Annotated in this window: 95 protein-coding genes and 2 tRNA genes (2 of these 97 cut by a window edge); 41 read left to right on the forward strand and 56 right to left on the reverse strand. The window is 37.1% G+C overall.

What is annotated here, in order from left to right; all coding sequences use genetic code 11:
* The 3 genes from BLW74_RS01550 to argS all read left to right on the forward strand — a co-directional run.
* On the forward strand, positions 1–1,283 hold the final stretch of the coding sequence (locus BLW74_RS01550) for a SusC/RagA family TonB-linked outer membrane protein (RefSeq protein WP_089689712.1). Its footprint begins 1,726 nt before the window's first position; 1,283 of the gene's 3,009 nt are visible here — the last part of the coding sequence; its start codon lies beyond the left edge, outside the window; it ends in the stop codon at positions 1,281–1,283.
* A 12-nt stretch (positions 1,284–1,295) separates the two neighbouring features.
* The gene (locus BLW74_RS01555) at positions 1,296–2,723 is read left to right on the forward strand and encodes a SusD/RagB family nutrient-binding outer membrane lipoprotein (RefSeq protein ID WP_089689713.1); all 1,428 of its coding nucleotides are present in this window, start codon (positions 1,296–1,298) and stop codon (positions 2,721–2,723) included.
* A 137-nt stretch (positions 2,724–2,860) separates the two neighbouring features.
* Positions 2,861–4,618 carry an arginine--tRNA ligase gene (argS, locus tag BLW74_RS01560; protein ID WP_089690607.1) on the forward strand — a complete coding sequence of 586 codons (1,758 nt, stop codon included), beginning with the start codon at positions 2,861–2,863 and terminating at the stop codon, positions 4,616–4,618.
* A gap of 86 nt (positions 4,619–4,704) precedes the next feature.
* On the opposite strand, the gene BLW74_RS01565 is transcribed toward argS, so the two are convergent.
* From BLW74_RS01565 to ccoN, 5 genes are all read right to left on the reverse strand, one after another.
* Positions 4,705–5,646 carry a YihY/virulence factor BrkB family protein gene (locus BLW74_RS01565; RefSeq protein WP_089689714.1) on the reverse strand — a complete coding sequence of 314 codons (942 nt, stop codon included), beginning with the start codon at positions 5,644–5,646 and terminating at the stop codon, positions 4,705–4,707.
* Between the two features lies 1 nt (position 5,647).
* A complete protein-coding gene (tamL, locus tag BLW74_RS01570) occupies positions 5,648–7,975 on the reverse strand; it encodes a translocation and assembly module lipoprotein TamL (protein WP_089689715.1) in 2,328 nt (775 codons plus the stop codon).
* A complete protein-coding gene (locus BLW74_RS01575) occupies positions 7,975–13,002 on the reverse strand; it encodes a translocation/assembly module TamB domain-containing protein (protein WP_089689716.1) in 5,028 nt (1,675 codons plus the stop codon). Before BLW74_RS01575 ends, tamL begins: the two co-directional genes overlap by 1 nt.
* 289 nt (positions 13,003–13,291) lie before the next feature.
* Positions 13,292–14,179: a cbb3-type cytochrome c oxidase N-terminal domain-containing protein gene (locus BLW74_RS01580; RefSeq protein WP_089689717.1), complete on the reverse strand. Its 888-nt coding sequence runs from the start codon at positions 14,177–14,179 to the stop codon at positions 13,292–13,294.
* A 19-nt stretch (positions 14,180–14,198) separates the two neighbouring features.
* Positions 14,199–16,478: a cytochrome-c oxidase, cbb3-type subunit I gene (ccoN, locus tag BLW74_RS01585; RefSeq protein ID WP_089690609.1), complete on the reverse strand. Its 2,280-nt coding sequence runs from the start codon at positions 16,476–16,478 to the stop codon at positions 14,199–14,201.
* A gap of 184 nt (positions 16,479–16,662) precedes the next feature.
* Between ccoN and BLW74_RS01590 the strand changes: the two genes are divergently transcribed.
* The 4 genes from BLW74_RS01590 (at position 16,663) to BLW74_RS01605 (ending at position 19,807) form a co-directional block, all read left to right on the forward strand.
* Positions 16,663–16,956, forward strand: a complete 294-nt coding sequence (locus BLW74_RS01590) for a helix-turn-helix domain-containing protein (RefSeq protein WP_089689718.1) — start codon at positions 16,663–16,665, stop codon at positions 16,954–16,956.
* 312 nt (positions 16,957–17,268) lie between these two features.
* On the forward strand, positions 17,269–18,687 hold the full coding sequence (locus BLW74_RS01595; RefSeq protein ID WP_089689719.1) for an amino acid permease: 1,419 nt from the start codon (positions 17,269–17,271) through the stop codon (positions 18,685–18,687).
* A gap of 100 nt (positions 18,688–18,787) precedes the next feature.
* Complete coding sequence (locus BLW74_RS01600) at positions 18,788–18,979, forward strand: agmatine deiminase family protein (protein WP_228424724.1); 192 nt, start codon at positions 18,788–18,790, stop codon at positions 18,977–18,979.
* Positions 18,980–19,171: 192 nt separating this feature from the next.
* Positions 19,172–19,807 carry an HdeD family acid-resistance protein gene (locus BLW74_RS01605; RefSeq protein ID WP_089689720.1) on the forward strand — a complete coding sequence of 212 codons (636 nt, stop codon included), beginning with the start codon at positions 19,172–19,174 and terminating at the stop codon, positions 19,805–19,807.
* A 276-nt stretch (positions 19,808–20,083) separates the two neighbouring features.
* Here BLW74_RS01605 and BLW74_RS01610 read toward each other — a convergent pair.
* Positions 20,084–20,154, reverse strand: a tRNA-Gln gene (locus tag BLW74_RS01610).
* A gap of 99 nt (positions 20,155–20,253) precedes the next feature.
* Here BLW74_RS01610 and BLW74_RS01615 point away from each other — a divergent pair.
* The 4 genes from BLW74_RS01615 (at position 20,254) to BLW74_RS01630 (ending at position 23,784) form a co-directional block, all read left to right on the forward strand.
* Positions 20,254–21,273 (forward strand): AMP-binding protein, encoded by a 1,020-nt coding sequence (locus BLW74_RS01615; protein ID WP_089690613.1) that lies wholly within the window; start codon positions 20,254–20,256, stop codon positions 21,271–21,273.
* A 10-nt stretch (positions 21,274–21,283) separates the two neighbouring features.
* Positions 21,284–21,676, forward strand: a complete 393-nt coding sequence (gene arfB / locus BLW74_RS01620) for an alternative ribosome rescue aminoacyl-tRNA hydrolase ArfB (RefSeq protein ID WP_089689721.1) — start codon at positions 21,284–21,286, stop codon at positions 21,674–21,676.
* 294 nt (positions 21,677–21,970) lie between these two features.
* The gene (locus BLW74_RS01625; protein ID WP_089689722.1) at positions 21,971–22,351 is read left to right on the forward strand and encodes a GreA/GreB family elongation factor; all 381 of its coding nucleotides are present in this window, start codon (positions 21,971–21,973) and stop codon (positions 22,349–22,351) included.
* Between the two features lie 458 nt (positions 22,352–22,809).
* Entirely contained in the window at positions 22,810–23,784 is a 975-nt protein-coding gene (locus BLW74_RS01630; RefSeq protein ID WP_047097747.1) for a deoxyhypusine synthase family protein, read from the forward strand.
* 302 nt (positions 23,785–24,086) lie between these two features.
* Here the strand turns inward: BLW74_RS01630 and BLW74_RS22290 are convergent, their stop codons facing one another.
* The gene (locus BLW74_RS22290) at positions 24,087–24,233 is read right to left on the reverse strand and encodes a hypothetical protein (RefSeq protein ID WP_164976697.1); all 147 of its coding nucleotides are present in this window, start codon (positions 24,231–24,233) and stop codon (positions 24,087–24,089) included.
* Positions 24,234–24,307: 74 nt separating this feature from the next.
* Here BLW74_RS22290 and BLW74_RS01640 point away from each other — a divergent pair, with 74 nt between their 5' ends.
* Positions 24,308–24,604, forward strand: a complete 297-nt coding sequence (locus tag BLW74_RS01640) for an MGMT family protein (protein WP_089689724.1) — start codon at positions 24,308–24,310, stop codon at positions 24,602–24,604.
* Between the two features lie 294 nt (positions 24,605–24,898).
* Here BLW74_RS01640 and BLW74_RS01645 read toward each other — a convergent pair whose 3' ends face one another.
* On the reverse strand, positions 24,899–25,291 hold the full coding sequence (locus tag BLW74_RS01645; RefSeq protein ID WP_089689725.1) for a helix-turn-helix transcriptional regulator: 393 nt from the start codon (positions 25,289–25,291) through the stop codon (positions 24,899–24,901).
* Between the two features lie 523 nt (positions 25,292–25,814).
* Complete coding sequence (htpG, locus tag BLW74_RS01650; protein WP_089689726.1) at positions 25,815–27,707, reverse strand: molecular chaperone HtpG; 1,893 nt, start codon at positions 27,705–27,707, stop codon at positions 25,815–25,817.
* A gap of 158 nt (positions 27,708–27,865) precedes the next feature.
* Between htpG and BLW74_RS01655 the strand changes: the two genes are divergently transcribed.
* Both BLW74_RS01655 and BLW74_RS01660 read left to right on the forward strand, forming a co-directional pair.
* On the forward strand, positions 27,866–30,766 hold the full coding sequence (locus BLW74_RS01655) for an alpha/beta hydrolase family protein (protein WP_089689727.1): 2,901 nt from the start codon (positions 27,866–27,868) through the stop codon (positions 30,764–30,766).
* Between the two features lie 156 nt (positions 30,767–30,922).
* The gene (locus tag BLW74_RS01660) at positions 30,923–32,356 is read left to right on the forward strand and encodes a hypothetical protein (RefSeq protein ID WP_089689728.1); all 1,434 of its coding nucleotides are present in this window, start codon (positions 30,923–30,925) and stop codon (positions 32,354–32,356) included.
* A 324-nt stretch (positions 32,357–32,680) separates the two neighbouring features.
* On the opposite strand, the gene recA is transcribed toward BLW74_RS01660, so the two are convergent.
* The 3 genes from recA to BLW74_RS01675 all read right to left on the reverse strand — a co-directional run bounded on the left by recA (position 32,681) and on the right by BLW74_RS01675 (position 36,216).
* Positions 32,681–33,682 carry a recombinase RecA gene (gene recA / locus BLW74_RS01665; RefSeq protein ID WP_047419990.1) on the reverse strand — a complete coding sequence of 334 codons (1,002 nt, stop codon included), beginning with the start codon at positions 33,680–33,682 and terminating at the stop codon, positions 32,681–32,683.
* 468 nt (positions 33,683–34,150) lie between these two features.
* A complete protein-coding gene (locus BLW74_RS01670; protein WP_228424726.1) occupies positions 34,151–35,341 on the reverse strand; it encodes an oxygenase MpaB family protein in 1,191 nt (396 codons plus the stop codon).
* 74 nt (positions 35,342–35,415) lie between these two features.
* On the reverse strand, positions 35,416–36,216 hold the full coding sequence (locus BLW74_RS01675) for a response regulator transcription factor (RefSeq protein ID WP_089689729.1): 801 nt from the start codon (positions 36,214–36,216) through the stop codon (positions 35,416–35,418).
* A 143-nt stretch (positions 36,217–36,359) separates the two neighbouring features.
* On the opposite strand from BLW74_RS01675, the gene BLW74_RS01680 reads away from it, so the two are divergent.
* Positions 36,360–37,454 (forward strand): hypothetical protein, encoded by a 1,095-nt coding sequence (locus BLW74_RS01680; protein WP_089689730.1) that lies wholly within the window; start codon positions 36,360–36,362, stop codon positions 37,452–37,454.
* 60 nt (positions 37,455–37,514) lie between these two features.
* Here BLW74_RS01680 and gap read toward each other — a convergent pair whose 3' ends face one another.
* The 4 genes from gap to BLW74_RS01700 all read right to left on the reverse strand — a co-directional run bounded on the left by gap (position 37,515) and on the right by BLW74_RS01700 (position 40,912).
* Positions 37,515–38,519: a type I glyceraldehyde-3-phosphate dehydrogenase gene (gap, locus tag BLW74_RS01685; RefSeq protein WP_047096698.1), complete on the reverse strand. Its 1,005-nt coding sequence runs from the start codon at positions 38,517–38,519 to the stop codon at positions 37,515–37,517.
* Positions 38,520–38,550: 31 nt separating this feature from the next.
* Complete coding sequence (gene pfkA, locus BLW74_RS01690; RefSeq protein ID WP_089689731.1) at positions 38,551–39,537, reverse strand: 6-phosphofructokinase; 987 nt, start codon at positions 39,535–39,537, stop codon at positions 38,551–38,553.
* An 83-nt stretch (positions 39,538–39,620) separates the two neighbouring features.
* Positions 39,621–40,499, reverse strand: coding sequence for a DUF4846 domain-containing protein (locus BLW74_RS01695; protein ID WP_089689732.1), 879 nt, complete (start codon positions 40,497–40,499; stop codon positions 39,621–39,623).
* Between the two features lie 71 nt (positions 40,500–40,570).
* A complete protein-coding gene (locus BLW74_RS01700) occupies positions 40,571–40,912 on the reverse strand; it encodes a winged helix-turn-helix transcriptional regulator (protein WP_089689733.1) in 342 nt (113 codons plus the stop codon).
* A 94-nt stretch (positions 40,913–41,006) separates the two neighbouring features.
* On the opposite strand from BLW74_RS01700, the gene BLW74_RS01705 reads away from it, so the two are divergent.
* Positions 41,007–41,807 (forward strand): DNA alkylation repair protein, encoded by an 801-nt coding sequence (locus BLW74_RS01705; RefSeq protein ID WP_089689734.1) that lies wholly within the window; start codon positions 41,007–41,009, stop codon positions 41,805–41,807.
* Between the two features lie 321 nt (positions 41,808–42,128).
* On the opposite strand, the gene BLW74_RS01715 is transcribed toward BLW74_RS01705, so the two are convergent.
* Together BLW74_RS01715 and BLW74_RS01720 are read right to left on the reverse strand one after the other, a co-directional pair.
* Positions 42,129–42,887: a TIGR03915 family putative DNA repair protein gene (locus BLW74_RS01715; protein ID WP_089689736.1), complete on the reverse strand. Its 759-nt coding sequence runs from the start codon at positions 42,885–42,887 to the stop codon at positions 42,129–42,131.
* Between the two features lie 159 nt (positions 42,888–43,046).
* Complete coding sequence (locus BLW74_RS01720; protein ID WP_089689737.1) at positions 43,047–44,306, reverse strand: putative DNA modification/repair radical SAM protein; 1,260 nt, start codon at positions 44,304–44,306, stop codon at positions 43,047–43,049.
* A 156-nt stretch (positions 44,307–44,462) separates the two neighbouring features.
* Between BLW74_RS01720 and BLW74_RS01725 the strand changes: the two genes are divergently transcribed.
* The 5 genes from BLW74_RS01725 (at position 44,463) to BLW74_RS01745 (ending at position 49,628) form a co-directional block, all read left to right on the forward strand.
* Positions 44,463–45,791, forward strand: a complete 1,329-nt coding sequence (locus BLW74_RS01725; protein ID WP_089689738.1) for a hydroxymethylglutaryl-CoA reductase, degradative — start codon at positions 44,463–44,465, stop codon at positions 45,789–45,791.
* A 166-nt stretch (positions 45,792–45,957) separates the two neighbouring features.
* On the forward strand, positions 45,958–47,028 hold the full coding sequence (locus tag BLW74_RS01730; protein WP_089689739.1) for a hypothetical protein: 1,071 nt from the start codon (positions 45,958–45,960) through the stop codon (positions 47,026–47,028).
* A 1-nt stretch (position 47,029) separates the two neighbouring features.
* The gene (locus tag BLW74_RS01735; RefSeq protein WP_089689740.1) at positions 47,030–47,410 is read left to right on the forward strand and encodes a DUF423 domain-containing protein; all 381 of its coding nucleotides are present in this window, start codon (positions 47,030–47,032) and stop codon (positions 47,408–47,410) included.
* Positions 47,411–47,415: 5 nt separating this feature from the next.
* Entirely contained in the window at positions 47,416–48,351 is a 936-nt protein-coding gene (locus BLW74_RS01740) for an alpha/beta hydrolase (RefSeq protein ID WP_089689741.1), read from the forward strand.
* The gene (locus BLW74_RS01745) at positions 48,351–49,628 is read left to right on the forward strand and encodes a chloride channel protein (protein WP_089689742.1); all 1,278 of its coding nucleotides are present in this window, start codon (positions 48,351–48,353) and stop codon (positions 49,626–49,628) included. Before BLW74_RS01740 ends, BLW74_RS01745 begins: the two co-directional genes overlap by 1 nt.
* Positions 49,629–49,717: 89 nt before the next feature.
* Here BLW74_RS01745 and BLW74_RS01750 read toward each other — a convergent pair whose 3' ends face one another.
* From BLW74_RS01750 to BLW74_RS01760, 3 genes are read right to left on the reverse strand one after another with little or no spacing between them, the layout of a single operon-like run.
* Positions 49,718–51,121 carry a TolC family protein gene (locus tag BLW74_RS01750; RefSeq protein ID WP_167358361.1) on the reverse strand — a complete coding sequence of 468 codons (1,404 nt, stop codon included), beginning with the start codon at positions 51,119–51,121 and terminating at the stop codon, positions 49,718–49,720.
* Positions 51,105–52,418, reverse strand: a complete 1,314-nt coding sequence (locus tag BLW74_RS01755; protein WP_089689744.1) for an HlyD family secretion protein — start codon at positions 52,416–52,418, stop codon at positions 51,105–51,107. Before BLW74_RS01755 ends, BLW74_RS01750 begins: the two co-directional genes overlap by 17 nt.
* Before the next feature lies 1 nt (position 52,419).
* Positions 52,420–54,093, reverse strand: a complete 1,674-nt coding sequence (locus BLW74_RS01760) for a peptidase domain-containing ABC transporter (RefSeq protein ID WP_089689745.1) — start codon at positions 54,091–54,093, stop codon at positions 52,420–52,422.
* Between the two features lie 457 nt (positions 54,094–54,550).
* Here BLW74_RS01760 and sucC point away from each other — a divergent pair, with 457 nt between their 5' ends.
* Positions 54,551–55,741: an ADP-forming succinate--CoA ligase subunit beta gene (sucC, locus tag BLW74_RS01765; RefSeq protein ID WP_089689746.1), complete on the forward strand. Its 1,191-nt coding sequence runs from the start codon at positions 54,551–54,553 to the stop codon at positions 55,739–55,741.
* A gap of 149 nt (positions 55,742–55,890) precedes the next feature.
* Here the strand turns inward: sucC and BLW74_RS01770 are convergent, their stop codons facing one another.
* A complete protein-coding gene (locus BLW74_RS01770) occupies positions 55,891–56,778 on the reverse strand; it encodes a mechanosensitive ion channel family protein (protein ID WP_089689747.1) in 888 nt (295 codons plus the stop codon).
* 97 nt (positions 56,779–56,875) lie between these two features.
* Here BLW74_RS01770 and BLW74_RS01775 point away from each other — a divergent pair, with 97 nt between their 5' ends.
* A complete protein-coding gene (locus BLW74_RS01775; RefSeq protein ID WP_089689748.1) occupies positions 56,876–57,511 on the forward strand; it encodes a peroxiredoxin in 636 nt (211 codons plus the stop codon).
* A 95-nt stretch (positions 57,512–57,606) separates the two neighbouring features.
* Here the strand turns inward: BLW74_RS01775 and BLW74_RS01780 are convergent, their stop codons facing one another.
* From BLW74_RS01780 to BLW74_RS01790, 3 genes are all read right to left on the reverse strand, one after another.
* Positions 57,607–58,197, reverse strand: coding sequence for an outer membrane beta-barrel protein (locus tag BLW74_RS01780; RefSeq protein WP_089689749.1), 591 nt, complete (start codon positions 58,195–58,197; stop codon positions 57,607–57,609).
* Positions 58,198–58,463: 266 nt separating this feature from the next.
* A complete protein-coding gene (locus BLW74_RS01785) occupies positions 58,464–58,979 on the reverse strand; it encodes a hypothetical protein (RefSeq protein ID WP_089689750.1) in 516 nt (171 codons plus the stop codon).
* A gap of 95 nt (positions 58,980–59,074) precedes the next feature.
* On the reverse strand, positions 59,075–61,360 hold the full coding sequence (locus tag BLW74_RS01790; RefSeq protein WP_089689751.1) for a TonB-dependent siderophore receptor: 2,286 nt from the start codon (positions 61,358–61,360) through the stop codon (positions 59,075–59,077).
* 980 nt (positions 61,361–62,340) lie between these two features.
* Here BLW74_RS01790 and BLW74_RS01795 point away from each other — a divergent pair.
* Positions 62,341–63,396 carry a Gfo/Idh/MocA family oxidoreductase gene (locus BLW74_RS01795; protein ID WP_089689752.1) on the forward strand — a complete coding sequence of 352 codons (1,056 nt, stop codon included), beginning with the start codon at positions 62,341–62,343 and terminating at the stop codon, positions 63,394–63,396.
* A 133-nt stretch (positions 63,397–63,529) separates the two neighbouring features.
* On the opposite strand, the gene BLW74_RS01800 is transcribed toward BLW74_RS01795, so the two are convergent.
* Complete coding sequence (locus BLW74_RS01800) at positions 63,530–65,422, reverse strand: ABC-F family ATP-binding cassette domain-containing protein (RefSeq protein ID WP_089689753.1); 1,893 nt, start codon at positions 65,420–65,422, stop codon at positions 63,530–63,532.
* Positions 65,423–65,625: 203 nt separating this feature from the next.
* On the opposite strand from BLW74_RS01800, the gene BLW74_RS01805 reads away from it, so the two are divergent.
* Positions 65,626–66,138 (forward strand): 5' nucleotidase, NT5C type, encoded by a 513-nt coding sequence (locus BLW74_RS01805; protein WP_089689754.1) that lies wholly within the window; start codon positions 65,626–65,628, stop codon positions 66,136–66,138.
* Positions 66,139–66,267: 129 nt separating this feature from the next.
* Here BLW74_RS01805 and BLW74_RS01810 read toward each other — a convergent pair whose 3' ends face one another.
* The gene (locus BLW74_RS01810) at positions 66,268–67,131 is read right to left on the reverse strand and encodes a glycoside hydrolase family 25 protein (protein ID WP_089689755.1); all 864 of its coding nucleotides are present in this window, start codon (positions 67,129–67,131) and stop codon (positions 66,268–66,270) included.
* Between the two features lie 66 nt (positions 67,132–67,197).
* On the opposite strand from BLW74_RS01810, the gene BLW74_RS01815 reads away from it, so the two are divergent.
* The 5 genes from BLW74_RS01815 to deoC all read left to right on the forward strand — a co-directional run bounded on the left by BLW74_RS01815 (position 67,198) and on the right by deoC (position 71,692).
* Positions 67,198–68,460 carry an NAD(P)/FAD-dependent oxidoreductase gene (locus BLW74_RS01815; RefSeq protein WP_089689756.1) on the forward strand — a complete coding sequence of 421 codons (1,263 nt, stop codon included), beginning with the start codon at positions 67,198–67,200 and terminating at the stop codon, positions 68,458–68,460.
* Positions 68,457–69,131 (forward strand): tRNA (guanosine(37)-N1)-methyltransferase TrmD, encoded by a 675-nt coding sequence (trmD, locus tag BLW74_RS01820; RefSeq protein ID WP_089689757.1) that lies wholly within the window; start codon positions 68,457–68,459, stop codon positions 69,129–69,131. Before BLW74_RS01815 ends, trmD begins: the two co-directional genes overlap by 4 nt.
* A 377-nt stretch (positions 69,132–69,508) precedes the next feature.
* Complete coding sequence (locus BLW74_RS01825) at positions 69,509–70,444, forward strand: endonuclease/exonuclease/phosphatase family protein (protein ID WP_089689758.1); 936 nt, start codon at positions 69,509–69,511, stop codon at positions 70,442–70,444.
* Positions 70,445–70,473: 29 nt separating this feature from the next.
* Positions 70,474–70,944: an Lrp/AsnC ligand binding domain-containing protein gene (locus tag BLW74_RS01830; protein WP_047379047.1), complete on the forward strand. Its 471-nt coding sequence runs from the start codon at positions 70,474–70,476 to the stop codon at positions 70,942–70,944.
* Positions 70,945–70,948: 4 nt separating this feature from the next.
* Positions 70,949–71,692, forward strand: coding sequence for a deoxyribose-phosphate aldolase (gene deoC, locus BLW74_RS01835; protein WP_089689759.1), 744 nt, complete (start codon positions 70,949–70,951; stop codon positions 71,690–71,692).
* A 51-nt stretch (positions 71,693–71,743) separates the two neighbouring features.
* On the opposite strand, the gene dusB is transcribed toward deoC, so the two are convergent.
* Positions 71,744–72,739: a tRNA dihydrouridine synthase DusB gene (gene dusB / locus BLW74_RS01840; protein WP_089689760.1), complete on the reverse strand. Its 996-nt coding sequence runs from the start codon at positions 72,737–72,739 to the stop codon at positions 71,744–71,746.
* Positions 72,740–72,852: 113 nt separating this feature from the next.
* A complete protein-coding gene (locus BLW74_RS01845) occupies positions 72,853–76,080 on the reverse strand; it encodes a hypothetical protein (RefSeq protein ID WP_089689761.1) in 3,228 nt (1,075 codons plus the stop codon).
* A gap of 149 nt (positions 76,081–76,229) precedes the next feature.
* Here BLW74_RS01845 and BLW74_RS01850 point away from each other — a divergent pair, with 149 nt between their 5' ends.
* Positions 76,230–77,006, forward strand: coding sequence for a T9SS-dependent surface endonuclease, AS87_RS02955 family (locus tag BLW74_RS01850; protein ID WP_089689762.1), 777 nt, complete (start codon positions 76,230–76,232; stop codon positions 77,004–77,006).
* A gap of 155 nt (positions 77,007–77,161) precedes the next feature.
* Complete coding sequence (locus tag BLW74_RS01855) at positions 77,162–77,974, forward strand: lamin tail domain-containing protein (protein WP_228424728.1); 813 nt, start codon at positions 77,162–77,164, stop codon at positions 77,972–77,974.
* 184 nt (positions 77,975–78,158) lie between these two features.
* Here the strand turns inward: BLW74_RS01855 and BLW74_RS01860 are convergent, their stop codons facing one another.
* The 8 genes from BLW74_RS01860 to BLW74_RS01895 form a co-directional block, all read right to left on the reverse strand.
* Entirely contained in the window at positions 78,159–80,984 is a 2,826-nt protein-coding gene (locus tag BLW74_RS01860) for a gluzincin family metallopeptidase (RefSeq protein WP_228424730.1), read from the reverse strand.
* A 53-nt stretch (positions 80,985–81,037) separates the two neighbouring features.
* The gene (gene pyrF, locus BLW74_RS01865; RefSeq protein ID WP_089689765.1) at positions 81,038–82,417 is read right to left on the reverse strand and encodes an orotidine-5'-phosphate decarboxylase; all 1,380 of its coding nucleotides are present in this window, start codon (positions 82,415–82,417) and stop codon (positions 81,038–81,040) included.
* Between the two features lie 121 nt (positions 82,418–82,538).
* On the reverse strand, positions 82,539–82,880 hold the full coding sequence (locus BLW74_RS01870; RefSeq protein ID WP_089689766.1) for a YkvA family protein: 342 nt from the start codon (positions 82,878–82,880) through the stop codon (positions 82,539–82,541).
* 83 nt (positions 82,881–82,963) lie between these two features.
* Positions 82,964–83,503: a TlpA family protein disulfide reductase gene (locus BLW74_RS01875; RefSeq protein ID WP_089689767.1), complete on the reverse strand. Its 540-nt coding sequence runs from the start codon at positions 83,501–83,503 to the stop codon at positions 82,964–82,966.
* Between the two features lie 9 nt (positions 83,504–83,512).
* A complete protein-coding gene (locus tag BLW74_RS01880) occupies positions 83,513–84,076 on the reverse strand; it encodes a thioredoxin family protein (RefSeq protein WP_089689768.1) in 564 nt (187 codons plus the stop codon).
* 17 nt (positions 84,077–84,093) lie between these two features.
* On the reverse strand, positions 84,094–85,164 hold the full coding sequence (gene aroC, locus BLW74_RS01885) for a chorismate synthase (RefSeq protein ID WP_089689769.1): 1,071 nt from the start codon (positions 85,162–85,164) through the stop codon (positions 84,094–84,096).
* A 50-nt stretch (positions 85,165–85,214) separates the two neighbouring features.
* Entirely contained in the window at positions 85,215–86,786 is a 1,572-nt protein-coding gene (locus tag BLW74_RS01890) for an LIC_10190 family membrane protein (RefSeq protein WP_228424732.1), read from the reverse strand.
* A gap of 119 nt (positions 86,787–86,905) precedes the next feature.
* The gene (locus BLW74_RS01895) at positions 86,906–87,460 is read right to left on the reverse strand and encodes a YMGG-like glycine zipper-containing protein (RefSeq protein ID WP_089689771.1); all 555 of its coding nucleotides are present in this window, start codon (positions 87,458–87,460) and stop codon (positions 86,906–86,908) included.
* Between the two features lie 244 nt (positions 87,461–87,704).
* Here BLW74_RS01895 and BLW74_RS01900 point away from each other — a divergent pair, with 244 nt between their 5' ends.
* The gene (locus BLW74_RS01900; protein WP_089689772.1) at positions 87,705–88,145 is read left to right on the forward strand and encodes a hypothetical protein; all 441 of its coding nucleotides are present in this window, start codon (positions 87,705–87,707) and stop codon (positions 88,143–88,145) included.
* Between the two features lie 450 nt (positions 88,146–88,595).
* On the opposite strand, the gene BLW74_RS01905 is transcribed toward BLW74_RS01900, so the two are convergent.
* From BLW74_RS01905 to thrA, 10 genes are all read right to left on the reverse strand, one after another.
* Positions 88,596–89,429 (reverse strand): glycosyltransferase family 2 protein, encoded by an 834-nt coding sequence (locus BLW74_RS01905; RefSeq protein WP_089689773.1) that lies wholly within the window; start codon positions 89,427–89,429, stop codon positions 88,596–88,598.
* Between the two features lie 418 nt (positions 89,430–89,847).
* Positions 89,848–90,075: a glutathione synthase gene (locus tag BLW74_RS01910; RefSeq protein ID WP_089689774.1), complete on the reverse strand. Its 228-nt coding sequence runs from the start codon at positions 90,073–90,075 to the stop codon at positions 89,848–89,850.
* Between the two features lie 518 nt (positions 90,076–90,593).
* Positions 90,594–91,037 carry a CPBP family intramembrane glutamic endopeptidase gene (locus BLW74_RS22840; RefSeq protein ID WP_089689775.1) on the reverse strand — a complete coding sequence of 148 codons (444 nt, stop codon included), beginning with the start codon at positions 91,035–91,037 and terminating at the stop codon, positions 90,594–90,596.
* 83 nt (positions 91,038–91,120) lie between these two features.
* Positions 91,121–91,191 (reverse strand) — tRNA-Cys (locus BLW74_RS01920).
* Positions 91,192–91,248: 57 nt separating this feature from the next.
* On the reverse strand, positions 91,249–91,746 hold the full coding sequence (locus tag BLW74_RS01925; protein WP_089689776.1) for an RDD family protein: 498 nt from the start codon (positions 91,744–91,746) through the stop codon (positions 91,249–91,251).
* Between the two features lie 44 nt (positions 91,747–91,790).
* A complete protein-coding gene (locus BLW74_RS01930; RefSeq protein ID WP_089689777.1) occupies positions 91,791–93,155 on the reverse strand; it encodes a DUF4403 family protein in 1,365 nt (454 codons plus the stop codon).
* Between the two features lie 35 nt (positions 93,156–93,190).
* Complete coding sequence (gene folB, locus BLW74_RS01935) at positions 93,191–93,559, reverse strand: dihydroneopterin aldolase (protein ID WP_089689778.1); 369 nt, start codon at positions 93,557–93,559, stop codon at positions 93,191–93,193.
* Between the two features lie 5 nt (positions 93,560–93,564).
* On the reverse strand, positions 93,565–94,869 hold the full coding sequence (gene thrC, locus BLW74_RS01940) for a threonine synthase (protein ID WP_089689779.1): 1,305 nt from the start codon (positions 94,867–94,869) through the stop codon (positions 93,565–93,567).
* A 14-nt stretch (positions 94,870–94,883) separates the two neighbouring features.
* Positions 94,884–95,810: a homoserine kinase gene (locus BLW74_RS01945; protein ID WP_089689780.1), complete on the reverse strand. Its 927-nt coding sequence runs from the start codon at positions 95,808–95,810 to the stop codon at positions 94,884–94,886.
* A 9-nt stretch (positions 95,811–95,819) separates the two neighbouring features.
* The gene (thrA, locus tag BLW74_RS01950; RefSeq protein WP_089689781.1) at positions 95,820–98,267 is read right to left on the reverse strand and encodes a bifunctional aspartate kinase/homoserine dehydrogenase I; all 2,448 of its coding nucleotides are present in this window, start codon (positions 98,265–98,267) and stop codon (positions 95,820–95,822) included.
* 309 nt (positions 98,268–98,576) lie between these two features.
* Here thrA and BLW74_RS01955 point away from each other — a divergent pair, with 309 nt between their 5' ends.
* The 4 genes from BLW74_RS01955 to BLW74_RS01970 all read left to right on the forward strand — a co-directional run bounded on the left by BLW74_RS01955 (position 98,577) and on the right by BLW74_RS01970 (position 99,699).
* Positions 98,577–98,801 (forward strand): bacteriocin-like protein, encoded by a 225-nt coding sequence (locus tag BLW74_RS01955; protein WP_089689782.1) that lies wholly within the window; start codon positions 98,577–98,579, stop codon positions 98,799–98,801.
* A 14-nt stretch (positions 98,802–98,815) separates the two neighbouring features.
* Positions 98,816–99,010: a bacteriocin-like protein gene (locus BLW74_RS01960; RefSeq protein WP_089689783.1), complete on the forward strand. Its 195-nt coding sequence runs from the start codon at positions 98,816–98,818 to the stop codon at positions 99,008–99,010.
* A gap of 251 nt (positions 99,011–99,261) precedes the next feature.
* On the forward strand, positions 99,262–99,459 hold the full coding sequence (locus BLW74_RS01965) for a hypothetical protein (protein WP_089689784.1): 198 nt from the start codon (positions 99,262–99,264) through the stop codon (positions 99,457–99,459).
* Positions 99,460–99,495: 36 nt separating this feature from the next.
* The gene (locus tag BLW74_RS01970; RefSeq protein WP_089689785.1) at positions 99,496–99,699 is read left to right on the forward strand and encodes a bacteriocin-like protein; all 204 of its coding nucleotides are present in this window, start codon (positions 99,496–99,498) and stop codon (positions 99,697–99,699) included.
* Positions 99,700–99,756: 57 nt separating this feature from the next.
* On the opposite strand, the gene BLW74_RS22295 is transcribed toward BLW74_RS01970, so the two are convergent.
* The 4 genes from BLW74_RS22295 to BLW74_RS01985 form a co-directional block, all read right to left on the reverse strand.
* Positions 99,757–99,918, reverse strand: coding sequence for a bacteriocin-like protein (locus BLW74_RS22295; protein ID WP_167358362.1), 162 nt, complete (start codon positions 99,916–99,918; stop codon positions 99,757–99,759).
* A gap of 52 nt (positions 99,919–99,970) precedes the next feature.
* Complete coding sequence (gene nadA, locus BLW74_RS01975; RefSeq protein WP_089689786.1) at positions 99,971–100,990, reverse strand: quinolinate synthase NadA; 1,020 nt, start codon at positions 100,988–100,990, stop codon at positions 99,971–99,973.
* Between the two features lie 111 nt (positions 100,991–101,101).
* Positions 101,102–101,668, reverse strand: a complete 567-nt coding sequence (gene gmk, locus BLW74_RS01980; RefSeq protein ID WP_089689787.1) for a guanylate kinase — start codon at positions 101,666–101,668, stop codon at positions 101,102–101,104.
* An 86-nt stretch (positions 101,669–101,754) separates the two neighbouring features.
* Positions 101,755–102,612, reverse strand: a complete 858-nt coding sequence (locus tag BLW74_RS01985) for a YicC family protein (RefSeq protein WP_089689788.1) — start codon at positions 102,610–102,612, stop codon at positions 101,755–101,757.
* 185 nt (positions 102,613–102,797) lie between these two features.
* Between BLW74_RS01985 and miaA the strand changes: the two genes are divergently transcribed.
* Positions 102,798–103,718, forward strand: coding sequence for a tRNA (adenosine(37)-N6)-dimethylallyltransferase MiaA (gene miaA / locus BLW74_RS01990; protein WP_089689789.1), 921 nt, complete (start codon positions 102,798–102,800; stop codon positions 103,716–103,718).
* 200 nt (positions 103,719–103,918) lie between these two features.
* On the opposite strand, the gene BLW74_RS01995 is transcribed toward miaA, so the two are convergent.
* The 4 genes from BLW74_RS01995 to BLW74_RS02010 form a co-directional block, all read right to left on the reverse strand.
* Positions 103,919–105,331, reverse strand: a complete 1,413-nt coding sequence (locus BLW74_RS01995; protein WP_089689790.1) for an efflux transporter outer membrane subunit — start codon at positions 105,329–105,331, stop codon at positions 103,919–103,921.
* A 173-nt stretch (positions 105,332–105,504) separates the two neighbouring features.
* Positions 105,505–108,687, reverse strand: coding sequence for an efflux RND transporter permease subunit (locus BLW74_RS02000; RefSeq protein ID WP_089689791.1), 3,183 nt, complete (start codon positions 108,685–108,687; stop codon positions 105,505–105,507).
* A 40-nt stretch (positions 108,688–108,727) separates the two neighbouring features.
* On the reverse strand, positions 108,728–109,888 hold the full coding sequence (locus tag BLW74_RS02005) for an efflux RND transporter periplasmic adaptor subunit (protein ID WP_089690618.1): 1,161 nt from the start codon (positions 109,886–109,888) through the stop codon (positions 108,728–108,730).
* Between the two features lie 364 nt (positions 109,889–110,252).
* On the reverse strand, positions 110,253–110,849 hold the full coding sequence (locus BLW74_RS02010) for a TetR/AcrR family transcriptional regulator (RefSeq protein WP_089689792.1): 597 nt from the start codon (positions 110,847–110,849) through the stop codon (positions 110,253–110,255).
* A gap of 321 nt (positions 110,850–111,170) precedes the next feature.
* Here BLW74_RS02010 and BLW74_RS02015 point away from each other — a divergent pair, with 321 nt between their 5' ends.
* Positions 111,171–111,725, forward strand: a complete 555-nt coding sequence (locus tag BLW74_RS02015) for a thioredoxin family protein (protein ID WP_089689793.1) — start codon at positions 111,171–111,173, stop codon at positions 111,723–111,725.
* A 306-nt stretch (positions 111,726–112,031) separates the two neighbouring features.
* On the opposite strand, the gene BLW74_RS02020 is transcribed toward BLW74_RS02015, so the two are convergent.
* Positions 112,032–112,937 (reverse strand): AraC family transcriptional regulator, encoded by a 906-nt coding sequence (locus BLW74_RS02020; RefSeq protein ID WP_089689794.1) that lies wholly within the window; start codon positions 112,935–112,937, stop codon positions 112,032–112,034.
* A gap of 123 nt (positions 112,938–113,060) precedes the next feature.
* Between BLW74_RS02020 and BLW74_RS02025 the strand changes: the two genes are divergently transcribed.
* Positions 113,061–114,290 (forward strand): MFS transporter, encoded by a 1,230-nt coding sequence (locus BLW74_RS02025; protein ID WP_089689795.1) that lies wholly within the window; start codon positions 113,061–113,063, stop codon positions 114,288–114,290.
* Between the two features lie 2 nt (positions 114,291–114,292).
* Positions 114,293–115,343: the 5' portion of a trehalase family glycosidase gene (locus BLW74_RS02030; protein WP_089689796.1), read on the forward strand. Its footprint extends 431 nt past the window's final position; 1,051 of the gene's 1,482 nt are visible here — the first part of the coding sequence; it begins with the start codon at positions 114,293–114,295; its stop codon lies beyond the right edge, outside the window.

Genomic DNA, 115,343 nt, shown 5'->3' on the forward strand with positions numbered 1-115,343 from the left:
TTTATTTAGATGGAACATGGAGAATAGATCAAAGCTCAACTTTACCAGCTGGCAATAATGTGTATAGCTATCCTTCAGTAACAGGATCAGTAATTCTTTCTGAAATACTAAAAACTAAAGATTGGATGAATTTCTGGAAAGTCAGAGCAAATTATGCAGAAGTTGGTGGAACAGCAGATCCATATAAGTTAACAAACTATTATTCATCAGCTGGAATTTTCAGCGGGGCTCAAGGAGGTGTAGGGATTTACAGTTCTCTTTTGACAGAAGCAAATAGCGATCTTAAGCCTCAGAGATCTAAAGAATTTGAAGTAGGAACTGAAATACATTTCTTAAAAGACAGAATAACTTTAGATTTTGCGTATTATAAAACAAAAACTATAAATCAGATTATTACACTTCCTGTTTCTTCAGGAACAGGCTTTACTGGTAAGGTAATTAATGCTGGGCGAATTGATAATACCGGATATGAAGTTCAGTTAGGATTGGTGCCGATCAAGAGAAAAGATTTTTCCTGGAATATAGATGTAAACTGGTCTAAAAATACTAATCAAGTTGTTGATCTTTATCCGGGAATCACTAATCTTTTATTGAATAGTTTTCAAGGAGGGGTTTCTTTAAATGCTAGAGTAGGAGAAGCCTGGGGAACTTTAATAGGTACAGACTATGTTTATTTGAATGGACAAAGAGTTATAGATCCAGCTACAGGAATTTATAAAACAAATCCTAATCAAATTATAGGTAATACAACACCAGATTGGATTGGAGGAATTAGAAATAGTATAAAGTATAAAGGATTCTCTTTAAGTTTCTTAATCGATATCCGTAAAGGGGGTGATATATTTTCTACTGATATGTATTATGGTATGGATACTGGTCTTTATAAGGAATCTGCAATTGGGGATTATAGAGATAAAAATGTTGTTCTTCCTGGTGTATTGCCTGATGGAACACCTAATAATATAGCTTTATCACAAAATGGTACAGGTAGTAATTACGGTTACGAAACCCAGCCTGCCAAAGAGTTTGTTTACGATGGTTCATTTGTTAAACTGAGAGAAGCGAGTATTGGCTATACATTTCCAAAATCCTTATTACAAGGAACTCACATTTATGATCTTAAAGTTTCTCTTGTTGGTAGAAATTTATGGATAATCCACAAAAACTTACCACATGCCGATCCTGAAGCAATGGTGGGCGGAGGAATTAATTCTTACGGATGGTCTATTGGATCGATGCCCACTACCAGAGATTTTGGAGTAAATGTTACGTTTAAATTCTAAACTAATTAAAAAATGAAAAATATATTAAAAATAAGTTTAACTTCTGCTATGATTGGGTTAAGCTTAATATCATGTCAAAGTGATCTGACTTCACTTAATGAAGATCCTAAGCATCCTGCTGTTATTCCTTCAGAAAACTTGTTTGCAACTGCATTGTTTCAGTCGTCTTATTATATGGATAATCCAAGCGTAAATTTTAATAACTATAGATTTTTTACGCAACAATGGGCAGAGACTCAGTATCCTCAGGAGACTCAGTATGATTTGGTTACCCGTAATCAGCCTCGTAATCATTTTAACAGAATGTATGTATATACATTAAATAATATTAAGCAGGCAAAAGTAAATTTGCAAAAAGAGGCTAATAGTGATGTTGTTAAAGCCAATAAATTAGCAACTCTAGAAATTGAAGAAATTTTTGTTTGGGAAAACTTAGTTGATACGTTTGGTGATGTTCCATACAGTGATGCACTAAAATCTGATGAAATTTTCTCTCCTAAATATGATGATGCTAAAACTATTTATCTTGATTTAATTAAGAGAATTGATGCTGTTACTGCAACAGTAAATACTTCTTCAAAAGGATATGCAACGGGAGATTTAGTTTACTATGGAAATATGACAAAGTGGGTTAAATTTGCCAATTCAGTTAAATTAAGACTAGCGATGAACTTAGCTGATGAAGAGCCTGCTCTTTCCAAATCTGTAGCTGAGTCAGCAATTGCAGCTGGGGTAATCTCATCTGAAACTGAAGCGTATAAATTTAAATATGATGGTAATACATTTTCAAATCCTGTATATGATAATTTAGTAGCTTCTAATAGAGATGACTTTTTACCAAGTGAACTAGTAATTAATACCATGAGTGGTTTATCGGATCCGAGAATGAATGTTTGGTTTACAAAGGTTAATGGAGTTTATAAAGGAGGAGTATTCGGAGAATTAAATGATCCATTCAGTAATTATTCTCAATTAAGTTCTTATTTTAGATCATCAACTGGAGAATCGAATTTGATGAGTTATGCTGAAATTACTTTTTTAAAGGCTGAAGCTGCTGCAAGAGGATATTCTGCTGGTGGTACAGCAGCAGATCTTTACACAGCAGCGGTTACTGCATCAATGAATGAAAATGGTGTGACTTCTGCTGATACAGGAGCGTATTTACTGGCAAATCCTTATAATGCCTCTAATTGGAAGCAATCTATCGGAGTACAAGCTTGGATTGCAATGTTTAATAAAGGTTTAGCTTGCTGGAATTTTACAAGACGTTTAGATTATCCTATCCTTGTAAATCCTCCAAAATCAAATTTATCTTCTGTACCATATAGAATGCCTTATTCTGATCAGGAATATGTTCTAAATGGAGCTAACGTAAAAGCTGCAGCCATCAAGATTGGTGGAGATAAAGCAACTACCAAATTATTCTGGGACAAATTTTAACAAAAAAGTTTTTATACTTATATATTTAAAACCGCCTTCGGGCGGTTTTTTTATTTCCGTATATTTGTAGCTTAAATTTTGGTCAGAAACATACTGTAAAAATGTTTTGCTACGCCATTAAAAGAGAATTGAGAAAAATGAATATTAAAGATATAATCGAACAAAAACTTTCGGAAGTCATTTTAAATGTATATCAGTTAAAAGACATCAAGCTGGAAGTTCAGGAAAATAAAACGGAATTTGAAGGCGATTTTACCATTGTCACTTTTCCGCTGGTAAAACAGCTGAAAAAAAATCCTGAGAGCATTGGAGTTGAATTAGGAGAAGCTTTAACAGAGACTGAGCTTTTTGAAAGCTTTAATGTAGTAAAGGGATTTCTTAATGTGAAGGTGAAAAACCAATTATTTATAGACAATTTCAGGTCTGTAAATAAAAATTTCTCTGTTGTAGAAAAGAAGAATGCTACCGTTATGGTAGAGTACTCTTCACCGAACACCAATAAACCATTGCACCTAGGGCATATCAGAAATAATTTATTAGGATTCTCAGTAGCTCAGATTTTAAAAGAAGCTGGTTATGACGTGATCAAAACTCAGATCATTAATGACCGAGGTATTCATATCTGTAAATCTATGCTGGCCTGGGAGAAATTTGGTAATGGAACAACTCCTGAAACAACCCATACTAAAGGTGATAAATTTGTTGGAAACTACTATGTGGAATTTGACAAAAACTATAAAAAAGAAATAGCAGACCTTGTAGAACAGGGGATGGGAGAGGAGCAGGCTAAAAAAGAGGCTCCGTTGATGAAAGAAGCCCAGAAAATGCTTTTAGATTGGGAGAATGGAGATGATGCAGTAAGAACACTATGGGCAGAGATGAATGCCTGGGTGTATAAAGGATTTAATGAAACCTATAAAAGATTAGGAGTTGATTTTGACCAGGTTCAGTACGAAAGCAATACCTATATTTTAGGAAAAGATCTTATTCAGGCAGGTCTGGATAAGGGCGTTCTCTATCAGAAAGAAGATGGATCTGTATGGTGCGACCTTACAGATGAAGGGCTTGACCAGAAGCTGTTGTTGCGTTCAGACGGTACTTCAGTTTATATGACGCAGGATCTTGGAACGGCAGTTGAGCGTTTTAAGCAAAATAATATTCAGAAACTGATCTATACAGTAGGAAACGAACAGGATTACCACTTCCAGGTTTTATTTAAAGTTCTTAAAAAATTAGGCTATGAGTGGGCGGATCAGTTATTCCACCTTTCTTACGGAATGGTTGAACTGCCTGAAGGTAAAATGAAATCCCGGGAAGGAACTGTAGTGGATGCTGACGATCTGATGCAGGAAATGTACGAAACAGCAAAATCCAAAGCTCAGGAATTAGGAAAACTGGAAAGCCTTTCGGAAAAAGATAAAGAAGCTTCTTATGAAACGGTAGGATTAGGTGCGTTGAAGTATTTCATGCTTAAAGTAGATCCTAAGAAAAAAATGCTTTTCAATCCTGCAGAAAGTATAGATTTTAACGGAAATACGGGTCCTTTTATTCAATACACCTATGCACGTATTCAGTCATTGCTGTCTAAAGCAGGTGCTCTACAGTCGGAAATTGCTGATATTGAATTAAATCAATCTGAAAAAGAATTGATTATGCAGCTGGCCAACTTTAAAACTACAGTAGCCAAGTCAGCAGAAACTTTAAGCCCGGCTTTAGTGGCAAACTATGTATACGATCTTGTAAAAACATATAACTCTTTCTATCAGAATAACCCGATTCTGAATCAGGAAGATGAAAATGTAAAACGATTCCGTTTGACCATTTCAGATATCACGGCAAAAACGATCAGAAAATCGTTAGAACTGCTGGGAATCGGAACCGTAAACAGAATGTAAAAATAGAAAGCCTCCTGAATTTTCAGGAGGCTTTTTTATGTAGGAAATATACTTTTGTATCAAAAAACCGGAATTCAGAACCGGATCTACGTTTTATCATTATTTTCAACGTGCATCTGTTTCAGGCTGTCCGCATACAATTTGGCAGGGGTCCATCGTGCATGCTTGGAAAGAACTACTTTGTATCCTTTTTTGTACGTATAAACTTTCGTGAATTCTGCACCGAAGAATATCAGCATACAGGAATAATTAATCCACATCATAATCAGAATAACAGTTCCGGCAGCACCAAATGCTGAAGTAGGTTTCACCTGGTTGAAATAAAGACTTAACAAAAACTTCCCGAGCGTGAATAAAACCGTGGTCAGAAATGCCCCTTTCCACACCGGTTTCCAGCTGACCAAAACATCTGGCAGCACTTTAAACATTAAAGCAAATAACAGCATTACAAGGCCAAAGCCTACAGCAAAATTCACAGTCTCTACCAGCATATACGTTTCAAAACCAAAATATTGGGTAATAATCGTATTAAAGAGACTGATTAAGGAGGATAAAACCATGGTGATCATTAAAAGAAAACCCAGAATAAGAATCATTCCCAATGAGTTGGCTCTGTCCAGTAAAAATTTAAGTAAAGCTTTCTTAGGCGCAGCTTCCACTTCCCAAAGTGTATTTAGCGAATGCTGAAGCTGAAAAAAGAGCGTAGTAGAACCAAAAACCAATGACCCTACTCCTACCGCTTTCATAAAAATATTCTTTTTGTCAATCAAGGCACCTGCGAGCATCCCTTCAATACTTTTAGCCACATCCGGTCCCATAATCCCGCTGATTTGCGTGCTGATCTGTCCGCGGATAGCTTCTTCGCCGAAGAAATTTCCAAGTACCCAGATAATTATGATTAATAATCCCGGAATAGAAAAGATGGCATAATACGCAAGACTTGCTGAATCTTTTGATGCAGAAGAATTGTTCCATTCAGTAAATGTATCTTTTAGAACTTCCCAGAAAAATTTAGCAGTTTTGATCATATTAAAATGGATATCCGATGGCAATATTTAAAACAAGGTTATCTTTTCTCCAGCTTGAGTCTCCGAAGTTAATTTTATCGAAGGCCCATCTGTCTCCTTTCTGATAATAAGGAACTCTCAGTGGCATAGCAAGATCCAGTCTCAGAATCAGGATAGAAAAATCCAGTCTCAGACCTACCCCTGCTCCCACCGCAATTTCATTTAAAAAGTCTTTTGAAAACTTAGCCCCGGGTCTGGTTTCATCATCGTGAAGAAGCCAGATGTTTCCGGCATCTACAAACACAGCAGCATTTAAGAATTTATAAAGATTGGCTCGGTATTCCGCATTTAATTCAAGTTTCACATCTCCGGACTGGTCAAAATACGTACCTGGCTCCAGTGTTCTCGGATCAAAGCTACCCGGCCCTAAAGTTCTCGCACGGAATGCTCTGATACTGTTGCTTCCTCCTGAGAAAAACTGTTTAGAGAAAGGAATAAATTCTGAATTTCCGTATGGATAGGCAATTCCTCCGATAAATCTTGTTGCCAATGAAGACTTTTCGGTAAACTTATGATAGAATCTGAAATCATTTTCAATCTTTACATACTGACTGAAAGGAATTCCAAATATTTTCTTTTCCTTATCTTTTTTTACATCAGCCCCCGTCACCAGCCCCGTAATATTTCCTGCCAGATCAAGCGTCCCTTTATAATAAATGGTGTTGGTTTTCGGCAGCATGGTATTGGTATAGGTGTAAGAATACGTAGGACCGAAAATAAGCTGCTTATCAACAATTCGCCGCATAGCAGGATTATTCGCAGATTTAATCATGTATTCTTCTGTGACATTTGCCGGAGAAACCAGCGTAATGTCAATGACTTTCAGATCGTGTTCTTTCCTTGCATTTTCTTTCCACACATATCCAAATGATCCCGTGAAATTATTAAGGGTATAATATTTTGTTCTGTTCTGGAATTCATATCCCAATGTGATATTCGTTCTCGGAACAAACTCACTGGAAGAATGAAAACGGAACGGAGCCACAATTCTTGGGATGGAAAGCTGTACATTCGTTCCGGCTCGGAAAATATTATTAGCGTCCTGTGCTCCTCCCATCTGAAAATCAAATGCTCCGAAGATGGCTGCCTTAAACTGTTCTGCGCCCCGGAAAAAATTTCTGTGCGTCCAGTTCAGGTTCAGCTCACTACCTGCATAGTTGGCAGAATTTGTTCTTCCCAATGCTTCCAGACGAAGAGACTGAACTTGTCTTGGGGTTAATAAATAATAGGCATCAAACTTATGGCTTAAAGAATCAGATACGATGAACTCATTCTTTACAAATTTGAAGACTCCCAGGCTGATCAGTCGGTTCAGGGTCAAATTGTGATTGGAACGATTATAAAGATCTCCCTTTTTGAAATATAAGGCCCTGTCAAAAATTTTTGGTTTAAATTTATGTTGGGGATCAATCACATAAATATCGTCAAAAGCATATTTGGAAAGAGAATCTTTATTCATCGGAATGCTGTACTTTCCATCTTTTACATCCTGAATGTTGTAATTGGGAAATACAATAACATCATTAATGCTGAATTGCTGAGTGGCTAAATCAGGGGTATTGTCCTTCAGCTTTACATTAAGTTCCACCTTATGATTTTTGCTCACCGTACTGTCTGCCTGAACAATAATATTATCAGGATGGAAATAATAAAAACCTCTTTCTTTTAACCTGTTATCAATTCTTTCTCTTTCTGCTTTGATGACATCCAGGTCAAATGGTTTTCCATTTTTAAGAAGCGTTCTGTTGGTAAAACTCTGAATTTCCTTATTAACCAGTGTAGAATCTTTCTGAAATTTTACACCGTCAATCAAATATCTTGAACCCGGCTTTACTGTGTAGATAACCTGGGCTTTTTTATTTTTGGAAACAGTATCATAGGTTGCTTTAGCATTGAAATATCCTTTATTTTCAGAATAATTCACGATAATATCTTTATTGAACTCACGGTCCACATCACCCAGTAGTACAGGTTTTTCGCCTACCTTATACTTCAGCCAGTAATTGAAGCCTTTATCTTTTTTAGGCTCTTTGGCAATATTATAGAAATAGAGCTTCGGGCGCAGTCCTAAAAATGTAGAATTGGGCTTTGGAGTAAGGTTGGCTTCTAAGGCCGCCTGAAGATCTTTCTTTTCCTTTTTAGAAATCGTATCATTTTCAATCTTTACTTTGGCTCCCGTGTAAAGCATCTGGCCCTCTTTCAAAAACCTTGTATTACTGCACGAGACTACCGTTGATGCCATTCCGGAAACCAACAGATACTTACAATAGATATGGAACTTATTATTCATTATTTAAATTCTACCACTTGGTTATTTTGATTCTTTTTTGGCTTTTTCTCTTTTGACTTTTGGAAAATCTCCCGGAATTTATCATAATCCAATGTAATGATAAATCCAACTCCGGTTTCTATAATCTGTCCCTGAAGAGCCACCTGATATTCGTCCTTACGGTAAGCACGCAGCATATATCTTCCATCTTTGGAAAGACTGTAGTCTACGGAAACATTCCCAGCAATATTCGTCATATTTTCATTCTGGCGGGCCTGGCCTTCCAGTCCGAAGTTGCTTCCTACCGTTACTTTCAGTCGGTCATTCAGGAGCTTTTTGCTGATATCCACATTCAGGTCTGTTCGGGTATTTTTTTCTCCGCTGGAATAATCTTCTGAAGAATCAAGGCCAAAATTAAGGTCTACACCTTTGATCAGTCCTGCGGCCAGATTGTTCAGCTGCTGAGAAAGAATCTTACTCACACTCTGTCTTGCCATGGTTTCCGCAGACATTCCGGCTCCGCTTTCAAATGGATTTTCCCCGATAAAGCGGTTCAGAAGTAATAAGGCAAATACCTGTTTATTGAGCTCGGATTCCTGTGTTCTGATCTGTGCAAGCTTCTGATCCACAACATCTTTTACATTCGTAGATACAGAATTGTTTTTTTCATCTGTCGTAATATCGAAAGTAAGCTGAGGTTTCAGTAATTCCCCTTTCATTTTTAATAAAGCATTGAAAGGGACTCTTTGCTTAAACTGATTCAGTGTAGATGCGCTTTCTCCGCTGATCTGCTGCTCAACAAGGTCAATAGGCGGAGCCTCCGTTTTATAGACAGCAGTAATGTCCAGTTGAGCCGTTGTAGGTTCACCCGTCCAGGTAATGGTGCTGCCTTTCTGGATGTCAAATTTACGTTTCAGAAAACTTACGGAAAGGTCGTAACTTCCTTTTTCCACTTCATATACTCCCACCAATGTAGTTTTTCCTGACGGATCTATTCCTCCCGTTAATTCTGCTTCTCCCTGAAGCTGTACAAAATCGCCATTGGCCTTATCAATGATCAGCGACAGTTTTGCTTCTTTGCTGACCTCAATATTAACACTTACATCCATCCCTTTGATGCGGCTCTGCGCATTAAGAGAATCTGCTTTGATTGTCTTGTTTAAAACCACCTGGTCCTGATCCACAAATTCTACAATTCCGTCTCTTTCCTGTAGAGTAGGGCTGGACTGAGGCAGTACAAAAGTGAAGTCTGTATTATCTGCCACGCTTAATCTTCCGTCCACTTTGGGAAGGTCAAGATTTCCGCGGATATGAAGCCCGGCATCAATGGCCAGAATACCATACATGATAGCATCATTTGATTTTTCTGAATTGACAACTTTGAAATCCTTCGCATTTACATCCAGATTAAAGGCGAAATCTCTGTAGGTTTGAGTAAGAACCTGCCCGTCTACAACAAGCGCATTTCCGTCTTTATCTTTAATTTTGAATTTGTCAAACTCTATTCCACGGCTGGTAAAATCTATTGCATCACTCAGGTGTCTGAAATCACTTCCTGTTTTTGCTATTTCCAGGCCTGCATCATTGAATTTCACTTTTCCCAGGATATTAGGCCGGTCAGTGGTGCCGGTAATTTTTAAATTTCCTGAAAGATACCCTTCCGTATTGGTAATAGCATTCATAGAAAACCCTTGAATACTTTTCATCTGCAGCTGATTGATAGCCATATTCAGATCGAAAGAGCTGGAAGAAGTATTATAATCTCCCAGAATTTTTACATCATTGTTATTTCCTGAAAGGGCAATATCGGCATTTAAAACATTCGGTGACGCGTTGTTCACTTTTACCGCAAGATTCCCGACAGGGCTTCCATAGACAATTAAATCTGAAATATTCAGATCAGAATTAAAAGTCATTTTTTTCGTCACATCTCTGAGCTGTGCTGTTCCGTTGATCGTTCCTCTTGCCAGAACAGTATCTTTTTTGATAAGTTCTGTAATGGTTTCAATTTTAAAATCTTTCAACGAAATATTCAAAGGACTGCTTGGGCTGTTGCTTTCAGACTGTACTGCAATTTCACTGTTTCCGTTGGACAGGATAAAATTTTCTGCAAGAATTCCCTTGCTGCTGATCTGGATTTTATTGTTTTCAGCAACGTTCCAGTCAGTATAATTGAGCTTCAACCCGTTAGGATTAAGAGATATTTCTGTAATGTCATTCAGTGATTTTGCATTTCCTGCAATCAGGAATTGCGTAGCATCTTTTTCATCTTTTGTAGTGACATTGTATCGGATGGTATTGTCTGCAACATCTCCGTCAATATTGATTTTGTTTAAAGAAAAGCTTGAGCTTTTTAAGGCTGCGACATTCAGGCTGTACTGCAGCGCCTGATTTTCATTGGTGACCTTTAAAGCACCTTTTTCAATAGAGTTTTCTCCATATAGTAATCTCGGAATTTGTCCGTCAATCTCAATTTTCTGAGAATCCGCATCATAATTTCCGGCCAGATTGATTGTCTCAAAATCTTTCAGATCCGGCACAAATTTTCTGATCAGATCATCATTTTTGATTTTCGCAGTAAAGGTGAAATGCTGTCCCGGATCAATTTTCTGCTTGTTATCCGGTTTCTGGAACTGATAATACTGATTCACGGTTTTCGTTAAAGCACCAAAAATCTGAGTCAGTTTGTATTTGCCTTTGAGTTCTACATCTGCAAACTGGGAATTGAAAATAATCTGCGTGGAATCTGTTGTGGACGAAGCTTTCAGATTCACTTCCTGTACCGGATAAACTTCTTTGGTATCTGAGAATGCAAAATCTTTCAGGTTGAGATATCCATTCAGATTATTGGGATCAAGGCTGGTGAAATCGCCATCAATTTTTCCGGCAATAATCATCGGTTTTTCGTAGAAACCAAGTTTATTAACATCCAGTTTAATAACTTCTCCATTCACTTTTACCGTAGGATTTTTTTCATCATACACTCCGGAAGCGGTCAGCTGTAAACTGGCGTTAGGATCTTTTGAATCTAAAACTACATGATAAGCTCCTTTTCGGATTTTTCCGGTAAGGTTCATGTTTTGATAACGGTATCCTTTATAGACTGCGGAGGCAACATGGCCTTTCAGGTCTGCATTGGCATTTTTAAAATCAAAGCTTTCCCCTTTGGCTGCAATTTGTGCAGTGATGGGACCAATATCTTTATTCTGAATGATTTTTCCGACTTGTATACCTTGAAGATTAGCTTTTACGTCATACAGCTCATGATTTTTTCTTCGCATGTCTACCTGCGCGATCACCGCAGCATTTCCTAAAGTGGAGTAGAGGTTAAGATCTGTATTCACCACTTTGGTCGTTCCTTTTGCATTTCCTTTGATACTGAAATGAGAAGGGAGTGATATATTGGAAGGAATTGTATTTTTAGGAACAAGATTGAATATCGTTCTGGCACTGGAAGAAAATTCACCTATTCTCAGATCGTAATACAGCTGATCCGGATTCATAGCGTTTTTTATTTTTCCGGATGCCATTACTCTCAGCTCATCCAGTCCCGAAACTTTGAGATCCTGAATTAAAAGATCATTGACGGTTCCTTTTACATTAGCATTGACATTAAGAACAGCATTGGGATATTTGTTAAAGGGAACTGTATTTCTTAAGGTAGGCACAAGATTCAGAATATCGGAAAACCCTATTTTTGAGTCTTTGATGTTGGCTGAAATTTTTACAGCACCTAAGTTCGAGCTTAGCTGATCTACAGCATTGTAGTTTAAAATAACTTCATCCCGCAATATTGTTTTCGGAGTCTGAAGATAGAGATCCTTCAGGTATGCTTCTTTTTCCGCGTATACAAAATCAGTATTGAATTTCTGGATATCCAGTCCTCTGCCTTCTTTAATTTCTGCTGAATTTACTGTTCCGGCGAAAGTATTGTTTTCCATTTTGAAACTTCTTACTTCCACATTCATTTTCGAAAAATTAAGGTGGTTGAAGTCCATGCCCTGTCGGGTTGGAGCAATGGCGGTATTGTTATAACTGACTTTTACATCATTCAGAACAAGTTTCCCTAGGAGAAGTTTCATCGCTTTATCCTGATCGGAAGCTTTGGAAACCTCAGGTTCTTTTGTTTTTTTCGGATTGGCATTCTGAGCAGGCAGGTAAAGATTGGCATCAATATCTGCTCCTGAAAGAAATACATTGGATACATTGTAGGCATTGTTTTCAAGATCCAGTTTGTTGACCTTTGTGCTCAGTTCCTTAAATATAATTTTTGCAAATGTTTTGGTGTTTTCATCGCCGTAATCAATATCAAAATGAGTAAGCTTGATTCCCCTTAATCCGATGTTCATCGGTTTTTTTTCATTGAGAGAATCTACCTTTTTCTCAACTTTGTTCGCTACTTCCTCTACAAGACCTTGTTTTAGCTTTAATTTTAATCCGTCAAGATTAATATCATTGACAGCATAATTGTTTTTACTGAGATCAAATTTTTTAACCCGTGTATCAAAGGACTTAAAATACAGCTGAATGTCATTCTTCGACTGTTGGTCGTTGAAGGTTACCCCAACATCTTTGAGATTGATTTTATCAAGAGAAATAATGAAGGGTTTGGAAGGGCTTTCTTCTTTGTCACTGGTTGCAAAAGCATCGATGATATAATCAAAATTGAATTTACCATCCGGTTTTCGTACGACATTGGCACGGGCGCCTTCCATATTGACAGAAGTAATATCTGCTGTAGAATTAAGCAGTTTCAGCATATGCAGTCCTACATCCAGCTTTTTAACTGCCAGAAGGGTATCTACATCCTGTCCCTTAAGATAGAGATTCTCCATAACAAGACTGTTGGGAAATCCTATGTAGACCCTTTCAAGGCTTACAGGAGTTTTAATTTTCTTCTCCAGATAAACAATGAGTTTGTCTTTAATAAAGTTCTGAACGGCAGGAAGCCTTAAGCTTAGTATCAACAGGGTAAGAAGAACCAATATCGAAATAAAGGTTATTGCAATACGCCTTAAGAGTTTTGTGGTGTTGATTTTCAGTTTCAAATGCGATGAGGTTTCTAACAAAGATAATAATACTATTTTATTTGGTCTTTGTTGTGGTACCCTTTGCGTATGCAAAAATCCTGCCTTGGCTGTCTTTTTATGGAATTTCTAGTTTGTAGTTGTCAAGTGAATAGTTGAGTAAGACAGCCAAAACAAGGATTGTTATTGTTAAAAAACGCCCCCTTGTTATCATTTTTTAATGTTGAAAAGGTTAGTTAGCAAAAATGAAATTCAAATGTTAGTAGTTGTGAAGGGGGCGTGGCATGGTTTATATGATAGATAATACGTTTTACTGGTTTCCGTTTTCCCATTTCACTTCTTCTCCCTGCGGAGCAGCGCCTCCCTGGGCTGGAGTGATAGGAGCGGTTTCCTGATTGATGTGATAAATATAGGCTGCAATTTTTTCAGCATCTCTTCCGGTAATGGTTCCTTCTTTAATAAAAGGTCTCATGGTAGGATTGTTCGGAGATCCGTTTTCAAGCATCCAGAATACGTTTTTGAATAAGCTTTTTTCCTTAATATTGATCCAATGGGTGTCGGTAAGGTTCGGGCCTATGCCTCCTTTTCCTCCATCTCCGTGACAGGTGACACAATTTGTTTTGAACAGTTCCTGGCCTTCTGCAATGTTATCAGCACTGTATTTTGCAGACTCCAGATTGATCTGGGGGGCTGTTTTTTCATACTCCGCAATGGATGCCAGCATGGTTTTGGTTTCTTTGGTGTACTCTGCTTCCGGATGGGCATAATCCGTGAAAGAGAAGGCAAACAGATACACAGCACAGAAGATACATCCGAACCAGAAAAGACCAATCCACCATTTGGGAAGCGAGTTGTCAAGCTCGGTAATTCCGTCAAAACCATGGTCAATAAGAATATCTTTTTCTTCCGTAGCGGTTTGTTTTTTGAAGGCAGAATTCCATAATTTCTGGTAATAAGGAACTTTTTTCTCTTCCAGGTATTTTTTTTTCTCTTCCTCGGATAATTTGCTGAAGCTTTGATTTTCTACCAGATCTCCAATAGAGTTCATGATCAGCAGAAGAATAGTAGCGATTAATATCAGTGCCCAGAAAAAAGGAGAAGAAAAATATCCTGAATCACTGGCAAACATTTCAAAGGCCATGATCGTTAAACCTATCGTTGCTGCGATATATATTGAAATGGGGGTTCTCGTTTTCATTGCAATTCAATTTTAAATGTTACTCTACACTTGCGGTTTGTACCTGTGTTGTTTTAATATCTGTGCCTAATCTCTGCAGATATGCGATCATTGCTACAATTTCTCTCTGTTCAAGCGGCACATAAGAAGATCCTTTTGCTGTTTTCTCTTTGATCATCTGATCCTTTACATCTGTTGCTTCAGCATAAATTCTCTGTACAATGGCTTTTGACTGGTTATCTGCCCATTGGTTGGCAGAATCTATCTGAGCTTTTGTATAAGGAACATCGAAGGCATTTTTCATCAGCTTCATTTTATCCACCATTTGTGTTTTGTCCAGTTTATTGGTAATTAACCAGGGAAAACGGGGCATGATAGAACCGGCAGATGTAATTCTTGGGTTATACATATGTTTGAAATGCCATGAATCAGGGTTTCTTCCTCCTTCTCTGTGCAGATCCGGTCCTGTTCTTTTAGATCCCCATAAAAATGGTCTGTCATATACAAATTCTCCAGCTTTCGAATACTGTCCGTTTTTTCCTTCAAACCTTACCACCTCATCACGGAAAGGTCTTATCATCTGAGAGTGGCAGGCATTACAGCCTTCACGGATATAAAGGTCTCTTCCTTCGAGTTCCAGTGGAGTATAGGGTTTTACTGCTGTAATTGTAGGAACGCTTTGCTTCAGAGAAAGGGTAGGAACAATTTCCACCAATCCACCGATTGCTATAGTAATGAAAGCTAATACAGAAAGGAGAGTGGGAGTTCTTTCCAGCCAAAGGTGTACGCCTTCGCCTTCTTTTCTTGAACTTCCGATATTGGCTAATGCAGGAGCCTCCGCAGGAACATTTTTTTGGAATGAACCGGCTTTAATCGTTTTGATCACATTGACCACCATCAAAATTGCTCCAGACAGATAAAGAACACCTCCCAGGAATCTCATCTTAAAGTAAGGAATGATTGCAGTAACAGTATCCAGCCAGTTTTTCCATAATAACGTTCCGTCCGGATTGAACTGCTTCCACATTAATCCCTGAGTAAATCCTGAAATGTACATAGGAACGGCATAAAAGATGATTCCCAATGTTCCCAGCCAGAAGTGCCAGTTGGCCAGTTTTTTAGACCAGAGGGATGTTCTCCACATAATCGGAACCAGATAATATACCACCCCGAATGCCATGAAACCATTCCATCCAAGAGCTCCTAAGTGTACGTGGCCAATCACCCAGTCGGTATAGTGACCAATTTTATTTAATGATTTTGTTGCTAATAAAGGTCCTTCGAAAGTAGCCATACCGTAGCAAGTAACAGCCACTACAAAGAATTTCAGAATCGGGTTTTCTCTTACTTTATCCCAGGCTCCTCTTAACGTAAGGAGACCATTCAGCATTCCTCCCCATGACGGTGCAATAAGCATAATGGAGAAACCTGTTCCCACTGCCTGTGCCCAAGCCGGTAAAGCGGTATACTGCAGGTGGTGAGGCCCGGCCCAAAGGTATACAAAGATCAGCGACCAGAAGTGAATAATGGATAGTTTGTATGAGAATACCGGTCGCTGAGCTGCTTTAGGCATAAAATAATACATCAGACCTAATACCGGAGTCGTTAATACGAATGCTACCGCATTGTGCCCATACCACCATTGTACTAATGCATCTTTTACCCCTGCATATACAGAATAAGATTTCCAGCTGGTGAAAGATAAAGGAACCTCCAGATTATTGAAGATGTGAAGCATCGCTACCGCAATCCAGGTGGCTATGTAGAACCAGATGGCGACGTATAAATGTCTCACTCTTCTTTTGGCAATCGTTCCGAACATATTGATTCCGAAAATAATCCATGAGAATGCAATTAAGATATCAATAGGCCATTCGTGCTCGGCATATTCTTTAGAAGTATTGATTCCCATTAGGAATGTAATCACTACAGTTACAATCATAAACTGCCAGGACCAGAAGTGAAGCCATGAAAGCGTATCACTGTACATTCTGGTTTTAAGAAGTCTCTGCATACTGTAGTAAGCGCCACAGAAAAAGGAATTACATACGAAAGCAAAAATAACAGCACTGGTATGAAGCATTCTGATTCTTCCGAAGCCCATCGCTCCCTGAGTATTAATCAGCCCCTGAATATTACCCGAAGCTAAGCTTTTAATAGTTGTATCATCCGTACCGAATAAAAATTCAGGCAATTCAGGATAAAAAAGCATCAATGCAGCTGTAAGCCCCAGCAGAAATCCTACAAGTCCGAATGCGACAGTCGCATAGAGGAATGCTCTGACAATATTATTGTCATAATTAAATTTTTGCGTCTCCATAAATTCCAATAGTGTTTACCGAAGTGATATTTTCTCCGAAAAAAGGCGTATTTTTAAGTCTTTTTTATGTTGAAAATAAATATCATGTAACGTGTATAATGTTTTGCCAAAGGTATTTATTAACTTTGTTAGAGGCTAATAGCTAATCTTCTAAAATATACCGAAAACTACTAAAACAAAAGCGATGAAAGTTTGTGGACAAAATATCAGGAAAATACGCAGGAGCAGAGACCTTACGCAGGAATATATGGCTTTTGAAATGGGTATTTCCCAAAAGGCATATTCCGATATTGAGAATTCCAAGGTGAAAATCAATCTGGATATACTGACTAAAATATCTGATATTTTAGACATCAAACCATCCGATATCTGTAGTATTTCGCATAAGTGTGGAAATGATGAATATGAAGATAAATACCAAAGCCTTTTGGAATACATGAAAAAGAATAATATTTCGGTTCCGAAAGAGTTTCTATAAACTTCTGCCTTCCACTTTTACATTCAATTTAAATCAGTATAACAAGTGATCTCTTTCTTATTGAAAGAGATCATTTTTTTTGAGGCAGGTTCACAGGGAATGTCAAATGATTTCGTATTAAAATTTAAAAATCAAACATAATTTCCATCCGTAAAGTCTGTTTCAGTAAAGGTATTTCGAATTTTATAAAGAATAGAGTAAAATAAAAAAAGGAGTTCCGTTCCGGGATGAGGTTGAATTCTCAATTTACCCCATGGAATATGAATTTCTCTGAAAAGTTTTTATATATTTAGCGACCGAATAATTCATTCAATGAGCAACGAAAATAAAACAGGACAAAACGAGACTTTAGTTAGAGGATTAACAAACCGACACATACAATTAATTGCCCTTGGAGGTGCCATAGGAACAGGGTTATTTCTGGGAATTGGACCCGCTGCCGTACTAGCAGGGCCATCCGTAATTTTGGGCTACGCTTTGGCAGGAATTATCGCCTTCTTTATTATGCGTCAGCTGGGTGAAATGGTAGTTCAGGAACCTGTTTCGGGAAGTTTCAGCTACTTTGCCTACAAATATTGGGGAAATTTCCCGGGATTTGCTTCCGGATGGAACTACTGGATTCTCTATATTCTGGTAAGTATGGCAGAGCTTACGGCAATTGGGCATTACATTCATTTCTGGTGGCCGGAAATACCACTCTGGGTGTCCAGTTTGTTTTTCTTTGTTGTCATTAATGCGCTTAACCTTGCTTCGGTAAAGGTTTACGGAGAAACGGAATTCTGGTTTTCCATCATCAAAGTAGTGGCTATTATTGCGATGATTATTTTCGGAGTCTATCTTTTAATAAGCGGCACAGGAGGAGAAAAGGCATCCATTACCAATCTGTGGAACGATGGCGGATTCTTCCCGAAAGGACTATTTCATAAAACAGAAAACGGGTATTCGGGATTATTTGCCGCTATGGCAATGATTATGTTCTCGTTTGGCGGGCTTGAACTTATTGGTATTACCGCCGCAGAAGCTAAAAATCCGGAAAAAACAATTCCTCAGGCAACCAATCAGGTCATCTACAGAATTCTTATTTTCTACGTCGGTGCTTTGGTGATCCTGTTTTCATTAAGCCCATGGAGAGATATTACAGAAGGCTCCAGCCCTTTTGTAATGGTGTTTCAAAACCTGAATGGCCTTGAGTTCAGCCTTTTTGGTAAAGTTATTCAGTTCAATACATTGATTGCGAATGTTCTTAACCTGATTGTTTTAACAGCTGCTCTGTCAGTATATAACAGCAGTGTTTACAGTAACAGCAGAATGCTTTTCGGGCTGGCTCAACAGGGCAATGCTCCGAAATTCCTGAGAAAACTGAATAAAAACGCTGTTCCTACGAATGCAATTATTGTATCTTCATGCTTTGCCGGAATCTGTATCATTATCAATAAATTAGTGCCGGAAAAAGCTTTCGAATACCTGATGGCTTTGGTGGTCTCCACATTGATCATCAACTGGCTGATGATATGCTACACCCACTTGAAATTTAAGAAATCTATCAATGCAGAACAAATTCACTCCAAATTCCCCTCTATATTCTATCCGATATCCAATTACATCTGTATCGCATTTTTGGTGCTGATTTTAGGGCTGATGAGTATTACTGGGATGGAAATTCAGGTGATTCTTATTCCGGTATGGATTGGCTTCCTGTTTGTAATGTATAAATTATATAAACCGAAATAACAGGATAAAACAGATATTGATCCGTTTGGAAAGGTGAAAATCAAATGATTTTCACCTTTTTTATTGCAGTAATTTAAGACATGAAATATAACCATCTTTATTGATTTTCTGGCTGGAAGGAGTAAGAGGATTAGACGTTACCGATATGCATATTGACGGTGCTAATAAAATTATTCAGGATCAGTATCCTGGCAGAAAAGTAATAGGAATAGATGTACTAAACCTATATGAAAATGGAGGAATGGTACACTGCATAACCCAACAGCAGCCTGCCAGAAATCGGGAAAGATAATTCAAGAATAAATTAGCTGTAATGATGTTTTTTTGTGAAAACAATTCGCAGAATACAACGCTTTGCTAGGTAATTTTTTGTATATTGGTAAAGGTTATATTTCAAATTCAGGTGAAAATTATAATCTGTTTGGAATACCTGCGGATAAGCCGAAACCGTTACAAAAAGTAGGCAGAACCAAAAAAGACACCTATGGCCAATTTATTTCAAACGTTCACCAACACTGTAAAACACTGGTATATTCCCTTAATCTTCGGAATTCTTTTCCTGATCTGTGGTTTTTATGTATTTAGTGTACCTATTGCTACCTACGTTACACTCTCTATCCTTTTCAGTGTTTCATTCTTATTTTCGGGAATTACCGAAATATTCTTTTCTTTACAAAACAGTAAATCCCTGCAAGGATGGGGATGGTTTCTTGTAAGCGGATTATTAACGACTGCTATTGGCGTTTATCTTATCGCAAATCCGCAGATTTCAATGTCGGTACTCCCGTTTGTTATCGGGTTTACTTTTCTGTTCCGGTCATTTCAATTACTGGGATTCGCATTTGATCTTAAAAGTATGAGAATAATGAGCTGGGGAAATGTAGCACTTGCAAGCATTGGAGGAATTGTTTTTTCCCTGCTGCTGATATTTAATCCGGTATTTACAGGAATTTCACTGGTTACGCTTACTGGTGTTTCGTTTATTTTTATGGGGATTGCCTCCATTATGCTGGCCTTAGATTTAAGAAAGGTTAAAAAGATTCCGGGTAAAGTAAGTCAGGAATTAAGGGACAGAATTCAATCTATACAGGAAGAAATTGATGGTTTAAAAAATAAATAATACATCATTAGACAGATCAACAAAACCATCTCTTGGGCATGTCCATAGATAGTGTTTTATTATGCAGTACTAAGATTGAATTATTGGTATCATCATATTCAAATTTCAGGCTGCTGAGTCCTGCGTTTTAGGAATTAAAAGGGCGGCATTTCAGAATTGAAAAGAATTAGAAATAACGTTTTTCATGATTTATTCTTTTAAGATGTTATTTCAAGTTACATTCAGAAACATGCATTAAATAAAAAACAAAAACCACCCTTTAAAAAGGATGGTTTGTAGACTCACAGGGATTCGAACCCCAGATGACTGAACCAAAATCAGTAGTGTTACCGCTACACCATGAGTCTCTGTTTGTTTTAGTGGTGCAAATTTACAGCTTTTTTCTTTACATACAAGAACTTTTTGAAATTTTTTTTAAATTTACTGTAGAATTATTCCCGGAAAATATGCTGATAGACTTCAATAATCTCAATATTAATAAATTATCGTTTGATACCGAATTTGAAAAGAAAGTGAAAATTTTTCTGGAAGAATGGTTTTCAGAAACAACAAAAGTACACGTACAGACATCGGGTTCTACAGGGGTTCCGAAAATTTTTGAAATTGAGAAAAAGAAAATGATCAATTCTGCAGTGATGACCTGTAATTTTTTAGGATTAAAAGAAGGAGATTCTGCATTGCTTTGTCTGCCTGTAGAATATATATCAGGTAAAATGATGATTGTACGTGCTATAGAAAGAAAATTAAAACTTAGAATTGCAGATCCTTCTCTGAAACCTGTTGAAGACCTGGAAGAAGAAACAGATTTTTGTGCGATGACCCCGCTTCAGGTGGAAAACTCGCTGGAAAAGCTTCATCTGATTAAGAATCTGATCATAGGAGGTGCTGCGGTCTCAGAAAGCCTGAAAAATAAGATGCTCCAAATGAAACTTAGTAATTCCAATCGTATTTTTGAAACCTACGGAATGTCTGAAACCCTTTCTCATATTGGCTTAAAACAGCTCATGCCGGAGCAGGAAGATTACTTTACTGTTTTTGAAAATGTATCCATTTCCCTGGATGACAGAGGATGTTTGAAGATCTCAGCACCTAATGTAAATGCTTCTGAACTGCAAACTAATGATTTAGTTGATATTAAAAATGAAAAACATTTTAAATTTCTCGGAAGAATTGATAATGTGATCAATTCCGGAGGCGCAAAAATCTTTCCGGAAACCCTTGAAGCGCTGGTGAAGAAAGAAATCCCGAACGAGGCCCTATTTATTGGCTTGCCGGACGAGAGTTTGGGACAGAAATTGATACTTGTCATAGAAGGAAATGAATCACAGGAAATAGTAAAGAAAATTTCAGAGATACCTTTTAAGAAGAATTTTCACAGACCAAAAGAAGTGATCTTTATAAGTGAAATGCCGAGAACTCCCAATGGAAAAGTAAACAGAACGGAACTCTATAAAAAAATAATATAAACCACTAAAAATGAAAGACTTTTCAAAAGAACTCAGTTTCAAAACTTCCCGCAGCAGCGGGGCAGGCGGACAAAACGTCAATAAAGTGGAAACTGCTGTTACAGTACTTTGGAAAGTGGATGCATCAGATTTTTTTGGTGAAGATGAGAAAATACTGATTCAGCATACACTGAAAAACAGAATCAATGCAGATGGTTTTTTATTTCTCACCGTTTCCGAAAGCAGAACTCAGCTGATGAACAAAAATAAAGCGGTGGAAAAGATTATTGAGATCGTAAACAAAGCGCTTATTGTTCCCAAAAAGAGGACTGCCACAAAACCATCAAAAGGACAGAAACAAAAACGACTGGATAACAAAAAAAAGCTTTCTGATAAGAAAGAAAACAGACGTTTCCGTTTTTAAACACTATATTTGTAATTGTACATAAGAATTAATTATCATGACAGCAACAATTTCTTTACCAGCAGAAAGCCAGCAATCGGGATTGTTGATGTCTTTACTTTATCTTCACACAGATTCTTTTCTAAAAAGTTCTAAGGACTTCATCATCTAGTCCCTGTCAGGATCCAAGACAGGGAAGAAATTTCGTTTTATACTATTTTTTGCAGTTTTCTATAGAAGAAGGCTGTTGTATGCCTGCATTCTACATTGGATCAATGGAAAATAACTGCATCTTAATTTTAAAAAATAAAGAAAATGTCAAGTCAAATTATTGTAACCACCGGAATTTATGATGCCATAAAAGATACACTCAGAAGAAAAAAAGTGAGCATCGGAGAAGAAAAAAGGCTTACTGAAGAACTTAGAAAAGCAAAACAGGTGCTGAGGAGAGATCTTCCTGCTGATATAGTCACAGTAGACAGAAAAGTAACGTTAAAAGACCACACCTTGAACTTTGAACACGAATATATTTTTGTGCCTTCTACCAAAGCAAAGCTTAAGAAGAATAAACATTCCATCCTGTCAGATATTGCTCTTGCGGTTGTAGGATACAAAGTAGGAGATATCATAGATTGGCCTTTCAGAGATGGGGAAAGGAAAATTGAGATTTTGAAGGTGGAAGCCTGGGAAGGCTAAAGCTTTGTTGAAAATATTAAATTAAATTACGATGAAAGCGCGGCTCATTTTGGGTCGTGCTTTTTTATAAACTTTTAATGTTGGAAAACGCAAAGCCGCAAATTTTTTGATATGGCTCCGACTAAGTCGCGAGGATTTTATCTTCGATAAAATTTTATATTGCACAATTTATCTTTTTATCTCACACTAATTTTTAATAGTATAAAAATCTGTGTGATTTGTGTGATCTGTGCAAAAATGATGCTTTCCCTTGCTGAAAATCTAATATTGAGCGAAGCCGAAATATTCTTGTGCCTTAAAATATTCACAAAGCTTTAAAGTCCTTTTTGCCCTTGCGATTTCCAGCAACTTATACTCTTCTATTTAACAAATGATAAAAAATGCTTCTCTATCACACTTTCTTCAGGTGCGTTGACGGCATTCCGTTTTTAAGTTTTATCTTTGCAAAAATTAAAAAAATGAGCAAACCGATAACTGAATTCATAGAAAAGTATTACCTGCACTTCAACGCAGCTGCATTGGTGGATGCTTCTAAAGGATATGTTGCACATCTTAAAGATGGCGGAAAAATGATGATTACTTTAGCAGGAGCAATGTCTACTGCTGAATTGGGAAAGATTCTTGCTGAAATGATCCGTCAGGGAAAAGTAGATTTTATCTCTTGTACAGGGGCTAACCTTGAAGAAGATTTAATGAACCTTGTAGCACACTCGCACTATGAAAGAGTTCCTCATTATAGAGATTTAACAGCTCAGGATGAGTGGGATCTTTTGGAAAGAGGTCTGAACAGAGTTACTGATACCTGTATCCCTGAAGAAGAAGCTTTCAGAAGATTACAGAAGCATATCGTAGAGATCTGGAAAGATGCAGAAGCTAAAGGAGAAAGATACTTCCCGCACGAATTTATGTACAAAATGATCCTTTCAGGAGTATTGGAGCAGTACTATGAAATTCCTAGAGAAAACTCATGGATGATTGCTGCTGCAGAGGCTAACTTACCAATCGTAGTACCAGGATGGGAAGATTCTACAATGGGTAATATCTTTGCTTCTTACTGTATCAAAGGTGAGCTTAAAGCTACGACAATGAAATCGGGTATTGAATATATGACTTATCTTGCTGACTGGTATACTAAAAACTCAGGAGGAAAGGGAGTAGGATTCTTCCAGATTGGCGGAGGAATCGCAGGAGATTTCCCTATCTGCGTTGTTCCAATGCTTTATCAGGATATGGAAATGCATGACATTCCTTTCTGGTCTTACTTCTGCCAGATTTCAGATTCAACTACCTCTTACGGTTCATATTCAGGAGCTGTTCCCAATGAGAAAATTACCTGGGGAAAACTGGATATCACTACACCAAAATTCATTGTTGAAAGTGATGCAACAATCTGTGCACCATTGATGTTCTCTTATATCTTAGAAAACGCTTAAGAATAAATCTCACCAGAGATTACAATAACAGCGCTTCAATTCATTTGAAGCGCTTTTTTATTTCTTTGAAAAAATAAATATTAGACCATTTAATCCATTAAGATTAGTGAAGAAGATAAGAATAATTAAGTTTCATCTTTGATGAAAATAAAGCATGCAGCTAAATACAATTCAACGATATACAATTTTATCAAAGATAAAATCCTCGCGGCTTAGTAGGAGCCATGTAAAAAATTGCGACTTTGCGTTTTCCAAAAAGTACACATAAACATTTATAAAAATCTGTGCAATCCGGGGGGAAATCAATCCAACGAATTCACCAGCACAAAATAACGGTACGCCAGAATACCCTTTTCTACTTTAGTCAGGTGGTTAGGGTCTTTATTACTCAGTTTCGGAAGTACTTTTTTATTAACCGCATTCAGCAGTCTGAAAAATGATTTTTTCATATCTTTATCTTTTAATGAAACATCACCGAATTTTATAGAGTTCAAAAATGATGCAAAAAAAATAGGAGACAGCTATGGATGAAATTTTTAAACAGCAGGTCTACGAAGTGGCAAGACTTATTCCCAAAGGAAGAGTTTCCACGTACGGCGCGATAGCAAAGGCTGTTGGCTATCCTAATCATTCCAGACATGTAGGGAAAGCTATGGGTGGATGCCCGAAAGATGTTCCTGCGCACCGCGTGATTTCCAGTTCAGGAGTATTATCTGTTCCGGAATTTCAGCCTAAACTGGAAGCAGAAGGGATTACTATAGAACATCTTAGGATAAAAAACTTTAAAAAACTGTTCTGGGATCCTTTGGAGGAATTGTAAATTTAAAAGAAAGTAAATGAAAACTTTCTTTAATCAAAGCTTTTATTTATTTTCTTTACTATTTAAGTGAGCAAGCAAAGCGGGAGTCAATGAAATTGATTTTTTCTAAGGGAATCTATCACTCATCACAGCTCCATCAAGGAAAAAGTTGCAGCTTTTGCCTCCTGGAATAAAGCATAGAAAAATTAATCCTTTGCGTCAAAAAACTCACCCATCAACACTGCAAAGCAAAAAAAATGTCACTCCATAATTTAATAGAAGTGACATCAATATTTTTAAAGGATTCAAACTGTATTATTTTCTTGCTTTTGGGAGACCTTTCAACTCTTCTTTCAGCCTTTCGTTCTCCTCTTTTAATAGATCAATATAGTTTTGAAGGTTTTTAATGATATCTCCGGGGATATTATCATAGTTGTTCTGGGTAGTAATGATTCCCGCAGAAGAAGATCTGTCATTAAATACTGGATGGTTATTATTAACAACTACTGTAGCTTCTTCCTCTTCATAAATATCTTCAACCGGTACATTCAAAAAACGGGCAATTTTATCCCACTCCTCCCTTACGATCCTGACATCGCCGCTTTCTTTTCTGCTGTAATTAGATACATCTGTTGCAATAAAGTCAGCTACCTGCTGTTGAGTGTAGCCTTTTTGCTTTCTGATGACGCGTAATTTTTCTTTTTGCATGACCTACATTTTATACAAAAATGGCAAAAAAGCATAAGCTATACAATAAAAAGTAGAAAAAAATAGGCAGTAATGAATAAGATTAAGGATAAAATGAAACTAAACTTAAAAACAGAAGTGTTATCGGATTTAATTGTTGAAAATTTCCTTTAATTACTCCTTTGATTCATAATAACTTCCTGTTGATCAAAAATATATAGCAAGAGACAAAATTTTAACCGATAAGGCTTAGATTAACTATTGATGATTTTCAGACTGTTTTTAGATTGATGGAAAACGCAGGGGCGCAAAGATTTCCTAAGCACTATAAATATGTAAGGCGCAAGAATATTTCGACTTCGCTCAATATTCAATTTTCAGCAAGAATTAATTCTTACAGTATTAGGAATACGAAATTTTATCGTAGATAAAATCCTTGCGTTCTAAAGCATAAATTATAAAAAACTTGCGTCCTTGCGTTTTCCCAACCTTCTGTAGGCAAAAAAAAAAGACTGCTTCAAAATGAAACAGTCTTTTCTATATATTATTTTTCAAGCTGCTTATAGCTTCTCTGTATAAAATCTGTAAGGTCTTTTCCTTTCAGTAAGTTTTGGGAAAGCTTGGCAAGATCCAGCGCGTATTTAATTAAACGCTCTTTTTCTTCCGTATTCTCAGTTTTTAAAATCTGATTAGAAAGCTCGCTGTTCGAATTGACCACAAGATTGTACATCTCCGGGAAACCTCCCATTCCGAACATTCCGCCACCGCCTGTCGCCTGCATTTCTTTCATTCTTCTCATAAATTCAGGCTGGGTAATGGTAAAGGGAGCATCGTTGCTGTCAAGATCTTCCAGCTGAACCGTAAATTTAGAATCCTGAATAACCTCTTCTACGTTCTTTTTTAAAGCTTCTTTTTCTGTTTCATTCAGTTTTGAAATTACCGGCTCGTCTTTTTTAATCAGATTATTCACATGATCAGCATCTACTCTTGCAAAAGAAATATTATCTTTTGAAGTTTCAAGCTTCTGAATCACATGCGAAATAATAGGAGAATCCAATAACAGTACTTCATATCCTTTGTCTCTTGCAGATTGGATATAGCTGTGCTGCTCATCAGCATTGGTAGCATACAATACGACCAGTTTATTATCTTTATCAGTCTGCATTGGTTTGATTTTCTCTACCAGTTCATCCCAAAGGAAATATTTACCGTCTGTTGTAGGGTATAGTGTGAATTTATCTGCTTTTTCAGCAAATTTATCTTCGGTAACAATTCCGTATTCAATAACTACCTTGATGTCATTCCATTTTTGCTCATAATCTTCGCGGTTTTCGTTGATCAGAGATGCCATCTTGTCGGCTACTTTTTTCGTGATGTAAGAAGAAATTTTCTTTACAGCACCGTCTGCCTGAAGGTAAGAACGGGAAACGTTCAACGGGATATCCGGAGAATCAATAACTCCTCTCAGAAGCATCAGGAAGTCTGGTACGATCCCTTTAACTTCATCTGTTACGAATACCTGATTTTGGTATAACTGAATTTTATCCTTGTCAATATTCAGATTATTGTTCAGCTTAGGGAAGAACAAAATCCCGGTAAGATTGAAAGGGTAATCCACATTCAGGTGGATGTTGAATAATGGTTCTTCAAACTGCATTGGATACAGCTCGTGGTAGAACTTCATATAATCTTCGTTGGTCAGTTCGCTTGGAGCAATGGTCCATGCCGGTACCGGATTATTGATGATATTGTCTACCTCTTCCGTTTCAGCTACAGCATCTTCCGGAGCGTCTTCCGGTAATGGAAGTGTATGTGTCTTAGTCCCGAACTTGATTGGAACAGGCATGAATTTGTTATACTTTAATAACAGTTCACGGATTTTTCCTTCTTCTAAAAATTCTAAAGAATCTTCTGCGATATGAAGGATGATTTCTGTTCCTCTGTCCGTTTTATCAGTTGTTTCTTCAAGAGTAAATTCAGGGCTTCCGTCGCAGATCCAACGTACAGCGGGCTCATCTTTATAAGATTTTGTAAGGATCTCCACTTTTTCTGCTACCATAAACGCAGAGTAAAACCCAAGACCAAAATGTCCGATAATGCCTGAATCTTTCGCAGAATCTTTATATTTTTCCAAAAACTCTTCAGCTCCTGAGAAAGCAACCTGGTTAATGTATTTCTCTACTTCTTCACCCGTCATCCCAATGCCCTGGTCAATAATGCGTAAAGTTTTCTGGTCTTTATCAATTTTAACCTCAAGTTTTGGATTTCCGTATTCAACTTTTGCTTCACCAATGCTTGTTAAATGTTTTAATTTTAAAGTGGCATCAGTTGCATTTGAGATTAATTCTCTTAAGAATATTTCGTGGTCACTGTAAAGAAATTTTTTAATAAGCGGGAAAATGTTTTCCACAGATACATTAATATTTCCTTTAGTCATCATATTTAATAATTTTTAATTTTCAGATATTTCTCAAAAAAAATACCATCCGGAGGAATGTGACAGAATGACATTTTTTTTCTGTCCCTAACCCATAGGTCTATTTTGTTGATTTTTCAAAGAAATACCTTACTTTTAATTCTTAAAATTCTTTAAAAATGAAGTTGAAATGTACAGTTTTCATTCTGCTCATCATGACCTGTTTTGTGAATGCGCAGAAAAAGCCTTTAGATCATTCTGTTTATGACAGTTGGCAAAATATAGGTTCGAGAAAAATTTCCAATGATGGAAAGTGGATCGCCTATTCCGTGGATGCCCAGGAGGGAAACCCAGACCTTTTTTTATATTCGGTAAAAAATAAAACCTCAAAGAAATTTCCAAGAGCTATAAAGTTGAATTTTACCAATGATTCAAGATTTGCTGTTTTTCAAATCCGCCCGCAGTATAAAGATATAAAAGCGGTAAAAGACAAAAAGCTCAAACAAAATAAACTCACGAAAGACAGTCTTGCCATTGTAGATTTCCTTCATGATACAACAGAGAAAATCCCGAATGTAAAAGGTTTTAAAACACCTGAGAAAGCAGGTTCTTATGTCGCCTATCTTTTGGAAAATACAAAAGACAAATCTTCAGATGACGATGCAGAGAAGGAAGATGGAGACGAAAAGAAGGATGAGGAAAAAAATGCAAAACCCTTGCAGCTGGTGGTGCAAAATCTTTTGGATGGAAAAAGTACAACATATGATAATGTAGTACGTTATGAGTTCAGCAAAAACGGAAAGCAGCTGGTTTTTGTGACTAAAAAGCCCGAAGAGAAAATCGGTAAGAATAAGAAGGAAAAGAAAGATTCACTGAATAATACCTCTGAGGATAAAAAAGTTACTGACAAATCAAAACCAAAGAAGTATACCCTTCAGAAGGTACAGGTACTCGATCTGCAAAAAGGAACTGTCAGTAAGATCTCTGAAATGGAAGGCGATTTTTCACAATTGGCTTTCGATGAAGAAGGAAACCAGCTGGCTTATGTAGGTACTTCTTCCGCACAGAATGATCTGGTGAAATTGTATCAGCTGTATTACTTTAATTTTAAAGGAAACAAAAAAGAAATTGTAACCAATGAAAATGCCCAGATGAAAAAGAACTGGGTGATTTCTGAAAACCGCTTACCCTTATTCAGTAAAAACGGAAAACAGCTGTATTTCGGTGTTGCCCCAAAACCTGTTGCAAAAGATACTGCAATGATTGCAAATGACCATGCTGTAGTTGATATCTGGAATTACAGGGATGATTATCTTCAAACGGTACAGCTAAAAGAACTGAAAAATGACCTGAAAAAATCTTATGCCGCAGTAATGCAGACAGAAAAGCCGGATTTCTTCAGAAATATTGATGGAGAAGATCTGGATACGTTAAGATTGGTTAATGAAGGAAATGCAGAGTTTGCATTAGGTATTACAAGTATCAATAACCGTATTTCGTCACAGTGGGAAGGCTCTACCAGGAAAACCTATTTTCTTATTGATAATAAAACAGGGGAGAGAACAGAAATTATTAAAGATCTGAATGGTGCAGTTGCCGTATCTCCGCTTGGAAATTTTGTTGTGATTTTTGACAGAGAAAAAGGAAAATGGTTGAGTTATAATGTGAAAACAAAGCAGACAATTCCGTTAAGCAGCGGCTTGCCTGTTTCCTTCGTTGACGAGGAATTTGATATGCCGGATTTTCCAAACTCTTACGGTATTGCATCATGGACAGATAAAGATGAATCCGTCATTATCAGAGACCGTTATGATCTTTGGGAATTTTTCCTGAACGGTGCCAAAAAAACAAGAAATATCACCAATGGATATGGGCGTAAGAATAAAATAACATTTGAGACTTATGATCTAGATAAAGATATTAAAAGCTTAAACAGAAAATCAGCTATTTATCTATCTGCATTTGATAATACGACCAAAGCGAACGGGATTTTCAAAACATCTATTCATTCGAATGCTGATCCTGTAAAAATTCAGATGGAAAATGTATGGGGGTACAGAACTCTTCAGAAAGCAAAAAATGCTGAGGAATATATTTTGGTAAAAGAATCGTACACAGATTCTCCCGATATTTTTGCAGCATCAGATTTCTCCCAACAGCAAAAGCTGAGCAATACCAATCCACAGCAGAGTCAGTATAACTGGGGAACAGATGAATTGGTAAACTGGACCACACCAAAAGGAAATACCTCCACAGGAATTTTATACAAGCCGGAAGATTTTGATCCGAATAAAAAATATCCTATGATTGTCTATTTTTATGAAAAACTTTCAGATAATCTAAACCGTTATGTAGCACCGGCACCAACCCCATCAAGATTAAATATTTCTTATTTTGTGAGCAACGGATATCTGGTTTTTACCCCTGATATTTCTTACAAAGATGGTTTTCCCGGAGAATCTGCAATGGAATACATCAATTCCGGAGTTGAGAAGCTGAAGCAAAATTCATGGGTAGATGGAAATAAAATAGGAATTCAGGGACAAAGCTGGGGCGGTTATCAGGTAGCCTATCTTATCGCTCATACCAATATGTACGCAGCTGCATGGAGTGGAGCCCCTGTGGTGAACATGACTTCCGCTTACGGAGGAATCCGGTGGACATCAGGAATGAACAGACAGTTTCAGTATGAAAAGTCGCAGAGCAGATTAGGAAAAAATCTCTGGGAAGCTCCGGATCTTTATATCAAAAACTCACCGCTATTTACCATCAACCAGGTAAAAACCCCGGTAGTGATTATGAGTAACGATAAAGATGGAGCGGTGCCTTGGTACCAGGGAATCGAAATGTTTACCGCATTACGCCGTCTCGGAAAACCAGTATGGCTTCTGAATTATAACGGAGATGATCACAATCTTATGAAACGCCAGAACAGGAAAGATATTCAGATCCGAGAACAGCAGTTTTTTGATTATTATCTGAAAGGAGCTAAAGCTCCGGTCTGGATGACAAAAGGTGTTCCAGCCACCCAAAAAGGAAAAGATTGGGGATTTGAGCTGACAGATGAGAAACCTGACTAATAAAATTCCGGCGGAGCCTTTGGCTCCGCCGGAATTTTTTATTTCAAAATATATTTTCAGAAAAACAATGAATAAGAAACTGACACAATGGCATTTTTTTTATGATGGGTCTGTTGATCGCTTTTATTATATTTACCGCCAATTATAAATAACAGTATGGGAATCTTTGATTTTTTTAAGAAAAAGAATAACAATCAGGAAAATGTGAGTACTTCGGTTCAGGAAATGGAAAGGCCGGAGGAAAAGGCAGTAGAGGAAGTGGTGGAAGAAGTGATGGAAACAGCACAGGAAATTCCCTTACAACAGGTAGAAGAGCCAAAAGTAAATGAGGAATTTGAAAAAATCAGGATTTATAACGATTATATCGTGTATTCTATTGCACTTCAGCTAAGAGGTGAGTATACGCCTCTTTCTGCTTTTCAAAAAGAAAATGGTGAAGTAGAAGGTTTTGCCTATATGGTAACCGAAGATGCCTATGCACTTCCTCCGCAGCAGGCTATTGCGCAGATGGAAGAAAAGTTTGAAGCTGAACTTGAGGCAGGAAAAATCAAATCTTATATGATCCTTTATCATTCTCAGTTCGATCATAATGGTAACCACACTCCGGCAATTCAGGAGGGTGATTTCAAAGGAATTTCTCTTGCGTATCACTTTGCAGGTCATGATAAGGTAAAAACAGGCCTTCCGTATGTTTTTGAAAATCAAAATGTCACTTATAAAGGTTTTGCCGAGTTTTCTCATGAAGAGAATAATACCATCATGAGTCATCAGTTAGTGGATGGTAGAGATTATTTCCAGAATACAGAAGGAATTACAGCTCCTGAAATGACAAATGAAGCAGGAATCATCATCAGAAAATCCAATGTTCATAATCTTGTGAATACATGGAGCGGGATTTTTGGACATCAGAATTTCCAAACTAAAGATTACGGTCAGTATCTTACAACTATTTTGATGCAGTCTACTGTTGCTGATCCTACGGGAGAAAATAAAAGCAAAACGGAATTTGAAGATGTAAGATTCAAAACAATTGTGACGGATGAACTGAGCACGATCATTCCGGAAGTAAAGACTGATTATGTTTTAGATTTTGAAACAAGATCAATCAGAGAATGGGAAAATGCACTGAATTTACAGGCGATTGTGGCAGGACCTGCCAGAAATACTTTTGGAGTCTGGTTTTTTGCTACAGATTATGCTGAAAACAGAAATACCTATCTTACACAGCCTCATTTGAAAGTAAATATAAGCGGAGTTGTTTTAATCCTTGATGTTCATACCCATACTGATTTACCGGATGGTACGAAAATGAGTGAAGACTTCACGACTTATGTACCAAGCCAGGATCTTCCTAATTATGCATGTTTTGATTTCATTGCTCAACTGGTTGACTTTAAAGAAACAGAATTGCTTGATGACCGAAGTGTAAAAGGCTATATTCTGAAGTTGAAGCTGATTACAAATGAAGAAAATGAAGACTTCTTCACAATTGATGCTTTTGTAAATAAAGAAAACATGAGAATGGAAACGCTTACCAAAGGAATGAAAGTAACCGGAGCCGTTCAGCTGCAGGGTAAAATTGCTGAATAATTTTTTAAAAAATATAAAAACTTGAGGAGGTTGTTCTACGGAATGACCTCTTTTCTATTTCTGGTAATTAGCTTATGATTTAAACGCGAAGAAATAATAAATAATTCGAAAGCTGATCCTAAGGAAGCAAAGATTTGCAATTTTGCCGCTGAAGAAGCTGTGATTAATACTTTCGCTTAGTAAGAATCAATGAAATTGATTCCACCCTTTACTCTCTTAAAAATATTGCAGAATACAAATAAAACTTTGCGTTAAAAAAAAAGCACCATTAAAAAAACAAAAAAGGCAATCCGAAGACTGCCTTTTCTGTATTTTTCTGAAAAATTATTTGTTTTTCATTTCTTCTTTGATCTTGTTTTCCAATTCTTCGGAAAGATCAGGATTATCTTTCAAAACATCTTTTACAGCATCACGTCCCTGACCCAGCTTGGTTTCTTCATAGCTGAACCATGAACCGCTCTTCTTCACAATTCCCATATCTACAGCAGTATCAAGAATTTCTCCTACTTTAGAAACTCCTTCTCCGTACATGATATCAAATTCTGCCTGTTTGAAAGGAGGTGCTACTTTGTTTTTCACGATTTTCACTTTCACACGGCTACCGATAGCTTCATCACCTTGTTTGATAGGTGCACTTGCTTTTCTGATATCAATTCTTACAGAAGCGTAGAATTTAAGGGCATTACCTCCGGTAGTTGTTTCAGGATTTCCGAACATTACTCCAATTTTTTCTCTCAACTGGTTGATGAAGATTACGGTACACTTCGTTCTTGAAATCGTAGCAGTCAGTTTTCTTAATGCCTGAGACATTAATCTTGCGTGAAGACCCATTTTTGAATCTCCCATTTCTCCTTCAATCTCTGCTTTTGGAGTAAGAGCAGCTACGGAGTCAATAACAACAATATCAATAGCTCCAGAACGGATTAAGTTATCCGCAATTTCTAAAGCCTGCTCACCGTTGTCCGGCTGAGAAATGATCAGGTTTTCAAGATCAATTCCTAATTTTGCAGCATACGTTCTGTCAAAAGCGTGCTCTGCATCAATGAATGCAGCAATACCGCCTGCTTTTTGAGCTTCAGCAATAGCATGAAGGGTCAAAGTTGTTTTACCTGAAGATTCAGGACCATATATTTCAATGATTCTTCCTTTTGGATATCCGCCTATTCCTAAAGCAATATCTAAACCTAAAGAACCGGAAGGAATAACTTCTATTGTATTGTCTATAGATTCATCACCTAAAGTCATTACCGTTCCCTTACCATATGTTTTATCTAGCTTGTCAAGCACTAAAGCGAGTGCTTTTTTCTTATCATCAATGTTACTCATCTCTATTAAAATAATTTCTCAAAAGTACGTAATTTAAATATCAAAAGCTAATATTTTTTATCCCGGAAAGCTGTTTTTAGAGTTAAAAAATGATAAAATTTTATTACTGATCTCATTCATAACGAAGCAGATGCAGCATGTGGTATCTAAAGTGTTTTTTGCTAAATAAGAGAAGCTGTTTCTGCTGGAAATCGCAAAGGCGCTATTTATGTGGAATGCTTTTGTTTTTAAGGCGCAAAAAATTTTATCTCCGATAAAATTGAATGCTGTATATCTTGGCCCCTCACAGATTATGCAGATTACACTGGTACTAATGAAAACTTCATAATCTACTTCATCTGCGAAAATTTTATCTGAAATTATATACTTCTCCTTGCTGAAAATCTTTGATTTTCTTGCGCCTTACAAGTTATCATAATGAATTAAAAGAATTGCGCCTTTGCGATTTCCCACAAAACAAAGCTTCATTTAATGAAAATTTGATTGTTTGGTGATCGTAAGATAGTCTGTCAGAACTTTCATTTGATCCTTGTTTCCTCTTTGTATTCTCCTTTCACGACTGACAAACTGATCATAGATTCTGTTGAAAAGTATTTTCGATTTTGGGAACAGATTTCTGTAAGGAACTTCCGGAATCTGTAATCTTTTACAAACTTCGTCATCCAAAAGAAACCAGGTACAGCAGACGTGTAAATATTTAAGGTTTTTTCTCTGAAACTCATATTTTAAAATAGGATTTTCCAGCGATTCATCCAGAAGAGAATGGGCCAGAAGAACAGAATCCTGATCTGAAGGCGGCTGAACCGAAGTCCATAAATAAAAATATTCCGTTGCCTGTTTTTTATTGTCAGGAAGAAGCTGTTCCGGAATTCCCAAAAGATAGCCTACATATTTCCAAAGATGAAAAATTCCCTGTTCCTCTTCCGCAGAAAACCGATTTCCGAGTTTCTGAAGACTGTGAAGAAAGACCAGGCTGAATCCTATATAGGTAGCCATCATATCCCATGAATTGATAGGCTCTCCCCAGTTGTGGGTGTCCCAGTTTTTATAATGATTTTTAATGGAAAGTCTGGCGTAGGAGTGAATCAAGCGGGTTTTTATGGCAAATTCATAGCCTTTTGCGTGAACTTCCAGTGCGTTGTAGCGGGTAGCATTCACCCAAAAGTCCAGGGTTTCCGAAAGGCGCTTCACGGCTCCTTTTTTCAGTGCTTCTGTCACAATGAGAGGTTTGTTAAGGTATGCATAATCATAGCCACCAATCAGGCAATAATCTCTCAGGGAGATCAAAGAATCGAGGTTACTTCTCATACAAAGCTCTGCACCGCTTTTAAGTAAATCATAATCCAGCCATTCGGGAACTTTTTGGGTCTGGCCAAACATTTTTTTTACACTTTCAGGAACAGCATCAGTTTCAGAAACACCATTTCTGATGTAGTGTTCAATTTCTCTTGAAGCTTCCTGAAATTTTTTAGTGAAATAAACATCTCTTACTACCTCGTCACCCGTTTCATCCACATGATGAAAATAAGGGGCAAAATTTTCAAAATTTTCAAAGCTCACTTCGGCTCCTGAAAATTCAATAAGCTGTTTTCCGTTGCCATTTTCCCAAAAATTCCTGAAATGGGGAGCATCTTTAAAACGGGGTTGTATCATGTTCATTCCTTTACCTATAAAAGTACAAGTTTTATGCTGAACTTCTTCGGTGAGATTTATCAGGATTGCCTATTGATTTTCTATAGATATCCCCATTCAAAGGTTTTTTTGATGAGTTCAGAACTGTTTTTGCAGTCAGATTTTTTTAAAATATTTTTCCTGTGGGTACGAACCGTTTCTTCTGAAATATTCAATAAATCTGAAATTTCACATGTTGAATATCCTTTTGCAATACAATTAATAACCTCAACTTCTCTTTTGGTGAAAGTAACAAAAGTAGATTCGTTAGATTTATTACTTCCCATCCATTGCATCTGGTGAAAATCTTCCCGTCCGTTAATTCCGGAAACCAATACCACATAAGAATTTTGATGCGTGATGTGTTCAATATTGGTATGGATGTTAACGGCCTGTAAAAGCCTGCCGTCTTCATCTTTATAGGTGTGTAAAGCCTGGTGATGGAACAATTCGTAATTACCTTTTAAAGTTCTCATTCTGAAACAGTAGCTGGTTTTCAGTTCCTGCTGATAATCAAAACCGTTAATTTCTTTTATTTTTTCTATAGACATCCTTTCTGCTTCCATCACAAATTCTACGTCATCGGGATGGATGAGGTCTATAATTTCTTTCAGATGTACGGGATATTTATTAAGACCATGGATTTTCAAAATATCTTCCTTGTGATTACAAATGATGGTGCTGTCTGCAAAATTGATGACATAATAATAAAATTTTCCAGGGGCAAAAATTTCTCCGATTATGTCTTCAATGGTGGGAACGGGTAGTATTCTGTTGTTATTCTGTAAAATTTCAGGATAATCATTCCAGACCTTAGTTAGGGGATGAGGTCTTTTTGCGTGAGTCAGGTGATTTTTCTTCATTGGTTAATGTTTTCTTAAAAATAATAAAATTATGTTAAACAAAATCACCCTTTTGTGGTATTTCGTATGGTAGGGAAGTATTGTAGTTTTAAATAAAAACTAATGACTATTTCAAAAAAATTTAACCTGAAAAATAAACAACCATGAAAACAAAAAAAAACAAAAAAATGTTTTGCTTGATTTTTTATCTTGTCTTTTATATCCAAATTTATGGACAGACAGATAATACTTTAAATGCAATAGTTAATGCTAAAAATAATCTCGAAACTTCAGAAAAAAAAGCAAGCGAGTTGAGTAGTTCTTACAATGATCTAAAAAAGGATAATGAAAAACTACAAAAAAGAAATGACAGTATAATAAAAGCAATAGGAATTCAAACCTTAAACACTCAAAAGGTTTTATATAAAAATAATTATGAAATATTATTGAGTAATTTAAAAGAAATTGATAATCTTGAAAAGCAAATAAAAGAGTACCAGAATTCGTATAAAATAGCACTGTCCGGGACAACAATAGCAACTCTTATTAGCCCTACAAGTAATGCATTAGGTGCTAGTTTTACGGATATTATTGCAACCAATAGTAAGAGTATTTTAACTGACGAACTTAATGATGGCAAAAAGACAAAATTTTCTAATATCATAGATAAAATTGTCAGCCCTTTGGTTTCTAGTGTTCTAACTTCTAATCCAATAGGTTCAATAATTAATAATGTATTGCAGCAAGCTCTAACATTTGATGATGGGAAAATAAAACAAGAAAAGTTGGATAAATTCATTATAAGTTTGAAGCCTCATATTGAATTTTACGAAAAGTTTGACAGAGAAGTAACTGACTATGAAACCAAGCTTATTATTTATGGAAACGATATTAATTCCCAATATAGAAAGCTTAAGAATTACAGAAAAAATTTATATAAAACCTTAGAAATAGCAGATGCAGATAATGCTTATCAAAAAATTGAAGAGTTATTTAAAATTCAAAATGAAAACCTAAATATTAACGATTTAAGAGGGATTAATAATTCTATAAAAGTGATTGATGCTAAAAAGCTGATTGAGAAAATGCCTGATTTTGACATTGATAAAAATTCATTTACTGATTCTTATAATAATTATATTTCTAAGATTATAAATATATTGAATAATAGTAGCTCAAATACTAATTTGAAGTTTGATAGCTATAAATTGAGTAAAGTTGTTGATAAGCTTGAAACTAGTAAGATAGATAATAATTGATTTAACAAAAAAACCTTCCCATCAGGAAGGTTTTTATTATTGCTTATCGCTTATTACTTACTATAAAGAAGCAGCGTGTACAAGCATATCAACTAACTTGTTAGAGTAACCCATTTCGTTGTCATACCAGGAAACAAGTTTCACGAAGTTAGGAGAAAGCATGATACCAGCATCTTTGTCGAAGATAGAAGTTCTCTTATCTCCTACGAAGTCCTGAGATACTACAGCTTCTTCAGTATATCCTAGGATCCCTTTCAATTCACCTTCAGAAGCAGCTTTGATTACTGAACAGATTTCTTCATAAGAAGCAGCCTTTTCAATTCTCACTGTTAAATCTACTACAGAAACGTCAACAGTTGGTACTCTGAAAGACATACCTGTTAATTTTCCGTTTAGTGAAGGGATTACTTTTCCTACCGCTTTAGCAGCACCTGTAGAAGAAGGGATGATGTTGTTTAGAGCAGCTCTACCACCTCTCCAGTCTTTCATTGAAGGACCGTCAACCGTTTTCTGAGTAGCTGTTGTAGCGTGTACTGTTGTCATTAAACCTTCTACGATTCCGAAGTTATCGTGGATTACTTTAGCTAAAGGAGCTAAACAGTTTGTAGTACAAGAAGCGTTTGATAAGATTTTGATATCGTCAGTAAGTTCCTTGTGGTTTACCCCCATTACGAACATTGGAGTATCATCTTTAGAAGGAGCAGAAAGGATTACTTTCTTAGCACCAGCAGTAATATGTTTTGCAGCGCTTTCTTTATCTAAGAATAACCCTGTAGATTCTACTACGTAATCTGCACCAATTTCATTCCACTTTAGGTTGCTTGGATCTTTTTCAGCAGTTACTCTGATTTTTTTCCCGTTTACTACAAGATCATTTCCTTCTACAGAAACTTCACCTGGGAAAATACCGTGTACAGAGTCATATTTTAACATGTAAGCCATGTATTCTGCATTGATTAGGTCATTGATTCCTACAACTTCAATGTTGTCTCTTTCAGTCATTGCTCTGAAAACAAGACGTCCAATTCTACCAAAACCGTTGATACCTACTTTGATTGTTGACATAATAGTTTGTTTTATTAGATTATAAAAATAATTAGATTGCTAAAATTTCTGAAATCAGTAAAAGGTCTTTATTGATTTCATTATGTTTTTTAATGGCTTCTTCAATTGGGGTATACGTCAGATCATTAGAACGCATTCCTGCCATTACATTGGTTTGTCCTTCCATGAGTCCTGTTACGGCTCCGTAGCCTAGTCTGCTTGCCAGAACCCGGTCTGCACAGCTCGGAGATCCTCCTCTCTGCATGTGTCCCAAAATGGCTACACGAATATCATAATCAGGGAATGTCTGTTTGGTTTTTTCCGCAAGTTCGTAAACGTTGGCCAGTTTTTCCCCTTCCGCTACGACTACGATGCTGGAAGATTTTCCTGTCTTTTCCGCATTTCTGAATTTCACGAAAAGCTCATCAATACTGTCTTTCTTTTCAGGAATTAAAATATCCAGAGCACCTGCAGCCAAGCCGCTGTTTAAAGCAATAAAACCTGCATCACGTCCCATTACCTCCACAAAGAAAACTCTGTTGTGGGAAGTTGCCGTGTCACGGATTTTATCTATGGCATCCATGGCAGTATTCAAGGCAGTATCGTACCCGATGGTATTATCTGTTCCGAAAATATCATTGTCAATAGTTCCCGGGATACCGATTACCCTGATTCCGAATTCTTCGTTAAAGATTTTGGCTCCGGTAAAAGTTCCGTCTCCACCAATACATACCAATCCGTCTATTCCAAGTTTTACGCAGTTTTCGTAAGCTTTCTGACGGCCTTCCTTCGTTCTGAACTCAGCAGATCTGGCAGATTTTAGAATTGTTCCGCCCTGGTTAATTATATTTTTTACGGAACGCGCTCCCATTTTCAGGAAATCATTGTTGATCAGGCCATTATAGCCTTCTCTTACCCCGTAGCATTCTATATTATAGTAGTTGGCGGTTCTTACTACCGCTCTTAATGCCGCATTCATACCCGGAGAGTCACCTCCAGAAGTAAGAACTGCAATCTTTTTTACAGCACTCTCTTTCATCAAGTAAAAAATTTCGAACACAAATTTACAAAAACAAGTTCAGATTATCGTAGTAACTTTCCAATAGTTTTGAATATAAATTATTAAAAGCTTCTGAAGTTTGTAGGTTTAAAAAAATATCGCGCAGTTTTTGTTTCTGCAGCAGTCACGTCAAGATCATACCAGGGCGTACAATCAGGATTAAACGGATTTGAAAGCACATGAACCGACTGGGCCGGAGTAAACCCCTCACTCAGTAAAAATAACCTTTGCCCTTTCTTATTTTGGCACACCCCGGAAATAAAAACAATATGACCCGGGCTGCCTGGCGTTATAAGAATATCTCCCGTTTTCAAATCGGAACTCTTTGTCACCGGCTTGGTTTCCTTATTTAATGAAATGGTTCCGGCATAATTGAAAATCAGATCCAGATAATTTCTGAAATTCTGATAAGAATCATCAAAGTGTGCAGTTTTTCTGAAGCTGACTGAATTTCCGCTGACGAAAGCCCTTGTGCCGTTTTTGTAATCGTTCCAGCTGAGAAGATCGCCGCTTGTAAAATGAAATTTAATTTCGTCAAACTTTTTAGACTTATAAAGATACTCTGCTCTCATACGGATAGCCGCATCAGCACATTGCTGCAGATCCTTGCTTCCCGTATCAATATCAAATACAGCTTCATGAAGATGCTGAGTGGAAATAGGAGTACCATTATATTTTAGAATCTGACTTCCATACGGTTTCAGCTTAAAATTTTCAATAAAATATCCGAAAGAATCAGGTTTTTCCTCAATCCATTCATAACCCTGCGGTGGAGAAAATCTCTCCCGGATGGTATTTTTATCTTTATTGATTTTTAAAGCATTTTCTGCAATTAAATGCTCGTTCTTATCTGGTTCAGCCAATAGACGGTCTGAAGATTTTTCTTTAATACAGCCTGTGAGAATTAAAAATGCTGTGATTCCGGTGATAACTTTTTTCATGTGTTTTAGTTCACACAAATATCATTTTTTTTAGCTTGTCTGCCAATATAGAATATGAAAATCTGCTGGTTTCACGAATCTTTCTGCTCCGGAATCAGTAATTTACCCCAGTCGTTCAATTGCCATAGAATTCCGACAAGCTGCTCACCAAGTTCTGTCAGTGTATATTCAACCCTTGGAGGAAGTTCGTTGAAAGATTTCCTTTTCAGAATTCCATCTTTCACCATTTCAGTCAGCTGCTGGTTGAGAACCCGTCGGTCAACTTTGGCAATACCGCGCAAAAATTCACTGGGACGTTTTTTTCCTTCATTAATCTGCCATACGATAGGAATTTTCCACTTTCCGCTGATGGTATTCACGGCTACTTCCAACGGACAAATTTTATTTTCTTCAGCTCTCTCCTTTGTTTCCATAAAATTGACTTTTTTATCCCTATAGGTGAAAAATATGCGGTATTGGTTTTGTTCTCATACTTTCAGATTTTTGTAAAGATAAACATTAAAAAGTATGGCAGAAAAACGAAAAGGTGCCCGCTCTCTCAAAGATATTTCAGAGAAAATTCTGGAACAGCTTAACAGAGGGGAAATTGAAACAGCCAACCTTACAGAATGGCTGGCGGTAGATCAGAGGCTATTGCTGGAAAACCTCCTTTATCATAATAACCGTTCGGAATATTTAAAACCTGTTTTAGACAATGTAGACCGGCTAAAAAAACAGACGGTTAATACCATTAATGAAACGATTGGAATTGGTTTGCTTCATCTGGCAACACAAAATAAAGATGATGAATTTCTTCAGAAACTGAAAACCCATCCCGCAGATTTGGTACGCTGCTGGGCAGCTTATGCAATTGGACGTAATCCTGATTTAAAATTGAAAGATAAATTAGACAGAATTCAGTCATTCGCTGCGGATACACATTTTGGTGTGAGGGAGATCTGCTGGATGGCCATGCGTCCGGAGATCTCCGCAAATCTTGATGAAAGCCTGGCTGCTCTTGCCGGCTGGACAATGCATGAGAATGAGAATGTAAGACGTTTTGCCAGTGAATCTACAAGGCCGAGAGGCGTATGGTGTGCGCATATTGATGCATTAAAACAAAATCCCGGTTTAGGGCTGGTAATTTTAGAGCCTTTACGGTCAGATTCTTCAAGATATGTGCAGGATAGTGTGGGTAATTGGTTGAATGATGCCAGTAAATCACAACCCGAATTTGTAATAGAAATCTGTGATGAATGGCTGCGGGAAAGCGCGACCAAAGAAACTCAATACATTATTAAAAAAGCCCTTCGAACGCTTAAAAAGTAAAAGTTATCCACAACGGAAAATATATTGGACATTATTTATTCTCTATATCAAAGATTTCCATGCTTTTATATGATTTACTGAAACCCTTTACTGGTGGCGTACAAAGAATAATCAGCTGCATTTTTAAGGATAAAGACGCTGGCGAAAATTCTTATGTTAACGGTATGTTAACTGGAAAAAGTTATCCACAATATGAGTTTTCAATTAATGTGAATTATATCTTTCATGAAATGAGGGATTTAAATAATACATTTTAAAAATGGGACTGAAACACATTGTTTTTTCGCTGAGATAAAAGTTATCCACAATATGGAATTTCCGTTACCATTTTTCGGTCAGATATTTCCAGTATCTTTTAGGAACATGCTGAATATGAAGTTTCATATTTTTCCGTTCTGTAATATTGGTCTTTGTAAAATATCGCTGCCATAAAACCTGATAGCTCTTTTCCTCATCATGGAACTTTTGCTGATAGTGTTTCAGATCCAGCTTTTCATCAGGGTAGAAGAACTCACAGGTTTCCAGATCATAAAGAAGTCCATAATTTCTCCGCAGGTCATAGATCATCCATTGCTGATCCTGATACCTGTTTTTAAAATGTTTTCTGATCAAAGGAAGAACATTGAAATCGGGATCTATTTTGGAGAAAAAAACACCATCCTGCATTTTTTCAAAGCGCACAAATGCTGTCATTCTGTGTCTTTCCCTGTCCACGGATTTGCAGATTTTTGAAATTTTCAAAATGTCGGCATCAGCAAAATTTTCAAGAATATTGGCTTCCGGATGCTTTATTGACTGCCTTACCGCAGATAAGATGAGGTTTTCCAGATCCGGATCTTCAGATAAAAACACTTTTAAAAGCTTATGAATGCCCTGCTTTCCAATGTGCTGTTCAAGTTTATTTAAAACCCTCTCAGATTTATCCGTCTGGGTAATCACTTCATGGATCTCAGCAAAAATGTTTTCCTGATGAAACCTTTCTCTGCCTGTAATTTCCACCTCTTTATAACGGTATTCGAAAACTTCAAATACCGCAGTGAAAAGACCGTCAAAACTTCCATCGTAGAGTAGGGTTACCATATATTTAATTTGAAATTTGTTGGCTTGTCATTCTGATGAAGAAACATCTAACTCGTTTGGGAGATTCTTCCCTGATCGGAATGACAATAGTGCTGTTCTGTTTGTGTATAAAAAATTGCTGACTGTTTGTGAAAATAGGAGTGTGGCTTGTATGTAAAATCAAAATAAAGTCAGCTGCTGTGAAAACTGATTGTGAAATTTGGATGAGCTTCCTCCTATCAGCAATCTTCTGAAGTTTTTATCCGTTAAATATTTCAGATAAGCATTTCCTGCATTGAAATCAATGAAGTATTTTGCCCGGTTCACAGCCGCTCCCAGTTTTTTCAAATGGTCCATTGTTAAAATCTGAAACCGTCTTGCACTTATAATTTTCTGAGCCGTTTTAACGCCAATTCCGGGAATTCTTAAAATGGTCCGATATTCCGCAGTCTGAAGGTTCACCGGAAACTGATCAAGGTTTCGCAGCGCCCAGCTTAATTTCGGATCAACTTCAAGATCAAGGAAAGGCATATTCGGATCTAGAATTTCTTCCGCTTTAAAACCATAAAATCTCATCAGCCAGTCTGACTGATAGAGGCGGTTTTCACGAAGCATGGGAACTTCCGTTGTTAAAGAAGGCAGCCTCTGATCCTCCAGAACAGGAACATATCCGGAATAATATACCCTTTTCAGATTAAAATTTTTATAGAAATGATCGGCAACCTTGATAATCTGTAAGTCATTTTCATTGGTTGCGCCCACAATCATCTGGGTAGATTGTCCGGCAGGAGCAAACTTGGGAACCTTCTTCAGAATTTTTTTCTCATCCTTATACTGAATGATTCCTTTTTGGATATAACGCATCGGGCTGATCATATCATGCCTGTTTTTTTCAGGAGCGAGCAATTTTAATCCGCTCTCCGTAGGAATTTCAATATTTACTGACAGCCGGTCCGCATATAAAGCGGCTTCCTGCATCAGGTCATCACTTGCCCCCGGAATTGATTTAAGATGAATATATCCGTTAAAGTTTTCTTCCAGACGAAGTTTTTTGGCGACCCTTACAAGCCTTTCCATTGTTGTATCAGCATTCTTGAATATGCCTGAACTTAAAAATAGACCTTCAATATAATTCCTCCGGTAAAAATTGATGGTAAGATCTACCACTTCTTCCACTGTAAAAGCGGCTCTTTTAATATCATTAGAGCTTCTGGAAACACAATAAGCACAATCATAAATACAATGATTGGTCAGCAGGATTTTAAGCAGGGAGACACATCGTCCGTCTTCCGTATAGGTATGGCAGATCCCGCTTGCGGAACTGTCTCCCAAAGCGCCTTTCTTATTTTTCCTCGAACCTCCGCTTGATGAACAGGAAACATCATATTTCGCTGCATCTGCAAGGATTTCGAGCTTTTCTTTAACGCGGTCAAAATTCATATTTGTAAACGTTTGATATGTTTTGTATCTGAACTGTATTTTAATTCTGTTCAAATTTAGTTCCAAAATTGATAAATGTCAATCTTTTTTCATAGAAGTTATCAACAAAAAAGAGTCTCAAAATCATTATATTTACGGCTCATTAAAGTTTATATCATGAATCATAAACCAATCGAAGGTTTTTCCAAGCTTCCCAAGCAGGGGAAAATAGAATGGCTCGTAAACGAATATCTTGAAGGAAACCAGGAATATCAAAATATATTAAAACAATACTGGAATGATGATGCAGATCTTCAGAAACTTCACGAAGAATTTTCTGAAAATACCATCTCCAATTTTTACATGCCGTACGGAATTGCTCCGAACTTTTTGATTGACGGAAAACTACTGGCGCTCCCTATGGCTGTGGAAGAAAGTTCTGTAGTAGCAGCAGCTTCTAAAGCCGCTAAATTCTGGATCGATAAAGGCGGTTTTAAAACAACGATTATCAATACTGAAAAACTGGGGCATACCCACTTTATTTTTAATGTTGAACCTCATAAATTACTGCATTTCTTTAATTTCCGTTTAAAGAAAAAATTATTCGAGACCACTGAAGATATCACGTCTAACATGAGAAAACGCGGCGGAGGCATCCTTAATATCAGCCTGGTGGATAAAACGGCAGAAATGCCTGACTATTATCAGCTGAAAGCAAGCTTTGATACGGTGGATTCAATGGGAGCCAATTTTATCAATTCATGTCTTGAGCAATTCGGAAAAACGCTGAGACAGGAAGTTGCTGTAAGCGAAGATTTTACTGAGGAAGAAAAAAAATCTTTACAGATTGTGATGAATATTCTTTCCAACTTTACACCAGACTGTATTGTAAGGGCTGAGGTTTCTTGTAAAATGGAAGATCTAAAAGATGACAGCGGAATTTCCCCAGAAGAATTTGCTGCAAAATTCAAACAGGCGGTTACCATTGCAGAAATTGAACCTTACCGTGCAACTACTCACAATAAAGGAATAATGAACGGGGTAGATGCCGTTGTAATTGCTACCGGAAATGACTTCAGAGCTACAGAAGCCTGCGCACACGCTTATGCTGCAAGAGACGGGCAGTATAGATCTCTGACCCACTGTACAACTGATAACGGAGTGTTCAGATTCTGGATAGATCTCCCTATTTCTGTTGGGGTAGTAGGGGGACTCACCAATCTTCACCCGTTGGTAAAATTCTCTTTAGCCTTACTTGGAAAACCATCTGCACAGGAACTGATGAGTATTCTTGCAGTTTCCGGTCTTGCACAAAACTTTGGAGCGCTGCGCTCTCTGGTAACTACAGGAATCCAGAAAGGGCATATGAAAATGCATTTATTGAATATCCTGAACCAACTGGGAGCAACCGAAGAAGAAAAAAAACACTTTGTAACGTATTTTAAAGATAAAACGGTAAGCCATCACGAGGTGATCACTGAATTTAACAGAATGAGAGGAAACTAATGCTACAGATTATTTTGCCTATTGTATTCCTTCTTTTTGGTTTTTTTCTGAAGAAAACAGACAATGAAGGTTTCAGAAGCTCCAAGAAATTTGCCAATATGTTTATCATACTGGGAATTTCTACGCTGGTTGCCAAGTTCATATTAATGTACTTAAAATCAAAATAGTGAAAAAGAGTATTGTATTTTTCTTATTGATTTCCGGCTTAAATTTCTCGCAGCAGAAAGTTGTAAAAATACAGAATTTACAGCCTAAATCAGAAAACTTCGTGTTTCCTGTAGCTACTTACGCAGGAAATCCGGCAGTTGCCAGTAAGATCAATACTTTTCTTCAGGTGAACGAACTGGAATATATTCCGAACTCCGGGGGAAATCCTTTTAAACTGGCCTCCACAGCTACGAATTCCTATTCCAATTATGTTTTTTTTTATGATTGGGAGAAATTGGAAACCCCTAAAAACATTTTGTCAATAGGTATTCACGGAGAAGCTTCAGGAGCGTATCCGGAAGAATTTGCAGACTGGAAAAATTTTGACCTGAGAACAGGCAATTTTATCAATGCTGTAGATTTATTTCAGGCAGGAAGCATCAAAACGATCAATAGTCTTATTCAAAATAAAGTCAGAAAAAGAGTCAATAACTTTATCGTAAAGCTAAAATCTGAGAAAAATCCATCAGAAGAAGTGCAGGATCAGATTGCGCTGTATGAAGACTGTTTTACAGAGCATACTTTGTACGGGATCCGGTATTTTTTTGGAAAGGATAAACTCACCTTCGTGGCCGGAAGATGTTCTAACCACGCCATGCGGGCATTGGATGATCTGGGAAGCCACGAACTTGAATTCACTTATAAAGAACTTGAAAAATACCTGAGCATTTATGGAAAGAATCTGATATCAGGTTCGGAAAAGGTGGGTCAAACGGGTCCCGGAAATAAATTATTCAAAGGAAAAATTGACGGGAAATATCCCATTACGGTTTTGTTTAACGAAATCAATGAAGACGATTCTTTTTCAGCCACCTATTGGTATGACAAGAATAAAAAGCCGATCAATTGGAGAGGAGAATTTGTTCATGACCATTTTTCTATCACAGAAGATGATTACCATAGTGAGGAATTGAAGGAATGGATACCAAAAGCCTTAATAGAAGCCGATTTGAAAGGGAAAAAAATCATCGGAACCTGGCAGGATTATCAAACAAAAAAATATTTAACCTTAGAATTAGAAGAGTTATAAAATGAAAACAATTACTTTAGTTTTTGGAGCAGTGTACGGAATGGTATCTGTAATTCTGGGTGCATTCGGTGCACACGCTTTAAAGAAAATATTAGCTGTAGAAAGGCTGGAGAGCTTTGAAACAGGGGTAAGATATCAGATGTACGCAGCATTTTTCCTGCTGATCATCGGATACATCTTAAAATTCGAAACATCTGCGGAGAAATGGACTTCCATTTTAATGATTGCAGGAACACTTTTATTTTCCGTAAGCATCTATTTTCTGAGCATGCAGGATTATTTAGGGATGAATCTTAAATTCTTAGGACCAATTACTCCGCTTGGAGGTCTGATGATGATCTTAAGCTGGGGAATGCTGATCCTTTATTTTCTGAAAAAATAATTCCCATGATCATAAGGCTTATTTTTTCATTATTTCTTATTCCTTTCATATCGTGGGGACAGCTTCCAAAAGTAAGCAGTGGAAAGGTGGAAAGGATCAATTTTGCTTCTCAGTATGTTTCCCCCAGAAATGTAGATGTATGGCTGCCTGAGGGATATTCCCCAAATAAAAAATATTCCGTGCTGTATATGCATGACGGGCAGATGCTGTATGATCCGGAAATGACGTGGAATCATCAGGCATGGGATGTTGATGACACCATGGCTAAACTCATCAAAGAAAAAACTGTACAGAATGTTATCGTTGTAGGAATCTGGAACGATCAGAAATTAAGACATTCGGATTATTTTCCGCAAAAACCTTTTGAAACACTTACCCAGGCACAAAAAGATACGGTAAGAAGACAGCTTAGAACTGCAGGAAGAGCTGAAAATTTCAATCCTAATTCTGATAACTATCTGAAATTTCTTGTTAAAGAACTGAAACCTTATATTGATAAAAAATACGCTGTGCACAAAGACAGGAAGCATACTTTTGTGGCAGGCAGCAGTATGGGAGGGTTGATCTCATTGTATGCAATTTGTGAATATCCTGATATTTTTGGTGGTGCAGCATGCATATCAACGCATTGGCCGGGAACTTTTACCCTGAAAAATAATCCTTTTCCTGAAGCAATGCTAACCTATTTCGAAAACAATATTCCGGGCAGCCGGAATCATCTGCTATATTTTGATACAGGAGATCAGACGCTTGATGCCATGTATCCGGTAATACAAAAAAAGGCAGATCAGATCATGCAAAAAGCAGGATATTCTGATCAGCAATGGAAAACTTTGTATTTTCCCGGAGAGGATCACAGCGAAAAAGCCTGGAGTAAAAGACTGTACCAACCTTTACAATTTTTGCTGGCAGCACAAAAGATCAACAACCATCAGAAATAATGAAAATTAACAGAAGAAGACGGTTAATAAGAACACTCAATCTCTTAGATCAGCCTATCAGATTCAACCCGTTTGTGTTCAGCCGTACTTTTTTTATGTGGGCTGTGACAGGTCTGGTGGGTGGTATTATCGCCGGAGGATATTGGATTGTACTGGAACATTTTACAGAATTTTTAGCAGAGTTTCAGGGCTGGCAGGTGATTCCAACAATGGCGATCTGTGGTTTGCTGGCGGGGCTGGTCATTCATTTTATCGGAGATCCGGGAGAAATTCATCTGATTGTTAATAATATCCGCTTCAACAAAGGAAAACTGGATCCGAAGAACAACCCATCCATGATTCTTTCATCTTTATTTTGTGTGGCATCAGGAGGAAGTTTAGGTCCTGAAGCTCCTTTGGTACAGGTCACAGGATCTACGGGTACGTGGCTGGGAAAACTTTTCAGACTGAAAGGAGAGGAGCTGAGATCTTTGAGTATTGCCGGGATGGCTTCCGGTTTTACAGCATTGTTCGGGGCTCCGCTTGGAGGAAGTCTTTTTTCTTTGGAAATTCTGCACCATAAACATGCGGTGGAATATTATAAAGCCATCATTCCTGCTCTGGTAGCAAGCTGTTTCAGTTATCTGATGTTTGCTCTCATTATTCATTTAGGAATTGGGGCAACCTGGGATCTGAAGGCCTACCATTATACCGGGGTGTATGATTTTGCTTATGCCGTTGCTTTTGGAATTGCAGGAACATTATTCGGATGGATTTTCATTTTTGTAGTCAGATTTTTCAAAAGGATTTTTGAATACAGAAAATTCCCTATTTATATTAAAACCCTGGCAGGTGGAATTGTTTTAGGAATCATAGCCTATTATTTTCCCATTACAAGATATTTCGGACACAACGAGATCAATCAGCTGATCGGGGGAAACTTCGGACTGCATTTTTTGCTCCTGATCCTTGTTTTTAAAATAATAGCCATTGCTATTACGGTGACTTCGGGATGGAGAGGAGGTTTCATTATTCCTTTGTTTTTTGTAGGAACCACATTGGGATTAATTATTCATAATTTGTTTCCAACCGTTGATACCACGCTAGCCATTGTAAGCTGTATGGCAGCAATCAATGCGTGTGTAACGAGAACCCCGATGAGTACAACAATTATACTGGGAACTCTTACCGGATTTACCTATTTCGTACCGATATTATTTGCGAGCCTTACCGGATATTTCCTGGCTCCGAAAATTCCGTTTATCGGATCTCAATCCGAGAAATTGGCAGAAGAATAGGAATATTGACTTATGAAACATTTTCTGAGGTATTTTTAAGATCAGAATATCAATAAAAAAGTTCAGGAAAACTCCTGAACTTTTTGGTTTTATAAAGAGAAATTTTCATTCATCCATTTAAGTTTATTGAAACTTTTGAGAAACTTTGTTTTGATGGCAATGAATTTTTCCTGTGCCTCAATCATTTTATTTTCTCTTGAATTGATCAGAAAAAGAGAACTTTCACCATTGCTGTATTTTGTTTCTTCTGCAGTCAGAAGCTTTTGATAATTCACCAGGTTATTTTGCGAAAGATTCAACTGGGTATGGTAATTGAAAATTTCGTTTTTATAGGTTTCAATTTTTGTTGTGATTTCTCTTTTCTTGAATTCGGTATCAAGCTTATTTTGTTCGATCTTCATTTTGGCCATTTGGTAGCTGGCTTTGGCTTCTCTCTGGAATACCGGTATTTCGAGCTTTAAACCATATTGGAAATTATGATCAAAAAGGGGAAGATAATCTGCCTGATAATTTTCTTTGTTGAAGAAGTTATAAGTAAAATCAAGCTTTGGAAGAAAGCTCTGCCATTTCAGCCTGCGTTCACTTTCCAGAATCAGATGCTTCTGGTCATAATATTGTACAGACCAATGATGGCCGGTTTCTTTGGTTTTGATCTCTTGCAGAAGAAATTCAAAATCCGAGTAAGCTGTATGATCCGAAAGATGATCTGCCGGATAAACAGGTTGTGAGATTTCGTAAATTTCACGATTTTCTTTCCACAAAAATAGCTGCAGCTGCTGGGTATTTTTGATAAAGTTTAAATATGCTTCTTTCTTCTGAAGCTCAAAGTTCTGAAGTTGTGATTCGGCTTCAACAATATCTATAGCAGCTCTTTCCCCATATTCAAAGGTTTTTTGGATGAGGTTTAAACGGTTTTTGTTAATGGAGACAGCTTTTGTCTGCAGCTGATAAATTTCAAAACTTTGTACCCATTCCCAATAGGTGTTTTCTGCTTCAAGAAGCAGTTCATTGGTGAGAGCAGTCTGCTCAGCTTCTGTCATCTTTAAGGCAAATTTCGCCTGGTCAAGTATCGCTCTTCTTTTATCATACAAAAAATTCTTGGCCAGAGGAACTGTAATCCCCATGCTGTAAAGGCCTCCTTTTGTTTCACTGGAATTGAGTTTTTCCCCGTCAAGATACTGATATCCGGCAGTAAGATCAATCCCGTACCAGGTGGGAATGCCCAGTTCAATATTTTTCTGTCTGTAATACTGTACTCCGCCGATGTTTTTTTCTCCAAGTTTTCCTCCCAGAACCGGATCAAAATTTCCTCTGGCTTTAGTGATCTCAGATTGGGCTATTTTGTTTTGCAGCTGATACTTCAATGCCATAGGATGATAATTTTTTACCACAGCCAGAAATTCCTTCGCTGAAATCATCAGGGAGTCCTGAGCTTTCCCATATTGGAAGACAAACAGGATCAGCATAAGAAGAAGTTTATTTTGTTTTCTCATACTTAACCGTTTGATCATTTTTAACTTCATAATAATCCGGTGGAAAACCATTAATGTTTCTCCACAGTTCATACCAGATAGGAACATCATTAAGAATGGCAATTCCCTGTACACCTCCTCCCATTTTAATTTTAGGAGGCCATCTTTTTTCATTTTTATCCTCTGTCACCAGTGCCTTAAAAAGACCGTTTGCACTGATATTGCTTTCCACAGCCACCACCCTGCCTGCAAATGTTCCGTAACTGGAATTGGGCCATCCGGAGAATACGATAGCAGGAAACCCATCAAAGATGCACATCACCCGCTGTCCTTCTTTTACAAGCGGAAGATCTACAGGTTTTATATAAATCTCAACTGCATAGTCTACTGCTGTGGGAACAATTGTTCCAATATTTTCACCTTCTTTCAGCACTTCACCAATTCCTGTTTTGTTGAGCTGTACCACCTGGCCGTCCTGGGAAGCAATAATGAAATATAAGCCCTGTCTTGCTTTGTAATTCGCCATCTGATTTTCCAGCTTGGCAATTTCACCTTCGCTGCCTTCAATCTGCCCCATATTTTGGAAACGGTCTCCTTCTATTTTACTGAGTTTCTCTGTATAATCCTGAATCACAGAATTCTGCTCAATAGTTGTATTGATAATTTCCTGACGGGTTTGGGCCACTTTATTTTCCAGTGCTGTTTTTTTGGCAGCTGCGTTTTGAAAAGAAATGCTTCTCTGCTGAAACTGAGTAAGAGAAACCAGGCCTTCGTCATACATTTTTTTCTGCCGCGCAAACTGGTCTTCAGAAAGCGCAAGCTCGTTAGTGGCAGCGGTAAGTTCAGCTTCTTCACCGGTAAGTTTATTAGTAAGCTGGCTTATTTTTATCCTGACCTGGTTAAGCTTTAAATCTCTCGCCGAGTGCAGGGCGTCAAGCTGGGATTTCACTGTTCCTGCCTTTGCCTCATAGAAATTTCTTACGCCCTTTTTGGCATTTACCTGCTCCTGTGTTCTCTGTACCAGAAGCGGATCTAAATAATCTTCTTTTATTTCCGAAAGCTGCAGCAAAGTATCTCCTTTTTTTACATAATCTCCGTTTTTAACGTACCATTTGATGATTTTTCCCGGGATAGGAGAGTGAAGCTGCTGTGGGCGCTGCTCCTGATAGAGGGAGGTTACATTTCCTTTTACCTTAATATTCTGTGTCCAGGGAAGAAATAAAGTAATGATACCGCTTATGAGAATAAACAGGAACCATCTTTTGACGCGTGATTTTTTGTGAATATGGTAGATGTTGTCAAAGGACTGTAGTTTCATTTTACTGATTGTTTTGAAGTGTTTTTAATGTTCCTCCTTCCAGATGAAAATGCTGATCGGCATATTGTAACAGGTCTGTATCCTGAGAAACAATAATAATAGTGGTGTTTTCTTTGATTTTCTGTAGGTATGTTATCATTTTGTGCTGATATTCTTCACGGATTCCTGCAAAAGGATTTTCCAGAATGATCAGTTTTTTGTCACCCAGAAGAGCACGAAGGATCAGGATTTTTTTCTTTGAACTGAAGGTGATTTCAGGATCCGTTTCGCTTACCTCTGTAAAGAAACCACTGCTGAACATACTTGAAATATTTTCTAAACCGATATTTTCAGAAAGCTCAAGAATATCTTCGGTATGGCTCCGGCTGCTCCCCAATAAGATATTTTCTTTAACCGTTCCCTGAATGATCTTCATATTTTCAAGATAAAGCCCCACATTATTTCTCCAGTTATTTTTCTCTATATTTTTCAAGGGAATTTTATCGATCAGAATTGTTCCTGAACTGGGCTCGAAAAAGCCTGTGAACATATTGAGCAAAAGCGTTTTTCCTGCTCCCAGTTTTCCTGTTAAGATGTTGAGACTGTTTTCTTTAATTTTGAAATTAAGATCAGAAAGAATAGGAACATTGTCATTAAATGAAAAACTTACATTTTTAAATTCAATTTCTGTCCCCTTTTCCTTTTCTGATAATGTGATTTCTCCGTTCGGTTCCTCTTTAAGCTCAGTGATTTTGGAAAGCTTGGCGAAAGACGCTATCAGATCATAATAGCTTTCAAGGCTTACGATAAGTTTTTCTACTGCAGACATAATGCTTAGAACCACAATTTCTGTAGCGATGAAAGCTCCTATATTCAGTTTCTGATTAATCAGAAGATATGTTCCGATGACCAGCATTGCTAACGTGATGATGACTTTAAAAGCAATAATTGTTTTATACTGAAAAACCAATACTTTAAAATGAGACGTTCTGTGTTTAAGATATTCTGTCACTCTTTCATCGGTTCCTTTTAAATGAGAATCATCTTCAGAATGCATTTTAAACGTTTTCACAGAACCGGCAATATCTTCTATCCATGCTGCTGTATCGTATTTTTTGTTGCTCTCTTCAATGCTGGATTTGATTCCGCTTTCCATGGTATATCTGAAAATAATTACCACAGAAAGAATAACCAGAGCTCCGAACGCTAAAAACCAGAGATGGTAAAATGAAAGCAGAAGAATTCCGAAAACAATCTGTATGAGAGCAGTGGGAATTTCCAGTAATATTTTTGAAATTCCTTTCTGGAGATTCTGAATATCAAAGAACCGGTTGACAAGTTCCGGGAGATAATATTTTCTCGTGTAGGAAAGATCTGCCTTGGGAATTTTGTCTGCAATGGCAATAGAAAATTCCACATATATTTTCTGCTGTATCTTTTCTATAATCTGTATCACTTTTAATCTGAAATACCCGGCAAGCCATGTTCCCATCACAACAAAAAATATGAGGAGATAAATGGAAGTTGTCATAGTGGCTCCCATCACAAAGCTTACAATAGACTGTATTCCTAAAGGTACGCTTAGTAGTACCAAACCATTCAGAATGGCATAGAAATAAATATTGGTAACATCTTTTTTTTCTTTTGTAATATAGCGTATAAGCCTTTTTCCTTGTTCATTAGCTGATATTTCCATTGTTCTTCTATAGTAAAAGGTTAACTGTTTTTTGAGTGATGAATTTTCCTGTGAATATTGCCCGCTGCATCAGTAAATTGTACTTTTTCTGCTGGAAATTGATGATGATAGGGTAACAGCTTTTTTTTGAAAAAAGGCCTTGTATCTGGAGCAGATTTCACCTGAAAAACTTATGTATTATGATCTTTTATTTCCGGGCTTCAAAGATAATAGATGAGATTTGTTAATATTCTTATCTACATTAGAATGCCATTAAAATGTGATTAGAATATGACCACAGGATTGGGTTTTTTTATGATCATTATCATATTATCCATAGATTCGTCGCCTTGAATCTGATAAGATCACAGATAAACTTACTGAATGAGTTAAAAGTTCTATAATTTTCTTTTTAACCTTATTCATTTTTAGTAAATTTGTCAACCTTTAAATATTAAAATAAAATAATAAAAATAATATGAATCTTCACGAGTATCAATCAAAAGAGATTTTATCAAAGTATGGAGTAGCTATCCAACGTGGTTTCGTTGCCAATAACGTAGATGAAGCTGTAGCAGCTGCTGAAAAATTGACTGCTGAAACCGGAGCACAGGCTTGGGTTGTAAAAGCACAGATTCACGCAGGTGGTCGTGGTAAAGGTGGGGGTGTTAAGTTTTCTCCAAACATGGATAAGCTTAAAGAAAACGCTCAGAATATCATCGGAATGCAGTTGGTAACTCCACAAACTTCTGCTGAAGGTAAAAAAGTAAACTCTGTTTTGATTGCAGAAGATGTTTATTATCCTGGAGAATCTGAAACCAGAGAATTCTATGTTTCTATTCTTTTAGACAGAGCTGAAGGAAAAAATACAATCGTATATTCTACTGAAGGAGGTATGGATATTGAGCACGTTGCTGAAGTAACTCCTCATTTGATCCACAACGAACTGATTGACCCAGCTATCGGTCTTCAGGGATTCCAGGCTAGAAAAATTGCTTTCAACCTGGGTCTTGAAGGAAACGCATTCAAAGAATTTGTGAAATTTATTTCTTCTCTATACAATGCGTATACAGGAATTGATGCTTCTCTTTTCGAAATCAATCCGGTATTAAAAACTTCTGATAACAAAATTATCGCTGTAGATGCTAAAGTTACTTTGGATGATAACTCATTGTTCCGTCACAAAGACCTAGCTGAGCTTAGAGATACAAGAGAAGAAGATCCAATGGATGTAGAGGCTGGTGAAGCTGGTCTTAACTTCGTAAAACTAGACGGTAACGTTGCCTGTATGGTAAACGGAGCTGGTCTTGCAATGGCCACTATGGATATCATCAAATTATCTGGTGGTAACCCTGCCAACTTCCTTGACGTAGGTGGTACAGCAGATGCTCAGAGAGTACAGACTGCTTTCGGAATCATCTTAAGAGATCCAAACGTAAAAGCTATTTTGATCAACATCTTCGGAGGTATTGTAAGATGTGACAGAGTTGCTCAGGGTGTTGTAGACGCTTATAAAGCTATGGGCAGCCTTCCAGTTCCGTTGATCGTAAGATTACAGGGAACTAATGCTGTAGAAGCTAAAAAGTTAATTGACGAGTCTGGTCTTCCGGTACATTCTGCCATTACTTTAGAAGAAGCTGCAAACAAAGTAAAAGAAGTTTTAGCATAATCTGAAATTTTAAAATAATATAAAAAACCGCTCCATTTTTTGGAGCGGTTTTTTGTTTTAAAAAGTAAATGAGTTCGTAGATTGAATCTTTTCCCATTTAACTTTTAAATTTTATTTGAAAGCAAAAATGTACGCTGATCAATGATTTATTATTTATCCTGATGGGTTTCAGGTACAATGTTTTCACCGGTTGTAATACTGATGCTTGTAGGAGTCACCAGCTGAACTTTATCCGCATCCAGACGCTCTTTTATACTCAGATAAGCTTTACTTCGTACCTGCGCAAGATTAGCGCCTACTTTGATCCAGAATTTCACCTGTAGGTTAAACGCACCCTGCTTAAGATCTGTAAAGATGACCTCTACAGTATCAAGCTTATCTACGTTATCAAGATTTTTGACCACATCAAGAATTCCTTTCTGTGCTTTTGTAATGTCTTCATCAGCCGGAATTTCAAAATTTAGTATAATCCTGCGCTGTGGGGAAGCGGTAATATTATAAAAAGGAGCGTTGAAAACCACCTGATTGGGAATGTAGGCTTTTTTACCGTCATCAGTAAGAATTTTGGTAGTTAAGAAACCTATTTCCTGTACCGTTCCGGAGTGCGTTCCAATGGTGATATAATCTCCTACTTTGTAAGCTTTGTCAATACCAATAAGCATTCCCGAGAAAATACTTGAAACAAGATCTTTAAGAGCAACCCCGGCAATAACCCCCGCAACTCCTAAGCTTCCGATAAACTTCCATAGAAAACCGCTGAAGCCCATGATTTCAAGAGCAATAAAAGTTCCCATCAGCATAATCAGAAACCTGAAAATACTGATTAAAGTAACTAATGAGCTCTCTTTACGGCTTTTAGGAAAGAATTTATGAAATAGATTTACTGCACCCTTACTTAAATATTTACTGGTAATAAGGAAAAAAGTAAATACTAAAATTCCGACAATCAGTTTCGGTGTAAGCGCAGCGAATGTCACATACCAATTTTCCAATACTTTGTAAACCACGTCTACATACCTGAGTCCCGTTTTCTCCATGAATAAAAAAAATTTAATTAAAGATATAAATTTTCATCAAAAAATTTGCCAGTTCAAAAAAGTCTACTAAATTTGTAGACTATAAAGAAAGAACATTATGTCAATCAAACTAGGAGATACAGCACCCAATTTTCAGGCAGAGTCATCTGTAGGCGACATTAATTTTTATCATTATCTGGGAGATTCCTGGGGAATTCTGTTTTCGCATCCTGCAGATTATACGCCGGTATGCACTACAGAGCTTGGATATACCGCAAAACTGCAGTCTGAATTTGATGCCAGGGGAACCAAAGTAATCGCCTTAAGTGTAGATGGAGTAGAGGATCATCAAAACTGGGTGAAAGACATTGACGAGACTCAAAAAACCCATGTTCAGTTTCCTATTATTGCTGATAAAGACAGAAAAGTTTCAGAGCTGTATGATTTTATTCACCCGAATGCTTCTGTTACTGCTACTGTACGTTCTCTTCTGATTATTGACCCTTCCAAAAAAGTAAGGCTGATTATTACCTATCCGGCCTCCACAGGAAGGAATTTTAACGAAATCCTTAGAGTGCTGGATTCTTTACAGCTGGTAGATGACTATCGTGTGGCTACACCTGTTAACTGGGAAAACGGAGAAGATGTCATTATTCCGCCTACGATCTCCACAGAGGAAGCCAGAGAATTGTTTCCGAAGGGCGTAACGGAGATAAAGCCATATCTAAGATATACGCCTCAACCTAATACATGATTTATTTGATTTTTTATAGTTTAGTTTTAATTTGTACGAAAAGTGCCCCGAAAAGATTTCCGGGGCACTTTATTTTTTTATAAGTATTTCAGTAATTACTTAACGTCGTTGATGATTTGTTTACCTTTAGATGTAGGAAGATAAATCTGGAATCCTAAACCAAAAGTAATTTTGTTGGTATATCCACCGCTACCAAATCCAGCGTTTGCATCATATTTTACTAGACCTTCCAGTCCGATGTTCGGAGTGATGAAGTAAGAGTAACCAGGTCCGAATCCAAAGTTAAGACCATTGGAAGAAGAACCTCCTTTAGAGATAGAAGTACCACCTACACCTAAATTACCTTCGAAGAACCATCTTCCGTGGTGTAACAGGTTATCTACACCCTGTTCTCCAGGATTAAGATAGTAACGTCCTAATGCTCCTACGTTATAGGTGAAAGTAGTAGGTGCATCTTTAGCTCCTTTAAAACCTAAATCTACGTATCCTCCTAATGCAATATTGTCTTCAATGAAATAAGCTCCTTTAGGCTGAATGTTAAAATCATAACCACCTCCTTTGTTTAAACCGAAGTTGGCTCCTGCAAGGTTACCACCTACCATCCAATTACCTTTTTGAATCTGAGCGTTGGCAGTTGCTGTTAAGCCTGCTACGGCTAATATCCCTGTTAAAATAAGTTTTTTCATAATTTATTATTTTAATAATTAAATGTTATTATTCACGAATTATAGAAAAAACAATAAATGTGCCATTCTCTTAATTTTAGGTAATTTTTCTAAATAAACGTTAACATTGTCAGGAAGATATATTTTATTTTTTTAACATATTATGTGAAGATTTCGTAATGATAAAGAGAATAAAACATCGCTTTTGGAATGAAAATGATAATAGCAGGGTCAGATTACTAATGGCCTGTAATTTTCGTTTTTTCTTCAATCAATTGCTGAATACTTTAAATAAATAATAATATCAGCGAAACAATCAGTCCTGCAATCGTAAACCTGATACCACGTTTGAATGCTTTTGTTTTAGGGTTAAACATCCAGAAGCTTGAAATTACAAAAAAGAAGAGAGAAACGCCAAAAAATACGCTCAGAGGTGATATGGCGTCTTTTGACTGGGATTTGTGAAGAGAAACCATTTTATCCAATACAAAAGGCAGTTCTTTTTTGGTATATTTTGCTTTTCCGGTAGCGCTGTCGTACGTTCCCTGTTTAAAATAGAGAATGCTTCCTTCTGTTTTTTCCACTTCAAGACCTTTCATCTTAAGTTCCTTTTTCAGTTCTTTTTCGGTAAGGTTGGCTGCAATGTTTTTTTCATATTTCTTTTCGCTTTTCAGAAAATCTGTGTCTCTGTACACCAAAAGGATTCCGCTTAAAGAATACACGGCCATGATTCCGGCAAGGAAATAGCCAAGATAGCGGTGCGTAACTCTCATGAAACTTCTTGTGTCTTTAATCTTATCCATATCTTATCGTTTTGTTTTTGTTTTTAAATTTCAAAAGTGGAAACTGCAAAAATGCAATCTCCACTTTTTATGAAAGAATGATTATATTAATATTTCTAGAGTCTGTAGGTCAGCGTGAAATAGTAGTTTCTTGGCGTAATAGGATTCACAGAATAGTTTTCGTGAACATTGTAGTTTACGACATCAAACAAGTTGCCCACTCTGCCCTGGATGGAGAATTTGTTCCACTCATAGCCCACAGATACAGAAACGGTAGTGTAATCTTTCAGATCAAACATTCTGCTCACATTGTTTCTGCTTGTGTTGGTAGATTTGGTATCATTCCATCCTGCAATTCTGTCTCCGATGTAGTATACTCCGGCTCCTATTTTCAGCCCTTTTACATAATTTGTAAACTTGTAGAAAACGGAAGCATTTGCAGTGGTGGCTGGTGTTCTTACCAGTCTTTGGTTTTCAACATATCCCTTTTCAGGAGTATCTGTGTACACGGAATTATTATAAGAGAATCCTCCTATAATGGATAGGTTTTCCGTAGGATTTCCGGTAATGTCCAGCTCTACACCACGGCTTCTCATATTTCCTGCAAACTCTTTAAGATTGGCATCTGTAGAATTTACCGGAGCTCCGTTTGGAGTGGAAGCGAACCAATAAGTCTGGTAGTAATTATTGTACATAATCTGGTAAGCCGTCAGATTAACCGCTAAAGCATTGTTCCAGAAATTCTTTTTTACACCGATTTCGTATTGATCAACGGTAGATGGCTTAATGCTTTGTTTTGACAGTGTATTGAGCTGATTTTGAACCTGTGTTACAGACTGATTGGTATTTACTGTTCCAAATTGATCTGAAGTATATCCCGCGTTGGATGCAAACGAATTTGTGTACGTGGCGAACACGGAAAGGTTTTCATTCGGTGCATAAACCAAACCTACTTTTGGAGAAAATGCATTGTCGGATGTTGAAGAATTGGCTACTTCAATTTTATCATTTAATGTAAAACGGGTGGTCAGCGTAGGCATATTTTCTACATAAGACCATCTTAACCCTGCCATAACTTTCAGCTGTTTTGTTATGCTGATAAAATCCTGTGCATATACTCCTATTCTTCTTGTATTGATTCTGTTTCTTGTGTTAAGGGTAGAATTGGGCATACCTACACTTCCCCAGGTTGAAGGATCATCTAAATATAAAAGATTGGTTGGAGCCGTAATATTATAGGCATAAGCATCTGCCTGGTTATAATCTGCATCTGCCCCGATTAAAACTTTATGGTTGATTTTTCCGGTGTTGAATTCACCATTGATGTTGACCTGTGCGGAAGTATAATTTTGCTCGTTGTATGTTCTGCCAAAAGGTCTTTTCCATGATAATCGGTTAGGATTTACGGCTGGATCTTTCGTGTCATAAATCCACTGCACTCTTTCTGAAGAAAAATAATCTTTAGTATAGTTTTGGTAAGAAGCAGTTGCATTTAAAGACCATCTTTCATTAAACTGGTGGTTAAACGTTACGTTGGTAGACGCTTGCTGTACATTTTGATATTGCCAGTCGGTTCCGAAGAATGTGCTTCTGGAAACGCCATCATTCAGTCTGTAGCTTTGATCTCTTTCGGTAATGGATCCAAGACCAAAATCAGGAGTGAAGTTATTTTTAAGATAGTCAGCCTCTACAATTAATTGGGATTTATCACTTAGATTAAATAAAAATGAGGGATTAAAATAGTATTTTTCAGATTGCACCACATCTCTGAAACTTTCGGCATATTCATATGTTCCGTTTACTCTGAATGCGATATTCTTGGATAGTGGTCCGTAAACATCTACCGTTGGTTTGTAAGAGTTCCAGCTCCCGCCATTTAATCCGATGCTCCCGCCAAAATTGAATTTAGGCTTTTTCGTAATCATATTAATAATACCTCCGGCAGCGGTATTTCCGTACAGCATGGCATTGGCTCCCTTTAACACTTCCACTCTTTCAAGACCGCTTACTTCAGGGAAAACTCCACTGTTGATCCTTGCTCCATTCTTGAAGATATTATCATTCCCCAGGATAAAACCACGGCCTCCAAAGCTGTCCTGAGAATTACCTCTGGAAGAAGTAATATACATTCCGTTGATATTCTGAAGAACATCACTCAGCTGTTTGGCCTGCTGCTGCTCAATAATTTCGTGAGTCACAATGGCAATAGGCTGGGGATTCTCCATGACCGTCAGGTTAGATTTTGTTGACAATGGTCTAGCCTGGTTTGGATTTCCGGTTTTATGAAGATTGATATCCTCAATGGTTTGAGTTCTGATGGTATCTGCCTCAGCATTTTTTAACTGAGAACTTGCAGAAACAGCGATGAATAACAGACCTAAAGTAAGTAGTTGTTTTTTCATTTTATTTTTATGTAGAACAGTTTTAAATAAGCGCAAAAGTAAGTATTTGTTTAGAATAGATAAAAATAATTTTATGATTTAAATCATATTTCGATAATAATGGCATGGATTATTTCTATACTTCTTGCTAGCAAAGAAGTATAGAATTTTTTAGGATGGCTAGGGAATGGTAAGATAAATTATATCTTAAGAAAGGAAAAGCATATCTTTGAATTTATGTAAATACAGAGAGTCACTTTTTCTATAGATCCAAAGATTATACTGTTAAGACTATGGTTGAGGTGTTTTAGGCAGTCTTAAATATTGTAGATAATGCAGAAACATTAAATGATGATATAAAAAATTTTGTTATGTAACAAAATTTTATAAATTTGTTATATCAATTTGTTGTCTCAACAAAACAACAAATTAATTAAAAAAACCTCCTAAAGTAGGAGGCTTTTACTAGAACAGATCTTATTACTTCTTCTTGATTAAAGGCTTGATCTCCTTGAAAAGTTGAATAAGAACTACTATAAGTTCCAGAAACGAATTGATATTTTCCATTTTGGAATTTCAAAACAAACTCGAGTTAGCGCTCGAGTTTATTTGTATCTCAAAGTTAATAAAACGTTTGTGATTTTTTTTAAAAAGTTTTCAACATTTATCAAATTTTCCCTTAAATAAAGGGTTTTTCGGATGATATTTTAAAAAATCCTATTTTGGCGTACTTTATCAGTTAAACATTTTTTTTTAATATACTGAGCTTTAGAATTTTATGTTTAAACATCCCTGTTATAAAATAGGATAAAATGGGTATTTGTAGGTGTTTTCAGGTAAATAATAAGAAAAAAATAAAATTTTTTGTATTTATTAGTGTACTAATTAATATATACTTGAAAGAGAAATGGCTAAAAATGTAGAATTTCATCTCTGACTTTATTACAAGCTTTTGATAATATTGAATAGTTTTTATAGATATATTTGTTAAAAATTTTAATATGCAATTGGTAAAAGCAGGGCTTTGCGCCTTTGGAATGAGTGGAAAAGTGTTCCATGCTCCTTTTTTGAAGGAACATCCGGGATTTTACATTTCTGCTGTGGTAGAAAGAAGTAAGGAAGATTCAAAAGAAAAATATCCGGAAGCAACGATTTACCGTTCTGTAGAAGAAATGCTTCAGGATGCAGATATAGAGCTGGTGATCATTAATACTCCGGTTCAGACCCATTATGAATATGCGAAAAAAGCGCTGGAGGCCGGGAAAAATATTATTGTGGAAAAGCCTTTTACGGTAGATGTTTTTGAAGCGGAAGAGCTGGTGCAGTTGGCTGAAGAAAAAGGACTGTTCCTGAGTGTTTATCAAAACAGGAGATTTGACCGTGATTATTTACAGGTTCAAAAGCTGTTAAATGATAAAACAATAGGAAACATTAAAGAAGCAGAGATCCGTTTTGACAGATTCCGTACCACACCAAGTGGAAAACAGCATAAGGAAAGTCCGGAACAGGCAGGTTCAGGTTCACTTCACGATTTGGGAGCCCATCTTGTGGATCAGGCCGTACAATATTTTGGATATCCTGAAAAATTGTTTGCAGACGTATTTTCCATGAAAGGAAAAGAATTTGCCAACGATTATTTTGAAATCCTCCTTTTCTATAAGGATGATCTGAGAGTGAGACTAAAAACATCGGTTTTCAGTAAAGAAGGTCATTATGCTTACACAATTCATGGTGACAGGGGAAGTTTCTTACAGGAAAGAACAGATAATCAGGAAAATGAACTGGTGGCAGGTGCTATCCCTGAATATGGTAGAGAATGGACACAGCCATTACAGGAGCCTGATGGAATTTTAAATTTCCTGAATGAAAATTCCGAAACAGAAAGAATGCTGACTTCCAGTGAAGCAGGAAATTATATGGACTACTACCAGAAGATCTATGAACATATCGTTTTCGGATATGCTTTGCCGTCTCCGGGAAAAGAAATTATTCAGAATATGAAAATCATTGATGCTTCTCTTCAGAGTGCAAAAGAAGAAAGAATTATTCAATTATAACTAATGAGTTATGAATGAGTTCAATGGGTTGGAGAGTTTTAGAGTAAAACTATAAACGAGTTGACGATTTCCCGTCACGACTGCTATCAACCCTAAGCTTTAAACCTTGAACTCATTTTATAATTCATCATTATTAAAGGATCTCCTGAAGTTCCAGCCATCTCATTTCATGGTTCTCCAGTTTTTCTGAAACGGATTCAAGGTCTGCAGAAAGTTTTGCAATCTTTTCATAGTCAGACTCATTGTTGAGCTGATCCAGAATGCTGGAACGCTGATCTTCTAACTCGGGCATTTCTTTTTCAATCGTTTCCAGCTCTCTTTGCTCTTTGAAGGTTAGTTTTCTTTTAGCACCTGAAGATGAATTGTTTTCAGCTGCAGGAGCCGTTTCTCTTACAGGTTCAGGCTTTACTGCTGTATTTTTCTCTAATGCTTCCTCACGGCTTCTTGCTTCTCTGTATTCTGAGAAATTTCCTACAAAATCTCTGATTTTTCCGTCTCCTTCAAAAGCCATAACATGATCTACAATTCTGTCCATGAAATACCTGTCGTGCGAAACGATAATAAGCGATCCCTGGAACTGCTGAAGGAAGTTTTCAAGAACTGTCAGGGTAGGAAGGTCCAGGTCATTCGTAGGCTCATCAAAAATCAGGAAATTAGGATTCTGATATAAAATATACATCAGGTGAAGTCTTCTCTTTTCACCTCCGGAAAGCTTGGAAATAGGAGAGTACTGTGTCTGATCATCAAATAAGAATAACCTCAGGAATTGAGAAGCAGAAAGACTTCGTCCGTTGGCTAAAGGATAAAATTCTGCAATTTCTTTAATGAAATCAATCACGCGTTCATCTTCCTTATAAGTAAGACCTTTCTGGGCAAAATAACCGAAAGATATCGTTTCTCCGGTTTCAATTTCACCCTTGTCAGCCTTTTCAAGCCCTTGAATAATATTAAGCAGGGTAGATTTTCCTGCTCCGTTTTTTCCAATGATTCCCACTTTTTCACCACGCTGAAACTGGTAACTGAAATCTTTTAAAAGAACTTTAGATCCAAAACTTTTATCAATATGTTTCAGCTCAAGAATTTTATTTCCCAAACGCTTCATTTCAAAATCCAGTTCCAGGCCGTCTTTTCTCGTATCGGTTTTAGCTACTTTTTCGGTTTCGTAGAAAGCGTCAATCCTGCTTTTAGATTTCGTAGTTCTGGCTTTCGGCTGTCTTCTCATCCATTCAAGCTCCTTTCTGTAAAGGTTGTTAGCCTTATCAATAGTAGCATTAAGATTCTCCTCCCTGATCATTTTGTTTTCCAGGTAAGTAGCATAGGAACCATTGTGAATATACAGGTTTCTGTCTTCCATTTCCCAGATTATATCGCAGACACTGTCCAGAAAGTATCGGTCGTGGGTTACAAGCAATAAAGTGATTTTTGCTTTATTCAGATAATTTTCAAGCCATTCTACCATATCCACATCCAAATGGTTGGTAGGTTCGTCCATGATAAGGAGGGTGTGTCTGTGTTCAGCTCTTGTTTCTGTTAAAAGTTTTGCCAGTGCCACACGTTTGATCTGTCCTCCGGAAAGGGTTCCCATTTTGGCATCCAGATCCGTAATCTTAAGCTGGGAAAGAATTTGTTTCATTTCGTTTTCCAGATCCCATGCCTTATGGACTTCCATATCGGCTAATGCTTTCTCAATAAAATCATGATCTGTAGAATGAAGTGATTGGTGATAATTCTTAAGCGCAAGTATGGGCTCAGAATCCAGTGTCATCATGAATTCCTCAATGTTCAGTTTGGGATCATAGCTGATTTCCTGGTCAAATAATACAACCTGAATGTCTTTATTAATGATTACAGTTCCGCTGTCTGCAATTTCTTTACCCATTAATATTTTCAGAAGAGTTGATTTTCCACTTCCGTTTTTGGCAACAATAGCAATTTTATCTCCCTCATTGATGTGAAATGTGATGTTTTCGAACAAAACTTTGATGCCGTAAGATTTGGTAAGATTTTCTGCAGAAACGTAATTCATTGGAAATTAATGGTTTGATTTTAATTTTGAATAGAACCGCAAAAGTACGAAAATGTAACCTAAAATTTTCCCGAACCCTTTTAGAAATTGATTATTTATGATTTTTTAATAATCTGTGTTCATTGTCTGAAAAAACTAATCAGTAAATTTGATATTCTAATATGTAACAATATAAAATAACAACACAAAAATCTGATTAAAGTATGAAAAAAGTTATTGTCGATATGGACGGGGTTATGGCGGATGTTTATCATCAGCTGGTACAATTTGAAAAGAGAGATACCGGAAGAGAAATTGAAATCAGTGATTTGGCCGGCAAGTCTGAAATAGAATCTTTTCCCAATGGAAAAAAACACGTGCATGAGGTAGGATTTTTCAGAACCTTACCCGTAATGAAAGGAAGCCGGGAGGCGATGGAATATCTGAATAATAAATACGAACTCTATATCGTATCTGCCGGAATGGAATTTCCCAACAGCTTAAGAGAAAAATACGACTGGCTGAAAGAACATTTTCCGTTCATTACCTGGGAACAAATTGTTCTCTGCGGAAGTAAAAGAATAGTATCCGGTGATGTGATGATTGATGACTATCCTAAAAATCTTGATCATTTTGAAGGACAAAGGCTTATATTCACGCAGCCGCATAATGAATTAATCGAAAATGAAACTTATAAAAGAGTTCATTCCTGGGAAGATGTGATGAGTATTCTTTAAAAACCGGGAGTAGGAAGATGGAGGCGGGAAGCTTTATCAGGAAGCTGATGCAAAGGCTGATTTATGAAGTAAAATTATAACGGTTAGTATCAACTTCCATCTTCCTGCTTCTATTACCCTTTCTTGCCTCTAATCCAGTGTAAGTCTTTTCAAGGACCAGGAGCTGCCATTATAAATATCAAGATCTACTTTGGCATTAATGCCATGTACAATTCCGTTTTCTGTAAACTGCCAGAAATCCCACTGGTCATCAGGTGAAGGAGAAGGCACATCATTATAATTGGCCAGCCATAGCGGATAACCGTCAAACTCGCCTTTCAGAAAGTCCTTGTAATAATGATAATAGGTATAGATGATGGGTTTTTCACCATAAGTGTCCTCTATTATTTTACACCATACTTTCAGATCTTCAAGGAGTTTTTTATTCGTTTTTCGCTTAGGGATTTTTTCAATATCGAGAATCGGAGGAAGATCGCCGCTTTCCAGTTTTACATTTTCCAGAAAATTGTTAGCCTGTATTACAGGATCTTCATCAGCCCTGTAAAAATGATACGCACCACGGATGAGATCATGCTTTTTAGCGCTCTCCCAGAATTCATCAAAATGTTTGTCGGCACTTCGGTTTCCCATAGTAGCACGCATCACTACAAATTCTAGCGGAATGGTCTTGTTTCCTATACTCAGACTGTCCCATCTGATATCTTCCCTGTTCTGATAATGAGAAACATCAAAACCATAGGTTTTATCCAGATTACTGCTGATTATTCTTTGAATTCTTAAGGATTCCTTTTCGCTGTTATGAAGTTTTTTGTGTCTGAATTTATTAAAGTACAACGCATAATAATAGCTTACAGACTGTCTTAGATAAAGCCCTGTTCCTGCCAACGCTACAATTAATATAGCCAATAGTACCCATCTCCGGAAAAAATAGTTCTTCCGTCTTGTTTTATGGATTCGTTTGGCAGTTTTTTTGGTGTACTTTTTAGGTGTCATAAAGTTTTGCAAAACTAACTTTTTTCACTACGAAATGCTAAAATAAAATCAGTAAATTTGTGTATTATGGAAACACGCGAAAAAATCATCATTATTGGAGGAGGATTTGCGGGGCTGCAGCTTGCAAAAACATTAAACAACAAGAATAAAAAGGTCATTGTTCTGGATAAGATGAATCACCATATGTTCCAGCCGCTTTTTTATCAGGTAGCTTCCGGAAGGATAGAGCCTTCCAACATTTCCTTTCCTTTCAGAAAGATTTTTCAGCAGTCCAGAAACACACAGTTCAGAATGACAGAGGTGAGAGAAATAGATCCTGCCAATAACAAAGTCATTACAGACGAAGCCGAATTTACGTATGATAAACTTATCATTGCAACAGGCTGTAAAACTAATTTCTTCGGGAATAAAGAACTGGAAGGTAAGGCATTCGGAATGAAAAATACCCAGGAAGCCATCAGCATCAGAAATCACGTTCTTACAACATTTGAAAAACTGATCATTGAAAAAAGCAGAAGCGACGACGGAAACTGGAATATCGTTATCGTAGGGAGCGGACCTACAGGAGTAGAGCTTGCAGGCGCTTTTGCCGAAATGAAAAAAGATATTCTCCCAAGAGATTATCCCTATATGAATTTCGATCATCTGAAAATTATTCTCGTAAGCTCCACAGAAAAACCGCTTGCCGTAATGAGCAGCGAAGCTCAGGAAAAATCTGAAAAATACCTGAAGGATCTTGGGGTAACTTTTATGAGCGGGGAAGTGGTAACGGAGTATGACGGTGATAAAGTTCATCTGAAAAGCGGAAAAGAAATCCCGTCCAATAATGTCATCTGGGCAGCCGGAGTTACAGGAAATGTGGTAGGAGGTTTTCCGGAAGAAAAATTAGTGAAAAACCGGTATATTGTAGACAGGTACAATAAAATAAAAGGGTACGATAATGTTTATGCCATCGGCGATATTGCCTATATGGAAACACCAAAATATCCGCACGGGCACCCGCAGGTCGCCAATGTAGCCATTAATCAGGCAAAGAATTTAGGTAAAAATCTTCTGAAGAAAACCCGGCAGGAATGGAAAGAATACGAATACGATGATAAAGGTTCCCTGGCAACTATTGGAAAGCACAGAGCTGTTGTAGATCTGCCATTTATAAAATTTCAGGGATTTTTGGCGTGGTATTTCTGGATGTTTCTCCATTTAATGCTAATTTTGAGCGTTAGAAATAAGCTGGCCATATTTTTTAACTGGATGTGGAGCTATATCAACAAAGATTCTTCTTTAAGATTAATTATTATACCTACTAAGAAAAACGGAACATTACAATGAGAATTGACATAATAAGCGTACTTCCGGAATTGATGGAGAGTCCGTTTCAGGCTTCTATTTTAAAAAGAGCAATGGATAAAGGACTGGCAGAAGTACATTTTCATCAGCTGAGAGACTGGGCTATCAATAAGCACAGACAGATTGATGATGAACCCTACGGAGGCGGAGCAGGAATGGTAATGATGATTGAGCCGCTGGATAAATGCATCTCAGAGCTTAAGTCCCAAAGAAATTATGACGAGGTAATCTACCTGACACCGGATGGTGTTACTTTGAACCAGAAAATAGCCAATACACTTTCTATAAAGCAGAATCTTATTTTCCTTTGCGGGCACTATAAAGGAATAGACCAAAGAGTAAGAGATCTTCATATTACAAAAGAAATCTCCATTGGAGATTACGTTCTTACAGGAGGAGAGCTGGCCGCCTGTGTTCTTGCAGATTCTGTAATAAGACTGCTTCCCGGAGTTTTGAACGATGAGCAGAGTGCACTCACAGACAGCTTCCAGGACGATCTTCTATCCCCACCCATTTATACAAGACCGGAAAGTTATAAAGGATTAGATGTTCCCAAAATCTTACTGAGCGGTAACTTTGGTAAGATTGAAGAGTGGCGTCATGATGAGGCTGTGCGTATCACCAGGGAAAAACGCCCGGATTTATTGAAATAAAATACAGAAACATTCCCTATTCTTTTTTATCGATATTATTCCATTTATTATGCAGGCAAATGGAATAATATTTGTTATATATTTGAGAAATATTAAAAAATATTAATATTTACCATTTTTTATGAAAAAATTATTTGATAATCGGGGATTTGATGTATTGTCTCAATTTTGATTAATATAGTAAAAGTCCCTAATTGTTGAAAAATTAGTTTATTATATATGGTTTCATTAGTATTTTTATTATATTTGAACTGTTTTTTAACAGGAATTGATTTTCTTTTGTAAGATGAATCAATAGTATTTGAAAAAAAAATAATAAATTTACACCCTTAAAGAAAAAAGAACATATATAAATTAAAGTAAAGAAATTAATGTAGATGGAGCTGTTCTCTTTTTATAATGTTGAAAATTTATTTTTACCCGATCCGAAACCTGTCCACAAATTAGATCCTACCCGGTCAGGATTGAGGAATTGGGATGAAAAGAGATATAGAAACAAGCTTTTTAAAATCTCACACGTATTTCAGCTGATGAAGGAAGATAATGGCGTTTTGCCATTTATGATTGGTTTGTCTGAAGTTTCCGGAAGAAAAGTTCTGGAAGATCTCGTGGAGATGGAACCTTTTAATTCTGAATATGGAATTGTGCATTACAATTCTATGGACGAAAGAAAGGTAGATGTAGCCATGTTATATGATAAAAATAAAGTAGAGGTTATAGATTCTGAGACCATTACTTTCTTTTTTGAAATAATAAACAAAAACACAGGAAATTACGACACAACTAGGGACGTACTTTTTTCAAAAATAAAATATAAAGGGGAAATTATTAATGTCTTTATCGCCCATCTTCCCTCTAAGCGAGAAAAAGATATTAACAAACCCAAGAGAACCTTTATAATGAATGAAATCCGGGAACGGATTATGAAAATTGTAAATGCAGATCAAGAGCATGTCATATTGTGTGGTGATTTCAACGAAAACCCGGATGATGAAGATTTAGTACAGATTCTCTATGACAATAACCATGAGAAGGTTTTAGCGAACCCTTTTCAGCAATTGTTTTCTACAAGAAATTATTCTACTTTTCATTATAAATCTGGACTGCTGTATGATCAGATCATTATGTCAAGATCACTGCTTGATAATAAAACGCTGGCTTTTCAGGATGCACATGTATTCAATTCTGAGAAAATCCGCAGCAGAACCAGGAATTTTGAAGGACGACCTTTCCGAACATATGCTGGTACACGGTATTTAGGAGGATATAGTGATCACTTTCCGGTTTTTGTAAAATTTAAAAGTTTACAGTAAAAAAACATAAATAATAAAAAAAGTAGAAAATGAAAAATTCGAGCAACACAAGCTACCATTTGGATTCTATTGACAAAGAAATCATCTACATGTTGATGGACAATGCTAAAACCTCTTTAGCCCACATTTCAAAAAATGTCGGAATTTCCACTACTGCAGTGCATCAAAGAATCAAAAAACTCGAACATGCGGGAGTTATTGAAAATTCAATATCATTTCTTAATCCTAAAAAGATAGGATATAAGGTGATTTCCTACATCGGCGTATTTCTGGATCAGCCAAGCCATTATCCGGAAGTAGTAAAATCTTTACATGATATCAATGAAGTAGTGGAGGCCCACTATACTACAGGAAACTATACCATTTTCCTAAAGGTTCTCTGTAAAGATAATGACCATCTGATGCAGATTCTTAATAAACTTCAGAAGCTGAAAGGTGTAACCAGAACAGAAACTTTTATATCTTTGGAACAAGGTATTTACAGACAATTGAAAGTATAACGATATGAACATAGCCCAATATTTGGATTCAACCTACCTCAAGACACCAGAACAATCAGGTATTTCCCATGAAGAAACGCTGCAGAAAGATATAAAACTTGCTCAGGAAGCAATAGATAAAGGTATTTTTGCAGTGATGATTCGTCCAGATTATGTATCTGAGGTCAAAAAATATATTCAGGAAAAAAATTCAAATGTTGCAGTAGGAACTGTAATAGGCTTTCACGAAGGAACCTATTCTATTGAGGAAAAGCTTGCAGAAGCATCAAAAGCAATAGAAGACGGTGCTGATGAATTGGATTTTGTTATCAATTATACAGCTTATCTGAAAGGAGATCTGCAGCTGGTAAAAGAAGAATTTGTAAAATGCACGAAATTATCTCTTGAGCATCACAAAACAGCGAAGTGGATTATTGAAATTGCCGCTTTGACGAATGAGCAAATTGCAGATCTTACCAAAAGTATTTCTACCTGGGCAGAAGAGAATTTCTCCGAAACAGATTTGTCAAAAATCTTTGTTAAATCTTCCACCGGTTTCTATGAAACTACAGATGGAAAACCTAATGGGGCAACTTTTGAAGGAATCGCTATCATGCTTGACAATGCAGGGAAACTTCCTGTGAAAGCAGCCGGCGGAGTGAAAACTCCTGAAGATGCCGCCAAAATGATCAGCATGGGAGTAAAAAGAATCGGAACCTCCTCAGCACTGGCACTGATTGAAAACGAATCTTCATCAGAAGGATATTAATCAACTTGTAAAATCATAAAAAAACCATCAGTTTTACTGATGGTTTTTATTTTATAGCTGTGCCTGATATTCTTCGTAAAACTGTTGGGTTTCCTGGATCAGGCTGTTCATTTCTTCCAAAGTGAAAACCTCCAGGAATTTTTTTCTGAACTCTTTAAAGTGAGGAATTCCTCTGAAATAATTACTGTAGTGCTGTCTCATTTCTACCAATCCTAACCTTTCACCTTTCCATTCCACACTCCATTCCGCATGCTGGCGAACAGCCAGTAAACGGTCTGATATGGTAGGCTCCGGTAAATGCTCTCCTGTTGTAAAGAAATGCTTGATTTCGTTAAAGATCCATGGATAGCCAATAGCAGCACGTCCTATCATAATTCCGTCGCAGGCATATTTTTGTTTGTAGGCCAGCGCTTTTTCAGCAGAATCTATATCACCATTTCCAAAAATGGGAATCTCAATATTAGGATTTTGTTTAATTCTTGAAATATGTTCCCAGTCTGCTTCACCCTTATACATCTGAGCACGGGTTCTGGCATGGATGGTTAAAGCTTTGATTCCTGTTTCCTGCAGTCGTTCAGCTACTTCATCAATATTGATTGTATGGCTGTCCCAGCCTAAACGGGTTTTAACCGTTACAGGCAGATGAGTAGAGCTTACCACGGCTTTTGTAAGACGAACCATCAGGTCGATATCTTTCAACACACCTGCTCCGGCTCCTTTGCAGACAACTTTTTTTACAGGGCATCCGAAATTGATATCTACCAGATCCGGATTCACTGTTTCAACAATTCTTGCAGACATGGCCATTGCTTCCTCGTCTCCACCGAAAATCTGTATCCCTACCGGTCTCTCATAATCGAAAATATCCAGCTTTTTACGGCTTTTAATAGCGTCACGAATCAACCCCTCGGAAGAAATAAATTCCGAATACATTAAATCTGCACCATGCATTTTACACAAACGTCTGAACGGAGGATCACTTACATCTTCCATCGGAGCCAGCAAAAGCGGAAATTCCGGCAGTTCTATGTTGCCTATTCTTATCATGGTGCAAATTTACGAAATTTTGAAAAAACAATATTTTATAAATTTAAATAGGTTGCTGCTTTACCTGTACAGATTTATTTAAGGGATTTTTTTGTAAATAATAACCGTTGATCTTAGAAACTGGCTTTCACCTGCATGCTTCCGATATGAATGGTTCGGTCACCGGAGTTTCTTCCCTCGTAATTAAGGTTCAGCTGGATAAATGAGTTAATTGCCTGCTGGATAAATACACTCCATACCTGGTTTTTCCCAGGCTTCAGACCGTCCAGCATCTGGTTTCCTACAATGCTGAAATTGTTTCCGGTAAAATTGTTACTGATGAATGAGAAATTTCCGCGGATAGATGTTTTTCTGCGTTCCCACTGAATGGTTCCTGTAACATCAAACGCTTTCAGAAGCTCTTCACCGTCCAGTCTCTGTTTCTGGCGGAAAGCTGAAGATAACTCAGCCTGAATAGCATCAGTGAATTTATAAGTTGCTTTAGGCTTCGTTTCAAAATTATTAAGGCGGTAATCCCTTGTTGCAAACAGTTGTGAAGAGTTTTTAATATCATGAACAGAGTTTTCCCAGTCTACCCTGAATTCTTTATTAAACCAATATCCGATATTTACGAAATGAGAAGTCTGCTCACGTTCTTCGTTACTGAAATTGGCATTGATGAGATTATCATTGGTGATGAATCTGTAGTTTCCGTTCCAGCCCGATTTGTCCGTAGGATTAAACTGTACGGAAGCAAGGATATTCTGATTTTTGAGAATCTGATCACTGTTCTTTTCAAAAGGATTCAGAACGAGAACTTTATCCTTTTTATAGAAAGAGTTTTGTGAATTTAATGAAATATTGAAATTCCAGCGCTTTAAAAATCCGTTCTCGGAATTGAAAACGATGGCCGGATTGACAAATAAAGCGAGCTGTAATTTATTTTTATTGGAAGGAATATACCTTACCGAATTCGTGTAAACGCGGATATATTGTGCAAGATCCGAATATTCGGCAATTTCAAATTCGTCCAGCTGCTGAACGCCGTCACCGTTATAATCTGTCCATTTGTAAACCCCCTGGCCGTCTGTAACTTTGATGTACTGGAATTCCCGCTGTGCTTCCTGTCCGTTTCCAAGCTCATAAAAAGCCTGAAGGCGCATTCCGTTTCTGAAAAGCTGCTGGTTATATAAAATGTTTCCAACCACGAAGTCATTATTTCGGCTTACTTCACCTTCCGCTCCAGAGTAGAAAAATTTTCTATAGTGGATTAATGCATTTAAAGTAGTCCTTTCCGTTTTGATGATCTGACTTTCTGCCATGAATCCTAAGATATTATTCATATTCTGAAGTCGGTTATCACGCACAGAGTCATTATCCCTCATGTATACTTTTGCCAGTAATTTTGTTCTGGTGCTGTCGCCAATTTTCTTTTGTAAAAAGATTTCTTTCCAGCTGAAACTGGTAACATCCATAAGCTGGGTATCATTGTATTTTTTCTCATTGTGCTCCATGCTTCCACCAATTGCCCAGCTTCCTTTTTTACCGGTGAATTCCGTTGAAACGCCTCCTCGGATAAATTTAGTGTCCTGAAGTGTAGCGTTGGTATTCAGCAAGGATAAATTTCCTTTGGTAAAGAATTTTCCTGTGATCCAGCTGAAATCAAGATCGTTTTTGAGCCCCTTGTAAGACTCCTGCTCGTTCAGGTAATTGACGCGGTAGTTCAAAGTAGATTTATTGTTCCATTTATTCAGGAAGCTGAAAATAAATCTGTTTTGTGTCTTTTTATTAAATTCCTGTGCAAGGTTGAAGTCTCTGGAGAATTCCACATCATTAATACGGTCCAGGATATGAAACTGTCTGTCTATATATTGATATTCGAAACTAGGTGTTCCTTTCCATGTATTTTTTGTAAAGCTTTTATTTCCGAAAATACGCCAGGCATATCCCATATTCTGGTCAGAATCTTTGGAAGAAAATAAATTGACATCATAATTACTCAGGGAAATATCTGCACCTATTTTTCCTTCCTGTAATAAATATTCAGTGTTGAGAGAAAACACCTGAGATTTTTGTGGTGAAGGAAGTTTTCTTACTGCTCTGTAATCTCCTGCATTGGGTCCTACATATTCGAAAACACGTCCGTTGTTGGTAGTCTGAGCGATTTTGTAATCTCCCAGGTTAGTGCCAAAATACGTAAAAGAAACCTGATAAAGCGTCAGACTGGAATCTGTAGAAAATTCATAAAAGTTCCCGGCAGTGTTTAGTTTATATAGAATTTTATTCACGTCATATTCCGTAACTACTCCTGATGGGGCATACATTAAATCAGGGTTGTTACCGGCTTCTGCAAGAATTTTTTCGTCTTCTTTGGAAAGACTTAAAGATAAAGGTGCGTTTTTATTGTCATTCTCCATAAACCAGTTTAGCCCCACTTTAAATTTTTCTCTCTGGTGCTCAACTTTTCCGGTAAATAAATATCTTGAATAATTTCTGTTAGCGTAGTTATAGGAGATCGTAATAAAATTCTGCTGGAAAATAGGACGGAAACTGGTAAAAGTAACCTCCCCGGTATTGTAATTGATAATGTAATCCTGATTTTCTCCGCGTTTCATTAAGATACCGTCAATAAAAACCTGCTCAGAACCGGAGATAAGGGTGATAAACTGCTCACCATTTTTACCCGTAAGACGGTAAGGCCCCTGGTTTCCTTCAACCCCCTGAAAGCGGATTCTGTGGAATTCACTTCGTGCTACCCCCGCAGAAATATCTACAAATGTTTTGTTTTCCTTTCCGAATTCTGTCTGAAACTGAAGGCCCATACTCCTGCGCTGGTATTTGGCAAAATAATTTTTTGCTTCTACAAGATCAAGGTGCCCTGCTCTTAGGATAGACTTTTCCTTGATGTTAAGCTGCATATATATTTTGTCAAACTCCTCCAGCGTCTGTGTATAACCATCAGCCTGAATAGGAAGGTTGTGGTCTGAAATACTTGCTAAAATTGTAACATCTTTCGATAATCTACCCGAGATTTGGAGATCCATAGAACTTTGTACAGACTGTCCCTGGTTATTTCCAAAAGTAATCCCTCTGATGATAGAACCTTTCGAATTGAGCTCTCCCAAGAATCTTTTTTTATCATTTTTTGCGAGTACAGCTTCATCAATAACAATTTTATTGTGTGTTCTGATAAAGTCAAGTGTATCTTTTGCGAAAATATCCTGTTCAAGCCTGGCCGCAAGAATACTGTCCTTTTTTACGCTGTCTTCCGGAATGTTGGGATTTTTCCATGAAAATACCTGAGCATTTCCTGAAAATATGCCTAAGAATAAAAAAATGAATAGAAGAGTAAAATTCCGCAACTTTTAAAAATAATTCGTAAAAATAATTAAAAAATGTTAACATTAAGGGCTTAACTATAATTAACAAAAACTTAACCTGTTTATTGTACCAGCTAAAAAAATAAATGTAGTTTTGTGACGTAAGAAATTATTAACAAAAAAATTAAATCATGAAAAAACTTTATTCGTTTTTTGCTACAGTAATGTTGGCAAGTGGAATTTTTGCTCAAACAGTATTTAGCGCAACGTTTGATGACGTAACAGGAACAGGAGGAAATGATGGAGCTTGGAGTGGGAGTGCTGCAGGAAGTGGATTCACAGATGGTTCAACCTCTTATACAACTGGTGGAAACTGGACTTTTGCTAAAGTGTACAAAGGAAATGGATGTCTTAAAGCAGGTACCAGTACTTTAAAAGGAACTGTTACAACTCCAACTTTTAACTTAACAGGATCGGCTACCTTGACATTCAGAGCTGGTGCATGGGATGGAAGCAGTGAAAAAACCACTTTAAATATTTCTGCAAGTGGTGCAACTTTAGGCCAAGCAAACGTAACTATTGTAAAAGGAGCTTTTTCTAATTACACAGTAAATATTACTGGAGCTACGGGACCTGTAACTCTTACATTTGAAGGGTCTACAGCTGCTAACAGCAGATTTTTTATTGATGACATTGTTGTAAGTACTTCAGGAACCCTAGCTGTTACTGATGCTAAAAGCAAAAAAGCAGGAAGTTTCATAAAGAACTCGTTCGTTAAAAACAACGAAATTGTTTTCGGGGCTGATGTGAAAGATGTGAAAGTTTTCAATATGTTCGGGCAGATTGTAAAAGAAGCTTCTGTAAAAGAAAACGGTACAGTAAACGTTGCAGAACTGGCAAAAGGAAATTATATCGTGACAGGTACAGTGAATAACCAGCCTGTTTCCCAAAAAGTTCTTAAAGACTAATCTCTTATCATAAAAATACAAACAGCCTCTTCATTGGAGAGGCTGTTTTTTTATGTGATTATTTGATGAATTTTAGATTCTTTATCCTATTAATTTCTTAATTTGGTGGTATTGTTTTTGATATTTTCATTTCAAATCCATTGCTAAAAATTGTCATGATGAAAAAAATCTTTACTCTTGCAGGTCTTTTATTAATAACGGCTTTTTCGAATGCTCAGATTGTAATCAATGAGATTTATGGCGGTAATGCCAACTCCGGAGCTGTATTGAAAAATAATTATATTGTTCTCAAAAATATAGGAACCAATCTTGTTTCATTGACGGGAGCCAGCATACAATATGCTCCGGCAATAGGCGCTTTTACGGAGTATCATACATTGCCGGATATCACATTGGGTCCTGATGAAACTTATCTGATCCAGGAGTCTGCTATTGAAAATGGTACTGAAGATCTGCCTGCTCCCGATTTTATTGCTACTACAATCAATAATTTTGACGGAACACCCAACAAATCTTCCGGTTTGAAGATTTCCAGTGTATCAGGGAAAATAGCATTAGCCGGAAATATTGTACAGGTTACGGGTCCATCTGCCTCTAATGTCCTTGACTTTGTAGGCTATGGATCTAATGCGGACCAGTTTAAGGGTGACGGGCCGGCTCCTTCCCCTACCACCACCACAGCTATTAAAAGAACATTAGTAAGCAATAATGATAATATGGCAGATTTTTCACTTGAAGGAAGTGTAAAGTCAGGTTTTGTCCAGAATCCTTTTATTAAGGACAGCAAAATTGTCTTCGGGACTGAAGTAAAAGACGTAAAGGTGTATGATACTTTCAGGCAGGTTGTTAAAAAATCTCCCACAAAACTGGCTTCGAGTCTTGATATTGCAGAGCTTCCCAAAGGCACTTATATTGTAACAGGAACAATTAATAATATTCCGATTTCTCAAAAAATTATAAAAGATTAATTTTTAACAAAAAAAAGCTTCTTTGATACCTATTATTCTGATCATAGGCCATAAGTCTGCGGATATAGCTCTTAAATGGGAGTGAACAATAAAGTTCTTCCTTCATCAGAAATCGGAGATTATACGTAGTCAGTGGGAAGAAGGTAACCTGTTAACCTTTGTGACTATCTTTTTATCACGATTTTTAATACCAGCCTCTTCTCGCTGCATTAATAATGGAGCCGAGATTAAGAATCAATGTATATCTGATACGTTTTCCGTAATCTTTAAATGAAGGCTCAAATCCTAAAGAAGACTGTATCGGGAAATAAACTTCCAGAAAATCAGGAATGATTCTTACTTTAACTCCGGTATCCCATATGAATTTGGCAGGAAGGTCTTTGTTTTTATACACCCCTGCATCCGCATACACATGGAATATTTTCCAAATGCTTGAATCTACGTTTGCAGAAGTAATCCATTGGTTTACAGTTCCCGGCAGGAATGACTTAAAACCGCCGTCAGCTAAAATAAACTGTTGCGCAAGAAGGCCGCTGCTGGCACTCTCTCCCAAAAGAGTATAAGAGAAGGAATAATTGGAAACCCTTGAAATACCGTAGTCAAAAAGATTATTTCTGGTATTGTTTCTTAAGAAATATCCGGCAAATAAACGTAAGCTGAGCTTTTGTTTAGGTGCAAATTCCCATCTGTAGAAGCCTTCAGCTGTTATTTTATTAAAATCTTCCATTCCCTGGGTACTCAGGCTGAAGCTTTTTTCGTGGATCATCTGGCTGTCGCTATAGCCATAGCCGATGCTCCATAGATTATACTTGCTGTAGTCGTTATTGGCGATCATTTTAGGGCTGAGATCCCTTTCAAAATAATTATAAGAAATCCCGATGCCTCTGCTTACCGTACTTCTCGGATTCTTTCTGAAATTAATGGAAGAAGATATGGAAGTCTTTCTGTAGGCCAGATCATAATCATAGTGAAAGTACGAACCCGACAATCCGAAGGTTAAGCTTCGAATGATGCTTTCCGCAGGCAGAATAGAGTAGGAGACTGCTCCGGAACCCGTTAATTTTCCTGTTCCGGTACTGTAAGTGGGGGTAACTGAGTACAGGAATTTCTGATCAAAGAAAGATTGGTTTTTTAAATTGACTCCCAATAGAAATTTATCATATGTATTGTTAAAACGTACTCTTGGGCTGATATAAATTTCATTGTACTCCGGATTCGGAATGTCTTTTATCAGTTTAAGCTTGATTTTTTTTGCATTGGAAAATAATCCTTTCGCATACAGAAAGTTATCTCTGTAATTAGATTCCGGGAAAATATAGCCGCTGTTTAGGGTAATCTTATAAATATTATCCGATGCCGGAAGGGTCAGGCTCGCTGCATGCTCGTTTTCTTCTGTATCGATCCAGTATGCTTTCTTTTGTCCTTCTCTGGTTTCCGTTTCTAATTTTACAGGAATTGAAATGTCTGTATTTTTTACAATGTTTATTTTGAGGGAATCGTTTTCTTTCCTGATGTTTTTTAATTTAAAATCAACTCTGTTTTTCTGCTTTAGAAAATTCGAAAGATAAGCTGTTGATGTATCCTTTTCAGCAAGGGTAGCCAGAAACTCGTTAGGGTTGATCTGCTTTCCGGAATTCTGAGAAATATAATTTCGCACAATATCGTTGAAGTGATCATATCCCATTTTATCTGCTGAATAGTTAAAAAGACTTCCTGTTTCGAAGCTGCTTACAGCCATATCATTGAAGTTACTTAAAACCGGGAAATGCTCAGTAATTTTCTGATCCAGGTTTTGAAGCATGATATACTGGTAGGAAAGTCCGTAGCGGTCCAGAAGTTTTACTTTGGAGGCATGGAATAATTTTAAAGGTTTCACTCCGAAGATTTTAGTCTCCGGAAGGGTTCCTAAAAGTTTCGTGTCAGCATAGAATTTTTTAAGATATTGAATTTCCAGGTAAGATTTTAAACCATTTTTAAACCAATGATCTTTTTCCTTATCAGCAATGACTGTCTCATCCAGAATCTTTTTGGTGATGATTCCGAAATAATCCAGATCTGTCTTTTCTGCATTGTTAAAGAGTTGAAATCTGAATTTCCAGAAAGTAATATCATTATTCCCGAAAAAGTCTTCTTTAGCTCTGAACTTATCTGAAATAAAAAGACTTTTGGGAAGAAAACCGAGTCTTTCTCTCAGAAATTTTAATTGTAACGGAAGATAAAATTCCAGGTTTTGCTTTTCCTCGGGGGTCAGGTTATAACCAAACTTTATTTCGGTGTCTTCTCCTTCAATATTCGTTTTTATAGAAGGGTAACCAATAGGAGAGATCAGGAATTCAGGATCTGAATCCAGTGATCCTTTAAAAGAATTCATCTGGATCTGCGGAAGATTCCCTTCAACAAAAGTATTGACAGGAATATCAAAATTAATTGTCCAGAAAGTATTGAAACTTACCTGCTCTTCAATGTCATGGTAATTCCTTTTTGAAATATTGTCCGGATCAAAATGATCCGGAACAATAAAGAAATATTTTAATACAGTATTATTCTGCGCGGATGTTCCGTATCCTGTAAATTTTTTATCAGGAAGCTGCATCCTGTATTGCAGCTGTAAGGTGACGCTTTCGCCAGGTTTCAGTGCATTTTTCAGAGGAATAAAAAGATTCTCCTCTGAAAGTGCGGTAACCGGGACAGCTTCATTTTCCGAATTTTTTATATTCAGTTCAAGAAGCTTTCCCAACTGATCGCTTTTTGCAAAGTGTAAATCCGTATTCCGGTCTTCCAGTTTCCGGTAGACCAGAGAGGTTCCGCGTCTGTTGTATGCGGAAACCCAATTCAGGAGCTTAACGGTCTGCAGATCTTTTTCAGAATGATTGTAATAAACAATTTCCTGATTGATCTCAAGGTTCTTCTTGTCAGGAGACAGTTTAGCTTCAATATAGATACTGTCTTTCTGTGCAGAGACCTGTGCGGCTCCCCAGAACAAAATAAGGCAAATGCTGAACTTTTTCAATATTCGTGATAAAGCTCAAATATAACTTATTTTGTAGATACTTGAGTAGGATTTTACCCTTGAATTGCTTTTTTATCTAAAGAATTAATATATGCATTCCATCCTTCAGTCTTATAGGTGATTGCAGAGGCTTCAGGATCATTGGATTGATAGATTCCTCTTCCTACAATAATAAAATCTGTGTGCAGCGTTCTGAAAACATGCTCCGGTGTATTATACTGCTGTCCTTTTCCGTCTCCGGAATCAGCAAGATTTACCCCTGGAGTGAAGAGTAAAAGATCTTCAGGAATTTTATTCTGAGATACACCACCAATTACATTAGGGTGAGATAAAGCGACCTTTAAAGCTTCTTCACGATAGCTTGCTGTGGTAAGTGCTCCTTTGGAAGACATCCCGACAATAGCAACTACTCCCACATTTTTAAAACAGTCTAAGGATTCAAAACCTCCTATTACCTGAGAAGTTACAAAATCTGCCCAGTCTGTAATTTTGAAAACTCCGCTTGTGAACTGAAGTTCCTGTGTATTTCCGATATCGGCAAATTTTCTGTCTTCCATCAGTAAGAACTGATGTTTTGCAGCAATCGCTTTTAATGGCGTAATTGTTTTTTCGTATTCAAAATCAGAAATAATATCAATATGCGTTTTTAAAGCAATAATATGCGGACCTACTTTTTCGGCAAGCTCTAATAATTCCTGAGTGGTTGTAACATCTGCAGAAGCAATAAGGTTGGATTTCTTTGCTAAAGCTGCCTCCAGTAATTTTTTTGAAACGGAATGTTGTGCGCTTTGAAGTTTTTCCTCGTAAGAAGATCTTGTTTCTTCTTCAAACTGAATGTGATTCCCCTGAAGGAAGTCCTGAATTCTTTTTACCTCTTCATCAGACAGTTCTCCGGTTTCCTGAAGGATCACACATACTTCTGAAATGTTGAAAAGTGTATGAACTCTATACCCCTTACTTTCCAGAAGCTGTTTTCCTCCCTGTTCCCTGTCTAATACCACAACAATATCAGATACTTTAAGATCTTCCTGTTCTATCTCAGGAATAGTTTCCAGCAAAGATTTTCCTGAAGTGATTACATCTTCTACCAAAAGGCAGTTTTGTCCTTTCTGGTAAATTCCTTCAATCAGTTTTTTTGTACCGTAGCTTTTCGCTTCTTTTCTTTTAATAATTAATGGAATATAGCTTTCCAGAGACATTGCAGTCGCCATTGGAAGGGCAGCATAAGGAACTCCACAGATTAAATCAAAATTATCTAACGGAAGCATTTCCAATAAATAATTAGCCAGATTTTTTAAAATTTTAGGATCTGAAGCCAAAGGTCTCAGGTCTACATAAAAAGGACTTTCAATGCCGCTTTTCAGGGTAAACCTTCCGAATTTGATGATGCCTAGCTTGTAGCACTCTAAGAAGAATTCTTTTTTACTTTCCATTATTTTTTATTAGATGTTGCAAATTTAAGGAATTGAAATAAGGCTCAAAAATTTATCGTTCATTTGTAAATAAAAAACCATCCCGGATGGACCAGGATGGTGTGAAAAATATAATAAACTGTTATTTTACGATTTCTGCCTCAATAATTTGGGCTCCTCTGTATTTTTGTTCGGCTTCCCACAATAAAAACTTGTCTACCTCTTTGATAAGTTTTGGAATGGTAAGGGACAAAACTGCAAGGTCATCCATTACTCCCAATACCGGTATCACAAATTCAGGAAGCAGGTCAATAGGAGAGAGCACATATAAAATTCCCAGCAAAGGAAGAATAATGTCTATGGATTTCATTGGATAAATTCCTTTTCTCCACATTTTGACCATTCTGAAAATATCAGGGATCTTTTTGATAAATCCCTTATGATTGATGGCTTCTTTTGCAAGACTTAATTTTGAATATTTCATTTTGTGTTTGGATTTAATAAACTTTTCAACGTTATAAAATTCGCAAATCCTGTACCAACAAATTATAAAATTTAGTTAAAATATTATTTGATAATATTATCAATAAATTGGTGCACAGTCTCTGTGTTCCAGTCTTTTGTAGCATCTTCTTTTATGAGGATTCTTCCGTGCTTATCCAGAAGGAAAGTGGTTGGGAATACCTTTGGAAGAATCTTTTCAGAGATTGGACTTTGCGCAATATATACGGGAACAGTATAGTTATTTTCTTTCAGAAATTTTCTTACATCCTCTTCTTTATCATTCATCGCAATCAGTACAAAATCCACATGATCTTTTCTCGTATCATACAGTTTCTGTATAGAGGGCCATTCTTTCCTGCAGGGCGGGCACCATGTTCCCCAGAAATTAAGGAAAATGCCTTTGTCCTTAAAATTTTTAAGATTGGTGCTCGGTGCGTTAATACCTTTAAGTTCTATATCATAATCCTCTTCACTGATGTGAACTGCATTTTCAATGGTAGCTACCGGAAAGAATGTATCTTTCAGGAAATTTCTTATTCCCGGTACAAAGGCAACAATACCAATGATGGCGATAATTACAATATAAATGATACCTTTTTTCATATCTCTTTTTTATAGAAGATCCAAAATTTCCTGAACAGCGTCTTTTCCTCTGTTTTTAGCATAGTATACCTGCAGATCATTATAGAAGCTTTCTTTTGGATAAGCTTCAGGATCAGCTTTATATTTCATCAGGAGCTCATATCCGTATTTCGGACGTGGTCCCCAGGAATTTTTTACATTAAGATCTTTATCCAGGATAATGACTTTTGGAATAGATTCCGTTCCATTGGTCAAAAACTGATTAATCAGACTTTTATCACTGTCTCTCAGGAAAACCCGTACTTCATTATGTCCTTCAAAAAATCTAAAAAGAGCAGGGACTGTTGCGCTTGCATCTCCGCACCATGCCTCAGAAATAATTAAAATCTTCCCGTCAAAGTTTTTGGCGGCAAGCTCTTTCAGCTGATCTTCATCCGGAACGTATTTCTTTACTGTTCGGTCCATTCTCTGAAGACCCAGTTCGTAATATTGTTTATAGTCAATTTCCTGTTGGCTGGCAGGATTTTCTAATCTTTCTTTTGCAATCTGAAGATACTCTTCAAAGGAAATTCCTTTATCCCAGTAATTTTTCATTACCAAAAATATTTATGTTAAAAATTATTGATGTTTCTTGTTTTATTGATCAAAAACAGATCTGCCAGCACAAATGCAGCAAGGCTTTCCACTACAGGAACTGCTCTTGGAACAACGCACGGATCATGACGTCCTTTTCCTTCTACAATCACAGGGTTTCCGTCTTTGTCAATACTGTCCTGAGGTCTCAGAATTGTTGCTACAGGTTTGAAAGCTACGCGGAAATAGATATCCATTCCGTTAGAAATTCCTCCCTGTATTCCGCCTGAAAGATTGGATTTTGTGGTGAAATCTGTATTGAAGGCATCGTTATGCTCTTTTCCTGTCATTTTAGCTCCACAGAAACCGCTTCCATATTCAAAACCTTTGCAGGCATTAATATTGAGCATGGCTTTTGCCAGCTCAGCCTGAAGTTTTGAAAAGATAGGCTCACCAATTCCTACAGGAACATTTTTAATTACACAGGTGATGGTTCCTCCAATGGTGTTTCCTTCTTTTTTGATCTCTTTGATCCTCGCAATCATCTTTTCTGCCGTTTCTGCATCCGGACAGCGAACGTCATTGCTTTCCGTTTGAGAAAAATCTAAAGCCTGATAAGGCTTTTCGCAGAAGATATCACCTACGGAAGAAACGTAAGCGTTAATTTCAATGTTGGGTAAAAGCTGTTTGGCCAGCGCGCCGGCCACTACCCAGTTCATTGTTTCTCTTGCAGAAGATTTTCCGCCGCCACGGTGATCCCTGAAACCAAATTTCTGGTCATAGGTGAAATCTGCATGGCTTGGGCGATAAGCCCCGGCAATATGATCATAATCTTTCGATTTCTGATTTTCGTTTTCAATAATAAAGCCAATTGGGGTACCTGTTGTTTTTCCATCAAAGATTCCGGAAAGAAACTTTACCGTGTCGCTTTCTTTTCTCTGTGTAACAATTGCTGACTGGCCGGGTTTTCTTCGGTTCAGCTCATACTGAACTTTATCGAGATCTACCGCTAAACCTGCCGGAAAATTATTGATGATACCGCCATAAGCCACTCCGTGACTTTCTCCAAATGTTGTAAGACTAAGAAGATTACCTAATGTGTTGAACATAGTACAAAATTACCTTTTTTTCTTCAGATAATAAAGTTTGTGGATTTGTTCTATTTATCAGTGTCTTTGATTGTATTGATAACCTTTTGGGCTTCTTTTTTTTCTTCAGGAGTCATTTTTCTCGGGATAAACCCTTTTCTGATGTCATTTTTGTCTGAAAGCTGCGGGAAAATTCCTGCCTTCATATCCTCAAAAATATAGCTTGGGCTGATCGCAGGGATCGGAGTATCAAAACTGTAAGGATAACGGTGGGAAACATTAAATTCAAAATTCCCGACCTTAAATGTGTCAAAATGATGATATTCGTAAGTGGAAGGCTGAAAAATCTGTTTCCTGTCAAAGCCTGTCATAAAGCTTCCTACTCTGAAGCTTGGAATGTATCTCTGGAGTGATTCCGGAAAGGATAATATGGAAATAACCAATAAACTAAGCGCATAAAAGACAATAACGGATTTATTCCTGTCAAAATATTCATGCGTCATCACAAAGAATATGACGAAAAAAACATCTGTAAAAAATCTGTACTGTGCGGAAAATACCAGCACTAATATACTTTTAATCAAGATTGAGATACAGATGATTGTGATGAGTTTTTTCTTTTTTATCCATGTAAATACAGAGAAAATTATCAGACTCAAAACAAAAAGGATATTGATTTTGGATTTGATGCCTTCCAGAGAAAACCAGTTTTTTATATAATCTGCAGCTGAAAATTTTTGAATTTCCTCGTAGGTGTACTGCATATCATAAGTTTTCATGAGGGCAAACCGTGATGAAATTTTTAATACTTCCGGATCGGGCTTCCAGGATACTCCCAAGTCCCCTATAGCTACGGGAAAAACAGGAAAACCGAATACCCAGATGTTTTTCAAAAAGAACAAAAGGAGAATGATGATTCCTGAAAAAAGCGGTCTGAAATTATTGTTAAAAACAAATACAGAACTTAAGAACGTCAGTAAAGGCAGCCAGATCATGGTAGGTTTTATCGCAAAAACAAACACTGAAAATGCGAAAAGGAGAGCGGTATTTCTGTTTCCGGCTATCATTTCATTTAAAATGATCAAAGAAAAAATAATAACAGGAAGGTCCGGGCTTGGTGATTGTGAAAACAGGAGTAATATTGGTAAAAAACATAAATGGAGCCAATTTTTTCTTTCCACACTGTAGAGGCTGTAGATCATAAGAAGCAGGGAGTTGATTCTCAGAAACGGATCGGAAAAATTGGAAAATCCTGCCTGAAAAATATGCCAGAGAGACATTTGCCCCAGTGTGAGATCTACATTTGAAATTCCTTTTACCAGCCCATATTCTGTAAGCCACTTCAGTGTAGGGATATAATATCCAAAATGATCCAGTATATAAGGATAAAATGAACCCGCAAACAGAATGGTGAGTAGGCATACACTTACCAGTAGACCATCTTTTTTCGAAAACGTATAGAATTCATTGTAAAGTTTATTTTTAAAGAAAAAAAATAGTCCCAATACGATACAAGGCGCTTCTACATTTATATTTAAGGGAGTAAAAAAGGAAATAATGGTCCATACCAAGGTTAGGCCTAAAATTCCGGATACTATTTTTCCGGAGATTCCCTGAAATAAAAATCCCCAGATGTTTTCCATGATTTTTCCCCAGCCCGCCAGGACTGGAATGATAAAAATGGAAGAAAACAGAATCAATATCATAAAAAAAGATTGCTTAAAAGTAAGCAATCTTTATATTTTATCCTTAAAAATATTTATTAACGGGGTTGTACTCTTCCGTCTTTTCTATCCTGTGATCTACCGATGGTATATCCTGTAGCTCCTCCTACAACACCACCGATTACAGCTCCTAATCCTCTGTTTTTCTTAGCGATAAGGGCTCCGGCAGCTGCTCCACCTACCGTACCAATAACGGTTCCTTTGGCGGCTTTACTCCAGCCTTTTTTCTGGGTAGTTCCCTGAGAGGTGCCGCTTCCGTTGTTCGCATAACTTCCGTTGCTGCTTCCTCCGGAGTTAGAGTTTGAGCTTCTGTCTCTATATACTGTTCTTGTTTCTCTGATTACTCTTGGTCTTGAATTATTTTCAGCAGCAATTCTTGCTTTTTTGCTTTCTGATATGCTGTCTGCTTTTTTCTGAGCTTCGTAGACCATTTTTTCTTTTTCAATAGCCAGCTTTTGTTTTTCTATTTCAAGTTGTCTGGCCTGAAATTCAAGCTTCTGTGCTTCCAGTGATTTTTCTGCAACGCTGTCATCTTTCTTGCAGGCCGTCAGTAAAAAGACGGATAAAAAACCTGCTAATACTATCTTTCTCATAATTCAAATTTTAATACGATAAAGTCAAAACGACTTTTATTTTAATTGTATTTTCAATTATGAAGCCAAATTTTAGTTAATAAGTGTTAAAAATGTTCGAGAAAAAGAAATTATTTTTTTTAAAAAGTTAGTTTTTATTTTGCTGGTGCGGGTTCAGGGCCTCTTTGTAAATTTAAATTCATTGACTGTTTTTATTGAATTCATATAAGTTGATTATTTTTGAACTACCAAATTACTTTTTAATATGAAAAAATCAATTTTTACAGTATCAGCATTAATTGGATTGCTGACTGTTACCATGTCGTTTTCCTCACCGGAATTAGCAGAACATAAAAAAAACGGATCAGAAATATCTGATAACACCCCTAAAAATCAGACTTTTAAGATCCGGTACGGACTTCTTTCAAAAAGCGGAACAAAAATTCTTTCAGGGAATTATGATGTTGGAAGCTTTGTTGCGGAGAATATGGCAACCGGAGAAGTATATGATACTTATTATAGTGGCGGCTTTCAGTCGGTTCCGCAATATTATGATGGTCTTCCTGCCGGTACTTATACCTTTTCTGCCATGCAGGGGCAGGGCGGCTGGGTTGGTTATGGAACGGTAGTTGCTACAGTTTCGGACGCATTGGTAGATTCTGACGGGTATATTACAGTATACATTCCGATCATCTGGGAGGAGTAGAAGCTGTGAAGCAAAATATTTAGCTGCATGCCCTAACGAGGAAAGGAGATTCTATCTGTGAAAACTGATGATTTTCTAGGATCTATGTTTTACGCAGAGATGAAAATATTTTAAAATCATTTACGATTAAATCTTCAGGATGCATTTTGGCTCTTATGTAAAGTACTCATTCTTCAGTTCCACTAAGGGATTTATTTTTCTATAGAAGGATATAGTGAATAAACTGTGCAGAATGACTCTACAATATTCTGTTTGGATTTTTCTAAATAGATTTTTTTCATCATTTGTGTTTTTTTAGGCCTCCCGAGGGAGGCCTTTTCATTGTAGACAGATTTTTATCCGGATTTATGAGTTTGCTCATATTGACTCTGTATAGGAGATCGTATATTTGAGTAAACATTTCCATTCCATATCTATCAAAAAGACTCCTCATTTCGAGAAGTCTTTTGCTTATATATTATCTAATGTGACTTTTATTTTGCTGATTATGCGGTGCATCCTGTTAGTCTGATAAGTAAGGAGCTCAAAAATTTCCTGTGAGCTGGTGAAAATTTCAGGAACGGTTTTATTGTTGATAGATTTAAGTCCCCGTCTCTTCATCGTCTCATGTATTATTCTGGCAAAAGAATCTTTTGCGCTTTGTTTTGCCTGGTCCTGGGAAATTCCATGGGAGTGAATTCTATATAAATATAGAGGTTCCTTGAGGTGTTTTACCTCTCCCTGTTCCAGGATTTTCAGGTACAGATCCTGATCAACTGCATTTTTCAGATAAGGATTAATTCCTCTGGTTCTTAAATAGGTTTCCCTTGTAAATGCGAAAAAGTGGGCAACCTGAATAGGATAATTGAAAAAATAACGGTTATTATAGATTTGCTTGGTGCCGGCATATGTACTTACCGGATTGAGATTTTCATCACAAAGCTTCATTTGGGAATAGACCGCTGCAAGATCTTTTTTATGTATAAATTCCTCAGCGGTTTTTTCAAGCGCTTCAGGATATAAGGCATCATCAGGGTCCAGATAAGCGCACAAATCTCCCTGAGCATATTGCATGCACGCTGCTTTTGTAAATCCGCATCCTTGATTTGTGTCATTTTGGTAGAGCTTGAAACGGTAATCATTTTTGATCAGAGATTCTATAATCTCTACTGAATTATCGGTAGAAGCATCATCAATAATAACCGCCTCCCAGTTTCTGTAGGTTTGATTGATTAATGAATGACAGCATTCTTTAAAATACTTTCCATTATTATAGTTGGCTATAAGTATAGAAAATTTTATCACTTTATTTTGAATTAATTACATAAAATTATTAAAAAATAAAACCAGAAAATATAACCTGGATCATAGTGTATTTATTATTTTTTTTATATATTAAAAACATTATGAATGTAATCTATGTATCAAATATTGTTTATTATTAGTTATATTTTATTGTAAGTGATAATGATATGGTTAATCAGCATTTTGGAGTGCTTGTATTATCTCTTTTTGAGAAAAGCGCACTGTGAGAGGAAAAATTTCTTATTTAAAAGAAATAATAATTTTATGACTGTGCTCATAAAAAAATAACAAAAAGTGATATATCTTTGTTGTTAGAATTAATAGATAAATAATTTTTATCTATGAAATAAAATTTTTTTTCATCATTTGTGTTTTTTGAGGCCTCCATTCCTGGAGGCTTTTTTTAATTTTCAAAATCTTAATGGTCAAACAGTATTCTTCCGTCAAATGGTTGATCCCAAATGATGAATATTTTATCATCAGATCTACGCAAAGGGGTCTGTAAGGTTTCATAAATTCCCTTTTTGGTTAATCTTTCAACAATAAGATCAGAACCTCCGCCTATTTCATGTGCTGAATATTCCAACTGATATTCATTTTCATGGGTTTTCGTGAAATCTTTTTTACTGAAAATTTTTTGTGCCATAATAATTTTATGTAATGGTTCATTAGTATGAAGAATAAAGTGTGCCAATTGGGTACTGCATCATTTTTTACGATGTCCATAATAGGATCGGGAGAAATACTTATTTATTGAATATTAATTTTTTTTTACTAAAATGTAAATTATTTTTTTTGTAATACTTTGATCTCACTGTTAGATTTGTTACAAATTATTATAATTAATTATGAAGTGCTTTTTAAAGTATGGTGAAAATCCGTTTAAAATGCTGAAACCGTAAAATTTGCCGGAGAGGAATAAATTAGTGTTTTTTAAAAAAAATGCGATTCTTGGCACGATTTTTCAATATAAAATGATAACTCATGTTTAATTTGAGTTTTCATGGTTATTAGTTTTTATCCTCGGAATTTCCGAGGATTTTTTTTTGCCGTGAGTCATGTTTGTTCATGATCAATTAATAAATCCTCTTTATTAAAGAAAATTTCTTTTTTACTGAACTCTTCTCGGATGTGGAAAGTGCTGCGTAAGCCATTAAAAATAAACTAAACTATAAAAAGATATCCATACAGATTGAATAGTGAGTGAAAGAGCACTGTTAAGATAAAACTGTATGTGCGGGCATGCTTGTAATAATAAGCATAAAGGTTATTTAATATAATGCCTCCGAAAAATGTCATCACAATATACAGCCAATTATAAGAATGCATTGAGGCGAAAATAACACTCATAATAACGATACACAGCAGATTATTATGAAGGCGTATCCATTTGATTAAGATGAGGTAAGGGAGGTATTGAAATAGAAAAGTCTCTACAAATGGGGCAATGAATATAGCAATGAAATTTAATTCACCTTCTGAAATATTGGCGTATTTATTTTGGTGTACGTTAAAATGAAAATAGGCATCATTAAGGTAATTGAAAAAATATCCATTCAAAAGGGCTAACGCAAAGGAAGCAAAGAAGAAGGTTACCGTTTTTTTCATATGGAATAGCAGGGTTGTATAGAATGTACTATTGTACAAATTTAAAAGCAAAAAAACCTCTAAATAATTAGAGGTTTTTTCTGAGGTACCTAGCGGATTCGAACCGCTGTAGATGGTGTTGCAGACCACTGCCTAGCCGCTCGGCCAAAGTACCCTGTTACCATTTTTGAGGTGTGCAAATATAGCAAAATTTCTTTATGAACAAAAGTTTTTAGGCAATTTCTTTCTTTCCAAGAGCTTCTATTTCGCTTTTTGCTTGAATTTCAGCCTGATAATTTTTGAGGTTAATTACCCTCGTTTCACTCCATTTGTCATGCCAGCCGTTTTCTCCCAAAAAAGAAAGGCCATCAAACGGAACAATTCGGGAAAGACTTCGGTACATAATCTGCCGGGTGCTTGGTTTTGTACCGTCTGTACTGATTACTTTGGTTCCTGTAATGTATTTGGCAACGGTTCTTCCGTCTAAATAGTTTTCCATCAAAAAGTAATAAAGACAATAATTGAAATTTCCGATAAGAATCTGCCATAACATATTTCCATTACTGTAGAAGTAGAAAAATTCAATGGAAGTTACTTCATAAAGTAAATTAGAAATCGTAGAGAAGAGATAATTGACAATATATAGTACTACAAGGTCCAGGAAATTATTGGCAAGCCTTACCCCTAACGAGGCTTTATTATATTCAACAACATTTAGAATTCTTTTCATGTGTAAGGTTATTAGTTTTTTTAAAAATTAATTTTTATTGAAGTTTAAAATCCATTGACCAATAATTTTAAAGAAGCATTGGTGTCAATAACAGCGGTAATACCTGTATTGCTAAGAAGGATTTTGCTGGGCTTAAGATTGAAAACTTTACCGTTCATCTTTAATCCTTTATAATACTCCTTGTTAAAAGCTTCTTCGATGCTTTTTCTGGAGGTTTCTTCCAGTTCCTGAGTAGGAATGCCGTACTCTTCTTCAATCATTTTTACAATTTTCCCCTGGAATAGCAATGAAGCCGTTTTTTGAAGGATATTGGTTGTTTTCAGTTTAAATTTGGTTTCAGACAGGACAATTTTTCTTTTCGTTTCATCGTATACAGGGATTCCTGAAATGATGGAAGTTCCTTTTATATAACCATCGGTCTGAGCTTCAATCACTACTCTGTTGTCAAGTCCGTACACTCTGATATCGGTTACTTTTACTTTAGAATCCCGTACATCAAATTCTTTATTCAGGAAAGTTTTTCTTGCCATATTACTTGCTTCCGTAAAAGGAATATTGGCTGTTGTCTGTAAACTAAATTTATCTGCAACCGTAGGAGTAAAGTTAAAATTAGCAACACTGGTCACCGGGGAAGAAGCGGCCGGCTTATTTCCTGTGAAGGTTTCGGAATAAATATCAACACCAAGCGTAGCATTGATCTGGTTTCCATAGAATTTTAAAGGAGTAATATTAACACCTACCGGGCTTACTTTCAGCCATGTATTATACTCTTCCGAAATATTGAAAGGCTGTAAGAACGTATTCCAGGCCATTAAGGCATATTGCTGGAAGTTCAATTGTGTCGCCATCTGCTGGTCTATTGTTTTACAGAATTTTTCCTGCTGTTCCTTTAAGCTTTTTTCAACAACAGGGGTAATGGGAATTTGGATTCTTCCATAATCAAGCACCGGTTTGGTTACCCATCTGAAGCCATTGGGCTGGGTATTTGTAATAATAGTCCAGTTATTTTTAAAAGTAACAGTGGTATTGAAAGACATTACTGTTTCGAAGGTGGTGTTCTGATACGTATAAACTCCCAAAGTACCGATTCCTTTTTCTGCCCATATTTTTAAAGGAACTTCAATCAGTAAATTCTGGCTTGTACCTCCTACAAGACGGATGGGTCTTGTTTTCCATACTTTCACTTTAAACTGATCATTGTTGTTATCTGTATAAGAATCATCCTGATATACCAGATCTTTCACAGATGCGTTGATCATATTGCTCAATTCCGACAGAGGAATCGTGACAGGCATCGTTATGCTGGATTTGATCTTAGGGAAGTTGTAAGCGGCCAGCTGATTATCAACACCCGTTTGGCCAAAAGCGCTGATCCCTAGTGCTAAAAATAATATTTTGACGAATTTCAATTTGTACGTTTTTTTAATGAACGAAAATAAGCATTTTAAATTTCCGGCTTAAAGCTTTTTTCAAGCTCTACGCTGGCACCTTTCATTTCTCCCTGCATTGGGGGAGCGGTTTTCGTGATTTTTAATTTAATATAATCAACCTGTGGAAAGCGGTCATGGATTTTTGTGATGATTCTTCCGGCTGCATGCTCCAGCAATTTGGATTTTATTTTCATCTCCTGGTGGAGAATATCATTGATATCTGCATAGCTTATGGTATCATTCAAATCATCTGATGTGGCTGCTTTCCACAGATCGGTATGAAGTTCTGCATTTATAATATAGTAAGTTCCAATGATGTTTTCTTCAGGAAGTACACCATGGTACGCATATATTTTTACCTCTTCAAGATATATTTTGCTCATTTTTTTCAGATTTTATGAAGCAAAAATCGTTTTAATTCTTCAAAATCTGAATTTATTTCTACAGTTTTTTTCTCCTTTTTCATAAGGTCATTTAAGGATTCCGGAATTTCAATTGAATTTTGAATCGCTTTTTCCACAGCATCCGGGAATTTTACAGGATGTGCGGTTCCCAGAATAAATCCTTTTTGTTCCGGGTTTTCTTTCAAATAATGTTCCATGGCAGCAAATGCTACAGCACTATGGGGCTCCAGAATGTATCCGTATTTCTTATAGACTTCCGTGATGGTGTTCATTGTTTGGTCATCATCAATAGAATAGGCAGATATTTTATTTTTTACTGTTTCAAACTGATGCCCGAACAGCTCCAGAATTCTCACAAAATTGCTTGGATCTCCTACATCCATAGCATTGGATAGGGTAGCAACGGCTTTTTGCGGCTGGTAGTTTTGAGTTTTAAAATAATCAGGAACTACCTTATTGGCATTACACGCTGCAATAAAATGATGGGCAGGCAGACCTCTGAAGTAAGCCAGAAGCCCGGCACAGATATTCCCGAAATTGCCGCTTGGGACACAGATTACCGGATTTTCATGATAATGTGTTAGCCACTGTTTTATTGCTATTAAATAATAAATCTGCTGAGGCAGCCATCTTGCCACATTGATAGAATTAGCGGAGGTCAGAAACAAATGCCGGTTAATTTCTTCATCCGAAAAAGCCTGTTTTACAAGATTCTGACAGTCATCAAAACTACCGTTGATTTCCAGTGCTGAGATATTTTCTCCCAATGCAGTCAGCTGTTTTTCCTGAACCGGGCTTACCCTGTTCTTGGGATATAAGATGACAACGTCAATCTGTGGAACTTTATAAAATCCATGAGCTACAGCTCCGCCTGTATCACCGGAAGTAGCAACAAGAACGGTAACTTTTTTCTTCTGGTCTTTCAGGAAATAAGCCAGACAACGGCTCATGAATCTTGCACCAATATCTTTAAATGCTAAAGTAGGACCATGAAACAATTCCAATAGGGAAATCTGATCATTGATTTTTACCAAAGGAATTTCAAAACGAACTGTTTCAGCAACAATCTCTTTAAGTATTTCTGAAGGGATTTCGTCTCCGGTGAAGTCTTTCATGCATCTGTATGCTATTTCTTCATTGGAATATTGAGGAAGATTCTGAATAAATTCTTCATCCAACTGAGGAATATTCCCAGGGAAAAACAATCCTTTTTCCTGTCCCTGACCTTTTATGGTTGCCTCTCTGAAGTCAATTTTTTCGAAATGGTTTTTTAGATTATAATATTTCATTTTTGTTTTTTAGGTTAAGCTTCTTCAACGATTTGAATACCCGCCGGGTTTATTTTTGAGACATAGACAAAACTTTCTATATCAATTTCATCATAAGCTGACTGCATCATTTGAGCAATTTTTTCTGCTGTTTCTTTCTTTTCAGACAGCATAAAAATAGAAGGTCCGGAACCCGAAATTCCACCCCCTAAAGCCCCCAACTGAAGACTTTTTGTTTTAATTTCGTCAAATTTCGGAATCAGAATGCTGCGGATAGGTTCTATAATGACATCATTAAGGCTTCTGCCAATCAGGGAAAAATCATTTTTTTCAATTCCTGCCACCAGTCCTGCTATATTTCCCCATTGTTCTACAGCACTTTTTAAAGTAATGTTTTTCTTTAGAATCTGTCTGGCATCTGAGGTTTTTACTTCTACCTGCGGGTGAACGGCCGTTACAAATAAATCCGGACTGTTCAGAGGGATAATATCCATTGGGCTGGTAGATTTAACCAGCGTAATTCCTCCATAAATGCAGGGGGCAATATTGTCTGCATGGCGCACCCCTGAAGCCAGTTCTTCTCCGAACATGGCAAAATGAACCACTTCTTCTTTAGAAAGTGGATTTCCTAATAAGGCATTGGCCCCAAAGGCGGCTCCGGCGGCACTTGCCGCACTGGAGCCGAGCCCGCTTCCCGGCTTTATATGTTTATGGATAATGACCTCAAAACCGTTTTTCAGATTGAGGGATTCCTGCATTTTTAACAGAACGACTCCCGCAACATTTCCGGACGGCTCTTCGGGAAGCCCGAAAAGGTCTGTATGCTTTATAATGATTTCAGGGGTTTCCAATAATCGGAATTCCATCTCGTCATAAGGATCATGGACGGCCATGCCGAGAATGTCGAATCCGCAAACCATATTGGCTACGGTAGCAGGGACTTTTAATTTTATTTTTTTCATAACTAAATTTTAAATAGAACGGATTATATCTGCAAAGACGCCGCTTGCCGTAACATCAGCTCCGGCACCTGCGCCTTTTACCACCAGTGGCTGCTCAGAATATCTGAGGGTTTTAAAAATGACAATATTGTCTTTGCCATACAGATGAAACAGATCACTGTCCGGAGCGATATGCTGCAAACCTACTTTGGCTTTTCCATCTTCAAATTTTGCGACGTATTTTAATATTTTCCCTTCGTTTTTAGCTTCATTGAATAAGTTTTTAAAATGATCTTCATACTGTTTAAGTTTTTCGTAAAAACTGTCAACACTTCCCTGCATGCATTCTTCAGGCAGAAAACCTATGTTTTCAATTTCTTCAAACTGAAGCGGATATCCGGCTTCTCTTGCCAGAATTAAAATTTTTCTCGCTACGTCAGTTCCGGATAAGTCAAGTCTCGGATCTGGTTCTGTATACCCTTCTTTCTGGGCCTGTGCCACGACTTCAGAGAATGTTCTGCTGCAATCATAATTATTAAAAACAAAATTGAGTGTTCCGCTTAATACGGCCTGAATGGATTGTATCTGATCTCCGCTTTTAATCAGATCATTAATGGTCCCTATGACCGGAAGGCCTGCGCCTACGTTAGTTTCAAAATAGAAGTTGCAGCTGTGGTTTCTCGCGGTATTTTTTAGAGTCCTATATTTTTTTAAATCTGAAGAGGCTGCTATTTTATTACATGCAACGATATTCACACTTCTCTTTAATAGACTTTCATACACTTCAGGAATGTCTGGACTTGCCGTTACATCCACAAAAACTGAATTTCTGAGGTTTCTGTGGATAATTTCATCAGCAAATTCTTTGGCAGAGGCTTTTTCACCCTGCTGATCCCGGTTCAGATAATCTTCCTGCGATATTCCCCGATCTGAAAACAGCATATGACGGCTGTTGGAAATTCCTGCAATTCTCAGGTTGATTAAAAAGTTTTCCTTTAAATATTCATTTTGGTCATAAATCTGCTGGATCAGTTTTGACCCCACATTTCCTGTTCCGCAGATGTAAAGATGAATTTGCTTGATTTCAGATTCAAAAAATTCTTCATGAAGCACATTCACTGCCTTTTTACTGTCTTTTTCTGAAATAACAATACTTATATTTCTTTCTGAAGAACCCTGTGCAATGGCTCTTATATTGATGCCGTTATTTCCCAGGCATCCGAACATTTTCGCACTTACACCGCTTCTGCTTTTCATGCTTTCTCCTACCAGTGCTACAATGGAAAGCCCTGTTTCTATCTTTACAGCATACACTCTTTTGAGATTGATATCATCGGCAAAAGAAGAATTGATTGAATATTCGGCACGTAAAGCTTCTTTCGCTTCAATGGCAATAGTGATGGAATGTTCAGACGATCCCTGTGTAATAAGGATTACATTTATTTTCTCATGGCTTAAACACTGGAACAGCTTTGCCGAAATACCAGGAATTCCTACCATACCGCTTCCTTCCAATGTAAGCAGGGCAATATTGTTCATGTTTGAAATTCCTACAGCAATTTGTTTTTCATTGTCTGAGGTTTTCAGCTGATGAGAAATTAAAGTTCCCTGTGCGTCCGGATCAAAAGTATTTTTGATCACAAGATCTATATTTTTCACCATCACAGGCTGAATGGAAGGTGGATAAAGCACTTTTGCCCCAAAGTGAGACAGTTCCATCGCCTCATGATACGAAATTTCAGAAATAGGTTTGGCATTGGATGCCAGCCGTGGATCAGCAGTCATCATTCCGCTTACATCTGTCCAGATCTGCAGCTCATCCGCATGAATAGCCGCAGCAACAATAGAAGCTGTATAATCTGAACCTCCTCTTCCTAATGTTGTTGCATTATTTTTTTCATCACGGGCTACAAATCCAGGACCTATAATGATGCGGTTCTGATTTTCGTGCAGAAAATGGAGGATATTTTTTTCAGTGGTATGGAAATCTACTTTTGCGCTGGTGAAATTGCTGTCGGTTCTGATCAGTTCTGCAGCGTTCATCCATACGCAGTCTAATTTCTCCTGCTGAAGTCTGGCTGCGATAATATTTGAAGACAGAAATTCTCCGTAAGAAGCAATTTTATCTTTAATTCTGTCCGTCAGTTCACCAAGTACAGCGATTCCGTTACAGAGATCTTCGATATCATTGAAGTGCTTTTTTACAAAACTTAACCATGAACTTTGTTCCGGTATGGGAAGAAGATCTTTTACAAGACTGATATGTTTTTCTTCGAGATTCTGAACAATCTCACTGTAGCTTTCATCCTGTAAAGATGCATATTCTGCTGCTTTTATCAGTTGGTCCGTAACACCATGAAGTGCTGATACGATGACAACAATGTTATTTTTTAAAGATTCTCTTTTTATGATATGTTCTGCCAGTAAGATATTCTGAGAATGGGCGACAGATGTTCCGCCGAATTTTAAAACTTTCATTTATTATTTTTTGAAGTTGGATCAATAGAAATGGTTACTCTTTAAAAAAAAGAGTACGGGTGCCGGGAATACTATGTGAAAATCTACCCCACTATGGGGTAATTGTTGTAGTTGTGAATGTAGAAACAGAAGATAGGCCTGAAATAAGTGATTTCAGGGCAGAAATATCAGATATGTTTCTTAGAAAATTCATTGTAACGGAACAAATGTACAAATTATTTTGAGACAGCCAAGTTTTTTAACATAGATATTTTATTTCCTTTTTTGGAGATATATTTGGTGTAATTAATTAAAAATCTTATATTTATAATGTTAACTAATAACGAAGTAACCATGAAAAATTTAAAGAAAATTTCCCGAAAAGACTTAGGGCTGATCCGGGGAGCTGCATTCAGGTGCGACGGTTGCCCAACGGGCGTAGGATATGGCCCGGGTCCTGATTTTGCCCATTCCTGTGAAGAATACCATGCATTACCGGGGCGCTGCAAATCCTGTGTATTTGTAAGTTCATTATGTACTTATCCTGAAGGTTAATCAAAAAAGATAATATGAGAAATGTAAAAAAAATAAACCGAGAAAATCTGAAATCAATCAGTGGAGGAGCTATTAACAGCTGTTTTGAGAATTGTCCTGCCGGTCCGTACGGCCCGGGCGAACCAAGATCATGCGCTGATTATTATGCATTACCGGAATGCTGTAAAGGAAGAGTTTTAGTAAGCTTTGAATGCTTCGGCCCTTACTAATAAGCGATAAATAGTATTTTATTGCATAATTACCTTGTTTCAACCTTTATTTTTTTGAGCCATTAAAAACAAATAAGAAATTAAGACCGTATTAAGTTCTTTTATGCTAAAAAATCAGAATGATTTATCTTAATTATATTTTATTATTCAAAATATGGTTCAATGCAGTACAATATGGGTTCAATGTACAAAAATCAAACAGGGCAGTACTAAAAAATAATTCAATCCAATCTTAATCAAATCAAATAACCATGAGAAATTCAAAAAAATTAAACAGGGAAAGCTTAAGAGCTATTATAGGAGGAACAGGAGATACCTGTGCTGTAGATCTCGACTGCGGGCCAAAAGGATGTGCCGTATGTACAGATTTTAAAGGACGCAAAGTCTGTCTGTACCTCTTCCCGTATGATCCGTCAATACCAGGCAGCTGTATAGTTCTGGAGGGTTAATAAAAAATTAAAACCAATAAAGTCATTAAAACTACTATGAAAAATGTAAAGAAATTAAACAGAAAAGAACTTCAAACATTACAGGGAGCAGGTCCATCAACATGTACAGGATGCCCTAAGAATACCACTTACGGAAATAATCCTGGTGATGCCCCATGCGAGGCCTTTCAGATGCTTCCGGACCGTTGTAAAATGTGCGTTATTGTTGATATGTCATGTGTGAGCGGAGGAGTATCTTAAAAAATAATCTGCCTGAAAGGCAATAAAAAAGCACTGTGAAAACAGTGCTTTATTTTTTTAACAATTATCAGGAATGTACATTCCTCTTGGTACGCAGATTAATTCTCCATTACATCCTGTGCCACAGGTTTCATGAATTTCGCAGTTTAAGTTGCATGTTCCTCCGCCACCGTTAACATTTTTAAGACTTGTCCGGTCTAATTTTTTTAGATTTTTCATATTTATTATTAGTTTGAATTCTAAATATAATAAATATTGCCTGATAAAAAAATTATTTTATGCTTTTAGAAAGATCAAGCATGGCTTCAATTGGTTTCAATGCTTTTAATCTTAATTCTTCGTCAATAAGAATTTCAGGAAGTTCATATTTCATACATAAATACAGCTTTTCCATGGTATTACGTTTCATGTAGAAACATTCTGAACAGTTGCAGCTTTCATCAAAAACCAATGCCGGAATAAGTTCTTTGTGAGGTGCCCGTTTTCTCATTTCGTGAAGAATCCCTTCTTCAGTGGCAATGATGAATTTCTGGCAGTCGTCTTTTTCCACATAGTTCAGCAGGGCAGAAGTGGAACCGATAAAATGAGCCAGCTTTAATACGGCTTCTTCACTTTCCGGGTGGGCAATCAGTTTGGCATCCGGATTATCTGCCAGCTGCTGGGCAATTCTTTCCATTGAGAATGCTTCATGTACGATACAGCTTCCGTCCCAAAGGATCATATCACGTCCTGTTTTCTTAGAGAGATATCTTCCAAGGTTTTTATCCGGTGCAAAGATGATAGGCCTGTCTTTCGGAAGGGCTTCAATTACTGTTTCAGCATTGGAGCTTGTTACAATGATATCACTTTCTGCTTTGGTTTCTGCGTTACAGTTGATGTAAGTGGCAATTAAAGCATTCGGGTGCTGTTCACGCATTTTTCTCAATCCTTCTCCGGAACAACCGTCTGCCAGGGAGCATCCGGCCATAGTATCCGGCAGAACTACTTTTTTAGTTGGATTCAGAATTTTAGCGGCTTCTGCCATGAAATGTACCCCGCAGAATACAATCATGTCAGCATTCGTTTCTTTTGCCTGTCTTGCCAGCTGTAAAGAATCACCAAGAAAATCAGCAATATCCTGAATTTCTCCAGGCTGGTAATAATGGGCCAGGATAACTGCATTTTTTTCTTCTTTAAGTTTAAGAATGGCTTTCACCAGTTCTTCACCCTGAGGAATAGCAATATCTTTTATATCCAGAAATCCTCTGACAGGAATTGCCGATTTAGCTTTTTCTAATGTTTCGGTACTCATATCAACCTCAATTTTTTCTTTTATAGAAGTTAGAGATTAGAAACCAGAGGTTAGTATAAAATGAGGATAATTTTCCTGACACTAAAAAAACTAACTTCTGATTTCTAACTTCTAGTTTCTTTCTATAAAACTTTTTATTAAACTTTCTATTTCTATTTTAGCGGTATCAAGATCTTCATTAATCACGATCTTGTCAAACTCGGTGGCGTAGGTCATTTCTTCTTCTGCCTTTGCTACGCGGGTTTTTATGGTTTCTGCATCATCTGTGTTTCTGGAGATCAATCTTCGTTCCAATTCTTCAATGGAAGGGGGTTCAATAAAAATAGACAGTGCTTTTTCACCGAAATATTTCTTTAAAGAGATACCTCCTTTTACATCAACATCAAAAATAACTACCTTTCCCTGATTCCAGATTTTTTCTACTTCAGATTTCAATGTACCGTAATATTTATCAGTATACACTTCTTCATATTCTACAAAAGCATTTTCAGAAATTTTCTGTCTGAATTCCTCCGGTGTCAGAAAATGATAGTCCACCGCATGAATTTCACTTCCTCTCGGCTGTCTTGTAGTGCAAGAGATCGAAAATTCCAGCTCAGGAAATGTTTCCAGTGAATGTTTTACCAATGTAGTTTTTCCGCTCCCTGATGGCGCTGAAAATATAATTACTTTATCCATTTTTTTCAATTTCAGATCACAAGGTCCGGGCTTCGGGTTCTTTTTTTAGAAATGGCAACCGCGGATCCCGTAACTCGTATCGATCATTACAATACGTTTAACGTTTGTTCTTTAATTTTTTCAAGGTCATCTTTCATCATTACAACCAGTTTCTGAATTTCAGCATGGTTGGCTTTAGAACCCAGTGTATTGATTTCTCTGCCAATTTCCTGAGAAATAAATCCGAGTTTTTTTCCATTGAAAGATTCATTGTCCATTACTTCTTTATAGTATTTCAAGTGCTGGGCAAGCCTTACCTTTTCTTCGGAAATGTCAAGTTTTTCTGTAAAGTAGGCCATTTCCTGGTAAAAGCGTGTTTCATCTACATTTTCAAATTCTTTCAAAGATTTCTGATAACGTTCTTTCACGCTTACAATTCTTTCTTCCTCAAAAGGAATTACCTCTCCAAGATATTTATCAATATTCTGAATATTCCTGTTTAATTCTTCATGTAAAATACCGCCTTCAGTCCTTCTGAATTCTTCAAACCTGTCTACAGCATTATTAACGATCTTCGCCAAAGCTTCCCATTCTCCATCCGTAAGCTCGTCAGGTCTTGATGTAATGGCATCAGGAAGTCTTACTGCCATTTTAAGGTATTCGAAATCCGGACCGTCTGAAGCGATGTTTTTAAGTTCGTTGATATAGGAGTCAATTAAGTTCTTATTAATTTTTACATCATTGGACTCTTCAAGATTCTCTATATTTACGTAGCAGTCTACTTTTCCACGGATAATTCTATCGTTAAGAATTTTTCTGATTTCAAATTCTTTTTCTTTATAACGTAAAGGAATTTTAATATTTAAATCAAAGCTCTTGCTGTTCAGAGATTTAATATCTATAGTAATTTTTTTTCCTTCAAAAACATCTTCGGCTCTACCGAATCCGGTCATTGATAAAATCATAGTTTTTTATTGTTCTACAAAGATAAACATTTAAGTCTATAGTTTGACTAATGTTGAATGGCTTGAGGCTTGAGTCAGGAAGCGCGAAGATTGTTTTAGATACAAAAGAGATTTAATTTTAACTTCCAGCATCAGGCTTCCCTCTTCCAGCCAATTAAATGGACTCGTTTTCGTAAATTAGCGGTGTGAAAAAGAAAAATTTAATTTCTGTAGTAGGACCCACCGGAATTGGTAAAACGAGATTGGCCATTGATTTGGCGAAACATTTCAATACGGAGATTATTTCCTGTGATTCCCGTCAGTTTTTTAAAGAAATGAAAATAGGAACGGCTGCGCCATCGGAAGAAGAACTGGCGGCAGCACCTCATCATTTTATCGGGAATCTTTCAGTGGAAGACTATTATTCCATTGGGCAGTACGAAGAAGATGCCCTTCAAAAACTCAATGAGCTTTTTATTGAGCACGATACTGTCATTCTTGTGGGGGGAAGTATGATGTACGAAAAAGCTGTCATCGAAGGTCTGCATGATCTTCCTGAAGCCAATCCGGAAAATCAGGAAAAACTTCAAGGTATTATGGAGCAGGGGGGAATAGGAAAGCTTCAGGAGATTTTACAGGAACTCGATCCCGAGTATTTCAGCGTGGTGGATATTCACAATCACCGCAGGCTCTTGAGAGCCATTGATATTATCTGGCAGACGGATAAAAAATATTCTGAACATATATCGGTTTCTCAACATGGCAGAGATTTTAAGGTGATCCGCATTGGGATAGAAGCTCCAAGGGAAGAACTGTATGACAGAATCAACCGCAGGGTGAATATTATGGTGGAAAACGGATTGCTGGATGAGGTAAAAGATCTTGAAAAATTTAAAGATCTGACTGCTTTGAATACAGTAGGATATGCTGAGCTTTTCAAATATTTTGACGGAGAATGGGATCTTGATTTTGCTGTTTCAGAAATTAAAAAGAACAGCCGCAGATATGCAAAACGCCAGCTGACATGGTACAGAAAGGCAGATGATATTCATTATCTGCAATTGGGATATTCTGAAAAAGAGTATGAAGATTTGCTGAAATGGATTGCGGAGGAGTTTGAGAAGTAAATACTTTTACATTATTGACGACTTTTGAAGCTTTGAAAATACAGATTCTTTCGGAATGACAAACTGGGTGCTTGGTTTATCTATACATTATGTCATTCCGTAGGAATCTAACTGTAAATTCATATTGTAGATAAACAGAAACAATACAAAAAATGCGGCTCTGAAAAGAACCGCATCTTAAAACAAATATAATTAATTTACTACTTCCAACCGCCGCCTAAAGCTCTGTATAAATCTACAATGCTGCTTAATCTCTGTCTTTTGATGGAAGCCAGATTCAACTCTGCCTGTAGGGAATTCCCCTGTGCTGTAATCACTTCCAGGTAATTGGCTGAACCTCCTTTATAAAGAAGTTGTGCACTTTTAATCCCGTCTTTCAACGTGGCAGACTGTTCTGTGGCTTTTTGTTCCTGAACTTTTAAATTTTCATTAGAAACCAGAGCATCAGAAATTTCTCCCACAGCGTTCAATACGGACTGACGGAAGGCCAGTACATTTTTCTCTCTTTGAATTTTTGCTACTTCCAGATCTGTTTTCAGTTGTCTTTTCTGGAAAATAGGCTGGGTAATTCCTCCTAAAACCGATCCGAATAAAGAAGCCGGAATCTGGAACCAGTTATCAAATTTGAATGAATTTACCCCTCCATTGGCTGTAATCTTTAATGCAGGGTACATATTCGCCTGAGCAATCCCTACCATGGCATTAGATTCCAGCAGCACCAATTCCTGCTGGCGTACATCCGGTCTTCGGCTTACCATCGCCGCCGGAAGCCCTGCTGTAATATTTTGAGGCAGAGAAGTATCAGACATTTCAATGGTTCTGTTAATTTTATTAGGAACTTCTCCCACAAGAATGCTCAATGCGTTTTCCTGAATAGCGATATTTTGTTCCAGCTGGGCAATCAGAAGCTCTGTTGCCTGTTTCTGTGCTGCTGCCTGCTGAACTCCTAAAGAAGTGTTGTCACCGCTTTCCCACATTTTTTGCGTCATCAGTAAGGTATTGCTGCTCAGTTCCAGATTGGATTTTGCAATAGTCAGCTGTCTGTCAAGCATCAACAGGTTATAATACCCCTGTGCAATGGCGGCCACCACCTGAGTCTGCACTGCTTTTGAACCTTCATAGGTCTGAAGGTACTGCATTCTTGAAACCTCCTGCTGGTTTTTGATTTTCCCCCAGATATCTGCTTCCCATGAAAGGTTGAAGGCCGCGTTATAGTCCTCAACATGGCTTGAGCCTAAAAATAAATTTAAGCTTTGCCCGTTCATACTGTTTTTGGAAGGTCTTGAAATCTGTCCGCTTACTCCGAAACCTACGTCCGGATACTGCATATATTTTGCCTGTTTCAGTTTTTCCTGTGAAGCAGCAACCTGCTTTAGAGCAATCTGAAGGTCATAATTATTTTTAATTCCTTTTTCAATTAATCCCTGTAAAATAGGATCGCTGAAGAACTGTTTCCACTCCAGGTTGGCTATGCTGGCAGTGTCTGCAGTGGCGGTGTACTGGAACTTTTCCGGAAGGGGAAGCTCAGGCTCCGTGTAGGCCAGTTTAGACACACACGAAACAGAGCCGATAGCCAGCACAAATGTTAGAATAATATTTTTTACTCGTTTCATAGTTTTTAAACTTTTAATTGAATACAAAACTTAGAGAGGTTTCCGTTGATGCAAATTGTCTTTAGTAGGAGAAAGAAAATAGCTAGCTTTTGTAAACCATTAAGAGCAGGAAGGTAAATAGGTAAACCTATGATCTTAAAATTTTCTCTAAGTTTTTGTCATTCATTTTTTTATTAGTGTGGAGCAGCTAAAAGTTCTTCCTCCATTTGTTTTTTCAGAAGTCTTTTCTTTTTTCTGCTTGGCATTTTTTCATGCAGATACTGGAACACTACATACATTACCGGAATGATAAAGATCCCGAAGATTACTCCTGTAAGCATTCCACCTACGGTACTGTAACCAATGGAGTGGTTTCCTTTTGAAGAAGCACCCTGCGTCCATACCAGCGGAAGCATTCCCACGATGAAGGCAAAAGAGGTCATTAAGATCGGTCTTAAACGTAATCTTGATGCCTGAAGTGCAGATTCAATTAAGGATTTACCTGCTTTTCTTCTTTGTACGGCAAATTCTACAATCAGAATGGCATTCTTGGCGAGAAGTCCCACAAGCATGATCAATCCTACCTGAACATAAATATTGTTATCAATTCCGGCTAATCCTGTGAAAGCAAATACCCCGAAAATCCCTGTAGGAATGGTAAGAATAATGGCAAACGGAAGGATATAACTTTCATATTGAGCTGCCAGTAAGAAGTAAACGAACAAGATACTTAAGAAGAAGATAAAGGCAGTCTGTCCGCTGGTTTTAATCTCTTCACGGGTTATCCCGGTCCACTCATATCCGTATCCTCTCGGAAGGGATTGCTGGGCAACTTCTTCTACCGCTTTGATGGCATCTCCGGTACTGTAACCAGGTTTTGGAGTTCCGTTGATGGTTACTGCGTTGAAAAGGTTATTTCTTGTTACTGTTTCAGGACCGAAAGATCTTTTTAATGTTACCAGCGTTTTGGCAGGAACCATTTCTCCTGATTTATTTTTAACATAGATTCCTTCCAGTGAATTAACGTCAGTACGGTAAGGAATATCTGCCTGAGCCATTACCCTGTAATATTTTCCAAATCTGTTGAAATCCGATACAAAGCTACTACCAAAATAGATCTGCATGGTCTGCATCAGTTCTGTTACAGAAACACCCAGCTGGTTCGCTTTATCCGTATCCACATCAATAGTATACTGTGGGTTTCCTGCTGCATAAGTAGTGAAGGCGAAAGCAATTTCAGGTCTTTTCATCAGCTCTCCGATGAACTGCTGCGTGGTTGTTCCCAACTGTTCAAAAGAACCGTTTGTTTTATCCTGAAGCATGAATTCAAATCCGGAAACGTTACCGAAACCTTGTACAGTAGGGAAGTTGAAGAAGAATGCGTTGGCATCTTTCACCTGGCTTACCTTACCTGTCAATGTTGCTGCAATCTGATCAGGATCTTTCATCTCACCACGTTTATCATAATCTTTAAGCTTAATGAAACCTGCAGAATATGGGGAAGCGTTGGCATTACTGATGAAATTCATCCCATCGGCTACCCAAAGGTGGTTGGTTGCTTTTTCACCGTTGATAATTTTATCAATTTGAGCGGTAGCTCTGTGTGTTCTTTCCAGTGAACTTCCCGGAGGCGTATTTACTGCGTACAGTACGAATCCCTGGTCTTCCGTAGGAATGAATCCTGATGGAGCTTTTTTGATCAAAAATACACTTGCTGCTGTGATGATAATAAGACCTCCTATGGCAACCCATTTGTTTTTAATTAAAAACTTAAGGCTATAGATATATTTTCTCGTCATGCTGTTGAAGCTGGCATTAAAAGCATTGAAGAATCTTGCTCCAAAACCTTTTTTATGACCATGCTCACCATGCTCTCCCTGAGGATCATTTAAGAACATGGCACATAATGCCGGGCTCAATGTTAATGCATTCACTGCTGAAATTAAGATGGCAATCGCTAACGTGAAGGCAAACTGTCTGTAGAAAACTCCCGCAGGCCCCTGCATGAAACCAACCGGAATAAACACGGCACACATTACCAACGTAATCGAAATAATAGCTCCTGAAATTTCACTCATCGAGTGCATCGTAGCATGTTCTACAGGCATTCCCGTTTGTTCCATTTTAGAATGGACGGCTTCTACCACCACAATGGCGTCATCCACTACAATACCAATGGCGAGTACCAATGCAAACAAGGTAAGCATATTGATACTGAAACCAAATAACTGAAGGAAGAAGAAGGTTCCGATAATCGCTACCGGTACGGCAATTGCCGGAATTAAGGTAGATCTGAAATCCTGGAGGAAAATATACACTACAATAAATACCAGAATAAAGGCAATCACTAAAGTTTCTACCACCTGATGGATTGATGCATCCAAAAAGTCTTTGGAATTATACATGATGATGGGCTTCACTCCTTTTGGAAGGGTAGTTTCCATTACTTTTACCTGCTTTTCAATTTCCGTAAGGATTTCGTTGGCATTAGAACCGGCAGTTTGTAGGATGGCAAATCCGGCAACCGGTTTTCCGTCTACTCTGTTGGTCGCAGTATAGGTATAAGAACCGAACTCTACTCGTGCTACATCTTTTAATCTTAAGAAAGAACCGTCACTATTCGCTTTGATGGCGATGTTTTCATAGTCTTCGTTTTTATTCAGTTTTCCTTTATATTTAAGGATATATTCGTAAGTTTCCTTACTCCCTTGTCCAAGACGGCCCGGGGCTGCTTCAAGGTTGTGATCTTTAATCGCTCCCAAAACTTCCTGTGGCGAAAGATTGTTAGCTGCAAGACGATCCGGTTTCAGCCAGATTCTCATGGAATAATCCCTTGTTCCAAATACCTGAGCCTGTGCAACTCCGGGGATACGCTGTATCTGAGGAATAACATTGATTTTCAGATAATTTTGAAGGAATAATTCATCGTATTGTTTTTCATTTTCACTGGTTAATCCCATGAACATGATCATACTGTTCTGAACCTTTTGGGTTGAAATCCCGGCTTGTACCACTTCCTGAGGAAGCTGGCTCATTGCTTTTGATACACGGTTCTGTACGTTTACCGCAGCATTGTCCGCATCTGCTCCCTGCTTGAAGTAGACGCTAAGCGTCATGGTGCCGTCGTTACTGGAGTTGGAAGTCATATAGGTCATATTCTCAACCCCGTTCACAGCTTCCTCAATAGGAGTGGCAACCGAACGGGCTACCACCTCAGCATTAGCTCCAGGATAGAATGCCGTTACCTGAACGCTTGGCGGAGCGATGTCCGGAAAGAGGGCAATCGGTAAATTAAAGAGAGACAAGGCTCCCAATAATAAGAGTATTATGGAGATGACCGTTGAAAGGACCGGTCTTTCTATAAATTGTTTTAACATAAGAAGTTTATTTTTTTTAGTCTTCTGTATTCGGAAAGGACTATAATGGTTTTGCTTTTAACAAGCTGTCAGAAGAAATATTTTTCGGTCTGATGGAGGCACCGTCTTTCAAGTTTCCAATTCCTGTGTATACGATTTTCTCTCCGGGAGCAAGTCCTTCGGAAATAAAGTAATAGCTGTCTGTTTTTCCAGATATTTTAATAGGTCTTCCCATTACTTTTTTATCTTTATCCATTACATACACATACGTTTTGTCCTGAATTTCAAATGTAGATTCCTGTGGAATAACTACTGCGTTAGAGATCAGCTGTGGCATACGCACCCTTCCTGTGTTTCCGGTTCTTAAAGTTCCGTTCGCATTAGGGAAAACGGCACGTACACTGATGGCTCCGGTAGTTTTGTCAAACTGTCCGTCTACAATGCTTAATCTTCCTTTTTCAGGATAAGTACTGTTGTCGGCAATTACAAGATCTACCATTGGCATATTTTTAAGCTTTTCTTCCAAAGTAGCTCCAGGATATTTATTCTGGAAAGCAATGAAGTCCAGTTCACTTAAAGAGAAATAGGCATAAATTTCACTGATATCAGACAATAAAGTCAATGGATTTACGTCAGTCCTCGAGATCAGGCTTCCTTTTTTATAAGGAATTCTTCCGATATAACCGCTTATAGGAGCTGTGATAGTAGTAAACCCTACGTTGATTCTGGCGTTTCCTACAGAGGCTCTGGCTTGTGACGCAGCAGCAACAGCCGCTTCATAATTGGCTTTTGCTGTTTTAAGCTGAACATCAGAAACTACTTTTGCAGCAACCAGTGGCTGAAGCCTGTCTACTTCCACTCTTGCCTTTTGGATATTGGCATTGGCCACCTGAAGATTGGCCTGAGCCATATTCATCTGTTCGCCATAGCTTCTTGAGTCTATTTTAAATAACGGCTGTCCTGCTCTTACATAAGCACCTTCTTCTACATAAATTCTATCCAGATACCCATCTACCTGAGACCTGATTTCTACGTTGTTTTTTCCTTCCAAAGCAGTTGGGAATTCCTGATATGTAGTAGCGGGTGATGTAATAACGGTATAAACCGGAAGTTCTGGAGCTGGAGGTGCGGCATTGGTTCCTTCTGCGGCTTTTGTGCAGCTCTGTAAAAGAATTATACTTGCAATAAGTACAATAAACCTTGTTTTTCCAGGTAATTTCATTGTTGGTTTAATTTTTTTAATGAAGTTGTTAGAGGTAGTAATGTTGTTTTGATAAATGCTGTATTTTTTCCTAACAGTGTTAATAATCAGTTCAAAAAAAATTACAGAATTTTTAATGTCCAATGAAGTCGATTGTTTCCATAATTGAAAATTGTTTTTAATGTATTAAAGTGTATAATGTTGGTGTAAGGTGTGTTAATTTTACTAACAGTGTTAATTTATAAGCAAAAATGACTAATTTTAACAACTGAATATGATGAATGGCTTCATAAAAGATTGAGTTTTTAATCATGAATAACAGAATTATTTATATTAATTCAGTGTTAAGTTTCCTAACGGCGTTAATTTTTAATTCAAAAAAAAATTACAAAGACTTAATAAAAGCCGAAACAGTTTCGTCCAATGTAGTCTTATTCATTGTTGAAGGGATATCAGCTGTACGCATCATCATAATAGAGATCATACCGTGTACGGCAGAAAACAGAGCGTGAGACATATGACAGGCATTGTCCGGATTGGATCCGTTTTTCTTTATAATCTCATAAGTACATTCATAGATAAGCTCCTGAAATGATGAGAATTCCTTTTTCATCTGACCTTTTCCGCAGCACTGCATTCCAAGACCAAACATCAGCTGGTAATATTCCTTATTTTTAAAAGCAAAGTTCCAGTACGCATCCACAATGGCAACAAGCTGTTCTTCCGGAGTACTGTGTTTTTGCTGAGCTTTTAAAAGTTCTATATGTAATTTGTGGAAGCCATCTAAAGAAATTTCAAATAGAATAGCTTCTTTATTTTCAAAATAATCATACACCACCGGGGCACTATACTCAATAGCGTCTGCTATCTTTCGCATAGAAAGTGATGCCCAGCCTTCAGTTTTAGCCAACGTAAAAGCAGCCTGCAAAATATTTGCACGGATGGATTCTTTTTCTCGTTGACGACGTTCATGTAGACCCATGATATTTATTTACTAACAGCGTTAGCAAAACTACAAACTTTTTACTATAACTTCCAAAGGATATTGTAAGTTTTAAAGGTTGATTGGTTTAATTCAGAAAAATTAATCAAAGGCTGGATGCTGGAAGAATGGGGGCTGGAAGTTAATTTTAGTGTTGAATAATGCATTTATAGAATTTGACTATAACTATTTTTGAGGCTTAAAAATCTTCCCTCCTCCAGCTTCCAGCCTCCTTCCTCTACCAAAAATAAAATGCCTGTTTCAAAACCCGGCTCAATTAACAAAAGAAATAATTATCTTTGCCGGTAAAGAAATAAGGATATGAATACTCCCTCAAATATGCTGGCATTAGGAACGAAAGCTCCGTTTTTTGAACTTCCTAACCCGTCAAAAACGAATGAACTTCAGTCTTTGGATGAGCTGAAAGGAGAAAAAGGAACTTTGGTGATCTTCATGTGCAACCACTGTCCGTTTGTTCTTCATGTGATTGATAAAATCAACGAATTATATGAAGATTACAACGAGCGTGGAATAGAATTCATTGCCATTAATGCGAATGATATTGAAAAATATCCGGCAGATTCTCCGGAAAAAATGATCGAATTTCAAATTGAAAGAAGATTTGACTTCCCTTATCTGTTTGATGAAAGCCAGGCAGTAGCAAAAGCTTACGATGCTGCTTGTACACCGGATTTTTATTTCTTTGATGATAAACTTGATCTTGTATACAGAGGTCAAATGGATGATTCAAGACCGGGAAATAATAAAGACATTACTGGTGAGGATCTGATTATTGCTTTTGAAAATCTTTTGGCTGGGGAAGCTCAGGAAGAAATTCAAAGACCCAGCATGGGATGCAATATTAAATGGAAATAATTACTGGTTGCTGGTTTATTTAGCTACTGGTTTTTACTCATTATAATACAGGCTGCTCTTTTTTGGAGTGGCTTTTTTGTTTCTTGTTGATTCATAAATTGGGTTTTTCTCTCACGGATTCAGTTGATAATGCAGAGCTAAACTTCTCCATCCAGTTTGTCACTCCGCAGGAGTCCCGACAAAGCTTGTATTCTTTTATTGTAATCTTATGCAAGATTTCTATAAGTAAACCTGGATTCCTAAGGAATGAACAAACAAAGCGTTTAGAATAGCCATACGAATTGTTGACAAGAACCAAACAAATTATTAAAAGCTTACTTTGGCTTTGACTTCTTTTTCAACCTTCAAATCCACATTCACTTTATTATGAGAATAATTCTTGATAAATTCTGAAGGAGTTTTTCCCGTATATTTTTTAAACATCCTGTTAAAATACGTTACATTGTTAAAGCCGCACTGATAGCTACATTCTGATATAGATCTGTCCTGAGCCATTAGCAGACATGCTTTATTAATTCTGTAGCGGTTCACAAATTCTGTGAAGGTGATCTGGGTTGCTTTTTTAAAGAAATTACAAAAAGCCGGAAGGGTGAGATTGGCCAGTTTTGCCACTTCTTCAATCTCAATTTCCTTGTCATAGTGATGTTCTACATAAGTAAAGATATTCTCAAGACGGGTTTTATTTTTTGAAATAATGGTATAAGGCATGATTTCCTTGTTCAAGATCTCATAATCTTCACATTTTGAAAGTTCAAAAAGAATTTCAAGCAGCAGCAGATACCTCTTATAGCCCTCAGACTCCAGCATTAGTCTTAGCTTGGGAAGCATTACTTTTTTTACTTTGTGATGAAAATGAATCCCATATTTTGAAAGTTCCAACAGATTTTTAATAGATCGTGCTTCCACTTCCTGCTGGGGAAACTGAAGAATTTCTTCCTTGAACTGAAGCACAATTTCTTCATGCGGATCAATAGAATTCAGTCCAAATCCTGAGTGAGGAATATTGGATCCGATCAGCACAAGATCTCCATTTGTGTAGTTGCTTTTATGATAGCCCACATGGCGTGTTCCGTTCCCCGAAACAACACATACCAGCTCGATTTCCGGATGATAATGGTATTCCCATTTGAATTCTGAAATAGGAGAATTGTTATGAATGGTGCGGAATGAACTCTTTTCATTAGGGATTACCCTTTCAAAAGTAACTTTCATTTAATTAATCATATTTATTTGCTAAAAATAGTAATTATATTAATATAGTTCAAATATTGATTTACTGTGTTAAATTATCGTTAACAGAAATGCTTCTATCTTAGCCGACAAGAAATAACCTGAATGAAAAATCTTAACATCAAGGCCGTTTTATTTTTAAACTATTTTGTCTTCGCAATTCTTCTGAATTCTGTAGGAACAGTCATTCTGCAGGTACAGCAGAATTTTGGGATTTCAAAATCCTCGGCCAGTGTTTTGGAAGGCTTCAAAGATCTTCCTATTGCTATCTGCTCTTTCATTCTGGCTTCATTTCTTCCTAAGATAGGAATCAAGAAATCTATGCTGACTGCTTTATTACTGGTGAGCTGCATGTGTTTTGTAATGCCGTTTACCAATGATTTCTGGGTATTCAAATTATTATTTGCCACCGTAGGAGTATCCTTTGCATTGATTAAAATATCGGTTTTTACCTCTATCGGGCTGGTAACGGAAACTGATAAGGAGCATTCAAGTTTTATGGGATTTCTGGAAGGATTTTTTATGATTGGAGTATTGGCAGGAAATGTTTTATTCAGTTTATATATAGATGATCATAATCCGAAATCTACAGAATGGCTGAATGTATATTGGGTACTGGGAGGACTTTCCAGTTTGTCTTTTTTATTCTTATTCTTTTCAAAACTGAACGAGAAGGATGCTAGAAGTGATAAAACCGATCTATTGGGAGACCTGAAAAATAGCGTTAGCTTATTCAGCTATAAAAAAGTGTTGTGCTTCTTACTGTGTGCTTTCCTTTTTGTTCTTGTAGAGCAGAGTTTCCAGACCTGGACGCCTACTTTTTATAAAGAAATTTTAAAAGTGCCCACCTCCATGAGCATCCAGGCAGGGGCCGTTTTGGCAGGAGCTTTTGCTTTGGGAAGATTTTTGTCGGGATTCTTCTCTAAAAAATTCAGCTGGATTTATGTAGTTTCTTTTTGTGTGGTGGGGTTTGCCATCAGTTTACTGCTGGTTTTACCATTGACCCATCATATTCATATTGATACCAATACAAACTGGATGAATGCGCCTTTGGTGGTCTATTTATTTCCCCTGATGGGAGGTTTACTGGCCCCAATTTATCCGAGCATTAATTCAGTAATTCTGGCATCTGTTCCCAAATATCTGCACAGTGCAATGTCAGGACTGATTGTTGTCTTCTCAGCAATCGGAGGAACTATAGGTTCTGTCATTACGGGTTTTGTGTTTCAGGAATTCAGCGGGCAGCAGGCATTTTACCTTTCTCTGATTCCGCTTTCATTACTGATCACTTCCGCAGTTTTCATGAATAAATTAAAAATTAATCCTAAAAAATAACAATGAATAATCAGCTTTACATAAACGAAATTCAAAGTCTGTTTGATGAGGTACAGCGATCTGAAATTTTTGAAGATCAGAAAATGATGACGGATGCAGTTCCCCTGTTTCCAATTGCAAAGATTAATGAAGATTATGAAAAATCAAAAGATACCGAAGGTTTTGACCTTAAGGGTTTTGTGATGACACATTTTGATTTTTTAGGAGCAAGAGTTTCGGTCCAGAGAGAAGATCACCTTCCGATAGATGAGCATATTGAAAAATTATGGGATGAACTTACCCGTACAGCTTACGAAGAGAACGGAACACTTTTGAAGCTGCCCAAGCCGTACATTGTTCCGGGAGGCCGTTTTAATGAGTTCTTCTACTGGGACAGCTATTTTATTATGCTTGGATTACAGGTTTCGGGAAGAGTGGAAATGATGAAAAACATTATTGAGAACTGTTCCTACCTGATCCAAAATGTAGGATTTGTTCCCAATGCCAGCAGAACACATTTTTTAAGCAGATCGCAGCCTCCTTATTTTTCATTAATGCTCGATCTTCTTTTTGAAACAACGCAGGACGAAGGAATTTATACGCAATATCACGATACCTTGGAAAAAGAATATGCCTTCTGGATGAACGGCCACGAGGAACTTCAAAATGGTTCCGGTGTAAAAAGAGTAGTCAAAACAACAGATGGTGATATTCTGAACCGGTATTATGATTCAGAAAACGCACCACGGCCTGAAAGCTATCTGATCGACATTGAAGATCATAAGACCGCTTCAGGAGACGAATTTTACAGAAATATAAGAAGCGCCTGTGAATCCGGCTGGGATTTTTCCAGCAGATGGTTTGCAGACGGAGAGAATATACAGACGATAGAAACGCTGAATCTGGCGCAGGTTGATCTCAACTGCCTTTTGTGGCATTTGGAAATGACTTTAGCAAAATCTTCAGCACTTCAGAATCTGAGTGAAAAAAACAATTATTTTTCAGAAAGAGCAGCAAGCCGAAGACAGATGATCAATACCTATTTCTGGGATAGAAATACTAACAATTATAAAG

The sequence above is a fragment of the Chryseobacterium culicis genome (genome assembly GCF_900108365.1).
GTDB lineage: Bacteria > Bacteroidota > Bacteroidia > Flavobacteriales > Weeksellaceae > Chryseobacterium > Chryseobacterium culicis.

Excerpts from the sequence above, each read along its gene's own strand:
- BLW74_RS01670 (WP_228424726.1), bottom strand. The coding sequence starts at position 35,341 with ATGAACATGATACAACCCCGTTTTAAAGATGCTCCCCATTTCAGGAAT.
- BLW74_RS01680 (WP_089689730.1), top strand. The coding sequence starts at position 36,360 with ATGAAAACAAAAAAAAACAAAAAAATGTTTTGCTTGATTTTTTATCTT.
- BLW74_RS01755 (WP_089689744.1), bottom strand. The coding sequence starts at position 52,418 with ATGAAACTACAGTCCTTTGACAACATCTACCATATTCACAAAAAATCA.
- BLW74_RS01775 (WP_089689748.1), top strand. The coding sequence starts at position 56,876 with ATGTCAATCAAACTAGGAGATACAGCACCCAATTTTCAGGCAGAGTCA.
- BLW74_RS01700 (WP_089689733.1), bottom strand. The coding sequence starts at position 40,912 with ATGGAAACAAAGGAGAGAGCTGAAGAAAATAAAATTTGTCCGTTGGAA.
- BLW74_RS01615 (WP_089690613.1), top strand. The coding sequence starts at position 20,254 with ATGCTGATAGACTTCAATAATCTCAATATTAATAAATTATCGTTTGAT.
- BLW74_RS02015 (WP_089689793.1), top strand. The coding sequence starts at position 111,171 with ATGAATACTCCCTCAAATATGCTGGCATTAGGAACGAAAGCTCCGTTT.
- folB (WP_089689778.1), bottom strand. The coding sequence starts at position 93,559 with ATGAGCAAAATATATCTTGAAGAGGTAAAAATATATGCGTACCATGGT.
- BLW74_RS01720 (WP_089689737.1), bottom strand. The coding sequence starts at position 44,306 with ATGAATTTTGACCGCGTTAAAGAAAAGCTCGAAATCCTTGCAGATGCA.
- BLW74_RS01675 (WP_089689729.1), bottom strand. The coding sequence starts at position 36,216 with ATGAAGAAAAATCACCTGACTCACGCAAAAAGACCTCATCCCCTAACT.
- BLW74_RS01625 (WP_089689722.1), top strand. The coding sequence starts at position 21,971 with ATGTCAAGTCAAATTATTGTAACCACCGGAATTTATGATGCCATAAAA.
- BLW74_RS01925 (WP_089689776.1), bottom strand. The coding sequence starts at position 91,746 with ATGAAAAGAATTCTAAATGTTGTTGAATATAATAAAGCCTCGTTAGGG.
- BLW74_RS01580 (WP_089689717.1), bottom strand. The coding sequence starts at position 14,179 with ATGAAAACGAGAACCCCCATTTCAATATATATCGCAGCAACGATAGGT.
- BLW74_RS01760 (WP_089689745.1), bottom strand. The coding sequence starts at position 54,093 with ATGGAAATATCAGCTAATGAACAAGGAAAAAGGCTTATACGCTATATT.
- BLW74_RS01870 (WP_089689766.1), bottom strand. The coding sequence starts at position 82,880 with ATGAAATATTCAAAATTAAGTCTTGCAAAAGAAGCCATCAATCATAAG.
- BLW74_RS01985 (WP_089689788.1), bottom strand. The coding sequence starts at position 102,612 with ATGATTTTATCAATGACCGGATTCGGTAGAGCCGAAGATGTTTTTGAA.
- BLW74_RS01805 (WP_089689754.1), top strand. The coding sequence starts at position 65,626 with ATGAAAAAAGTTATTGTCGATATGGACGGGGTTATGGCGGATGTTTAT.
- aroC (WP_089689769.1), bottom strand. The coding sequence starts at position 85,164 with ATGTTCAACACATTAGGTAATCTTCTTAGTCTTACAACATTTGGAGAA.
- BLW74_RS01960 (WP_089689783.1), top strand. The coding sequence starts at position 98,816 with ATGAGAAATGTAAAAAAAATAAACCGAGAAAATCTGAAATCAATCAGT.
- BLW74_RS01785 (WP_089689750.1), bottom strand. The coding sequence starts at position 58,979 with ATGGATAAGATTAAAGACACAAGAAGTTTCATGAGAGTTACGCACCGC.
- BLW74_RS01640 (WP_089689724.1), top strand. The coding sequence starts at position 24,308 with ATGGATGAAATTTTTAAACAGCAGGTCTACGAAGTGGCAAGACTTATT.
- BLW74_RS01715 (WP_089689736.1), bottom strand. The coding sequence starts at position 42,887 with ATGGTAACCCTACTCTACGATGGAAGTTTTGACGGTCTTTTCACTGCG.
- BLW74_RS01895 (WP_089689771.1), bottom strand. The coding sequence starts at position 87,460 with ATGAGAAAGATAGTATTAGCAGGTTTTTTATCCGTCTTTTTACTGACG.
- BLW74_RS01850 (WP_089689762.1), top strand. The coding sequence starts at position 76,230 with ATGAAAAAACTTTATTCGTTTTTTGCTACAGTAATGTTGGCAAGTGGA.
- sucC (WP_089689746.1), top strand. The coding sequence starts at position 54,551 with ATGAATCTTCACGAGTATCAATCAAAAGAGATTTTATCAAAGTATGGA.
- BLW74_RS01735 (WP_089689740.1), top strand. The coding sequence starts at position 47,030 with ATGAAAACAATTACTTTAGTTTTTGGAGCAGTGTACGGAATGGTATCT.
- ccoN (WP_089690609.1), bottom strand. The coding sequence starts at position 16,478 with ATGGAGACGCAAAAATTTAATTATGACAATAATATTGTCAGAGCATTC.
- deoC (WP_089689759.1), top strand. The coding sequence starts at position 70,949 with ATGAACATAGCCCAATATTTGGATTCAACCTACCTCAAGACACCAGAA.
- BLW74_RS01740 (WP_089689741.1), top strand. The coding sequence starts at position 47,416 with ATGATCATAAGGCTTATTTTTTCATTATTTCTTATTCCTTTCATATCG.
- BLW74_RS01555 (WP_089689713.1), top strand. The coding sequence starts at position 1,296 with ATGAAAAATATATTAAAAATAAGTTTAACTTCTGCTATGATTGGGTTA.
- thrC (WP_089689779.1), bottom strand. The coding sequence starts at position 94,869 with ATGAAATATTATAATCTAAAAAACCATTTCGAAAAAATTGACTTCAGA.
- htpG (WP_089689726.1), bottom strand. The coding sequence starts at position 27,707 with ATGACTAAAGGAAATATTAATGTATCTGTGGAAAACATTTTCCCGCTT.
- BLW74_RS01910 (WP_089689774.1), bottom strand. The coding sequence starts at position 90,075 with ATGGCACAAAAAATTTTCAGTAAAAAAGATTTCACGAAAACCCATGAA.
- pyrF (WP_089689765.1), bottom strand. The coding sequence starts at position 82,417 with ATGGAAAGTAAAAAAGAATTCTTCTTAGAGTGCTACAAGCTAGGCATC.
- nadA (WP_089689786.1), bottom strand. The coding sequence starts at position 100,990 with ATGAGTACCGAAACATTAGAAAAAGCTAAATCGGCAATTCCTGTCAGA.
- BLW74_RS01790 (WP_089689751.1), bottom strand. The coding sequence starts at position 61,360 with ATGAAAAAACAACTACTTACTTTAGGTCTGTTATTCATCGCTGTTTCT.
- BLW74_RS01875 (WP_089689767.1), bottom strand. The coding sequence starts at position 83,503 with ATGAAAAAAGGTATCATTTATATTGTAATTATCGCCATCATTGGTATT.
- BLW74_RS01890 (WP_228424732.1), bottom strand. The coding sequence starts at position 86,786 with ATGGAAAACATCTGGGGATTTTTATTTCAGGGAATCTCCGGAAAAATA.
- BLW74_RS01800 (WP_089689753.1), bottom strand. The coding sequence starts at position 65,422 with ATGAATTACGTTTCTGCAGAAAATCTTACCAAATCTTACGGCATCAAA.
- BLW74_RS01725 (WP_089689738.1), top strand. The coding sequence starts at position 44,463 with ATGAATCATAAACCAATCGAAGGTTTTTCCAAGCTTCCCAAGCAGGGG.
- BLW74_RS01750 (WP_167358361.1), bottom strand. The coding sequence starts at position 51,121 with ATGAGAAAACAAAATAAACTTCTTCTTATGCTGATCCTGTTTGTCTTC.
- trmD (WP_089689757.1), top strand. The coding sequence starts at position 68,457 with ATGAGAATTGACATAATAAGCGTACTTCCGGAATTGATGGAGAGTCCG.
- BLW74_RS01795 (WP_089689752.1), top strand. The coding sequence starts at position 62,341 with ATGCAATTGGTAAAAGCAGGGCTTTGCGCCTTTGGAATGAGTGGAAAA.
- BLW74_RS22290 (WP_164976697.1), bottom strand. The coding sequence starts at position 24,233 with ATGAAAAAATCATTTTTCAGACTGCTGAATGCGGTTAATAAAAAAGTA.
- BLW74_RS01770 (WP_089689747.1), bottom strand. The coding sequence starts at position 56,778 with ATGGAGAAAACGGGACTCAGGTATGTAGACGTGGTTTACAAAGTATTG.
- BLW74_RS02010 (WP_089689792.1), bottom strand. The coding sequence starts at position 110,849 with ATGGGTCTACATGAACGTCGTCAACGAGAAAAAGAATCCATCCGTGCA.
- BLW74_RS02005 (WP_089690618.1), bottom strand. The coding sequence starts at position 109,888 with ATGAAATTACCTGGAAAAACAAGGTTTATTGTACTTATTGCAAGTATA.
- BLW74_RS01945 (WP_089689780.1), bottom strand. The coding sequence starts at position 95,810 with ATGAAAAAAATAAAATTAAAAGTCCCTGCTACCGTAGCCAATATGGTT.
- BLW74_RS01810 (WP_089689755.1), bottom strand. The coding sequence starts at position 67,131 with ATGACACCTAAAAAGTACACCAAAAAAACTGCCAAACGAATCCATAAA.
- BLW74_RS01655 (WP_089689727.1), top strand. The coding sequence starts at position 27,866 with ATGAAGTTGAAATGTACAGTTTTCATTCTGCTCATCATGACCTGTTTT.
- BLW74_RS01780 (WP_089689749.1), bottom strand. The coding sequence starts at position 58,197 with ATGAAAAAACTTATTTTAACAGGGATATTAGCCGTAGCAGGCTTAACA.
- BLW74_RS01955 (WP_089689782.1), top strand. The coding sequence starts at position 98,577 with ATGTTAACTAATAACGAAGTAACCATGAAAAATTTAAAGAAAATTTCC.
- BLW74_RS01645 (WP_089689725.1), bottom strand. The coding sequence starts at position 25,291 with ATGCAAAAAGAAAAATTACGCGTCATCAGAAAGCAAAAAGGCTACACT.
- BLW74_RS01705 (WP_089689734.1), top strand. The coding sequence starts at position 41,007 with ATGGCAGAAAAACGAAAAGGTGCCCGCTCTCTCAAAGATATTTCAGAG.
- gap (WP_047096698.1), bottom strand. The coding sequence starts at position 38,519 with ATGTCAACAATCAAAGTAGGTATCAACGGTTTTGGTAGAATTGGACGT.
- BLW74_RS02025 (WP_089689795.1), top strand. The coding sequence starts at position 113,061 with ATGAAAAATCTTAACATCAAGGCCGTTTTATTTTTAAACTATTTTGTC.
- BLW74_RS01970 (WP_089689785.1), top strand. The coding sequence starts at position 99,496 with ATGAAAAATGTAAAGAAATTAAACAGAAAAGAACTTCAAACATTACAG.
- BLW74_RS22295 (WP_167358362.1), bottom strand. The coding sequence starts at position 99,918 with ATGAAAAATCTAAAAAAATTAGACCGGACAAGTCTTAAAAATGTTAAC.
- BLW74_RS01745 (WP_089689742.1), top strand. The coding sequence starts at position 48,351 with ATGAAAATTAACAGAAGAAGACGGTTAATAAGAACACTCAATCTCTTA.
- BLW74_RS01855 (WP_228424728.1), top strand. The coding sequence starts at position 77,162 with ATGATGAAAAAAATCTTTACTCTTGCAGGTCTTTTATTAATAACGGCT.
- BLW74_RS01815 (WP_089689756.1), top strand. The coding sequence starts at position 67,198 with ATGGAAACACGCGAAAAAATCATCATTATTGGAGGAGGATTTGCGGGG.
- BLW74_RS01830 (WP_047379047.1), top strand. The coding sequence starts at position 70,474 with ATGAAAAATTCGAGCAACACAAGCTACCATTTGGATTCTATTGACAAA.
- BLW74_RS01900 (WP_089689772.1), top strand. The coding sequence starts at position 87,705 with ATGAAAAAATCAATTTTTACAGTATCAGCATTAATTGGATTGCTGACT.
- BLW74_RS01995 (WP_089689790.1), bottom strand. The coding sequence starts at position 105,331 with ATGAAACGAGTAAAAAATATTATTCTAACATTTGTGCTGGCTATCGGC.
- BLW74_RS01605 (WP_089689720.1), top strand. The coding sequence starts at position 19,172 with ATGGCCAATTTATTTCAAACGTTCACCAACACTGTAAAACACTGGTAT.
- BLW74_RS01630 (WP_047097747.1), top strand. The coding sequence starts at position 22,810 with ATGAGCAAACCGATAACTGAATTCATAGAAAAGTATTACCTGCACTTC.
- BLW74_RS01695 (WP_089689732.1), bottom strand. The coding sequence starts at position 40,499 with ATGAAAAAAGTTATCACCGGAATCACAGCATTTTTAATTCTCACAGGC.
- BLW74_RS01595 (WP_089689719.1), top strand. The coding sequence starts at position 17,269 with ATGAGCAACGAAAATAAAACAGGACAAAACGAGACTTTAGTTAGAGGA.
- thrA (WP_089689781.1), bottom strand. The coding sequence starts at position 98,267 with ATGAAAGTTTTAAAATTCGGCGGAACATCTGTCGCCCATTCTCAGAAT.
- arfB (WP_089689721.1), top strand. The coding sequence starts at position 21,284 with ATGAAAGACTTTTCAAAAGAACTCAGTTTCAAAACTTCCCGCAGCAGC.
- recA (WP_047419990.1), bottom strand. The coding sequence starts at position 33,682 with ATGAGTAACATTGATGATAAGAAAAAAGCACTCGCTTTAGTGCTTGAC.
- BLW74_RS22840 (WP_089689775.1), bottom strand. The coding sequence starts at position 91,037 with ATGAAAAAAACGGTAACCTTCTTCTTTGCTTCCTTTGCGTTAGCCCTT.
- BLW74_RS01565 (WP_089689714.1), bottom strand. The coding sequence starts at position 5,646 with ATGATCAAAACTGCTAAATTTTTCTGGGAAGTTCTAAAAGATACATTT.
- BLW74_RS01590 (WP_089689718.1), top strand. The coding sequence starts at position 16,663 with ATGAAAGTTTGTGGACAAAATATCAGGAAAATACGCAGGAGCAGAGAC.
- BLW74_RS01965 (WP_089689784.1), top strand. The coding sequence starts at position 99,262 with ATGAGAAATTCAAAAAAATTAAACAGGGAAAGCTTAAGAGCTATTATA.
- dusB (WP_089689760.1), bottom strand. The coding sequence starts at position 72,739 with ATGATAAGAATAGGCAACATAGAACTGCCGGAATTTCCGCTTTTGCTG.
- argS (WP_089690607.1), top strand. The coding sequence starts at position 2,861 with ATGAATATTAAAGATATAATCGAACAAAAACTTTCGGAAGTCATTTTA.
- pfkA (WP_089689731.1), bottom strand. The coding sequence starts at position 39,537 with ATGAAAGAGAGTGCTGTAAAAAAGATTGCAGTTCTTACTTCTGGAGGT.
- BLW74_RS01825 (WP_089689758.1), top strand. The coding sequence starts at position 69,509 with ATGGAGCTGTTCTCTTTTTATAATGTTGAAAATTTATTTTTACCCGAT.
- BLW74_RS02020 (WP_089689794.1), bottom strand. The coding sequence starts at position 112,937 with ATGAAAGTTACTTTTGAAAGGGTAATCCCTAATGAAAAGAGTTCATTC.
- gmk (WP_089689787.1), bottom strand. The coding sequence starts at position 101,668 with ATGGATAAAGTAATTATATTTTCAGCGCCATCAGGGAGCGGAAAAACT.
- tamL (WP_089689715.1), bottom strand. The coding sequence starts at position 7,975 with ATGAATAATAAGTTCCATATCTATTGTAAGTATCTGTTGGTTTCCGGA.
- BLW74_RS01880 (WP_089689768.1), bottom strand. The coding sequence starts at position 84,076 with ATGAAAAATTACTGGGATAAAGGAATTTCCTTTGAAGAGTATCTTCAG.
- BLW74_RS02000 (WP_089689791.1), bottom strand. The coding sequence starts at position 108,687 with ATGTTAAAACAATTTATAGAAAGACCGGTCCTTTCAACGGTCATCTCC.
- BLW74_RS01660 (WP_089689728.1), top strand. The coding sequence starts at position 30,923 with ATGGGAATCTTTGATTTTTTTAAGAAAAAGAATAACAATCAGGAAAAT.